A 112,212-nucleotide genomic window follows, 5' to 3' on the forward strand; every position below is an offset into this window, starting at 1 on the left:
CGCGAGGAGCAGGACCAGGTCCTCGCGGGCCGGCCGTCCGTGCGGGGCGAAGCGTCCCGCCTGGCGCTCGACCATCGTCTCGAGCAGCGTCCGCGCGTCCCGCCCGTTGGCCGGGTCGCCGCGTCGGGCACGCCGGTCGAAGTGCTCCGTCAGCAGCCCGGTGACCTCGGGGGCGAGACGGAACTCCAGGGCTTCCGCCTGGAGTTCGACGATCCTCGTCAGTTCGTCGGGTTCGTAGGCCACGAACTCGACGGTCCGCGAGAAGCGGGAGCGCAGTCCCGGTGTGGCGTTCAGGAACGTCCGCATCTCCTCGGTGTAGCCGGCCGCGATCACCACGACCTCGTCGCGGTGGTCCTCCATCAGCTTGGTCAGGACGTCGATGGCTTCCTGGCCGAAGTCGCTTCCGGCGCCGAACCTGCGCGACAGGCTGTATGCCTCGTCGATGAACAGGACGCCGCCGCGGGCGCGTTCGAAGACGCGTTGCGTCTTCTGGGCGGTGTGGCCGAGGTACTCGCCGACGAGGTCGCCGCGGGCGGCTTCCACGAGGTGTCCCTGCCGCAGCGCGCCGAGGCCGGCCAGGATCTCGCCGTACAGGCGGGCGACGGTCGTCTTGCCGGTTCCCGGCGGGCCCGAGAAGACGAGGTGGTGGGCGACGGGCGGGGCGGGGAGGCCCGCGGCCTCGCGCCACCCGGCGAGCCGGATCAGGTCGACCTGTACGCCGACCTGCCGTTTCGCGGCGTCGAGGCCGATCATGCGGTGGAGCGCGGCGAGCGCGGCGGCCTCGGGCCTGTCCGAGGGCCCGCCGGCCGGGCCGGTGGTCCGGGTCGCTGCCGTGCGAAGGCCGTCGAAGCGCACGCGGGTGTTGCCGCCGGCGACGGCTTCCCCGCGGAAGCCGGTCACCTCGCAGTCCGTGAACCGGCCGTAGACCAGGGCGGCCAGTCGGATGCCGTCGGCTTCGCCGCCGCGCAGGACGGCGTGCTCCACGGTGGCGTGGCTGTTGTCGCTGAGGATGACGCCGCAGCCGGCGGAGTCCGTGACCGTGAGCCGGTCGATCGTGACGTCGGCCGTCGACACGGCGAGGACGCCCGCCTCCGCGGGTGCGGACACCGCGCAGTCCCGGGCGGAGAGGTGGGTGTCGTCACGGCAGTTGAGACCGAACAGTCCCGTCCGCTCCAGGGTGCAGCGGTCCGCCGTCAGCCGCGCCTTGCCTTCGAGGCAGATGCCCGAGTTGGTCATGTCCGTGATGGCGGCCCCGGTCACCGTGACGGTGACCGCGTCGCCCCGCGCGAGCAGGCCGGTGCCGCCGTTCGTCAGGTGTACGTCGGTGAGTTCGGCGGTGGACTCGTCGCGGATCAGGACGGCGCTGCCGGTGTGCTCGGCGATCCGCAGGCCGCTCGCCCGGCACCGCGCCTTGTGGACGAGGAGCCCTAGGCGCCCCTTCCGCATCCGGCAGTCCTCCATGACGAGCGAGCCGCCCTCGGCGAGGCTGACGCCGGTGTCGCCGGTGTTCTCCCAGGCGCAGTCCGTGAGCCGCCCGCGGCCTTGCCCGCCCACGCTGACGCCGGTGACGCGGCAGTGGTCGAAGCGGCTCCCCCGCACGACCGGGTCGGCTCCGCGGGCGATGTACATGCCGTGCTCCGCCGTCGTGACGGTGGTGTCCTCGACGGTGCCGCGCGCCTGGTCGACATAGGAGAGGGCCGTCGTCGGGATGTCGCGGACGTCGCAGCGGGCGACGTCGACCTCCGCCTGCTCGGTCGCGAGGACGGCGTGGCCCGCGGTGCGGTGCAGGCGGCAGTCCTCGAGGGTGGCGGTGGAGGCGGAGACGCTGACGCCGCAGCCCCGGGCGTCGGCGATCTCACAGTCGGTGAGGGTCGCGTGGGCGCCTTGGGTGAGGACGACGGCGTCGGCCTTGGCGGCGAGGAAGCGGGTGTGGCGCACGGTGGCGCGGGCCGCCGTCAGCGCGGTCCGGCCGGTCCGGATCACACCGTGCTCGATCGTGATCTCGCCACCGGGCAGGACCTGGACGGCGTACTCCCCGAGGCCCGCCACGCTGCACCCGCTCATCCGGAGCCGGCCGGTGACGCGGACGGCGGCGGAGGCCCTGTTGACGATCCGCAGGCCGGTGAGGGCGACGTGTCCGGTGCAGTCGACGGTCACCTCGTCCGGCGTCTCGATCTCCACGGTGCCGCCGCCCCTGGCCGCGCGCACTTCGACGGTTCCGCCGAGCGTCAGCGGCTGGGGGTACCGGCCGGGTTCGACGAGGACGAGGACCGGGCGGCTGCCGGCGTCGACGCGGAGGGCGGAGGCGATGGTGCGGTGGGCGCCGGGTTCGTCCGGCGCGACCCGCAGGGTCAGGGGCTCGCCGGTGGCGCGAGGGCCCGGCAGCACCGGGCCGGCGTCCGCGGGGCCGCCGGGGGCGCTCATGCCGCCGGCGGATCCGATCCGGCGCAGGGCGGCGGTCAACTGCTCCGGGAAGACGTCGAGTCCGTGCCAGTTGGCCGGACCGGGCGGGTGCAGCGGCACGATCTCCACGATCCGCTGGTCCGGCCGCAGGGGGAAGTTCCGGTGCGGCAGCGGGGCCGGCGACGGGACGCCGGGGGCGAGCCGTCCGAGGACGGCGGTCGCCCGGAGCGCGGTCCCGCCGCGCCGGGTCAGGGCGGCGCCGGTGGTCACCTCGATCAACTCGCCCCAGGTGAGGACGCGTTCGCCGGGGCCGACGGTCAGCCGTACCCCGTCCTGGGACACGCGCAGGCGCACGGGGGCGGCGAGGAGGCGCACCAGCCACCCCACGCCGGTCACGGCGGCGGCCAGGGCGGCCGTCGACACCGCGACCGTCTGCGGGAAGGCGACCCCCTGTCCGATGGCCACCGCGCCCGAGGCGCACAGGGCGGCGAGCGCGGTCAGCGGGCGGGTGCGCAGGAGCAAGGACGCGTACCAGGGCAGGAGTTGCCCGGGTACGGTGACGCAGGCGGCCCGGTCCGGGGGCAGGGTGGCGGTCCCGTGCCAGCGGTCTCCGGCAGGGGGCCGCAGGAGCCGGTCGAGGCGGTCCGGTGTCAGCGCCAGGGGCCGCAGGTCGAACTCGACGGCCTGCCAGGACGGCGACCATCCCAGCGACCGGCGTCCTCCGAGCCCGGTCGGGCTGCCGCCGCGCGGCCGGACCAGGAGACGGCCCCGGAACTCGGCCGCCGGGTCGACGGCGGCCGGTACGGTACGCGCTTCGGGGACGAGGAACATCGCCTCGATCGCGTCCCACGGGAGCCGTAAGCGGCGTAATCCCCGGCGCAGTTCGAGGCCGTCGGGGGCCACGACGAGCCGGGTCGAGGCCGTGGCCCTCGCCAGGAGCCGTGCGAGCACCACGGCCCACACCACGGCACCGAAACCGAGGAGGGCCGTCCGGGCCGGCGCGGCATGCGCCGCGACGACGGCGTAGGCGCACAGCCCGAACGCCACGGCAGCCGGTACGGCGAGCACGACGGCCTCCCCGCGCGCGTCCCCCGCCGTCCCGACCCGGACGGTCCCGCCCCCCGCGTCGCCACGGACCTCGGGATCGAGCGCCTGTGCCATCACACCCCCGTCGGCATCCCCCATGCGTGTGCGTTCAACGTAACGCAGCGGCATCACCGCCCGCGACCGGACCCCCGACTCCGCGTGACCACCGGCGCGCAGGTTCTCCCGACCGCACGCCGGGACCAACTGCCGTGTGTCGCATGGCAGTCACCGGGGTGGCCGGATGGCCTACGGCAGCGAGGCGGCGACCACGGCGGCCGCCTCCGCGATCAGACGATCGTCGTGGGGGGCGTCGGGGTCGGGGCGGTGGGAGAAGACGGCCAGGGCGAGGGGGGCAGCGTCCGGGCGCCAGACGATGGCGATGTCGTTGCGGGCCCCGTAGCCGCTGCCGGTTCCCGTCTTGTCGCCGACCACCCAGCCTCGGGGGACTCCGGCCCTGATCAGCTTGTCCCCGGTCGTGTTGGTCCGCAGCCAGGTGGTGAGCCGCTCGCGTTCGGGCGTCTTGAGCGCGTCCCCGAGGACGAAGGCGCGCAGATCGCGGGCGAACGCGCGCGGTGTGGTCGTGTCGCGGGTCTCCCCCGGGGCCCAGCGGCTCAGCTCGGGCTCTCGGCGCTCCATCCGGGTGACGTCGTCACCGAGTCGGGCGAGCGCGGTGTCCAGGCCGTGGGGGCCGCCGAGCGCGTCGAAGAGGAGGTTGGCCGCGGTGTTGTCGCTGTACCGGACGGCGGCGTCGCACAGTGCGCTCAGGGTCATTCCGGTGCCGACGTGCTTCTCGGTGACGGGAGAGTGCGCGACCAGATCGTCCCGGGTGTAGGTGATCACGCGGTCCATGCCCCGGGGGGTGTACTTCCGCAGGACGGCTCCGGCGGCGAGCGCCTTGAAGGTGGAGGCGTAGGCGAACCGCTGGTCGGCGTTGTGCGCGATCTCGCGGCCCGTGCCGGTGTCGACGGCGTAGACGCCGAGCCGTGCGCCGTACTTCCGTTCGAGCGCGCTCAGCCGGGCGGCGTACGGCGCCGGGTCCGCCGTCGGCGAGGCCGTCGGCGCCGTGGGCGGGGCGGGGGGCCGGGACGAGGAGGCGGGCGTGCCGTCCCGGCCGCAGGCGGTGAGCGGGACGAGGGTGAGGGTGACGAGAGCGCCGAGGAGGGCGCGGCGGACTCGACGGTGGCGCATGGTCCGTACCTTCATCCGTGCGGGGGGATCGGGGTCGTCCACACCCTCGCCTCGAACGGCCCCCTTGTCCAACACCCCGGGCCACGGATTCCGGCCGTTCCGCTCCCGCCGGAGGCCCGTCCCCGCCCTCCGACGACATGCGGCCCGCGGATAACCATCCGAAAATTGGGCGCATCGGTCACGTTCAGCTCGCGATCGACCGGGCAACCGCCCCTGCAGACACCGATCGACCCGCGTGGAGTGAGGACGGCCCCCCACTCCTTCCCTCCGGTGCGGCCCGCCGGCCGCGCCGCGAAGCACCGAAGACCGCCCAGGAGAGCGCATGACCGAGAACCCCGCACCCGAGAGCCGTTCGCACGCCGACGTGCCCGAGGGTGCCGCCCCCGGCCGCCCCGGGGTGCAGCCGCCCTCGCTCCAGGAGCCCACCGAGCCCCACGGGCCGCTTCCGCCCAAGCCGGACCAGCGCGGTCCGGAGACGGTGGGGCCCACCGGACAGGCCACGGGGGACGATCCCGCCCGTTCGGCGCAGAGCGGCGCCTATCTCACCACGGCCCAGGGAGCGCGGCTCTACGAGACGGACCACTCCCTCAAGGCGGGCCCGCGCGGTCCGGTGCTCCTCCAGGACCACCACCTGCGCGAGAAGATCACCCACTTCGACCATGAGCGCATCCCGGAGCGGGTGGTGCACGCGCGGGGCGCGGGCGCGCACGGCGTCTTCCAGAGCTACGGCACGGCGAGCCGGGTGTGCAAGGCAGCGTTCCTCGCCGCGGACGTCGAGACGCCGGTGTTCGTACGGTTCTCCACGGTGCTCGGCTCGCGCGGTTCGGCCGACACGGTGCGCGACACCCGGGGCTTCGCCACGAAGTTCTACACCGAGGAGGGGACGTTCGACCTCGTCGGCAACAACATCCCGGTGTTCTTCATCCAGGACGCGATCAAGTTCCCGGACGTCATCCACGCCGGCAAGCCGCATCCCGACCGGGAGATCCCGCAGGCGCAGAGCGCGCACGACACCTTCTGGGACTTCGTGACGCTGCACACCGAGGCGACCCACCACACGTTGTGGAACATGTCCGACCGGGGCATCCCCCGGTCCTACCGCATGATGGAGGGCTTCGGCGTCCACACATTCCGGCTGGTCGACGCCGAGGGCGGTACGACGCTGGTGAAGTTCCACTGGAAGCCTAAGCTCGGCGTCCACTCCCTGGTATGGGAGGAGGCGCAGCTGGTCAACGGGGTGGATCCCGACTTCCACCGGCGGGACCTGTTCGACGCGATCGAGGCCGGGGCGTATCCGCAGTGGGAGCTGGGGATCCAGGTCTTCCCCGACACGCCGGAGCAGACCTTCGAGGGGATCGATCTCCTCGACCCGACGAAGATCGTCCCGGAGGAGCTGGCGCCGGTGCAGCCGGTGGGCCTGCTGACCCTCAACGCCAACACCAAGAACTTCTTCGCGGAGACCGAGCAGGTCGCCTTCCACCCCGGCCACCTCGTGCCGGGCATCGACGTCACCGACGACCCGCTGCTCGCCGGGCGGCTCTTCTCGTACCTGGACACCCAGATCAGCCGGCTCGGCGGTCCCAACTTCGGGCAGATCCCCATCAACCGTCCGCACGCACCGGTCAACGACATGCTGCGCGACGGCATGCACCAGACGGCGGTGCACACGGGCACGGCGCCCTACCGGCCCAACTCCCTCGACGGGGGCTGCCCCTTCCTGGCCGGCGCCGACACCGGCGCGTACATCGAGGCGCCGGTCCCGGTGCCGTCCTCGGTCAAGGAGCGCGAGGCCCCGGAGTCGTTCTCGGACCACTTCAGCCAGCCCCGCCTGTTCTGGCTGAGCATGACCCCGACGGAGCGCGAGCACATCATCGCCGCGTACACCTTCGAGCTGAACAAGTGTTACGAACAGGCCATCAAGGAGCGGGCCCTGACGGTGCTCGCCAACATCGACCCAGTGCTGTGCGAAGGGGTGGCGGCCGGGCTCGGCCTGCCGGTGCCGCCCGCGACGGTGCCACCGGCCGCGGCCGAACCGAGCCCCGCCCTCTCCCAGCTGGGGCAGACCTGGCCCGCGGCCGGGCGCGTCGTCGGCATCGTCGCCGACGAGAACAGCAACGCGGCGGACGTACGGGCGCTGCGGGACGCGGCGCAGGAGGCCGGGATGGTCGCGATGGTCGTCGCCCCGAGCGGCGGCACGCTCGACGCGGGCGGTGGCGGCGATCCGATCGGCGTGCAGCGTACGTACGCCACGGCGCGCTCCACGGAGTTCGACACCGTGGTCGTGGTCGGCGCGCCCGCGCCGGGCCTCGACGCGACGGGTGCCAGGGACGCGAAGGCGGGGCTGCTCCCGACCGACACCGCGCCGGTCGATCCGCGGGTCCTGCTGCTGGTCACCGAGGCGTACCGCCACGGGAAGGCGATCGGCGGCGTCGCCGGGGCGGAAGCGGTCCTGGAGGCGGCCCGGCTGCCCTCCGACACGCCGGGTGTGGTCATCGGCGCCAGTGCGGCGGAGGTGTGGGAGCCGCTGACGGGCCTGCTGGCGGGTCACCGCGTCTGGGAGCGTTTCCCCGCGTCGATCTGAACCGGCCGGAGGCCGGAGGTCGCCGGCGGTCCGCGTCCCGGGCGCGCCCGGGACGCGGCCGTCCGGCGCGCGGCCTCACGCGGCAGGCCCCCGGAGCACTGCTCCGGGGGCCTGCGCGCGTTCCCGCCGGGTGTCAGGCGAGGGTGATGTTCTCGGCCTGGGGGCCCTTCTGGCCCTGGGTGACGTCGAAGGTCACGGCCTGGCCTTCCTGGAGCTCACGGAAGCCGGTGGAGTTGATGTTCGAGTAGTGCGCGAACACGTCCGGACCGCCGCCGTCCTGGGCGATGAAGCCGAAGCCCTTTTCCGAGTTGAACCACTTCACGGTTCCGCTGGCCATGTGTATGCCTTTCGCTTCGATGTCGGGACCGCACCGCGCGGACCCGGAGGTGATCGCCCTGGTCCTCAGGCACTGCACAGAGCAAAGCGCCCGCACCATGGCGCGGGCGCCGGGTTGCGAACCACGACATCTGAGGACGACGCTACACCGCGAGACGGTCTGTTGCCAGAGAGCAACGATCACCAAAACGCGGCGTCCCCCACAAGATTCACAGGATGAGGAGGACCGGCCCCGCGTCGTCCCCTCACAGCGGTGTCCGGAACGTCCGGCCTGGGCCGGGACGTTCCGCCTGGGCCGGGACGTTCCGGAGCTTTCTCAGTCGTCGAGGACTTTCCGCCAGGCGGTCGTGCCGAGGAGGCCCGTCTCGCCGATGTCGAGGCCGCCGTCCGGCTCCACCGTCTGGCGCGGCGCTCCGGGGGCCGGGGCGATCTCGACGTACACGCCGCTGCCCCGCTGCGTGGCGGTGTCGACGGCCGAATAGCGCCATACGAAGACGCTGCGCGCCGACTCCCCCGGCGCGAGGACCACGGGGTGGGGGCCCGGGTCGTCCAAGGATGTGATGGGCTCCGGCCCCTTCAGGACGGTCACGTCCATCGGCCGGCGTCCGACGTCCCGTACGCGCACGTCGGGATAGCCGTTCAGGCGCAGTTCGGCCGTACCGCAGCGGGTGAGGGTGACCGGCATGGCGCGCAGGCCCATGGCGGCGTTCACGGAGCCGGTGGTGACGCGCCATCCGGAGGCCGGGCAGGCGCCGGCGATGGTGGCGGGATCCGGTACGGCACCCGCGGCGGGACCGGGCGCGGGGGCGTCGGCGCCGCCGGTGGCGGACGGGCGTGGTGGCGCCTGGGCGCCGGTGCGGGCGGGGTCCACCTCGCGGTCGATCTCGGCCGCGAGCCCGCAGCCCGCGCAGAGGGCGGCGACGGCTGCGAGGAGGAGCGTCCGCCGCACGGTCATCCGGGTCATGCGGCGATCATCACACGGGGCCTCGCCGCCCGGGCGCGCCGGGGCTTCGCCCGCCGCTCCCACACGGGCCCCTGCGGACCTGTCGGCCTCCCCGGGTTTGGTACGCGATATGTCGGCAACGCTCACTGAGACACGAGCGCACGAAGGGAGGGCGGTTTCATGATCCAGATGTCCATCCCGCTGGTTCCCACCGCCGACGGTGGTCTGCTGATCCCCGCCGGGCACGTCACCGCCCTGCTGCGCGGCCTCGCGGTCGACTGGGTGGAGGCGGGCGGCTCGGGCGAGATGCGCGGCGACGAGCGGACCATCCGCGAACTCGCGGCCGTGCTGACCGAACTGGCCGACCAGGTCGATGTCGAGTGCATCGGGTTCGCGTCCGAGGCGAACGAGCCGGAGACGGACCGGCCCGATACGCCGGCCGGCGAAGGAAACGGCCCTGAGGGGAACGGACCCGAAACGGACCACCCCGGGACCGGCAAGCCCCGAGCCGACGATCCCGACACGGGCGACCAGCCCTGAGGATGCCGCGCCGGCACCGACCGACGACGGCCCTGACGGCCCGACCGTGACTCCACCGTCCATGACTTCGGTGGCTCTCCGTGACGCCGCGGCCGCCGGCCCGGGTGACCGAGCCTCGCGGACGAGGCCCCCACAGACCGGCCGTCCGACCGTCCCTGACGCGGTCGGGCGGCCGCCCCGTGCGCGCGCTCCCCCGGCCGAGTGCCTCTCGGCCGTGTCGGCGCCCGGGCGGCCCGCCGTGGGACGAGGATGTGCCCCACCCTCTCCGACTGGCAGGAGCCCATCCCATGCTCGAACGCAAGCGCCGCAAGGGCGGCAAGCAGCACACCGAGGTCACCTTCGTCCTGCCCGTCGACGCGCCCCCGGGACCGGTCAGTGTCGTCGGCGACTTCAACGACTGGCAGCCGGGCGCGCACCTGCTGCAACCCCGCGAGGACGGCACCCGGGCCGTGACCGTCGCCCTGCCCGGCGAGAGCACCCACGCCTTCCGGTACCTGGCCGCGGGTGATTACTGGTTCAACGACGAGGGCGCCGACGCCCTCGAAGGACACAACAGCCTCGTCCGCACCTGACGGCCGAGTCCTCCCGGGACGCCTCGCACGCCCCAGGCCTCTTCGAGGGGCCGCCGGGCCCCTGTCCACCGGCCCGGGAGAGCCCCCGGACCGGGCCCGCACTCGTCCGTTCGGCGGGCGAGCCGGGGGCGCGAGTACCGTGGGAGGGGTTCCCGGGTCGTGTGAGGCGGATGGGGTGACGGTCGTGTCGACTTCGAGTCACGAGACGTTCGGCGCACCCTGCTGGGTCAGCCTGATGGCCCCCGACCTGCGCGCCACCCAGGACTTCTACCGCGCCGTCCTCGGCTGGAGGTTCCGCCCCGCCCACGTCAGCGACGGCTTCTCCATCGCCATCAGCGACGGCGTCCCGGTCGCGGGCGTCGGAGCGCTGGCCCCCTCGTTGTCGGTACCGGTGGCCTGGACGCCGTACTTCGCGGTCGAGGACGCCGACGCGACCGCCGCCCGCATCCTCGAACGGAGCGGGACGGTCGCCGTCGGGCCCCTCTCCTTCGGTACGGGACGGGCCGCGCTCGCCGCCGACCTCGACGGGGCGACCTTCGGCATCTGGCAGGGGGCCGCGATCCCCGACTGGGGCGTCGGCGGCGAGGCGGCCCCGGCCTGGCTGGAACTGCGGACCAGGAACGCCTTCGACGCGGCCATCTTCTACGGCGAGGTCCTCCAGTGGGCCTGTGACCAGCCAGGCTGCTGCGAGGTCGCGTACGTGGAGAAGGACAACCACATCCTCCTGCGCCACGGCCGCCAGACGGTGGCCCGACTGCACAGCGGCGCTCTCGCCGAAGCCCCGGACCCGCGCGTCCGCCCCCGCTGGCAGGTCCACTTCCGGGTCCCGGACCTGGAGGCGGCCGTCAAGGCGGCCACCGCCCTCGGCGGCGAGACCGTCGCCGAGACGGCCCCGGATCCCGGTACGCACGGCGTCATCCTCCGGGACCCCGACGGCGCCCTCTTCGGCCTCGCCCCCACCGCCGTACCGGCTCCGGTCTGACCGGACCCGCGCGCCGCGCTGCCGACGTGCGCGGGGTGTACCGGAGGGGCAGACCTCCCCGGCGGCCGTGCCACGCATCCGGCGCGCGGGTCAGAGCACCGTCTCCCCCGGAGCCGGCTCGCGCCGCGGCTCCGGCTGCGCCTCGGCACCCGGCCCGGGACTCCGTACGACGCCGCTGATCGGGCCCCCCGCGACGACGTGCGCGGAGGCGTCCGCCGGGGCGTTCACGGGGCGGCGGTTGCCGATGCCGCGGTAGACGACCGGCGCCCGGTGCATCACCAGGGGCGGCAGGCAGTTCTTGGCGTCGATCACCACCCGCGGGCCGCTCATCCGGGTGGCGAGGTCCGCCCAGTCGGCCTCGACCACCTGGGGCCATTCGGTGAGGACGAGGACGGCCTGCGCTCCGGTGACGGCCGCCGGGAGGTCGGTGTGGGGGACGGCCCGGGGCGAGAGGTGCAGCAGTTCCTCGGGGGTGAGGCCGGGGTCCCACAACCGCACGGTGGCGCCGAGCCCCTGCAGGAGGGGCAGCAGCGTACGGCTCGGCGCGGCCCTCAGGTCGTCGTTCCAGGGTTCGTAGCGGACGCCGAGCACCGCGATCTCCCGGCCGTCCAGTTCGGCCCCGACGCTCTCCTTGAGCAGCCGGAGGATGGCCCCGGGCTGCTGTTCGTTGGTTCGCACGGTGGCGTCGAGGATCGGGGTCGCGATGCCCCGCTCGGCGGCCCAGCGGGCGAGCGCGGTGGTGTCCGTGGGAAGACAGGAGTCGCCGTAGCCGGTACCGGGCTGGAGCAGCGCGTGGCCGATGCGCGGGTCGAGGCCGACCCCCTGGATGACGTGGTCGATGTTCAGGTCGGGGCCGGTGCAGAGGCGTGCCAGCTCGTTGGCAAAGCTGATCTTGGTGGCGAGGAAGGCGTTGCTCGCGTACTTGATCATCTCGGCGCCGGCGGGGGTGGTGGTGACCCAGGGGCAGCTCACCGCTGCGTACAGGTCCCGCAGCCGGTCGAGGGCGGTGGGGTCCAGGCCGCCGGCCACGATCCGGGCCGGCGCGTGCCAGTCGTCGAGGGCGCTGCCCTGGTTCAGGAACTCGGGGTTGCAGACGAAGCGCTGCCGCAGTTCCGGGTACTCCGCGAGGAGCATGTCGCTGGTGCCGGGCGGGACCGACGACTTGAGGACCACCAGGGGGTCCCCCGCCAGTTCGGCGGCCTCGTCGATGGCGGCGAGGACCTGGGAGAGGTTCGCCGATCCGTCGGCGGCGGGCGGGGTCCCGACGCAGATCAGGACGGCGTCGAGGGGGTCGGCGACGATGGCGTCGGGCAGCTCCTCGACGAAGGCGAGCCGCCCGGTGCGCAGGACGGCCGTCATCTGCTCGACGAGTCCGGGTTCGAAGACGGGGGGTTCCCCGGCCCGCAGGGACGCGAGCCGTTCCCAGTCCTGCTCCACGCCGACGACCCGGTGCCCTTGCTGGGCGAGCGCCACGGCGCCGGTCACGCCGACGTACCCCTGTCCGACCACCGCTGTGCGCATCGCCGCTCCCTGGGGGCTCACCGCTTGTCCTCCTCCACAAGAGCACACCCGGTGAGGGGGCGGCCTGTTTTGGTCACCCCGCACGGCGGCACGCGGGACCGGCGGGCCACCCGATCGAAGGTCTCCGTTTCGGGCGGCCCGGAAACGGGCAGCCGCGCGGCGACAGACCCAGCCGAACCCGAGCGAGGGGGGCTCCCCCCATGTCAACCGGGATACTTTTGGCCATCATCATCCCCGCGGCGGTGGTGATCGTCCTGATCGCCGTTGCCGTGACGGCCGACCGGCGACGGCGTCGCCTGAGGGACCGCTTCGGTCCGGAGTACGACCGGACGGTCGAGGAGGCCGGTGGCCGCAGGGCGGCCGAGCAGGAGCTCGCCGAGCGGGAGAAGCGCCATGACGCGCTCGAACTGCGGCCTCTGGAGAGCAGCGAACGCGACCGCTACGCGCGGGAGTGGAACGGCGTGCAGGAGGAGTTCGTCGACCGGCCGAAGGAGGCCGTGCACGACGCCGACCGGCTCGTGACGGCGCTGATGAGGGCGCGCGGCTACCCCACCGACGACTTCGACCAGCAGCTACGCGACCTGTCGGTCGAGCACGGCCGCACCCTGGAGCACTACCGGGCCGCCCACGAGGTCGACACCCTGGGTGAAGGCCGCCAGGCCACCACGGAGGAGTTGCGTGGGGCGATGGTGCACTACCGGGCGCTGTTCGACGAACTGCTCGCCGACGGCCGGCGGCCCGGACCGCCGGGAACGGGCACCTGACCTCCCCCGCCGCGCGCACCGACGCGCGGCCGCGGACGGCGGACACACGAGGAGACGTCATGCACCACCACGACCACCTGCCGGACCGCGACAAAGGACGCGGCCTGACGACCGAGGACCTCGCCGGCCTGCGAGAGGACCGGGAGCCCGCCGCCGGCACGGAACCGGAGGCCGCGGCGCCGGTGTATCCGGGCGAGGCCGCCCGTACCGTCGACGGATCGGAGACCGGCGCGGACCGCCGGACGGAGCCGCCGGGAGACGCGGCGGCGGCCGACGGAGGGCCGGACGGCCCCGACGGCCCTGCGGAGGAGAGGCAGGGCGGGGCTCCCGTCGCGCCCGGTGATCGGGCTCCGGACGAGATCCCCGTCGACGCGAGCACCGCCGCGACGACCGGCACGGAAACCGGCGCGAGGGGCGAGGAACCCACGGGCGGCGGCGCGGACGAGGAGGCGCCCGAGCTGCTGTCCGCGCGGGACGTGGACGCCTACCGGACCCGCTGGCAGCAGATCCAGAACGACTTCGTGGACGACCCGAGGGAGGCGGTCCACGCGGCCGACGGCCTGGTCGCGGACGTCATGCGCACGCTGGCCGAGACCTTCGCCGAGCACAAGAGGGGCCTGGAGGGCCAGTGGAACCAGGGCGAGGCGGTCGACACCGAGAGCCTGCGGATGGCTCTGCGGCAGTACCGCTCGTTCTTCCACCGGCTGCTGACCAAATGAGCCGCCCGGGCCGGTGACCGCGTCGGAGGCAGGGCGCGCCCGGGACCCGGAACGCGGCAGGGATCTGGAACGCACCATGGACCGGCCCGAGGGCCGGTCCATGGCGACGCCGGTTCATGACGACGTCGTTCGTGCTCTCCGCGCAGCACCCCGAGGGCGATCACACGCCGGGACGGTCACGCGCGGCGCGAGCGGCCTCCGGTGAAGAGCCGGTACACCGCGAGGAGGATCATCGATCCGACGATGGCCGCGATCCAGGTGGACAGCTCGAAGAAGCCGTCGATGGAGTCGACCCCGAAGATCACCTTGCCGAGCCAGCCGCCGAGCAGACCGCCCGCGATACCGATCAGCATGGTGATGATGAGACCGCCCGGGTCGCGTCCCGGCATGAGCGCCTTGGCGATCAGGCCGGCCAGCAGTCCGATGACGATCCAGGCGATGATGCCCATGGTGGTCCTCCCTCTCGGCTGACGTGCTGTGTGGACTCTCCTCCATCGGATACGCGCCACGGCCGGATTCAAACGCTCCGGGCCGGTGCAGACCGGCGGACGTTCTCGCGAAGGCCCGGTCCGGCACCCGTCAGTCCGTCGAACGGCCGTCGTCGGAGGTGGTGATGCGCGCGCAGCGGGCCACCGTCGCGGCCAGGTCGCCCTCGGTGCGCAGCAGCTCGCGCTGCACGCGGGCGCCGTTGCCCCGCGCCAGCAGCTCCGCGATCCCGTGCCGGACCCGGTCGGCGTCGCCCAGGTCGTCCAGGGCCGGCTCCACGTACCGGTACAGCGCCTTGACCGCGCTCTCGGCCGGGACCTGCTCCATGGTCTCGGGGTGGACCAGCGGGCCGTCCAGGCCCGAGCGTCCGGCCCGCCAGGAGGCGAGCCGCAGCAGGCTGGTGTTGATCCGGGGCGGCGGCTCGCCCTCGCGCCAGGCCCGCGAGGCGGTCTCCACCAGGCCGCGCACGAGAGCGGCCAGCAGGACGGGCGTGGTCGACTCCAGGCAGACGTCGGCCACCCGGACCTCGACCGTGGGGTAGGAGGCGGAGAGCCGGGCGTCGAAGTAGATCATCCCCTGGTCGCGCAGCACGCCGGTGGCGACCATGTCCCGGACCAGTTCGTGGTAGCGCTCCGGGGAGCCGAAGGCGTCCACCGGGCCGGCCGAGGGCCAGCGGTTCCACACCTGGCTGCGGTAGCTCGCGTAGCCGCTGTCCTCGCCTTGCCAGAAGGGCGAGTTGGCGCTCATGGCCGTGAGGACGGGGAGCCAGGGGCGGATGCGGTCCAAGACCGCGACGCCCTCCTCGTCCGACTCGACCGAGACGTGGACGTGGCAGCCGCAGGTCAACTGTTCCAGCGCGGTCAGGCCGAACTCCCTGCCCATCCACTGGTACCGCTCCCCCACGCTGAGCGAGGGGCTCACCGGCAGCGGGGAGGTGCCTATGGCGGCGACGACCGCGCCGACGGTGGCGGCGTGGCGGGCCGACTCGCCGCGCCACCGGACGATCTCCTCCTGGAGGTCGTCCATCCTCTTCACCGGCCGGGTGGCGAACTCCAGCTGTTCCTTCTGCAGTTCCTTCTCGAACTCGTGGTCCTCGTCCCCGCCCTCGTGCTCCGCGGCCCGCTCCGCCGCGGCGAGCACGGCGCCCGCCAGGGCACGCGGCATGCCGGTCTCGGCATCCACGATCAGGAGTTCTTCTTCCACGCCCACGCTGCGCACGTCGCCGTTCATCGTTCGCTCTCCTCCGACGCTGTCCCCACCGTCGCACGGAGGGGGTGAGTTCACCTACCCGTACCGGCGCCTTCCCTCCCGTGACGAGTTGACGCCAGTCGGCGAGTGTCGCCGTATGGGCGTGGTGCGGCACGGGCAGAACCGAATCGGACAGTTCATCCCGGACGGGGAGGAGTCACCGATGCTGTCGCACATCATCGACCGGCTGAGACGGCGCCCGAAGGCGCCGGCGGCGGAGCCGGTCTTCACCGCCGACTTCGCCTCGACGGACCAGTGGGTCGCCGGGCGGTCCTGGGCCTATCCGAACGGCGGCCCGACCAACCCCGGGGACAACAAGCTCGATCACCTCGTCGAGGACCCCGCGTACAGCCGCACGGGGCGCTTCAAGGCGACCCGGCGCCCGGACGGGAACTGGGACGCGGGCCTGCTGACGACGGAGGGCAGCGCGGAGGGCTTCATGGTCCGCGCCGGGGACGTCCTTCAGGCGCGGGTCCGGCTGCCGGAGGAGATGGGGGCCTGGCCGGCGATCTGGACCTGGCTCGACGGGGGCCAGGAGATCGACGTCTTCGAGTACCACCCCGACAACCCGGATCTGCTGGAGCTGTCCAACCGCGTGAAGGGCGGGCACCTCTATTTCCGTGATGCCGCGATCCGGCCCGGAGAGTGGGTGGAGCTGCGGATCGAGCTGGGTGCCCGCTCCGTGGTGTGGCACGTCAACGGCGAGCGGGTGTTCAGCGACGGGCGCGGAGTGGGCCGCCGCTGGAAGGCGTACCTCATCGTCAATCTCTCGGTCTGCGCCGGCCGTTACCACCCGCCGCCCGACCCGGGCGCCTCGGAGATGTCCTACGAGGTGGCGGACCTGCGCGTGTACCGGAGCTCCTGAGGCCGGGCCGCTCTCCTCGACGCGGGACCGCTCCGCCGCGGCCGTGGCGGGCGGCGCCGCGGCATGAACCGGCGGCCGGCGGGCATCCGGTGAGGATGAGAGATGGTGCTGCGACTCCCCCGGGTGAGCGGCCGGCCCGCGGGCGGATCACCCGCCGCTGGCCGGTTCTGGTCGCCGTCGTCCTGGCGGTCCCCGTCGTGCTGCTCCTCCTCGGGCGGTTCAGCCTGACGCCCGGCCTCGACGACCTCTTCGGCGAGGAGACGCGGGACCGTTCCGGCCCGGCGCTGCTGAAGTCCGTTCAGGACATGCACCGTTACGAAGGCGCCGCCGGGAACTTCCAGATCGTGGTCGACCTGGAGAAGGACGCCCGGCTCCTGCCGGACGCGATCCGCGGCACCCGCACCCTCTATGTCGCCAGCGGCTCGGTCGGCGCCTATGTCGACCTGGGCAAGATCGGCGAGGGCAGTGTCACGGTCGACGAGAAGCGCACCTCGGCCACGCTGCGCCTGCCGCACGCCCGGCTCGAAGCGCCGGCGCTCGACCCCGAGAAGTCGTACGCCGTCTCCAAGCAGCGCGGGCTCCTCGACCGGCTGGGCGACCTGTTCTCCGACAATCCCGCCGACGAGCGCGCGGTGCACGCGCTCGCCGCGAAGCGCATCGGCGAGGCCGCGCGGGAGAGCGATCTGACCCAGCGGGCGGAGAAGAACACCACCGCCATGCTGGAGGGGATGCTCCGCGCCCTCGGCTTCCAGCACGTGACCGTCCACTACGTCTGACGCGGGGCGCCCGGCAGGGGCGCGCCGAGGGGGTCGCTCCGCCGGACGGAGCGGCCCCCTTCGTCGTCGGCCACCGGAACCCCGCGCCGTCTCCCCGCCAACGCCCCGGCCGCGCGAATCCCCTCCCCCGGTGGCCTTTTCACGCCCGATTCACCGAGACCGTGCGTGAATTCCTCCTGCGCGGTTACGAGGGAGAAGCACGGCGCCGCGCAGGCAGCGCGATCTCCCCGAGGGAAGTGGTGACGATGTCCGAATCGAACCGACACGAGACCACGCAGCGGCCCCCGGCACCCCCGGTGCCGTCGTGGCACACGACGGCCCGTCAGGTCCAGGGAGGGATCGGTCTGTCCGTCGACGCCACGTTCCACTACGACCCCGACGACCCCTGGGCGGTCCGCGTCGGCTTCCGGCTCCCGCTGGGCCGGGTCGTCGACTGGACCTTCTCCCGGGAGCTGCTGCGCTCGGGGGCCCGCGTCCTCAGCGGCGAGGGCGATGTCCGCCTCTGGCCGCTGCGGCTGGGTGGCAGGGAGGGACGCGTCCGCATGCGGCTGGGCTCGGCCGGTGCGTTCGCGGTGGTGGACATAGACCGGGCCGGCCTGCGGAGCTGGCTGGGTGAGACGTACGACGCCGTGCCGCACGGTACCGAGAGCGCCCGGATCGACTGGGCGACCGAGACCGGCCATCTGTTCGCGCGACGGTAGAGCCGGGCTCCCACGCCGACGGACAGACGAACGACAACCCATCTACAGCAATCAGGAGGAACCGATGGAGAGCTGGCGTGCATCCGCCGCCTGCCGGAACGTCGACCCCGACCTCTTCTTCCCCGTGGGGACCGGAGCGCCGGCGCTGATCCAGGCCGAGGAGGCCAAGGAGATCTGCCGGGGCTGCCCGGTGCGTCAGGAGTGCCTGGAGTGGGCCATGGACGACTCCCGCCAGGTGATCGGCGTCTGGGGAGGCCTGCGCGAGGACGAACGGAAGGCGCTGAAGCGACGCTCGCGCCGACAGGCGAACAGGACCAACTGATCCGCGGGCCGGATCGCGACACGGACCGCACCCGCCGGACGACCGAGAGACCGCCGCACGAACACACTCCCCGGACGGCCGAAAGACCGCCGCACACATCGACCGACGCCGTGGGACCGGCGCGCTTCGGCGCGCCGCCGCGGTGCGGGGGGCGGCATCGGGCCGACGGAATTCTCCGAGACGGTCAGCCCAGCGGAAGACGCGCCCTGACCCACTTGCCGTGGGGGGCCGCGGCCTCGGTCTCGACCGTGTCGCAGAGCGCGAGGACGATCTCCAGGCCGTGCTGTCCGAGCCGGTCGGGATTGCGGGGGCGGGCGACGGGGGCTACGGGATGGGTGTCGTGGACCGATATCTCCAGCACCCCGTCGTCGAGGGCGAGCTCGAGTCGGCAGGGGCCGGGGGCGTACTTCACGACGTTGGTGACGAGTTCGCTGACGACCAGGCGGGCGGCGTCGACGCCCCGCTCCGGCCAGGGGCCCGAGGAGGGCGCGGAGCGGTCGAGGAACGACGTGGTGAAGTCCCGGGCCTCCGCGATGGCGCCCAGCGCCCCGCCCAGCTCCACGCCGGCCCGCGGCACCTCACCCACGCGACGGCCGGTCACGATCGTCTCCGTCACGCCGATCCCCGTTCGCCTTCCTCACTGTGCGGGCTCTCCCCTGCTGTGCGTTGCTGTCGCAGCACGGAACGGCCTCACCAGAAGGGGGTTGGTGAGGCCGTTCCGCTGGGACATCTCCTCGACGGTCCGTGTCTACGACTGGTCGAGCATGCCCTTGCGCAGGCGTTCCAGGTTGCGGGAGAGCAGGCGCGAGACGTGCATCTGGGAGATGCCGAGCTCCTTGCCGATCTCCGACTGCGTCAGCTCCTCGACGAAGCGCAGGTGCAGGATCCGGCGGCTGCGGTCGTCGAGCTCGACGAGCAGCGGTGCCAGGGTGTGGAAGTTCTCGAACAGTTCGAGCGCCGGGTCCTCCACGCCGATGAAGTCGGCGAGCGCCGCGTCACCGTCCTCGCCGTCCGGGCCGACGGCCGCGTCCAGCGAGGTGGAGTTGTAGCCGTTGGAGGCGATGCGGGCCTCGATGACCTCTTCCTCCGAGAGGTTCATCAGCGTCGCCAGCTCGGCCACGCTCGGCGCCCGCCCGAGGCGGGAGCTCAGTTCCTCGGTCGCCTTGGCCAGCTCGACCCGGGCTTCCTGAAGCCTGCGCGGCACGTGGACCGCCCAGGAGGTGTCCCGGAAGAAACGCTTGATCTCACCGACGATGTAGGGGACGGCGAAGCTGGTGAACTCCACCTCGCGGGAGAGGTCGAACCGGTCGATGGCCTTGATCAGACCGATGGTGCCGACCTGGACGATGTCCTCCATCTCGTCGCCACGGGCCCGGAAACGTCCGGCCGCGTAGCGCACGAGCGACATGTTCATCTCGATCAGCGTGTTACGCGCGTACTGGTACTCGTGTGTCCCCTCCTCCAGTACCGCCAGCTTGTCGAAGAAGACCTTCGACAGCTCACGTGCGTCCTTCGGAGCGACCTTGCGGGGAGACTCGATTACGGGAAGGTCCTCCATACCCGTATCGACACCGGCCCTCGTCTCCGTCGTCACCGCAGTCGGCACTCTGATGACCTCCCTCGTCCATCGTCAGCTCTTTGTCCCCCGTGAGAGCCCCGCCTACCCCCACATTCACGAGGCATGCCAGAAAATTCTCGTCGGGCGGAAAATTTTTTCGACCGGCCCCAGTCCACCATGTCGGCGGGTGTCACGCGAGGGACAGACGGGCCCGGACGCGCTTCCCCGTCGGCTGCGGCTCCACGCTCACGCTCTCGCAGACCGCCACGACGATCTCGACGCCGTGCTGGCCGATGCGGCGGGGGTCGGGGGCGCGCGGCACGGGTGAGACGTCCGCCTGGTCGAAGACCGAGATCTCCAGCGCGTCCTCGAACAGTTCGAGGAGCACCCGGCAGGGTCCCGGTGCGTGCCGGACGGCGTTGGTCACCAGTTCGCTGACCACCAGGCGCGCCAGGTCGACGCGCTCCCGGGTGACCGTCCCGCCCCCTCCGGCGGGTGCGGCGGTGAGGAAGTCGGCGGTGAAGTCGCGGGCCGACGCGATCATGCCGTCCCCCGCGTCGGCGCTCTCATACTCCACGCTCGCGGACAGCGATGGCCGGCACACCCTGCTTCTTCTGGCGATCACCTCACCCATCGCCCTTCCTCTCTGGCGTGACAGCCGCACTCCTCGTCCCGTCCGGCGCATTTTCCCATGCGCGCCCGTTCCATACCGTGCACACCCCAGAAATATGGACGCGGACCTCCGTGAGGCGGTTGCGGAGGGGCTCGCGTCACCCTTCTTCAGGCGTTGAGGAAAGCCCCTCGGCCGCGGGGCGGCCGCGCCAGTCCAGGCAGAGGACGAGCAGGTCGTCGGGGGTCGGGCCATCGCAGGCCCGCAGGGCCCGGACCACCTCGCGGGGTGTGTTCGCGCAGGTCAGGTGGCGAGTGGCCGCGATCGCCCGGCTCACCGCCCGGTCGAGCGCACCATCGTCGGCCTCGGCGGGCTCGGCGCGGTCGCAGGCGACGAAGACCAGCCGGTCGCCCGGGAGGACGCACAGCCGCTGGGTGACATAGACGCTGTCCTCGAACATGCCCAGCGGAAGCTGGCGCTCCAGGTCGAGCCGCTCGGGCGTGGCACCACGGGCCCGCCACACGGTGGGCGAACCCGCGTCGACGACCCGCACCTCCCCGGTCGCGCGGGCGAAGCTCATCAGGAGGGCGGAGAGGGTCCGCTCGCCCCGGTGCTGGCCGTAGAGCGCCTGGTCCGTCAGGCTCGCCTGGCCGATGACGTCGAGTCCGGCCCGGCGCGCGTTGCGGACGGCGTTGAGGGCGAGGTTGCTGAGGAGGACGGCCTGGGTGTCGGGGCCGGCGCCGTTGGCGACGACCAGCGTCAGCTCGTCCGCGGTCAGGGACCAGTCCAGGACGTGCCCACCGGAGGTGTAGGCCGGCTCCCAGTAGGCGTGGAGGTCGAACTCCTCGCCGACGCAGGCCCGGCCTGGGAGCAGGTCCCACTGCATCTCGCCGGTGATGCTGAGAGCGCGCGCCCGGCGCGTGCGCCGGTAGAGGTCGGTGTGCCGGTCGGCCACGCGCAGGGCGTGTCCGAGCATCTCGGCGACGGCCGCCAGCTCGGCGGTGGACTCGGGTGTCAGACGGTCCGAGGGTAGGACGACCACAAGAACGCCACAGCGATCGCCGCGAACCGTCACAGGAAGGAACGCAGTCGCCGTGGGTCCGTGTCCCCCGAAAAGATATGGTTGCTGTGTGGAGTAGGCGTGACCCGCGGGCCCGGATTCCACGCTCAGGGGCTGCGCCCCGTCCGCGGCCTGTACGGGCTCGACGGGACGGAGCTCCGTGAGCCCGTAGTCGACGAGCAGGAGGTCGGCGGAGAACGCGGCGAACTGCTGTGCCAGATCGATACGGAGGGAGTCCAGGAGGCGGTGCGCCGGCGCTTCGCGCAGAGCGCGTTCCACTGTCGAGCGTCGATCCACCGAATCCGTACCGCCTTCTGGAGAGATGTTGATGACCGGCGCGTCGCGAGACCGACGCCCTCGGCCCTGGACGCCTGAGGAGTGTCAGTAATGGACACGAACCCCGCCCCGTCGCATCGGGAGCCGCAGGAGACGACGGAGGCAGCGCGGGAGCTCATCGAGCTCCTGGAGGTGATGTGGGAGCGCGGCAGGGACATGGTGTCGTCGACTCCGGTGTCCGCCTCGCAGCTCCGCGTGCTCTACAGCCTGGACCGCGAGGAGGGCATCAACCTCCGCGCCCTGGGCGAGGTGCTCGGTTCCGCGCCGCCTTCGGTGAGCCGCATGTGCGACCGGCTGGAGGCTCTGGGATTCGTGCAGCGACTGCCCAGTCCGGTCAGCCGCCGCCAGCTCGAACTGCACCTGACCGTCCGGGGCAAGGCGTACCTGCGGGACCTGCGCGTCCAGCGCGAGGAGGCCCTGCTCGCCGTCATCACGGCCATGACGCCGACGACCCGGAAGGCGCTCCTGCGCGGACTCACCGGCTTCCAGGACGCGTTGGACAAGGAGAACTCCCCACCACGGCGGAGCACCACGCTCCGCAACGCCCACTCCGCCTGACCCGGTCTGATCGACCGGACACCCCCTCGCCCCACTTGTCACCCTCTGGTCGCCTCTGACGTGTGCACTCCGGGCACAAGCCAGGCGTGTTGCCCCAAGGATACAGTTGCCCTACGGCAACTGTTGACACCCGGTCGGGCAGGCGAGGACGAGGGGCGGACCGGTGAGTCAGGCGTCCTCGCGGACACCGTCCACGGCCTCGGCCCTGCCCCGCCAGTCGAGGCAGACCACCAGCGCGTCGTCCTCCAGCGGCGTGTCCCCGTGGTACTGGGACAGCTGCCGCAGGACGGCGTGTGGGACCTGGGCGGGGGGCAGCAGCCGCGACGAGGTGAGCGCCCGGGCGAGTGCCCGGTCGCCGTAGCTCTCGCCCTCGGGCGAGGACGCGTCGTACACGCCGTCGCTGCCGAACAGCAGCCGGTCGCCGGGGCGGACCGAGAAGCCCTCGGGGGTGTAGGCGGTGTCCTCGAACATGCCCAGGGGAAGCTGGGCCTCGAAGGAGACCGGCTCGACCGTGCGCTCGCGCAGCCGCCACAGCCGGGGCGACCCCGCGTCGACCGCTTCGACGTCACCGGTGGTGAGGTCGAAGCGCAGTAGCAGCGCGGAGACGTAGGCACTGCCGCGGTACTGCGCGTACACGGCCTGATCGGCCAGGATCGCCTGGTCGACGAGGCTGAGGCCGGCGCGGCGGGCGTTGCGCAGCGCGTTGATGGCGAGGTTGGTCAGCAGGGCGGCCTCGATGCCCTCCCCCATGCCGTTGGTGACCGTCAGGGTGAGGTGGTCGGCCGACGCGGACCAGTCGTAGTTGTCCCCGAAGATCGCGTAGGCCGGCTCCAGGTGCGCGCCGAGCGAGAACTCGGGACGGGTGCAGGAACGCCCGGGAAGAAGCTGCCACTGCATCTCGGCGGCCAGCGTCAGCCGGGCGGCCCGCCGCGCGAGGACGTACAGGTCGGTGTCGCGCTCGGCGACCAGGATCTCGTGGCCCAGGGCCTCGCAGATGTGCTGCAGCTCGGGCAGTTGCGGGACGAGGTCGTGGTCCTTGGCGGCCGTGACCGTCAGGACGCCCATCCGGTCCCCCCTGATGGTGACCGGCAGGTGCGCCGCGACCGAGTCGGCCGACTCCGTGACGTACGCCTCCTGGGAGCCGAAGGCCCGGCCCTGCGGGCTGCTGTGGATCGGCAGCGGCTGGACGGCGTGCGGAGGGCTTCCCACCAGCTGGAGGGAGCGCAGGCCGTAGTCGGCCAGACGGAGTTCCACCTCCTGAACGCCGTAGTACGTCCGCAGCGCCTCCTCCACGACGCTCATCAGCATGTGCGGCGCTGCCCGGCGCAGCGCCTGCTCGACAACGGCGATCTCGTCCACGTGCTCCTGCTTCTCGCTCGGTCCGCCCGGCCCGGTGCTACCCGGCCCGGCGGGCGGCCGTCAGCGCCTCCGCCACATCGGTGTGCAGGGGCGTCGTCATCGTCAGGCCCGTGATTTCCAGGATGCGCCGTACGGCCGGGGTCGGCGCTACGAGATGCAGGTCGCCGCCCGCCTCACGGGCGTCGCGCGCCGCCCTGATCAGGACGTTCAGGCCGGAGGAGTCCATGAAGGCCAGCCGCGACAGGTCCATGACCAGGTGGCGGCGGCCGTGCAGGAACTGGTTGGCGAGGTGGTGGTGGAGCAAGGTGGCGGTCTCGATGTCGAGCTCACCGCCCACGGACAGGACGGCCGTGGTGTCGTCGAGGATCTCGACCTCGACGTCCAGGTTGGGTTCCGGCTGGGGCATGGTCCTCTTTTCGGTGCAGGGAGTGAGGGGGACGGACCCGCGTGTCCGGCGGGCCGCGGGGGGTGACGAACCGGGGTCAGACGACCCGTACGCCGATCAGACAGGTGTCGTCGTCGGTGTCGGACTTGCTCTGCGTCAGCAGGGAGTCGAGCCGGCGTTCCAGCGAGTCGGCCGGGGCCTGGGCGGTGGCGAGGAGCTGGGCGAGGGACTCGTGCACGGCGGTGTCCCGCCGCTCGACGAGACCGTCGGTGTACATCAGGACGGTGTCCTGCGCCTCCAGCTGGACCTCCGCCTCCTCGTACTCGGCCTCCGCCAGGGCGCCGAGCAGGACTCCCTTGAGCAGGGGCAGCGTGGTGGCGCCCGAGCCGCGCACCAGGACGGGGGGCAGGTGCCCGGCCCTGGCCCAGCGCAGGGTGCGGGTCTCGGGGTCGAAGACGCCGCACACGGCGGTCGCCGTGACCTGTTCGGTGAGGTGGTGCGCCACGATGTTGAGCCAGGAGAGCAGCTGGGCGGGGCCCGCGCCGGTGACGGCCAGGCCGCGCATCGCGTTGCGCAGGACCACCATGCCGGTGGCGGCCTCGATCCCGTGGCCCGCGATGTCCCCTACGCACAGCAGTATCTTCTTGGACGGCAGCACGACGGCGTCGTACCAGTCGCCGCCGACCAGCGACTCCGTCTCGGCGGGGCGGTAGCGCACCGCGATCTGCAGGCCGGGGGCGTCGAGCGGGCCCCGCGTGGGGGGCATGATCGCGTGCTGCAGCTGGAGGGTCAGACGGTTGCGCTCCGCGGCCTCCTGCTCGGTGAAGGCGAGCTGGTCGCGGGTCGCCGCCAGGGCGACCTCGGTCCAGTGCTGCGAGGAGATGTCCTGGTAGGCGCCGCGCACGGCCAGCAGACGGCCGTCCGGGCCGAGGACGGGCTCGGCGATCACCCGCATGTGGCGGGTCACCCCGTCCGGGCGCATCAGACGGAAGGCGGTCGAGGTCGCGCGCCGGTGCCGCAGCACGGCCTGGAGGAAGCGGCCGATGGCGACGGCATCGTCCGGGTGGGCGTGCGAGGTCAGCTCGCGCAGGGATACCGGCGACTCGACGGGATCGCGCCCGTACAGGTCGAAGAGCTGCCCGTTCCAGGTGATCTCGCCGGTCAGGACGTTCTCCTCGAAGCCGCCGAGGCGGCCGAGGCGCTGGGCGTGCTGGAGCAGGCTGGCGAGGCGTGCGGCCTCGTCCTCGATGCGCCAGATCAGCAGCACGCCGCCGCCGTGCCGGCTGATGCTGAGGTCGGCGGTGGAGGCGAGGGCGACCTGGTCGACGAGCGAGGTCAGCGGCGCGCGGCGGGCGCGGAAGGGCTCGCCGGTGGCGTAGACGCGCTCGATCCGGTCGAAGAGTTCGCCCTCGCCGGCGGCGGTGGGGTACGCCTCCAAGAGCAGGGCGCCGTCGACGGCGCCCCGGGGCCGGCCCGAAGGGTCCTGGAAGTGGTCGTTGGCGTGCCGGATGCGGAAGTCGCTGAGCCGGCCCTCGCCGTCGAGGTGCGGGGTGAGGACGAGCGCCGGGTCGTAGAGGCCGTCCGAGAGGTCCACGAGCTCGGAGATGCCCGAGGGGTTCGGCGGCGTCGCCGGGGGGTCGGCGGGGAGGCTGTCGATGGTGTGGGCGCACAGCTCGGCCAGGGCTTCGAGCTGCCGCTCCACGGCCTGGGGCTGCGGGCCGAGCGGGTGGGGCCAGCAGATCTCCAGGACGCCGAGGATCCGTCCGCCGGTGCCGGCGGGCACCGCGACCCTGCCGCCCTCGGGGTTGCGGGCGTGCCCGATGGAGGGGGTCCCGGCGGCCGCGAGCGAGGGGAACCAGACGGTGCGGCGCTCGGTGAGGGCCTGGCGCGCGACGGTGCCGACGCCGGGCGGTACGTAGCGCCAGCGGGCGGATTCGTCGGTGCCGAAGCCGGCGTGGCCGGAGAGGGTGAACGAGGCGTCGGCGCCGGCGGTCCAGACGGCGACGGCCGTGGCCCCCAGGGGGGCGAGGGCGTGCGCCAGCAGGGACTCGGCCACCGTCTGCGTGTCGCCCGCGTTCAGCGCGGCGCTCTCGGCCGTGCGCAGCCGTACGGCGACGGACGGCTCGGGGCCGCTGTCGGTGTCCTCTTCGCTCACCACTCGCCGGACGAAGTCCTCGGCGACCTCGGCGACCTGGTCGTGGGCGGCTTGGTTGATGATGTCGGCGGCCAGTTCCAGCGGGGAGAGCCCGGCCTGGGCGGCGAGTTCGGCGAGCTGGCGGGCGGCCTGCGCCGGACCGCAGCGCAGCCGCTCGACGATGATGCCCTTGGCGAGCTCGACCAGGGCGCGCCCGTCCGCGGCGGCGTGCGCGGCCCGTACCTCGCCGCGGAGCCGTTCCACCGTCGCGGCCAGCCGGCCGACGGTGGAGTGGTGCGCCGCCACGGCGTCCTCGTCGGTGGGTACGGCGAAGGGCGCCGGGGCGCCGTACGGCTCGGTCCCGGCCGTGTTCCGGGGCACCGGCACCGTGCCCGCTCCTGCCTCGGGGCGGTGCATCGCGGGGACGGAGCCGGTCGTGACCGGCGCCGTACCGTCCCCGTGGAGACCTCCGGCGGGGTCTCCACCGTGGTCGGGGGGAGCACTCATGCGGGGACTCCTCGGGTGTGACGGCCTGGGGCCGTGGACGGATGCGGGGCTACGGGACGGGCGGCACGGAGCGTACGGGACTGGCCCGTCGCGCCGTCGGGGCGGGCTAGTCGTCGCGGAGCCAGCGGCGGATGCAGGCGATGAGGTCGTCGGCGTCCACGGGCTTGGTGACGTAGTCGCTCGCGCCGGAGGCCAGGCTCTTCTCCCGGTCCCCGGGCATGGCCTTGGCGGTGACGGCGACGATCGGCAGTCCGGCGTAGGCGGGCATCTGCCGGATGCTGGCCGTGGCGGCGTAACCGTCCATCTCGGGCATCATCACGTCCATCAGGATCAGGTCGATGTCGGGGTGCGCGGCGAGTGCCTCGATCCCCTTGCGGCCGTTCTCGGCGTGCAGGACCTCGATGCCGTGCAGCTCCAGGATGCCGCTCAGGGCGTAGAGGTTGCGGGCGTCGTCGTCGACGACGAGGACCGTGCGGCCGTGCAGGGCGCCGTCGACCGTGTGCGGGGCGTGCTGCCGCTGCTCGCCGCGGAGCAGGGGGACGACGTCGCCGGGCTGGTCGGCGAGCAGGTGCAGGGCGATCCGTTCGCGGAGTTCGTCCAGGCTGGACAGCAGCTCCAGGGGCCGCTTCCGGGCGCGCGCCTGGAGGGTCCGCTCGTGTTCGGCGGCGAGCCTGCGGTTGTTGTGGGCGAGCACGGGGACGGTCCGCAGGGCGGCGTCGCCGTCCATGGCGTCGAGGAAGTGCAGGGCTTCGTTGTCCGCCATGTCGAGTTCGAGGACGACGCAGTGGAACGGCTGGGTGGCAAGGGCGGTGGCCGCCTCCTGGGGGCCCACGGCGGCGATCACCTCGATGTCCGCCTGGTCGGTGAGGTCCCGGCTGTCGGTCAGTTCGGCGACGGAGTTCTCGGCGACCAGCGACAGCAGACCGCGGGAGCGCTCCTCGATGACGAGCAGGCGGCGCGGCTGGCGCGGCTGCGGGATGGGGGGCAGCGCCGCGCGGGCAGGGCGGCCGGAGCTGTCCTCGATCGCGCCGGGTTCGCCGTCGTTGTCCGGCGCCCCGGTCTCGTGGGCGGTCTGTGCCTGGAAGTCGGCCCGGGCGACGGGCAGGTAGAGGGTGAAGGTGCTGCCCTCGCCCGGTTCGCTGTCGGCGGTCAGGGCGCCGCCGAGGAGATAGGCGATCTCCCGGCTGATGGACAGGCCGAGGCCCGTGCCGCCGTACTTGCGGTTGGTCGTCCCGTCGGCCTGCTGGAAGGCGCCGAAGATGGCCTCCAGGTGCTGGTGGGCGATGCCGATGCCGGTGTCCTTGACCCGGAAGGCGACCACGGCGCCGCCGCGGTGCACCGTGCCGGGCAGTTCGTGGTCCGCGGCCGGTTCGATGCTGAGGTGCACGCTGCCGCGTTCGGTGAACTTGACGGCGTTGGAGAGGAGGTTGCGCAGCACCTGGCGCAGCCGGGTGTCGTCGGTGACGAGGTCGACCGGGACGCCGGGCGCGGTGGAGATGCCGAAGGCAAGGTTCTTCTGGGTGGTGAGCGGCCGGAACGTCGCCTCGACGTAGTCGAGGAGCTGGCGCAGCTGGACCCGCTCCGGGTTGAGGTCCATCTTGCCGGCCTCGACCTTGGACAGGTCGAGGATGTCGTTGATCAGCTGGAGCAGATCGGAGCCGGCGGAGTGGATGATGCCCGCGTACTCGACCTGCTTGGCGGTGAGGTTGCGGGTGGGGTTCTGGGCGAGCAGCTGGGCCAGGATGAGCAGGCTGTTGAGCGGGGTGCGCAGCTCGTGGCTCATGTTGGCGAGGAACTCGGACTTGTACTTGGAGGCGAGGGAGAGCTGCTGGGCGCGGTCCTCCAGCTCCTGGCGCGCCTGCTCGATCTCCAGGTTCTTGGCCTCGATGTCGCGGTTCTGGGAGGCCAGCAGGGCCGCCTTGTCCTCCAGCTCGGCGTTGGAGCGCTGCAGCTCCTCCTGCTGCACCTGGAGCTCCTCGGACCGGGCGCGCAGTTCGTCGGCGAGCCGCTGCGACTCGCCGAGGAGTTCGTCGGTGCGGGCGTTGGCCACGATGGTGCTGACGTTGACGCCGACGGTCTCCATGAGCTGTTCCAGGAAGTCCCGGTGCACGGAGGTGAACGGCGTGAACGAGAGCAGCTCGATCGCGCCGAGGACCTGGTCCTCGACCACGATGGGGAGCACGATCAGGCTGCCGCGGGCGGTCTGGCCGAGGCCGGAGGAGATGGAGACGTAGTCGCCGGGGACCTCGTCGGCGGCGATGACCCGGCGGCTGCGGGCGGCCTGGCCGACGAGGGACTCGCCCAGCCGGAAGCGGCGCTCCTCGGAGCTGCCGGCGGGGCGGCCGTAGGAGCCGACGAGCCCGAGCTCGACACCTCCGGGGCCTTCCTCGGCGAGGTAGAAGGCGCCGAACTGGGCGCGGACGAGGGGGGTCAGCTCGTCCATGACGAGTTCGGCGACGACCGACAGGTCGCGGTGGCCCTGCATCAGTGCGGAGATCCGGGCGAGGCTGGACTTGAGCCAGTCCTGTTCCTGGTTGGCCCGGGTGGTCTCGCGCAGCGAGCCGACCATGGAGTTGATGTTGTCCTTGAGCTCGGCGACCTCGCCGGAGGCGTCGACGGTGATCGAACGGGTGAGGTCGCCCTCGGCGACCGCGCTGGCGACCTCGGCGATGGCGCGGACCTGCCGGGTGAGGTTCCCGGCGAGTTCGTTGACGTTCTCGGTGAGCCGCTTCCAGGTGCCGGAGACGCCCTCGACCTCGGCCTGGCCGCCGAGCCGGCCCTCGCTGCCGACCTCGCGGGCGACGCGGGTGACCTCGGCGGCGAACGAGGACAGCTGGTCGACCATCGTGTTGATGGTCGTCTTCAGCTCCAGGATCTCGCCCCGGGCGTCGACGTCGATCTTCTTCGACAGGTCGCCGTTGGCGACGGCGGTGGTGACCTGGGCGATGTTGCGGACCTGGCCGGTGAGGTTGTTCGCCATCGAGTTGACGTTGTCGGTGAGGTCCTTCCACGTGCCGGCGACGTTCGGCACCCGCGCCTGGCCGCCGAGTCTGCCTTCCGTGCCGACCTCCCGGGCGACGCGGGTCACCTCGTCGGCGAACGCCGACAGCGTGTCGACCATGGTGTTGATGGTGTCGGCGAGCGCGGCGACCTCGCCCTTGGCCTCCACCGTGATCCGGCGGGACAGGTCGCCGCGGGCGACGGCGGTGGCGACCTGCGCGATCGAACGCACCTGCCCGGTGAGGTTGGACGCCATGACGTTGACGTTGTCGGTGAGGTCCTTCCAGGTGCCGGAGGCGCCGCGGACGGTGGCCTGGCCGCCGAGGTTGCCCTCGGTGCCGACCTCCCGGGCGACGCGGGTCACCTCGTCGGCGAACGCCGACAGCTGGTCGACCATCGTGTTGATGGTCTCCTTCAGCTCCCGGATCTCGCCCCGGGCGTCGACGCTCACCTTCTGCGAGAGGTCGCCCTTGGCCACGGCGGTGGCGACCTGGGCGATGGAGCGGACCTGGGCGGTGAGGTTCCCGGCCATGGAGTTGACGGAGTCGGTCAGGTCGCGCCAGGTACCGGAGACGCCCTTGACGTCGGCCTGACCCCCGAGGATGCCCTCGGTGCCGACGTCGCGGGCCATCCTGGTGACCTCGTCGGCGAAGGAGGAGAGCTGGTCGACCATCGTGTTGATGGTGTTCTTCAGCTCCAGGATCTCGCCCCGGGCGTCAACGTCGATCTTCTGTGATAGATCTCCCTTGGCCACGGCGGTGGCGACCTGGGCAATGTCGCGGACCTGCCGGGTGAGGTTGCCGGCCATGGCGTTCACGGAGTCGGTGAGATCGGCCCACGTGCCCGAGACGCCGGGGACCACGGCCTGGCCGCCGAGGGTGCCCTCCGTGCCGACCTCGCGGGAGACGCGGGTGACCTCGGAGGTGAAGAGGGAAAGCTGGTCGACCATGCCGTTGAAAACGGCGGAGATCTCGCCCATGAGGCCGTTGGCGTCGTCCGGCAGCCGGGTGCCGAAGTCACCGTCACGCACGGCGGTCAGGCCGGCCAGCAGCTGGCGCAGTTCCGGCTCCCCCACCGCGGCCGGTCCTGGCCGCCGGGCCGCCGAGGAACCGTCGATCGTCGTCTTGGACATGATCCATCCTCGTTGGCTTCACCGACACTTCCGAGGGTCCGGGCCGGCACGGTCCTCCGCGCCGGGCCTGGGCCCCTCCCGTACGGCTCCGGATCGGACCGTTGTCGTACGGCAATAAACAGGAGACTACTCCCCCCGTGATCGTCCAGAGGGAGACGGTAGTGAATCACGGAAGCGGACCGACGCTATCCGGACCCCTCCCTTCGGCGCGCATGGATGCCGGAAGCGGGGGTACGCGGCGGATCGAACCGGGCGGTCGGCGCCCTGACGGCGAGGGGAGACCCACAGTGTTGATGGCCCATCCCGCAGTGCTGAGCAACCTCATCGAGCAGTACACGACGCTGAGGATGCTCCATGCCGAGGACGGGAGCGAGGAGGTACGGCAGCGGATGGACGACATCGCGTACACGCTGTGCGTCTCCACCGGCACGCGAGATGTGGACGCGGCGCTGATCGCCGCCCGGCACCGCCTGCCGGGCGCGCGCACGAAGGACGACTCGGTGCTGATGGCCTGAATCGGGCGGACCGAAGCCGGCACACCCTGAGCGGGGGGTGTGCCGGCTTCGTGGTGCACGGGGTCTCTCGGGGACGGGGGGGTGCCTCTCGGCCTCCGGCCGGGGGGCTGACAGTCGGATTCATCACATGAACGATCGCTCGCGTCGCGACACGGGCGGTCGGCTTCGTTGAACGATCGCTCGGCCGCGTCCCGTCACGGGCGGTCGGCTTCGTCCCCGCGTGCGGGCGGTGACACCGGAGGCCGGTGATTCTGCCGATGTCTTCGTCTCTCGTGGCCCGGACAGTGACCGGGCCAGTCACTCCACGGCCGCTCCCGTCTCCCCGGCGGCGGCCGTACACGACACGAGAGGACGACTCCGTCGTGAAACGACACCTCGCCGCCGCCGCGGCCGTCTGCTGCCTGACCGTGCTCACCGCCCCCGGCGCCCGGGCCGCGGACAACCCCTACGAGCGCGGCCCCGCCCCGAGCGTCGCCAGCATCGAGGCGCTGCGCGGGCCCTACTCCGTCTCCGAGACGAGCGTCTCCTCCCTGGCCGTCACCGGCTTCGGCGGCGGCACCGTCTACTACCCCACCTCGACCGCCGACGGGACCTTCGGGGCCGTGGTGATCTCGCCCGGGTTCACCGCGTACCAGTCGTCCATCGCCTGGCTCGGGCCCCGGCTCGCCTCGCAGGGCTTCGTCGTCTTCACCATCGACACCAACACGACCCTCGACCAGCCGGACAGCCGCGGCCGGCAGCTCCTCGCCGCGCTCGACTACCTCACCCAACGCAGCTCCGTGCGGGGCCGGATCGACAGCACCCGGCTCGGGGTGATGGGGCACTCGATGGGTGGCGGAGGCACGCTCGAGGCGGCCAAGAGCAGGCCTTCGCTGCAGGCCGCGATCCCGCTCACCGGCTGGAACACGGACAAGACCTGGCCCGAGATCTCGACGCCGACGCTCGTCATCGGCGCGGACGGCGACACGGTGGCGTCCGTCGGCTCGCACTCCGAGCCGTTCTACGAGAGCCTGCCGAGCTCGCTCGACAAGGCGTACCTGGAGCTCAACGGCGCCACGCACTTCACCCCGAACACGGCGAACACGACGATCGCTAAGTACAGCGTCTCCTGGCTCAAGCGGTTCATCGACAACGACACCCGCTACGAGCAGTTCCTTTGCCCGGCGCCCCGGCCCAGTCTGACGATCGAGGAGTACCGGGGCACCTGCCCGCATTCCTGACGTCCCGTCCGCCCGCTGTGCGGGCTCACAGAGCCGCGCCCCCGGGTGTGGGCCGGGAACCACCGGTCCGCGCCCGGGGGCTGTGCCCGTAGGCTACGGCGCAGTAACGTGACGGCTGTGAGCGGAGGGACGAGCCCGGCGGCCACCGGTCTGCACGGCCGCACGCACGAACTCGCCGCCGTGGAGGCCCTTTCGGCCCGTATCGGCGCCGGGGCGAACGGTGTTCTGCTCGTCACCGGCGGCCCGGGCACGGGTCGCACGGCCCTGCTGCGCCACGCGGCGCGGTGTTTCGCCGGTACGGCCCTGCTGGTCCTGTCGCCGCCCGGCAAGCGGGTGCCGTGGAGCGGTGTGCGCTCGCTGCTGGCGGCGTTCGGCCCGGGCCCGTCGGCGGCCCGGCGGGCCCTGCGCGTCGCCCGGGGGGAAGAGGGGGTCGGCGCGGCGGTGGCGGAGCTGGCGCCCGGGCGGCCCCTGCTGCTGTGCGTGGACGACCACCATCTGTGGGACGCCCACTCGCGCGCCGCGCTGGCCTCGGCGTTGCGGGGCGGCGGGGAGCCGGCGGGGGTGGGCTGGCTGGTGTCCTACGCCCGTCATCACCGGCCCCCGGACGTGCCGGGCGCGCCGGTGGTACGGCTGGGGCCGCTGGGCCCGGAGGGCGCGGGCCGCCTCCTCGACGACCTCGGCCGCCGCGCGGTGGCTCCGCCCGTGCGGGCCCGGCTGCTCCGGGAGGCCGCGGGCCATCCCGGTGTCCTGGCCGCCACGGCCCGGCGGCTCTCGGCCGCGCAGCTCGCGGGGGAGGCTCCCCTCCCCCGCCCCCTGATCGACGGCTCGGTGCTGATCGAGGTCTACGGCGGGCTCCTCGATTCGTTGCCGGTCGAGAGCAGACGGCTGCTGTCGCTCGTGGCCGTCGCGGGCGAGACGGCCGGCCCGGATGCCTCGGCGCGGCCGACGGTGGAGGCGGACGCCGTCCTGGCCTCCGCCCGGGCCACGCGCACGTCGCCTGAGGCGCTGGACGGGCTCCTCGCGGACGGGCTCCTCGGCGGTGCGCGATCCGCGCTGCGCTTCGAGGACCCCTTCCTGCGGTCCGCGGTGCTCGCGGTGGCACCGGCGGCCTGGCGCCGCTCCGCCGGAGCGCTGTTCGCCCCTCCGTCGGACGCGGCGGAGGCGCGCGGGGCCGGAGGCGGCGCGCGCCGGGCGGCGGGGCCTGAGGCCTTCCCCCTCCTCCGGGCGCTGAGTCACCGCCAGGACCGCCTGCACGCCGCCGAGGAAGTGCGCGCGCTGCCGGACGTCGTACGCGGCCGGGCCGAACTGCTGCGGGGCCTGGCCGACCTCGCCGACGGCCCGGTGGGCAACGCTCACCAGGCCCTGCTCCTGGCCTCCGACCTGCTGCGCTCCGCCGCACCCCTGGAGGCCGCCGACGCCCGCTTCCTCGCGATGGAGGCCGCCTGGGCGGCGGGCGATCCGGCCGCCTGCCTGACCGCCTTGGCCGCCGGGAGCGTCGGGGAGACCACGGGCCCGCACGACACCGGCGACGACTGCGACGACTGCGACGACTGCGACGACAACAGCGACAGCAGCGACGACGGCGGGGCGTGGGCCGCCGCCCCCGCCCCGGACGGTGGCGGTGCGCTCGGGCGGCACGGCGACGGCGACGGCGACGGCGACGGCGACGGCGACAACGGCCACGCTCGCCGGCCCGGCACGGAAGCCGGATACGCTCGCGGGCCCCGCGCGGAAGACGGCCACCGGGACGACGCCCTGGCCGGCGGCCTCGGCCGGGTCTCGGCCGTCAACCGGGACGTCGACGACCGGCGGGCCTTCGGCCGGGGCGGCCACCACCCCGCCGTCGACCCGGACACAGGCCGCGACCCGGCCGCCGACGACCCGTACGACCGCGGCGGGCACGGTGGCACCGTGGCCGCCGGCACCCCGTACGGAGGTGATGCCCCGGTCGCCGTCCGCCCCCCGATGGCAGCCTCCGGCAACGCCTCGGTGAGCGGCCCGGAGTGGTCCGACGACGGGGAACGGGATTTCGCGGAGGGGATGCGGGCGGCTCTTTCCGCCCGGTTGGGTGTGGCCCGAGGGCCGCTCGCCCGGGTCGTGGCGCGGGACGGCGCCGCGGACGAGCCGCGGTCGCTGCTGCGGGCGGGGTCGGCCGCTCTGGTGATCGGGGACATGGCGGCGGCGGCCCGGGTCTATGGCCGGGCCCTCGCCCGGGTTCGTGCCGAGGGGCGCGACGCCATGATCCCCCGCGTGCTGGAGCACCTCGCCTATGCGGAGTTGCGGGCCGGGCGCCACGGCCGGGCCGGTACGCACGCGCGGGAGGGGCTGCGGGCGGCGGAACTGACCGGTCAGCACAATGTCGCCGCCCACCAGCACGCCGTCCTGGCCCTGGTGGCATCGGTCGCCGGCGATGTCGAGTCCGTCGAGGACCACGCCGGGCGGGCGCTGGCCGTGGCGCGCGGCCACGGTCTGGCGCAGGCGGCCACGCTCGCCGAATGGGCCCTGGCCCGCGCGGAACTGGGCCGGGGTCTCGCCGCCCAGGCCGCCGCCCGCCTGGCGCACCTGGTGCTGCCTGGCCCCCGCTCCGGTCACTTCGCCCTCCGTATGCTCGCCGTTCCGTGCTTCGTGGAGGCGGCCGACTCGACGGGCCGGTCCGCCGAAGCCCGCCTCGCGGCCGAGGAGTTCGCGGTGTGGGCGGCCCAGGGGGTCGACCCGCAGGCGCCGGCGCAACTGGCCCGCTGCCGTGCGCTGCTGACCGCGCCGGAGGACTCGGCGTACTGGTACGGCGAGGCGATGCGCCGGCACGACGCGTCCGGCAACGACTTCGAGCGGGCCAGGACCCTCCTCGCGTACGGCAAATGGCTTCGTCGGCGCAGGCGTTCGCTGGAGGCGCGTGGGCCGCTGAGCGACGCGCTCGTCACCTTCGAGCGGGCGGCCGCCGGGATCTGGGCCGACCAGGCACGGGCGGAACTGCGGGCCACGGGCGGGGCGGCGGCGGGTGCGAGCGGGGCGGCGGCGCCGGAGGAGCTGACGCCCCAGCAGCAGCGCATCGCCGCGCTGGCCTCGGAGGGGGCGACCAACCGGGAGATCGCCGACCGGCTGTCCATCAGCCCCAGGACCGTCGACCACCACCTGCGGAACGTCTTCGCCCGTCTGGGCGTCCGCTCGCGCGTCGAGCTGTCGGGGGTGCTGAGCCGGGCGGCGAGGGGGGTGGAGGGGCGGTGATCCGGGGGCCCGATGCGGCGGGGAGCGGGGCGTCCCGGCACCCCCTGCCGCGGCCCGTCCTCGCATACGGCCGTACGCTCGTGTGTCACCTCGGCCTCGGCGGGAAGGCGATCGGGGAGCGAATGCCTGGAAAACGGGAGGAAGGGGAACCATGATGCAGCCTCATGACGAGGCCTGGTCCCATACGACGACCCGCACGCGTACCCAGGGAACCTTCGCCGGTGACTCCGGTGGGGGCGGCGGGGTACGGACCTCCGCCGACGCCCGGGAGGCGACCCGCCGAAGGCTCGCGCGGATCCGGCCGGTGGACCGGTCACAGGTGGACGATCTGCTGCTCGTGGTCTCCGAGCTGGTGGCCAACGCCGAGCGGCACGCCGGCGGGGCCACGGAGTTCCGGCTGGACCTCGGGCGCGACAGCGTCACGGTGTCCGTCACCGACACCAGCGACGAGCCGCCGGAGAACCGGCGTGGCGAGGCGCTGACGCCGGGTGGTTACGGCTGGCCCATCGTTCTGCGGCTGTGCCGCGAGGTGACCGTCTCGGTCCACGAGGGCGGGAAGACGATCCGCGCGGTCGTCCCCTTGGAGCAGTAGATGGGGCGCGTGTGTTCCCCCGGGGCCGTGGCCCCGGGGGAACAAAGGCGTTGCGTCGAAAGGCCCGGTGTAGACAACGCCCGGGCGAGGGGTGGCAGGCCTGTGGGCGCCACCCCCGAGGGGGTGGCGCCCACAGGCCCCGCGTTCCGCGCGTTCTTCTGACGCCGCTACCAGCGGTACCAGCGTCCTGAGCCGCCCTTCGGCCGGGCCACGAAGCCCAGCAGCCAGAGCGCGAGCACGATGACGGCGATCCACCAGAGCGCCTCCACCGCGAAACCCGCGCCGAAGAGGATCAGAATCAGCAGAAGTACCAGCAGAAGAGGAACCATTCCTATCAACCTCCCGGCAGCCGCTTACCCCCCGCCCTGGGGAACATCCCTTCGAATGCGTGCGTTTTTCCCTGTCGATCCGGGGAATTGAAGGGGGTTTTACCGGGGCGTTCTCCTTTCTCTGGAAGCAGCGCCTTTCTCGCTGGTTTAGCGCCGCGAATCCCGGTCAGGCGCCTTGTTGTCAGACATGCCTAGCGCACAGGGAGTGATCGGTTGTGTCCGGTGAGCAGAAGATGAAGGCCAAGGGCGAGCAGGCCAAGGGCAAGCTCAAGGAAACGGCCGGGCGGATGACCGGCGACGAGCGTCTCGAGGCGGAGGGCCAGGCCGAGCAGGCCAAGGGCGACGCGCGTACGGCCAAGGAGAAGACGAAGGACGCCTTCAAGCACTGACCTCGTCCGCGCAGAGAGGGGCGGCTCCGCTGACCGGAGCCGCCCCCTCGGCCGTGTCGGCCCGCGCCGGGTCGGCCGCTTCAGGAGCCTTCGATGAACCACGGGACCACGCGCCACGACCAGCCCGGCCTCCGTTCGCCCGCCGTCGCCCTCGAGTCCTACATGGCCGTCCTGGAGGACAGCGCCGAGGAGCTGTACGACACCGCGCCGTGCGGGTACGTCTCGATCCTGCTGGACGGCACCGTCGCCCGGGTCAACACCACTCTGCTCCAGTGGCTGGGGATCGACCGGGGCTCAGTGGTGGGCCGCGTGGAGTTCGGCGAGCTCCTGACCCCCGCCGGGCGGCTCTCCTACGAAGCCCAACTCGCCCCCGCCCTGCGGCTGAACGGCGAGGTGGGCGGCGTCCCCCTGGAGCTGGCCTGCGCCGGCGAACCGCTTCCGGTCCTGGCCAGCGCCATAGTGCGGTCGAGCCCCGACGGACGGCCGCTGCTCGCCCGGATCACACTGACCGACGCGCGGGACCGGCGCGCCTACGAGGCGGAGCTGCTGCACAACCGCAAGGAGGCCGAGGCGGCCCGCCGCACCGCGGAGGCCGACAGGGCCCGGCTCCAGGACGCCCTCGCGGTGCTCCAGCGCAGCCTGTTGCCGGCCCGGCTGCCGTCCGTACCCGGCCTGGACGCCGCTTCGTACTACCACACGGCCTCCCCCGACCGTCTCGGCGGCGACTTCTACGACCTGTTCCCGCTCGACGGGAAACGGTGGGCGTTCTTCCTCGGCGACGTCTGCGGCAAGGGCCCCGAGGCCGCCGCGCTGACCTCGCTCACGCGGTACACGCTGCGGGCGGCCGCGCTCCACGACCCCGATCCCGTCGCCGCGCTCCGTACGCTCAACACCGCGCTCACGGAGCACTATCCGGCGGGTGAGACCTGCTACTGCACCGCCGTGTTCGGGGTGCTGGAGCCGGCCGGGGACGACGGGTCCTACGCGCTCGAACTCGCCTCGGGCGGCCATCCGCCGTCCCTCGTCCTCCGCGGCGACGGCCGGACGGAGTTCCTGTCCACGCCGGGCGGACTGCTGGTCGGCATCCTGCCGGACGCCCGGTTCGTCGCCGCCCGTACGACCCTCCACCCCGGGGACAGCGTGCTCCTCTACACCGACGGTCTCACCGAGGCCCGTACGGGAGCCGCCCGTGACCTGTTCGGCGACGAGGCCCTGCGGGACTTCGTCGCCGCCCGCGCCCCCGCCACGCCGGCGGGTATCGTCACCGCCCTGACCGGACTCCTCGAAGGCTTCGGCGACGGCCTGGGCGACGACACCGCGCTGCTCGCCCTCGGGGTGCCCGCCGACGCCTCCTCCGGCGACCGTTACGCCCGGGACCCCACCCCGGACAGGCCGGCGCCCCCCGCCCTGCCGTCGACCCACCGAGACTGATCATGACCATGCTGGACATCACCACACGCACCACGCCCGCGGCCACGGTCCTCGCGCTGGCGGGCGCACTCGACTACGAGACCGCCCCGCACCTGCGCGAACAGGTGCGGGCCGTCGATCTCTCCCCCGGCCACCTGCTCGTCCTCGACCTCGCCGGTCTGGACTTCTGCGACTCCAGCGGGATCAACACCTTCCTCACCGCCCGCAACGCCGTCACCGCGGCGAACGCCTCGATCGCCCTCGCCTCCGTGCCCTCACCGGTGGCCCGGGTCCTCGGCATCGTCGGCCTCGACCTGATCTTCGCGATCCACCCCGACAGCGACGCCGCCCTGGACGCCCACCCGGCCGCGTCCTGACCGAGACCCGACGGGACGGCGCACGGAGGCACCACGGGTGATCCCCGGCGCGACGCGCGTGTCATTCCGGCTCGGGCGGGTACGTTGGCGCTGGCCGGGCGCGTGTTCGACCCGGACCGACGACGAGGAGATGTGATGAGCCAGGTCGCCAGAGGACGCATGACCGGCGCGTTCGGACGACTGGACCGCAAGGTCTTCGCGCACGTGGCGAAGCGTTCCTGGCCCGGCGCCGAGCCCGTCCTCCCCCGGCTGAGCCGGAGCGCGAACCACGGTCTGCTGTGGTTCGGCGTCGCCGCCGGGATGTGGGCCCTCGGCGGGCCGCGCGGCCGGCGGGCCGCCGTCCGCGGGATGACGTCCCTGGCTCTCGCGTCGGCCACCGTCAACACCCTGGCCAAGGGGGCCGTGCGCCGCGAGCGTCCGCTGATCGACACGGTGCCGCTGGTCCGCAGGCTGCCCCACCAGCCGTTCACCAGCTCCTTCCCCTCCGGACACACGGCCTCCGCCGCCGCCTTCACCGCGGGCGTGGCCCTGGAATCGCGCGGTCTTGCGGCGGCCGTGCTGCCGGTGGCCGCCTCGGTCGCCTTCTCCCGCGTCTACACCGGCGTCCACTACCCCAGCGACGTCCTCGTGGGCGCCGGTCTGGGCGTGGGCGCCGCGTTCGCCGTCCGGGGCCTCGCCCCCACCCGCGATCTGGTCCCGACCCCCGCCCGCCCCCGGGTGGAGGCCCGAGCCCTCCCCGAAGGCGACGGGCTCGTCGTCTTCGTCAACGCGGCTTCCGGCGCCCAGCCGCAGCTCCTCGATCCCGTACGCCAGATCAGGACGCTCCTCCCCCGGGCCGAGATCGTCCTGTACGACGACGAGGCGGGGCCGCTGCCCGAGGTGCTGGACGCGACGGCCGCCGAGGTGGCCGAGCGTGGGGGCGTGCTCGGTGTCTGCGGCGGTGACGGCACGGTCAACGCGGCGGTGGAACCGGCCCTCCGGCACGACGTGCCCCTGCTCGTCGTACCCGGCGGCACCTTCAACCACTTCGCGGTGGACCTCGGCGTGGACACGGTCGCCGACGCCTGCGCGGCGCTGGCCGAGGGACACGCGGTCCGCGCCGACGTCGGCCGGATCACCAGCGAGGAGGACGACTCCCGCGCCTACTTCCTCAACACCTTCAGCCTGGGCGTCTACCCGGAGCTCGTACGGCTCCGGGAGCGGTGGTCGCCCCGCCTCGGCGGGCCGCTGGCGTCGGTACTCGGCGTGGTCCACGTCCTGCGGACGTCCCGGCCCCTGCGCGCCGAGGTCAACGGCCGGCCCGAGTCGCTGTGGATGCTCTTCGCCGGCAACGGCGCGTACCGCAGCGCGGGGCTCGCCCCGCTGCGACGCCACGACATGGCGGACGGCGTCCTGGACGTCCGCATCGCCCACGGCGGCCGGTTCGCCCGGACCCGCCTCCTCGCCACGGCGGTGGCCGGCGGGCTGGCACGGACCCGGCTCTACGCGGCGGCCCGGCTCACCACCCTGCGCGTCTCCGGCCTGCCCGAGGACACGCACATGGCCTACGACGGCGAAGTGGTCCCGGCCCCGGCGGCGTTCCGTCTGGACAAGCTGCCCGACGCGCTGACCGTCTACCGCCCGCTCACCGACTGATCGTCCGGGCCGGACGGGACTTTTCGAGCATGCTCTAAGGCAAGGCGGCGCCGCGCGCCGAGACCCAGAGGGTGTACCACTCGTCGTGGGTCAGGTCGGGTTCGTGCAGGGCCGCGTCGCGGCAGGCGCGGATGCGGGGCGGGCGGGAGGAGCCGATGACGGGGGTGATGCGGGCCGGGTGGCGCTGCAGCCACCAGAGCACGATCGTCTCCGGTGTCGTGCCCTTGGCCTCGGCGAGTGAGGAGACGAGCGCGGCCGTGGCGGTCTCCGCGGGGTTCTGCTGGGCCCCGGTGTAGCGCCCTTGGGCGAGCGCGCCCCAGGCCTGGAGTCCGATGCCGTGGGTCAGGCAGTGCTCGACGGTGCCCGCGGGGAAGCCGTTGGCGGCGGACTCGGGGGTGTTGACGAGGACGCCGTCCTCCAGCCAAGCCCGCCGGTGGAGGCTCATCTCCAGCTGGTCGGCGACGATCGGCAGGTCCAGGTGGGCCTGGAGCCGGGCGATCTGGGCGGAGTTCATGTTGGAGACGCCGAACCGGCGGACGAGCCCCTGGCGGTGGAGCGAGGTGAGGGCCCCGGCGATGTCGGCGGGGTCGGCGAGCGGGTCGGGGCGGTGCAGGAGCAGGACGTCGAGGACGTCGGTGCGCAGCCGCAGCAGGCTCTCCTCGACCCGGCGGACGAGGGTCGGGCCGCGCAGGTCGTACAGGCCTGGGCGGTCGCCCTCGGCGAGGCGGATCCCGCACTTGGTCTGCAGGGTGATCCGCTCGCGCAGTCCGGCCGAGCGGGCCAGTACCTCTCCGAAGACCGCTTCGGACTTGCCGTGCCGGTAGATGTCGGCGTGGTCGAAGGCGGTGATGCCGCTGTCGAGGGCCGCCTCGACGGCGGTGTCCGCCGCGTCGATGTCGGCGGCGGTGTGGGGGCTGGTGTCCCAGGCGCCTCCCAGGCCCATGCAGCCGAAGAGGAGGCGGTGGTCGGTCTTCGCGGGCGTGGTCACCGGTTCACCTTCGCATGCGTACGGCCGAGCGGACCGGCGGCGCGTCCCCCTCAGGACGGGCGCCGTCGGTCCGCTCGGCCGGGCCGGGCGACGAGTTCACTCGCCGGTCGAGGACTCCTGCTCGACGTCGACGGTCTCGCTGATGTGGATGGATCCGACATGGACCTCGAAGGTATGGCTGTACTCCGTCTCCCGTTCCTCGGCGGCGGCGGGGACGGCCGACGCGAGGGAGAGCGCGGCGAGGGCGAGAACGGCGGTGACGGCAAGGCGACGCATGGGTTCCTCCTCGGTGGTGCGGACTGGTGGGGGACGCATTCCACGCCCCGCGCCGGTCACACGGCGCTTCACCCGAACCGGTACCGTCCTCGGCCTGTCGGCGGGGACCGCATGCGATCCGGGCGCCCGCCGGTGTAAGGCGGGCGCCCGGAGGGCAGGACGGCGGCCGGCCGGTCAGTCGCCGCTGGTGTAGCGGATGCGGACCCACACGGGCAGCACGAACCAGCAGAGCAGGTACCAGAGGAGGACGCCGGAGACGAGCCACGGCACGTAGGGGTCGTGGGTGGCCACCCGCAGGATGAGGAAGAGCGCCGACGTCAGGGTGGCGAGGAGCAGCAGGAGGCCGGTGAAGGTGAGCCGCGAGGCCCAGGCGACGGCCTGGTGCTTGATCCGTCGGCCGGAGACGAGCCGGTGGAAGGGGACCGGGCCTATCAGGGCGCCGGTGGCGAGGGAGCCGAGGACGACGGTGACGATGTAGATCGTCTTGTCCGTCTGCTCCAGCCCCTGGAAGAGCGGGGTGAAGGCCACCGTGAGGAGGAAGCCGAGGAGGATCTGGACGCCGGTCTGGGCGACGCGGATCTCCTGGATGAGTTCCTGCCAGCGGCGGTCGGCGCGCTCCACCTCGGTCTCGGCCCGCCCGTCCGACCCTGCGTCGGGCCGGTCGTCGGAGCGTGTCGCGGGGCGGCCGTCGTCGGCCCGGGCGTCGGACCGCCCTGCCGGGGAGTGCTCGGCGGACCGCGTTCCGGGCCGGCTCTCCGGCCGCTCGTCGGTCCGTTCGGTGGACCCGCCGGTCCGCTGTCGCAGCGGCCCGCCGGATCTCTCGACGGCAGGATCGCCATGCCGCTCGGGCGTCGGCGTCGCGACGTTCTTTCCTTCGTCCATGGGAAGCCTCCTCGGGGAGATGCGGTCGGTCAGGGGCACGTGCGCCGGGGGGGCGGGTGCATGGGGGATGACGAGTGTCAGGTGCGGCGCGGTGTCCACCAGTGGCGCTTGCGCCGTGGGTGGACGGCCCTGCCCAGGCGGCGGCCCACCAGGGCGTAACCGAGGAGGGCGCCCGCCGTGTTGAGCAGCACGTCGTCGATGTCGAAGGCGCGGCCGGTGATGAGGGCGCCCTGGACCAGCTCGACCAGGAGCATCGTCGCCACCGTCAGCAGCGCGATCCGTACGAACCCGCGGGTGCGGGGGGACACGACCGGCAGCAGCAGGCCGAACGGCACGCCCAGCAGGATGTTTCCGCCGAGCTGCTTGAGGGTGTCCCGGAAGGCGGGCTGTGAGAGGTAGGCGCGGATCGAGTCGCCCGGCCTGAGATTCGAGTGGGTGAGCGCCTCGGAGGCCGGTGACGGCTGGAGGGTCAACCGGGCGAGGACGACGGCGAAGGCCACCATCGCCGCGAGGGCCAGCACGGTGAGGACGAAGCGGAAGAAGGGGCCGGGCCCGGTTTTCGGGGTCGGGGCCGGGGAATTCTCCTCCGCCGGCTTCGTGGTCGGCTTCAGGGCCGCCTGCCGCGGTGCCTCGGCCGTGGCGCGGCGCCATCCGATGCGTGTCCTCATGGAACCCCCCAAGTGCGTCGTGCTTCAGGAAGGTTGCGCGTACCCCGGATGCGCGTTCGGACACGCGTCGGCGCTCGGTCCCCGGCGGGGTTCCGTGCGCCGACGGCGGGGCGGTGCGCCGAGGGCTACGAGCCGTCCCGCACCGTTCCGGTGAACTCGGGTCCGGGGCGCGGCTCCCCGGCCTCGTCGTACGCGATCAGCCGTCCCCGCATCGACTCCTTCGGCTCACGGAGCCGGTCGGTGACGGTGGGGACGGTGACCTCGATGCCGGTCCTCCCGGCCGGTACCGTGACCGGCAGCGACGGCTGTTCCGTGATCCGGGACAGGGGCCGTGCGGGGTTCGGTACCTCTCCGAACCGCTCTTCCAGCCAGCCGCGGTCGACATCGGCCGTGGACAGTTCCGCGCCGGAGGCGACGGGCAGCAGGGAGAGTTCGGCGTAGATCTCCGCGTCGGCGACGGCGGAGAGGCTCACCTTCCAGGTCAGCGGCTTCCCTTCGGTGACGTCGGCGGCGACCGGGGTCAGCGTGACCGCGGGCATGGGGTCGTCGTCGCGGGCGGTCACGCCGCCGTGGTGGGCGCCGACCGCCGCGCCCCGTACCGCCTTCACGAACACCTCCTGGGAGCGGCCGTGGCCGTAGCGGTCGTTGCCGCGGACGGTGAAGGGGACGTCGATGGTGCGGCTGCCCGGGCGGACGGTCACGGTCCGGTGGGTGACTTCCTCCGTGCCCGGCCGGGGGACGAAGACGCGGACCTGACCGCTGCCGCTCCCGGTGACGTGCACGGGGACGCGGTACGTCCGGACGCCCGCGTCGCCTTCGGCGACCGTGAGACGGCCGATGTCGACGCGCGGCATCGCGGCCGGGCGGACGGCCGGTGTGCCGGGGCGCCATCCCCAGGCGTCCATGAGCCAGGCGCTGCCGGTGCGGGTGCGCGGGGTCAGTTCCAGGGCCTTGACCCGCTTGAGGTCGAATCCGGCGCGGGCGGCTGCGGCCAGCGGGACGCGGATCTCGCGCGCCCAGTGGGAGGCGGTCCGTTCGCTGCCCGGGAGGCCGTCGGCCTTGGCTTGGCCGAGGTGGGCGCGGCGGCCCGAGGTGTCGACGAGCACGATGTCGAGCAGCGTGCCGGAGGAGCCCGGCGGCACGATCAGCCGGAGGGCGAGGTCCTGGCTGCCGGCGAGGGAGACGGGGTGGACGTTGCGGACGACGGTCGGGGAGCCCGCGCTCGACCACCGCATCGCGATCGCGTCCCGGCCCGGCTCGGGGGACGCCTCCCAGGAGGCGAAGTGCGGTGACGTGCCGCCCGCGTCGAGCGGCAGGCAGGCGCGTGCCGGGTCGGGGTCGACGTGGGCGCAGGTCCGGCCGCCGGAGACGGTGACCGACGGGCCGGGCAGGAAGGCCGGGACGCGGTGCGCGCCGACGGCGTGGGTGAGCACCTGGGCGGGGCCGGCGGAAGGGGCCCGGCGACCGGTGCCGTCGAGCAGCGGGCGGACGCGGTCGTCGCCGGCGACGAACAGGCGGGCGGACGCGGCGATGTAGGTGGCGCCCGCGGCCTGCTGCTGGGTGGCGGTGAGCCGGGTCTTCGTCCCGGGCGTGCAGACCGGGTCCGGGGTCTCGTCGGACCAGAAGTCGTCGTCCGCCGGTGCCTCGGCCTGGCCCGGGGTCCACTCGCTGTTGAAGAAGTTGTGATTGGCGCCGATCATGTACACGGCGCTGTGCAGGGCGGTGCCGTGGCTGACACCGCGAGTGCCGTCGACGTAGATCTCGCCCTGGAGGTCGGACACGTCGCCGTCGCAGCCGGGCAGGAGCGTGGTCGAGGGCACGTCGGGGACCGGGTTCTGTCCGAAGACGGTGGGGCCGATGAGGACGTTGCCGCGGATGGTCCAGCGCACGGGTCCGCGGTGGCCGTCCTGGTCCGCGGGCGGCCGGGAGAGGCTGTCGAGCGCGGCCCGGTTGACGCCTTCCCCGCCGCGCGAGTGGCCGACGAGCAGGACCCGGGAGAGGTCGGCGGGCGCAGCCGCGCGGACGGCGGCCGGGGCACCGGAGCGGTGGGCGGCCCAGTCCGCCCAGCGGGCCAGGTGGAGCCGGACCAGCGACGAACGGGCCTGCGCGCCGCCGTCCTCGGTGAGGTGGTCCTGGCCGTTGATGCCGTTGGCGGCGATGGACACGGTCACGTATCCCTGCGAGGCGAGGAGGCGTTGGGCCCGCAGATAGCCCTGGTGACTCGGGATCGGTCGGGCTCCGGCGGCGCAGGGCCAGTCGCCGGTGACCTCTCCCGCGGTGTCGTAGCAGGTGGCGTGACGGCCGTGGAGGAAGAGTGCCAGCGGGCGCCGCCCGGGCGCGTCGGCCGGTCCGACCACGGTGGCGCGCATCTCGACGGGGGCGGGCAGGCCGGGAAGGCGTACGGCGTCGAGCGCGTATTCGCCGGTGACCGGGCGGAAGCGGCCCGGGACTCCGGGGTCGACGGGGTTGGCGGGCGGCTCCTCCCGGCGCGCCGATCCCGGGCCGGTGGCCTCCGAGCGGACGGACCCAGGACCGGTCGCCTCCGGACGCACGGACCCAGGACCGGTCGCCTCCGGACGGGCCGACTCGGGGCGGGCGGACGGCGGCGGTGCGGGTGTGGGCGGGCTGTGCGGGGCGCGGTCGGCGCCGGCGGCGTCCAGGCGGCGGCCGCCGGCCGTCACGCGCAGCTCCGTGGCCGCGCCCAGCGGGGTGTCGCCGAGAGCGAGCCGGTACGTCCGCCGGTCCCGCGAGGCATCCGGCCGGCCGAGCAGGCGCTCGCCGGCGTGGAACTCGATCCGCGCGTCGCCCATGGGCACGGGCTCGGGCGCGGTCCAGACGAGCTGCCGGGTGGCGCCGGTGCCGCTGAACCGCCAGCCCGCCGGCAGGGTTTCGCCGTCGGGGAGGGCCTGGAGGCTCCGGGGCGCCGTCGGCCGGGGGCCCGGGGAGGGCTGGGCATGCGCCGGCCCCGGCGCCGCGGCGGTCAACGCCAGTAACGCCAGGGCCGTGGTCACCACGCGTGTGACACGTACACGTATCAAAGCGGTCGTCCTCATCGTCGGTCACGTCGAGGCACCGCGGTCCCCCCGGGGCGCCTCCCTCGCCCCCGGAGGACGGCAACCTACGGGCGGGGGTTGCCTGGTGTGACGCACGTCGGCGCATGTTGGCGCATGTTGGCGCGTGGTGCGGCGCGTTGACGCGTGTGGGCGCGGAAACGACGGAACGCGGGCGGGCGGCGGGGGGCTCCCCCTGCCGCCCGCCGCGGAAGTCGTCAGGCGTACGGGTCGAAGGGGATACCGGACGGTTTCGCCTCGGCCAGGTGGGAGGCGAAGCTGCCGTCCTTCAGGCCGAAGTGCGCGCTGCCGAAGTCGGCCTGGACGAGCTTGTCGCGGAGGCCGGGGGGATAGCCGTTCCAGCCGATGAGGGTGGGGAACTGCCAGGCGCGGTCGTGGTTCTCGGGCGGCTCGTCGTTGGTGTTGGCGGCGCGGAAGCAGTGGGTGCCGATGCCGTCCTTGTGGTAGACGATCTTGGGGTGGGTGCCGTCCCAGCGGATCCGGTCGCGCCCGTGGATCACGAAGGAGCCGTGGGCGGAGGTGGCGACGTAGCGGGCATCGTTGTCCTGCACCCACACCACGACGTGTTCCCAGTCGTGGCGGTGGCCGCCGAGCCCGATGCCGGGGACCGCCTGGTCCTTCTCGAAGTAGAGGCCGTAGAGGATCGCGCACCAGCCGTTGTTGCACAAGGAACGGGCGTAACCGTTGGTGTTGCGCAGGTCTCCCGCGTCACGGCACTGGCCGTTGAGGGCCCCGGACGGCTTGAGGCCGCCGTTGAGGGTTCCGTCGGGCCCGATGGCGGGAGTGGGGTAACAGCCGTCGGTGTCGTAGTCGTAGGCGGGTTGGAAGGTCCGCTCCAAGCCGTCCGCGTTGCCGGGCAGGCCCGGCGGGGGCGCGGCGAACGCGGTGCCCGGCACGGCCACGACCAGGGCGACGGCCGCGCCCAGGGTGAACGACACCTTGCGGAGCCGCGAACGGGTTCTCGGGCGGGGCGATTTCGGGCGGAGCGCTGCCAGGCGGCTCTTCGAGCGGGGCGACTTCTGCCCGGGCGATATCGGTCGGGGCGGCTGCAACGGGGCCTCCGGTGGGGAGCGGCGTGATGCGTCGCGGCTGACATGCCCAGATCAGCCTTGTCGAACCGCGTCGCCCCGTGCCGTTCCGGGGGCCTCCGCACAACGGCCGGCCGGTGGCCGCCCCCTCGGGGCTGCCACCGGCCGGTTCGGGCACGAGACGTCACATGGGGTCCGTCATGCCCATCTCCGACTCGCGCCTGCTCTGCTCCTCGAGCCGGCGGGCCCGGTCCTTGAGTCGCTGACGCTCGTCCGGGTCCGAGGCACGTTCGGCGGCCTGCTCCATCTCCTGCGCCTTCTGGCGCAGCTGCTGCACACGACCGCCGGACTCTCCTGCAACGCTCATGATCACTCCTTGATCTGGGGGTGAGCGGACGCCCTCAGAGAAGCAGCGGCGCGGCACGCCCGCATCCCAGAGCGTCACCCACCGTCATCGCGGCAGTACAGCGCGGCGGACTCGGGTGAGCCGGCAGGGAGTCGGGCGCGGCGGCGCGGGCGGTGAGCGCCAGGATCTCCCGTACGGGCGACAAGGCGATGCCGGCGAAGCGGGACGCCTTCGGGGGGGCAGAGGCGCGGGCGCGGAGGCAGGGGCGGAAGGAGGATGCGTCTTGCGGGGAGGGGAAGGCGTGTGCCTGACCAGGGGTCCATCGAGCCCTACTCCCCTGCCCGGCAGGCGACTTGTCCGGTGGCCCGGTGCGCCCGACTGCCCGGCCGACGGAGGCGGGGCGACGATCCGCGCGGCGGGAGGCGGTGGCCCGCCGGATCGCGCCGGCGCCGTTACGACACGTACCACCGCCTCCGCCGAACGGAGCAGCGGGCGGCGTCGCGGCGGGAGCCCCGGGTGGGCGGTCGGGCTGCGCGGACGGCGGACGCGTGGTCCGATCTGCTCATGGAGCGAGCAGAAGGCAACGAGCGGACCCCGTCGACCACGGCCGCCCAACGACATGCCGCCCGGCTGGCCGTCGCCCAACGGGCCACCGGGCCCGACGATCTGGCGCGGCTCCTCGACATGCTCGACCTGCGCCAGGAGGGCGACCCTCGCTACTTCGGCACCGACGCCGACCGACCGCTCTCGGCGACCGATCCGGCGTCGACCGACGGCCGCCCACTCTGAGGCACGTGCGCCGGAGAGGAAGCCGCGGCGCCGGACCGGAGCGATGGCCGGGAGCGTCGGCGGGTACGCGGCGGGTCCGCGGGCGCGCGGCGGCTCGGCGGGTATGCGGCGGCTCGGCGGGCGCGCGGCGGCTCGGCGGGCGCCGACGAGTACGCGGCTCGCCTGCCGGCGCCGGCCGGCACGTCACGTGTCAGCGCCCTGCCGGTGCGTCACGCGTCGGCGCCCGCCGGCCGGGGCGCAGTGCGTCGGGCGCCCGCCTGCCGGTGCGTGGCCGTGTCGGAGCCCATCTGCCGTCGGCGTACCGGCCGCACCCACCGCCGGTACGTGGCGTGTCGGCGCCATCTGCCGGTACGCGGCCGGCCACATCCACCGCCGATACGCCGCCCGCCGGGCGATCGCGCTCAGAGGGCGTAGCGCAGCACCGCTCCCAGCCCTCCGGCCGGTCCCGGCATGTCCTCCGGGACGAGCAGGACCTCGCCGCCCGCCGCCGCGGCGGACCGGAGCAGGGCGTCGTCCGCCCGCGCCCGTTCGGGCTTGGCGACTCCCATCGCCAACGCCTCGCCGCGCTGCACGGCGACGTCGTCCACGCCCGGCCCGATCCACACTTCGCGCCGGGCGTCGGAGGCGTCCGGCGCGAGGAGCAGGGTCGCGACCTGGTGGTTGCGTACCGCGTCCACGACGGCGGGCATGCCTTCGGCGGCTTCGCCCGGCCCGGTGTCGAGGGTGGAGGCGCGGTGCTCCCCCGGCCTGCCCCGGCCCTGACGGAACCGTTCGAGGGCGCCTTCCAGCCGCTCGCGCGCGAACTGCCGCCGTACGCGCGCGATCTCCTCGTCCACCGGGCCGCGCGCGGCGCCCTGTGCCCTGCTGCCCGCGACCTCGACGGCGACGGCCCGCAGAGGTTCGGGCAGCCGCTGGTGAACGGCCCTGCGTTCGCGGGGATCGCCGGTCAGCACGACGAGATCCGCCTCGCCCCCTGTCCACCGGCGGGCGAGTTCGGCCGCGATGACGTCGGCGGTCTCGTCCCAGGCGTTCTCCACTTTGTTGCGGTAGTGCCACTCGTGCCGGTCGGCGGGGACTCCGCGATGGCCGCGGCCCTGGTCCTCCTTGCCGTGGGCCTCGCCCAGGGCCTCCCGGTGCAGGGCGTCATACCGTTCCAGATCGGCGCCGGTACGGTCGATGTACGCCACCAGGCAGCTCGGCTCGTCGCCGCGCAGCCGGGCCAGCGGAGAGACGTGCGGGAGGAGCGACCAGGTGGCCTCGACGGTGGGCGGGCTGATCGCGAGCGGGAGGTCGAGCACCACCTCGGCGCCCGCGGCGAAGAGCGCCCGGCCGGGCGGCGCCCCGGAGGCCGGTTCCCGGGACAGTCGCTCCATGACCGCCCGGGTGGTGTAGCCGTCGGCGCCCGCGTCGATGAGCTGGGAGGCGACCGAGCGCTCGCGCAGTTCCTGGATCTTCAGCGCGTCCTCGGTCGCGCGGGAGGTGTCGATGTAGACCGAGGCCCAGGGGCCCAGCCGGGTGAAGAGTGGGCGGAGGAAGCCGAGTTCCATGATGTTCCCCATGCCTTCCGTGACGGATGCGCAGGGCGTGAGCAGGTCGGGACCGCTTGCGTCCGTACCCGTGCGGTGCCCGTGCGCCCTTCACGCAAACCGGCGGCTCCGCTTCCACAAGCCGTGGCCGGGTGGGTACGCGCCGTAAGCCGGGCGGGTACGCGCCATAATGGGCTCCAGGAGTCCGGCGGTCCTTCGGGACGGCGGGAGGGGGAGGAAACCGGCCGCGACGCTGGAGGTGCCTCCGTGACGCATACGAGCGATCCGGCGGATGCCGCCGATCCTCATGGCGGGGCCGCTCCGGACGGCGGCGCCCCCCGCCCCGGCAGGGGTACGGAGCCCGGACCGGCCGCCCGACCCAGCGCGGCGCCCGACGCCCTCCCAGCCGCCGGCGCGGGGCCCGGATCCGACGCCCTCCCGCCCACCGCCACCGGGCCCGGGCCCACCCCCCTGCAACCCCCCTGCACCGTACCCTCCGCCGACACCGATCCGTCCGTCGGCGCCCCTCCGCCGGTGGCACCGGCCGCCGCCGCCAACCCGGCGGCCGCCGCCCTGGACGAGGCACTCGCGGAGACGACCCGCAGGACCGGGGCGTCCATCGGCGCCGTCTACCTCCTCGCCCCGGACGAGCAGGTGCTGTGCCTGGAGACGCTGTGCGGTGCCCCGGTGGACTTCGCCGCTCCCTGGGCGCGGGTCCCCATGACCGCCCCCGCCCCGGTGGCCGAAGCGGTCCGGGACGGTCACATGGTGTGGGTCGGCAGCCAGCAGGAGATGGCCCGCTCCTACCCCCGTACCGCCATGGCGCTGCCGTACCCGCTCTCGCTCGCCGCCGCTCCGATCACGGGCAACAGGTCCTGGGGGTCCCTGCTGCTGATGTGGCCGCCGACCCGGCCCGCGCGGATGAGCGACCGGGAGCGCGGGCACATCGCCTCCCACTGCCGGCGCCTGGCCCGGCTCCTCGACGAGGCGGTCGAGTCGGGCAGGCCGCTCGACGGGAGCGCCGGGCCCCGAGCCATCCCCGTGGAGGCCGGGGGCAGGCCGGCGAGCCCGGTGCGGGCGGCCGCCGACTTCGCCGAGCGGCTGCCGGGCGGCTCCTGCGCCCTGGACCTGGAAGGGCGCATCACCTACGTCACCTCCGGCGGCTGCGAGCTGCTGGGGCGCGATGCCGCGCACCTGCTGGGCACGCTGCCGTGGCAGTCCCTGCCCTGGCTGGACGACCCGACCTACGAGGACCGCTACCGCGCGGCGGTCATCAGCCGCGAGCCCGTCTCCTTCACCGCCTGCCGCCCGCCCGACCGCTGGCTGGACTTCCATCTGTACCCGGACTCCAGCGGCATCAGCGTCCGCATCGTCCCCACCGGGGCCCAGCCCCCGCCGTCACCGGCCCCCCCGCTCTCCGAGCACACCGCCACCCCGGCCCGCGCGGGGCAGCTCTACCAGCTGATGCACCTGGCCGCCGCCCTCACCGAAGTCGTCGGCGTCCAGGACGTCGTGGACGTGATCGCCGACCAGATCATGCCCGCGTTCGGCGCGAGCGGTCTGGTCCTGTCCGCCGAGGACGCCGGGCGGCTGCGGATCACCGGACACCGCGGCTATCCGGCGGAGGTCATCGAACGTCTGGACGGCCTGCCGCTGGACACCGCCTTCACCCCGGTGGGGCGGACGCTCGCCACCGGGATCCCTTCGTTCTTCGCCGACCCGGAGGAGATGCGGCGGATCTATCCCGAGGCACCCCAGGTGAGCGGGAAGCAGGCCTGGGCGTTCCTGCCGCTGATCATCTCCGGCCGGCCGGTCGGCTGCTGCGTCCTCACGTACGACCGGCCCCACACGTTCTCCGCCGAGGAGCGCTCCGTGATGTCCTCGCTCGCGGGGCTCGTCGGCCAGGCCCTGGACCGCGCCCGGCTGTACGACGTCAAGCACCATCTCGCCCACGGCCTCCAGGAGGCGCTGCTGCCGCACACCCTTCCCCTGGTGCCGGGCCTGGACGTCGCCGCGCGTTACCTGCCGGCCACCCGGGGCATGGAGATCGGTGGCGACTTCTACGACCTGATCCGGCTGGGCGGCAGCGCCGCCGCGGCCGTCATCGGCGACGTACAGGGGCACAACGTCGCCGCCGCGGCGCTGATGGGGCAGGTCCGGGCCGGGGTCCACGCCCACGCCACCCTGGGCACGCCGCCGGACATCGTCCTGTCCGCGACGAACCGGCTGCTGACCGACCTCGATCCCGGGCTCTTCACCAGCTGCCTCTACGCCCACCTGGACTTCGCGCAGGGCCGGCTCTGCGTCGCCAGCGCGGGACACCCCCCGCCGCTGCTGCGCCGCGCGGACGGGCGTACGACCCCGATGGCGATCACCCCCGGGCCGCTCCTGGGCATCGACCCCGACGCGGTCTATCCCGTCTCCGACACCCCTCTCACGCCGGGGCTGACCCTGGCGTTCTACACCGACGGTCTCGTCGAGACGCCGGGGACCGACATCGACGTCTCCCTCGCGCGGCTCGCCGACAGCCTCTCCCGGGCCTCCGGCACGGATCCGGACGTCGTCATCGACGCGCTGCTCCGGGAGGTCCGCCCCACCCGGGACCGTACGGACGACATCGCCCTGATGCTGTTGCGGATCCGCGGCGACGCCTGACGGACCGCCCGCCCGCGTAACGCGGACCGCCCGCCGCCGCCCGGTGCGCCCTCACGCCGTACCGCAGCACGCCGGAGTGCGCGCCACCCCGCTGCTCACGCGTCGGGCGACTCGTCGAGGGTGAACAGGGCGCCCTCCGGGTCCCGCAGGGTGACCTTCCGCCCGCCGCCCCACTCGGCCTCGGCGCCCGTCACGATGCTCCCGCCGTACTCGACGGCCACGGCCGTCGCCTCGTCGAGGTCCCGGACCTTGAAGTGGACCAGCCAGCGGGGCCGTCGTTGCGGCGTGGGCGCGCCCTCTTCGACGGGTCCGCTGTTCAGACGCGCGACGGGTTCTCCTGCGCGTCGCAGGACGACCTGGTCCTCCTCGTAGAAGACGTCGCAGCCGGGCCCGTCCGAGTCGCCCCACTCCAGGACCTCGCCGTAGAAGACGGCGGCGTCGAACGCGTTCCGGGTGTGCAGCTCCAGCCAGGACGGTGCCGCCCCCTCGCCGATCTTCCAGTCGGAGTGGACGCCTCCTTCCCCGATGCCGAAGACCGCGCCCTCCCGGTCGGCCACCAGGGCGGCGCGGCCGCGGGGCGGATAGGAGACCGGGCCCACCCCGATCGTTCCGCCGCGTTCCCGGACCCTGGCGACCGCCGTGTCGGCGTCCTCGACGGCGAAGTACGCCGTCCATGCCACCGGGACGGCGAGCTGTCCGGCCACCGCTCCCATGCCGGCGACGGGTACGCCGTCGCGCTCGGCGACGGAGAACGCCCGCCCGAAGCTGCCCTCACGGAAGGTCCAGCCGAGGACGGCGCCGTAGAAGCGCTCCGCCGCGTCCAGATCCCGCGCCACCAGGCTCAGCCAGCACGGCGCGCCCAGCACGTCCGCGGCCATCAGCACCATGGCCTGTCTCCTTCCGTCGCCCCGTGCGTACGGGCACACCCAGGGCGCCCCACAGGTCTCGCGTGCTTCGCCCGTTCCCCCACGGCGGGCTTCTCATGCCCCGCCGCAGGGCCGGAAATGGCGTTCGACCAGCGAGGACACGGGCCGGGCCCCTGCCCCGGCCGCGGCGACCGCGGCCGGGGCGCCGCGCGGGCTCGTCGGCTTCCGCCGTGAAGAGTTCCGGCGAATTTCCTACCGGGGGGTAGGCCCGCCCCCGCGCCTTGTTATACGTTCCGTCTAACAGCTTGCTAGATGCGACATCTAACAAGCGAGGTGGCATGCGTGCGCCCGATCGTCCGCGCCATCCGAGCCACGAGCCACGCGTCATGAGCCCACGAGGCACGAGCCACGTGTCATTCGAGTCAAAGGAGCCGCAGCATGGCAAGCAGCACCGTCCGGCCGGAGGACCAGGACCTGCTCCGCGAGCAGGACGTCGCCCGCCGGCTGCTCGATTCGGCCGCGAAGCTGTCGTACGACCCGGCCGTGGAGGTGGACTGGGACACCCCGCTGGACAAGGACTTCCACGGCGCAAGCCCCGAGTGGAGCACCCTCTACGGCACGGCGTACTGGAACGAGCTGACCGACGCCCAGCGCAAGGAGCTGACGCGGCAGGAGGCCGCCTCGGTGGCCAGCACCGGCATCTGGTTCGAGATGATCCTGCAGCACATGGTGCTGCGCGACATGTACACCAAGGACCCGACCGACCCGCGGTTCCAGTGGGCCCTCACCGAGATCGCCGACGAGTGCCGGCACTCCATCATGTTCGCCCGCGGCGCCGCGAAGCTCGGCGCCCCCGCCTACCGCCCGCCCCGGATGGTCGTCGAACTCGGCCGGGCCTTCAAGACGCTCGCCTTCGGCGAAGCCGCGTACGCCGCGATCCTGGTCGCCGAGGAGGTCCTCGACGTCATGCAGCGCGACTGGATGCGCGACGAGCGCGTGGTGCCGTTCGTCCGCACCATCAACAACATCCACGTGGTGGAGGAGTCCCGGCACATGAAGTTCGCGCGCGACGAGACGCGCAAGCGCCTGCGGCGCGCCGGCCCGGTGCGCCGTCACATCCACGCCTTCGTCATCGCGGTCGCCTCCTACTTCATCGTCACCAGCATGGTGAACCGGGGCGTCTACGCGAACGCCGGCCTCGACGGCCGGCGCGCCCTCGCCGAGGCCAAGGCGAACGAGCACCACAAGTCCCTGATGCGGTCCAGCTGTTCGGGGCTCATGGAGTTCCTGGCCTCCGCCGGCCTGCTGACCAGGCCCGCCCTGGCGTTCTACAAGCGCGCCCACCTGATCTGACCCCCGGCCCCGACCGGCCCGCACCGTCCTCCTCCACGGTGCGCCCCCTCGACGACGACCCGAGCCGACGGATGACGAGATGACCTACGCCATCACCCAGACCTGCTGCAGCGACGCGACCTGTGTCGCGGTGTGCCCCGTCAACTGCATCCATCCGACCCCGCAGGAGCGGGAGTTCGGCAGTACGGAGATGCTCCACGTCGACCCGAGGGCGTGCATCGACTGCGGAGCCTGCGCCGACGCCTGCCCGGTCGACGCGATCTTCCCGGTGGACAGCCTGTCGGGACCGCAGAAGGAGTACGCGGCCATCAATGCCGCGTACTTCGCGGACAAGGAGCCGGAGCCCGTCGAGGAGGGGCCCGTCTTCCACTCCTGGGGCAGCCCGTCGTTCGAGCGCAGTCTGCCCTCCGACTTCGCGCCGATCCGGGTCGCGGTCGTCGGCACGGGGCCGGCCGGCATGTACGCCGCCGAGGACCTCCTCCTGCACACCAACGCCGAGGTCACGCTCGTCGACCGGCTGCCGGTGGCCGGCGGGCTCGTCCGGTACGGCGTGGCGCCCGACCACCCCGGCACCAAGCAGGTGGGGAACACCTTCGCGCGCTTCCACGCCCATCCCCGGGTACGGATGCACCTCGGCGTGGAGGTCGGCAAGGACGTCACCGCGCAGGAGCTGGCCGCTCACCACGACGCGGTGATCTACGCCGTCGGCGCGGCCGCCGACCGCAGGCTCGGCATTCCGGGCGAGGAGCTGCCGGGCAGCGTCTCGGCGACCACGTTCGTCTCCTGGTACAACGCCCACCCGGAGGTGGCGCCGGACGCGATCGGCCTCACCGGCGAGCGGGTCGTCGTGGTCGGCAACGGCAACGTCGCCCTCGACGTCGCCCGGCTCCTCGTCATGGATCCGGCGGAGCTGGCCGGCACCGACATCGCCGACCACGCGCTCGCGGCCCTGCGCACCTCCCGGGTGCGCGAGGTGGTGCTGCTGGGGCGGCGCGGGCCGGAGCACGCGGCGTACACCGCCTCCGAGGTGCTCGCGCTCGGGCATCTGCCGGGGGTGGACCTCGTCGTGGACGACCACGATCCCCGCACCGGCGCGGCGATCGACGGCGCGCGGGACGGCGACAAGGCGGCCCTGCTGCGCGGTGCGGCCCGCGAGGCGGTGGACTGGTCCCGGGCACCCGCTCCGGGGCGGCGCATCATCCTCCGCTTCCACTCCGCGCCCCTGGAAGCGGTCGGCGAAAGCGCCGTCGAAAGCGTGCGGGTGACGAACGGCCAGGAGGAGCGGACACTTCCGGCAGGCATGCTGCTGCGGGCGGTCGGCTATCGCGGGGTTCCGGTGGCGGGTCTGCCCTTCGACGAGACGACCGGAACCGTGCCGCACGAGCGCGGCAGGGTGGCCGGGCTTCCCGGGACGTACGTCGTCGGCTGGATCAAGCGCGGCCCCTCGGGCGGCATCGGGGCCAACCGCGGCTGCGCCGCGGAGACGGTCGGCACGCTCCTGGCCGACGCGGTGGCCGGCGCCCTCCCCTCGGCCACGCGCACCGCGAGATCGTTCCAGCGCCTCGCCCGGAGCCGTACCCGCCAGGTGGTCGACGCGCGGGGCCTGGCGGCGATCGACCGCGCCGAACGCGCCCGCGGCCGCGCGGACGGCCGGCCTCGGGTCAAGCTCGGCACCCTGCCCGAACTGGTCGCGGCGGCCAAGGGCGGCCTCCGCCGGCTGCCGGGCTGATCCCCCGGCGACGGGGCCCGGTGCCTTAGCCGGGTCCACGTCCGGGGTCCGGGGTTCGGGTCTACGGTCCGGCTCCGGCTCCGGCTCCGGCTCCGGCTCCGGCGCCCGCTCCAGGGGTCCGTGCCCGGGTCCGGCTCTACGATCCGGGCTTGCGGGCCTCGATGAGGAAGCGAGCCGTATGGGCCACGAAGGGGCCCTCGGATTCGATCCGGTCGTGCAGCTCGCGGAGCCGGTCGCGGTACGCCTCGACGGTGAAGCCGGGGACCATCCAGATCACCTTGCGCAGGAAGTAGACGACGGCGCCGATGTCGTGGAACTCGGTGCGCAGCCGTTCCGAACGCACCTCGACGACCTCCAGGCCCGCGGCCTCCGCCTCGGCGACGGCGTCGTCGGGGTGCCGCGCGCGCCGACCCTCCTCCGGCTGCGGGCCCAGGAAGTACTCGACGAGCTCGAAGACGCTCGCCGGGCCGACGTGCTGGGAGAAGTAGACGCCGCCGGGGGCGAGGACGCGGGCGGTCTCCCCCCACCACGCCCTGACGGGGTGGCGGGAGACCACCAGGTCGAAGGCGCCGTCGGCGAAGGGCAGCGGCGGCTCGTCGGGATCGGCCACGACCACGGCGCCGAGGGGATGCAGCAGTGCGGTGGCCTTGGCGACGTTGGGAGGCCAGGACTCCGTCGCCAGCATCGTCCTCGGCAGGACGGGAACGCCGGCGAGGACCTCCCCGCCGCCGGTCTGGATGTCGAGCGCGGCCGCGGCGCGGGCCAGGCGCTCCCCCATCAGCCGCTGATAGCCCCAGGACGGCCGCTGCTCGGTGGCCCTCCCGTCGAGCCAGGAGAAGTCCCATCCGTCCACGGAGACCGCGTCGGCCTCCGCCACCAGTTCCTCGAACGTCCTGCGCTTCATTCGGGCCATTGTGCCCGCTACGGACGGCCACGGGCTCGGGACCGGGCCGCCACGGCCCACCGTCCGGGCCGGCGTCCGGGCCCGTCCGGGCCGGCGTCCGGCCATCACGAGCCGCCGTGCGGGCGGGCGTGATCCTCCGCACACACCGGCGGAGCCCGCGGCGGGCTCGTGTTAGCGTCCGGCCGTGATCTTCCAGGCCGTGACCGCACCCGCCCCGCAGACGGGAGCGAGCGGCGGCTGCCCGTACGACCCCGCCGCCGCGGCGCCGGCCCTCGACGGACACGGCCTTCTCGACCTCTTCGGGGACGGCTTCGTGCGCGACCCCGATCCGTGGATGGACCAGCTCCGCAGCGAGTCGCCGGTGCACTTCGACCCCCTGACGGGGCTGTGGCTGGTCAGCCGCCACGCCGACATCCGTACGGTGCTGCTCGACCAGGAGGCCTTCCTCCCCGACAACGCGCAGCACGCCGTCACGCCGCTCGGGGTTCCGGCGCTGCGGGTCCTCGCCCGGGCCGGGTTCCGGGTACGGCCGGCCCTCGCCAACAACAGCACCGAGAGCCACTCCGGGCTGCGCCGGGTGGTCACCCGGTTCTTCAACGCCCATCGGGTCGCGGCCGCGGTGCCGGTGATCGAGCGGATCGCCGACGATCTCCTCGCCGGGGCACGGGAGCGCCTCGACGCCACGGGCCGCTGTGATCTCTTCACCTCCTTCGCCCAGGTGCTTCCCTGCCGGGTGATGATGGAGCTGCTGGGCGTCGACACGCTCGACGCGGCGACCCTCACCCGCTGGAGCGATGCCTCCCTCGAGCTGTTCTGGGGACGTCCGACCCCCGAGCGGCAGCTCGAACTGGCCGAGCTGGTGGGCGAGTTCCACCAGTGGCTCACCGCGACGGTGAGCGGCGGCGCGGTCGCGGAGGACAGTCTGATGGGGGCCCTGACGCGGCACCGGCTGCCGGACGGACGGTTGCTGGACGTCCAGACCGCCGTGGGCGCGTGCTTCTTCGTCTTCGTGGCCGGGCAGTCGACCACCGGGCAGCTGATCTCCACGGTGCTGCGGCGCGCGCTGGCCGAACCGGGGCTCTGGCCCCGGCCGGCCCACGAGGAGCCACTGGCCCGGGCCTGGGTGGAGGAGGTGCTGCGCCACGAACCGCCGGTGACCTCCTGGCGCCGGGTGACGTCGGGCCCGGTGGAGCTGGGTGGGGTACGTCTGCCCGCCGGCGCGCCCCTGCTGCTGATGCTCATGGGGAGCGGGTCCGACCCCGAGGTCTTCGACGAGCCGGCGCTGATGCGCACGGACCGGCCGGAGGTCCGCCATCATCTGGCGTTCGGCGCGGGCCGGCACCGCTGTCCCGGCGCCTCCCTGGCGCGTACGGAAGCGGCCGTGGCCCTGCGCGCCGCCTGTCGCCTTCTGCCGGACGTCCGGCTCGCCCCGACCCCGGCGGATCCGCCGATGCTCGGGCTGCTGTCCTTCCGGGCCCCGCTGCGCATCGACGTGGTGGCCGGACCGGCCCACGCCGGGCGGGGCGTCGGCACCTGCGCCTGAGCGCGGGGCAGGGGGCGCACGAGCCACTCGCCGCCGCGCATCGGTCGCCGTTCCCGGAGTACGTGCTCGCCCCTAGGCCAGGGCGGGCCGACGGGAGACGGCGCACGGGCCCGCCCCGAGGTGGGACAAGCCCGTGCGCCGCGTGACCAGGCGACCGGGCGACCGGCGGTCCCTGCCACCCGGTCTTCGGCCGAGGCGGCCGTCGGGCCCGGCTAGCGGTCGGTCGTCAGGCCGGCCGGGACCGGTGCGTAACCGGCGGGGCGGGTGGTGAAGGTGCCCCTGCCCTGGGTGCGGCCGCGCAGCCGGGAGGCGTAGCCGAAGAGTTCGGCGAGCGGCACCAGGGCGGTGACCACCGCGGTCCCGGCCCGGGCGGTGGAGCCCAAGACGCGGCCGCGGCGGGCCGCGAGGTCGCCGAGGACTGCGCCGACCGCGCTGTCGGGCACGGTGACGGTGACCTCGACCACCGGTTCGAGGAGCGTCATCGCGCTGGCCCGCAGGGCCTCGCGCAGCGCGAACCGGGCCGCCGTGCGGAACGCCATCTCCGAGGAGTCCTTGGGATGGGTGACCCCGTCGGTCAGCGTGACCCGCACCCCGGTCACCGGATGACCGCCGAGCGGCCCCTCCTCCAGAGCGTCCCGGCAGCCGGCCTCGACCGCGCGGACGTACTCCTGCGGCACCCGGCCGCCGGTGACGGTCGAGCGGAACGCGAACTCCTCAACACCGCACGTACGACCACCACCACCGGCACCGGAGGCACCACCGGCACCGGAGGCACCACTCGCGCCACCCGCGCCACCGGCACGCACAGCGTCCGGAGCGCCTTCGTCCGCCGTCTCCAGCGTCCCCACGTCGAGGACGACATGGGCGAACTGTCCGGCGCCTCCCTCCTGCTTGACGTGCCGGTACACGTGGCCCGACACCCCGCGGACCACTGTTTCCCGGTAGGCCACCCGCGGTCGCCCGACGGTGACGTCGACGCCCTGGTCACGGCGGATCTTCTCCACCGCGACCTCCAGGTGCAGCTCGCCCATCCCCGACAGCACGGTCTGCCCGGTCTCCGGGTCGGTCCGGACGGTCAGGGAGGGGTCCTCCTCGGCCAGCCGGGCCAGCGCGGACGCCAGCCGCTCGGTGTCCAGGCTGCTGCGGGCCTCGACCGCGACGGAGACCACCGGCGTCGCCGGCACGGGCGGTTCGAGGAGCAGCGGGGCACCGGGCGCGCACAGGGTCGCGCCCGGGCGGGCCGCCTTGAGCCCGATGACCGCGACGATGTCGCCGGCCCCGGCCCGGTCCACGTCCGTGTTCCGGTCCGCCTGGACGCGCAGGATCCGTCCCACGCGTTCGGTGCGGCGTGCGGCCACGTCGAGCACGACGTCCCCCTTCCGGATGGTTCCCGCGTAGACGCGCAGGTAGGTGAGGCGCCCGGTGGCGGCGGAGTGCACCTTGAACACCAGGGCGGCGAAGGGCGCCGCCGGGTCGGCGGGCCGCTCGGCCTCCGCGCCGTCGGCCGTCCCGCGGACCGGCGGGACGTCCAGCGGCGACGGCAGATAGGCGACGACGGCGTCGAGAAGCGGCTCCATCCCGCGGTTGCGGTAGGCCGAACCGCACAGGACGACGACGGCCTCGCCACCGCGGGTCAGGTCGCGCAGCGCCGTGGCCAGCGTCCGCGCGTCCAGGGCGGACTCCGCGCAGAACTCCTCCAGCGCGGCCGGATGGAGTTCGGCGACCGCCTCCTCCAGGGCGCGGCGACGGTCGTGGGCCTCCTCCCTCAGCTCTTCGGGCACGGGACCCTCGGTGTACGTGTCGTCGCCCGCGGCCCAGACGAGGGCGCGCATCCGCAGGAGGTCCACGACGCCGGTGAAACCGTCCTCCGCGCCGATCGGGAGCTGGACGACCAGCGGTACGGTGCCCAGCCGGTCCCGGATGGAGGCGACCGCCGTGTCCAGGTCGGCGCCCGCGCGGTCCATCTTGTTGACGAAGGCGATGCGCGGGACGCGGTGGCGGTCGGCCTGCCGCCAGACCGACTCGCTCTGCGGCTCCACGCCCGCGACGGCGTCGAAGACGGCGACGGCCCCGTCGAGCACGCGCAGCGAGCGTTCCACCTCGTCGGCGAAGTCGACGTGCCCGGGGGTGTCGATGAGGTTGATCCGGTGGTGGTCCCAGTCGCAGCTGACCGCCGCGGCGAAGATGGTGATGCCGCGGTCGCGCTCCTGCGGGTCGAAGTCGGTGACGGTCGTGCCGTCGTGGACCTCGCCCCGCTTGTGGGTGGCGCCGGTGAGGTAGAGCATCCGCTCGGTGACGGTGGTCTTGCCGGCGTCGACATGGGCGAGGATGCCCAGGTTCCGGACGTGGTGCAGAGCGGTGGTGGGGGTGACGGTGGTCGTTTCGCGTCGATCGTCGGTACGCACGGCCCAAGGCCTTTCGCTGTCATGCGGAACAGGGCGGCGCGATTCCCGGACGAAGGGGGCCTGAAGCGGGCCGACGGCGCCCCGGCAGGGGGCGGGTGTGCATCGGGCCGCTCTTCCGCGTGACGCCGCGTCGGGTCGATGCCGACGGGGCCGCTGACGAGGTCAGGAGTTCGTCACGGGCTTCCGGTGGCGGCCGCGCGGCCGGCACCGGGTGGACGAGGACACAAGGATCACGTCGTACCGTGACCGGGGGACGACGACATCGGTGCGGCAGCGCACGGTCGGTCTCCCCTCACTGGTCTCGGGCGCGGGCCGGGACGTCGGCGGCGCGTGCTGCGAGTGTAGGGAGCGTGCGGGAGCCGGCGACACCGGTTTTCTCCGGTGCCGGGGGCGGGGTGAGCGGCGGTCAGGCGCTGCGGGCGGTCGGCAGGGTAAGGGCCGCCCAGACCGTCTTCCCGCGCGGCGCGGCGGGCTCCCAGGACCAGCTGTCGCTCAGCGCCTCGATGAGGTGCATGCCCCGGCCGCCGGTCCCCAGGTCCTCCACGGGACGCGGTCGGGGCGGCACCGGGCTGGGGTCGGTGACGGCGGCGACCAGGTGGCGGGAGTGCAGCGAAAGCCCCAGCCACACGGGGTACTCGCTCTCCTGCGGCGCGGTCCCGGGACAGCCGAGCGCGTGCCGTACCGCGTTGGTGACGAGCTCGGTGACGACGAGCTCCAGGTCCCCCGCCAGCGAGGGCAGGACCCAGCCCTCCAGCGTGAGCAGGACGAACCGTCTGGCGCGTGACACGTTCTGTGGGCGCCCGTCGAGCCCGCACGCGGCGAATCCCAGCGGAAGATCCGCTTCACCTCGTGCGGGGGCGGACACGGGATCGAGCGCTAAGGCCGACCTGTGAGTGATCACCTGTCATGTCTCCCTGCGAGCCCCGAAGTTCGATGCTGCGGCGGTCTATGAGGAACGAGTATTGTCGAGGGCACACCGAAAGTGCAATTGCATCTGGGATTGCAGTCGTGCGATCTCGTGGACGGATGTACGGATGCCGTACGGAACAGGAGGGCCCGTGGCCATGGAGTCGTTCAACGGGATGAGGGCGAGCGCGCTGGCTCCGGTCAGCTGGGTCAAGAGCCGCCACAGCAACGCCACGGGCAACTGTGTGGAGGTGGCCGCCCTCCCCGACGGCGGGGTCGCGCTGCGCAACTCACGGGACCCCGAGGGCCCCGCGCTGGTCTATACGCGCGACGAGATCGCGGCGTTCATCGCCGGTGCGCGCGACGGGGACTTCGACTTCGCAATCGGCTGAAAACCGTCGCTGCGATCCGTCTCCCTGGCCGCGAATCGCCCCTCCCCGCTAATCTCGTCCCCTCATGAAGATGCGGGAGCGCGTGATGGCCGGAGCCGAACCGAGTTCGCCCCTGTTCGTCCCTTCCATCGGGACGGTCGAGAACAACCCCACCGCACTCAAGCTGATCCTCGGCGGCAAGCTGCGCGAACTGCGTGCCGCGGCGGGGCTCGAACCGGCCGACGTGGACGCGCGGCTGGGCTTCTCCCGCTCCAAGACGAGCCGTATCGAGCTGGGGCGGCACGGGTGCAAACCGGCCGACGCGACGGCCCTGCTCACGCTGTACGGCGTGACGGACGGCGCGCGCACGGAGGAGTTCCTCCGGCTGGTGCGGCAGTCCCGGCAGGCCGAGTGGTGGCGGTCCTTCAGCGATGTGCTGTCGGACTTCTTCGCCCCACTGGTCGCCCTCGAAGGGGCGGCGGCGCTCATCAGGTCGTACGAACCGTTCTACGTCCCGGGCCTGCTCCAGACCTCGGCCTACACCCGCGCCGTGGTGCGGTCGGGGCCCGGCCGGCTTCTGCCCCACGAGGTCCAGCGCCGGATCGAGCTGCGCCAGGAGCGGCAGCGGCAGCTCGACCGACCCGGCGGCCCCCGGCTCTGGGCGGTGATCGACGAATCGGTGCTGCTGCGGACCGTCGGCGGCCCCGAGGTCATGCGCGGGCAGCTGGAACACCTGGTCGACCTGATGGGCCGGTCCCGGGTGACGCTGCAGATCGCGCCGCTCGACGTGACGGCGGCGATCGGTGTCGGCACCGGCGTGACGTATCTGCGGTTCGCGCTGCGGGACCTGAAGGACGCCGTCTACATCGAGCACCTGACGGACAGTACGTTCAGCCAGAAGCCGGCCGACGTGGAGCAGTACCGCGACATGCTCGACCGGCTGGGCGCGTGCGCGCTGACGCCCACGGAGTCGCTGGAGAAGGTCCAGGAGCGCCTCAAGCTCCTGTGAGGGGCGAGGCCCGCCCCTCGGGGCGGGAGGGCAGGGGCGGGCGGCCGGGGCCGCCCGCCGACGCGTCTCACAGCCGGGCGACGCCGCCCCATTCGAGCCATTCGTCGGTGCTCTGCACCGGTGCCAGATCGCTGTCCGGCCGCCAGGTCGACACCTCGACCAGTCCCGGCGGGAGGATGTCGAGCCCGTCGAGGAACCCGGCGACCTCGCTCTCCTCACGGACCCGGCCCCAGTGCCCGCCGGTGGCCTCCGCCATGAAGTCCGTGACGAACTTCCGGATGTCCGGCCGGTCGCTGACCAGCTGGCACACCACCAGGAAGCTGCCCGGCGCGAGCCGGTCCGCGACCCGGCGGATCAGACCGGCCGGGTCGTCCTCGTCCGGGATGCAGTGGAGCACCGAGACGAAGAGAGCCGCGACGGGCTGGTCGAAGTCGATCAGACGCCGCGTCTCCTCGTGACCGAAGATCCCGTCGGTGTCCCGCATATCGGCCTGGATGACGGCCGTCCGGTCGTTCTCCTCCAGCAGGGCGCGCCCGTGGGCGAGGACGATCGGGTCGTTGTCGACGTACACCACCCGTGCGGACGGGTCGACGGCCTGGGCGACCTGGTGGACGTTGTCCTGGGTCGGCAGCCCGGACCCGTGGTCGACGAACTGCCGGATCCCGTACTCGGTCGACAGCAGCCGCACGACCCGGCGGAGGAAGCGCCGGTTGTTCACGGCGAGGACCTTGGTGCTGGGGACCTGCTCCAGCAACTGCTCGCAGGCGTCGCGGTCCGACTGGTAGTTGTCGTCGCCTCCCAGGAAATAGTCGTACATACGCGCCACACTCGGCACGTTGGTGTCGATGGCGTCCGGGCGCCACGACTTGCCTCGCATCCAGTCCTCACCCGTGTCTTCACTCGCAGGGAAACCGAGGTCGACCATGCTAGGGACCGGCCGTACGACCGGTACAGAAGTCCGTCAGGACTGGCATCCCGAAGCGCGGGTTCCGGCCAGGGTCGAAACCGAGCCGTACCGGCGCAAACGCGTGCGCCCGGCCGTCACTCCATCGGCGGGCAGCACGGGTTTCCGTTTCCCCGATGCGGTTACTGGAGATCCAAGGACTCCCCATCCCGAAGGACGGACACCGTGACCCGACCGAGGATCCTCGTCGTGGGCGCCGGCTTCGCCGGAGTCGCCTGTGTACGGCGGCTTGAACGGCGACTGGCCGGCCGGGAGGCCGAGATCTCGCTGCTGACCCCCTTCTCGTACCAGCTCTACCTCCCCCTGCTGCCGCAGGTGGCGGCGGGCGTCCTGACGCCGCAGTCCGTCGCCGTGTCGCTGCGCCGCAGCGAGCGGCACCGGACCCGGATCATCCCCGGTGGCGCGATCGGTATCGACACCAAGGCCAAGGTCTGCGTGGTCCGCACGATCACCGGTGAGACCGTGAACGAGCCGTACGACCATCTCGTCCTGGCGCCCGGCAGCATCACCCGGACCTTCGACATCCCCGGTCTCGGCGAGCACGCCCGGGGGATGAAGACCCTCGCCGAGGCGGTCTTCATCCGTGACCACGTGATCGCCCAGCTCGACCTGGCCGACGCGGGCCAGGACGAGGCGGAGCGGGCGGCTCGGCTGCAGTTCGTGGTGGTCGGCGGCGGGTACGCCGGGACGGAGACGGTCGCCTGCCTCCAGCGCCTCACCCACACGGCCGTCAAGCGCTATCCGCGGCTCGACCCGAAGCTGATCAAGTGGCATCTGGTCGACATCGCGCCGAAGCTGATGCCCGAGCTGGGCGACAAGCTCGGCAACGCCGCCCTGGACATCCTGCGGCGGCGCGGGATCGAGGTCTCCCTCGGGGTGTCGGTCGCCTCCGTCGACGAGAACGACGTCACGCTCACCGACGGCCGCGTGCTGCCCTGCCGCACGCTGATCTGGACGGCCGGCGTCGCCGCGAGCCCGCTCATCGGCACGCTGGACGCGGAGACCCACAAGGGCCGCCTCGTGGTCGGCGCGGACATGACGGTGCCCGGGTTCGACGGGATCCACGCCCTCGGCGACGCCGCCGCCGTGCCGGACCTGGCCAAGGGCGACGACGCCGTCTGCCCGCCCACCGCGCAGCACGCGCTGCGGCAGGGCCGGAAGGTCGCCGACAACCTCGTCGCCGCCCTGCGCGGCCAACAGACCTACCCGTACGTCCACAAGGATCTGGGGCTGGTGGTGGACCTGGGCGGCCGGGACGGGGTCTCCAAGCCGCTCGGCATCGAACTGCACGGCATGCCGGCCCAGGCGGTGGCCCGGGCGTACCACTGGTCGGCGCTGCGCACCAACGTCGCCAAGACCCGGGTCATGACGAACTGGCTGCTCAACGCCATCGCCGGTGACGACTTCGTGCGGACCGGTTTCCTGGCGTCCAAGGCCGGGACGCTGCGGGACTTCGAGTACACCGACGCCTATCTCACCCCGGACCAGGTCCGGGCCCACACCGCCTCCCTGCGCGCGGGCGGCTGATCCGCCGCCCACGCCCGGCCGGAGCCTGACCTCCCGGGCCCGGAAGGTCAGGCGGGCCGGAGGGTCCGCCAGAGGAAGATGTGCTCCAGGGCGTCGTTGAAGGCCGTCTGCTCGTGGTCGGTCGCGCCCGCGTGGCCCCCTGACAGCGTCTCGTGGAGGAGCACGCGGTACCCGAGCGCGCGCAGCCGGGCCGCGGTCTTGCGGGCGTGGGCCGGATGGACGCGGTCGTCCCGGGTCGAGGTGGTGAGCAGGACGGGCGGATAGGGGCGGTCGGCGCGCAGCCGGTGGTACGGCGAGATCCCGGCCAGGTGCGGGCGGTCGGCGGGATCGTCGGGGTCGCCGTACTCGGCGGTCCAGCTGGCCCCGGCGAGCAGCCGGTGGAAGCGGAGCATGTCGAGCAGCGGTACATGGGCGACGATCGCGCCGAACAGCTCGGGGTACCCGACGAGCATGGCGCCCATCAGCAGACCGCCGTTGCTGCCGCCGGTGATGCCCAGCCGCTCCGGGGTGGTGATGCCCCGGGCGTGGAGGTCGCGGGCGACGGCGGCGAAGTCCTCGAAGGCGCGGTGCCGGTCGGCCTTGAGCGCGGCCCGGTGCCAGTCGGGGCCGTACTCCCCTCCCCCGCGGATGCCCGCCACCACGTAGCTGCCGCCGCGCGCCAGCCAGGCCCGGCCGCGGACGGCGTCGTAGTGCGGCGTCAGGGCGACCTGGAAGCCGCCGTAGCCGGTGAGGAGGACGGGCCCGGGGCCCGTCCGTTCCGGGCCGACGACGGTGTACGGCACGCGGGTGCCGTCGGCGGAGGTCGCGAAGTGGCGGCGGACGGACAGCCCGGAGGCGTCGAACCGCTCGGGCGACCGCTTGATCGTCTCGCTCGCTCCGCCGATCTCGCCGCGGTGCAGGGTGGTGGGCCGGAGGTAGCCGGTGATCGCGAGGAAGTACTCGTCACCGGTGTCGGGGTCCGTGTCGGTGAGGGTGGCGGACGCCATCGGCGGCACGTCGGCCATCGGCCGGCGCGCCCAGCCGTCGGCGCCTGGCGTGAGGACGTGGACGCGGCCCTCGACGTGGTGCAGGGTCTCGAGGACCAGGTGGTGACGCGTCCAGGCGTGGCCGATCAGGGCGGTGTCCGCGTCGGGGGCGTACAGCACGGTCGGTTCGCGTGCGCCCGCCATGAAGGCGTCGACGTCGAAGGCGAGGAGCGTGCCCGCCGGGTGCCCGAGCCACGGCGTTGTGGGGGTGACCAGCAGCCAGCGGCGGTGGACGGACCGCTCGGCGTCGTCGGGCACCTCGATCTTCCGGAGGGTGTCCCCTTCGCCCAGCAGATAGGTCTCCTGGTGCCAGAAGTCGATGTGGCGGGCCACGAAGTCGCGCTCGAAGCCCGGTGTCGGGTCGTGCCAGGCGGAGACGGACAGGTCCGTTCCGGCCGCTTCGTAGAGGAGTTCGGCCTCGGCGGGCGGGGTGCCGCGCCGCCAGCGGCGTACCGTGCGCGGGTAGCCGGATGCGGTCATCGTGCCGGGCCCGAGGTCGGTGCCGAGGAAGACGTGGTCGTGGTCGATCCAGGCGATGTCGGTCTTGGCCTCGGGGAGCCGGAAGCCGTCGTCCACGAAGCGGCGGGTGAGCAGGTCGAACTCCCGGACGACGACGGCGTCGCCGCCGCCGCGCGAGAGGCTCAGCAGCGCGTGGCGGTGCTCGGGCGCGAGGGTCCGGGCGCCGCCCCAGGTCCAGTCCTCGCCCTCGGCGGCGGCCAGCGCGTCGAGGTCGAGGAGGGTGTCCCACTCCGGTTCGTCCTTGCGGTACTGCTCCAGGGTGGTGCGGCGCCATACGCCGCGGACGTGGTCGGCGCTCTGCCGGAAGTCGTAGAGGTACGGGCCGCGGCGGGTGGTGTACGGGATCCGGTCGGGGGCGTCGAGGATCTCGCGCAGCTCGGTCGCCATGGCGGCGAAGCCGGGGTCCTCGGTCAGCTCCGCGACCGTCTCGGCGTTGCGTTCCCGGACCCAGGCGAGCGCCGCAGCCCCCTCGGTCTCTTCGAGCCACCGGTGGGGGTCGGCGTCGGTGCCCACGTCGGTGGCCGTGTCAGTGGCCGTCTCCGGAGCCGGGTCCGTCTGCGGGTCCGTCTGCGGGGACGGGTCCGCGGGGGTGTCGGGTCGGATGTCGGTCACGCGTCGGTGCCGACGCCGGCGGCGGAGGTGTCCAGATCCCAGGAGTGCCGCTTGAACTCCCGGAGGAAGTCGGGGTGGTCCTCCCAGTGGCGGGCGACGCCGCGCAGCACGTCCCAGTTGTGCTCCAGGGCCTGGTCGATGATGTCGCGGGTGGCGCGGTCGGCGGTGGCGCGCTGTGCGGCGAGGCCCTTGACCGCCGCCGCGGCCTTCACGGTGTTGAGGAGTGCGCGCAGGGCGCGGGAGGTGTCGTCCATGCCGAAGCCGTGCTCGCTGCCGGTCTCGGCGTCGAAGAGCGGGCGCAGCCGCGCCTCGATGAACGCGGTGACGCGCTCGAAGTGCTGGGCGTCCATCAGGTCTTCCTCTCCTGGGGCGGGCGGGGTCGGCCCGTCCTCCCGGGTGGTGCGCGGCTGGGTCACGGCGCGCGGGGCCGACGCCGGTTCCCCGTCGTCGGTACGCGCGTCGCGATTATCGCGCGTCCCGGCCCCGGCCCGGTGAAGGGGGCCGAACGCGCGGCGGGCCATGGGCGCTCCTCCGGTCCGCCCTCGGCGGGAGGCGCCGTGAAGGGCGGCGGGCGTGGCCGGGCGCCGGGTCAGAGGCGCAGGACCGCGCGTACGTCGTGCCAGAGGGCGTGCGCGGGTGCCGGGCCCTCCTGCCGGTCGGCGGGGACGGCCCAGACGTGGACCGGGGCCCCGGTCGCGCCGTCGAGCGGCTCCCAGCCCGGGTCTCCGCCGGTGGCGAAGGCGGCCCAGGCGCGGATCATGCGCCGGGAGAGGGCGTGGTCGTCCGCGTCGGCGGGGCCGCCGGTGAGGAAGTCGACGCCGGCTGCGTCCAGCGTGCCGAGGGCGAAGGGGGTGTCGGCGGCGTGCCAGGCGCGGACCGGCGTGCCGTCCGGGCGGGTGCGGCGGCGGTCGAAGCGGGAGAGGCGGGTGCGGCCGCCGGCCCGGGCGTGCGCCCCGGCGAGTCGGGCGGTGTGGGCGGCGAAGAACCCGTCCCCGGCGAGCGCGAGGTACACGTCGAGCACGGGCGCTCCCGGCATCAGGGTGCGGTAGCGGTCGACGAGGTCGGCGGGGAGTTCCCAGTGGGCGGCGAAGCGCGCGAGGTCCTCCTCGGTCGTGGCGGGGGGCATGGTGCCGACCTGGTGCATCAGCCGGTACTCCTCGGTGGTGTGGCAGGCCAGGAGGTCGACGCCGCGGCCGGCGCCGGCGGCGAGGGCGTCGAGCGGGTCGGCGGTGAGGAGTGCGCCGTCGAGGACGGGGCCGTAGATGACCGTGTCGTAATGGAGCGGGCCGGAGTCGGGGTCGGCGGCGTACCGTGCGACGACGCGGTCCGACGCCTCGACGAGCGCCTGCGGGGACGCGGAGAGCAGGCCCTCGGCGGTGGGCGCGACGCCGGCGGCCTCGGCGACCAGGCGGGCGAGTCCGGCGGCGAGGTCGGGGGAGAACGTGGCGTCGGGGACGCTGTGGACGATGGCGCGGCGGAAGAGGCCGGCGGCGCGTCGGCTGCTCATCAGGCAGACGACCGCTCCGGCACCGGCGGACTGCCCGGCGAGGGTGACCTGGGCCGGGTCGCCGCCGAAGGCGGTGATGTGCTCGCGCACCCACTCCAGTGCGGCGATCTGGTCGAGCAGGCCGCGGTTGTCCGGGAAGCCGGGGACGTGGCCGAACCCCTCGAAGCCGACGCGGTAGTTGCAGCTCACCACGACCAGGCCGGCGCGGGCGAGTGCGGCCCCGTCGTGGTCGGGCTGGGCGGAGGAGCCGAAGGTGTAGGCGCCGCCGTGGAGGAAGAACAGGACGGGGAGCGGTCCGGGGGCGTCGGCCGGTGCCCAGACGTTGAGGGTGAGGACGTCCTCGTCACCGGGGCGCCAGGCGGGGGCGCCGGGCAGCTCCGCGGACTGCGGGGCAACCGGCCCGAAGCGGGTGCCGTCCCGTACCCCGTCCCAGGGTGCGGCGGGCTGCGGCTCCCGGAAGCGGGCGGCCCCGAACGGCGGGGCGGCGTAAGGGATTCCGAGCGTGACGCGCAGCCCGTTGGTGAGCGTTCCGCCGACCTCGCCGGTCTTCGTCGCGACGGTCGTACGGGCCACTGAGACACCCACAGGCGGTCCCCTCCGGTTCGCCGCCGGACGGTCCGACGGGCAGCACAGGCTCCCATGGGCGCCGGGGCCAGGCAATCCGATATCCCGCACGTCGGCGACACCCCCGCCTCGCCCGGCCCGCACGCAGGCACAAGGGCATTGGTCGTCCGGCAGACCAATCCGGGCGGCGGGGTGAGCCGCACCGCAGCGGCCGACTCGTATGTTCACCAAAGACTTACCGCACGGTCGTATACCTTTGGGCGGCCCTCCCCCATTCTTTCCCCGGTGTGCCGCTGGGGCACCCGGGGACCGAGAGGCGGGGCATGACTCCCATCAGCCGCAGGGGATTCGTCGGGATCGGAGCGGGGCTCGGCGCGGGCCTGGTGGCCGGCGCGGGGGCGCCGGGGGCCTCGGCGTCGACGGCCCTGGCCGCGGGCGCCACCGGCACCATCACGGACGTGAAGCACGTCGTCGTTCTCATGCAGGAGAACCGCAGCTTCGACCACTACTTCGGCCGATTGCGCGGTGTCCGCGGCTTCGCCGACCGGGCCGCGGGCAATCTGCCCGGCGGCTGGGGCACGTTCAACCAGCCCAACTGGGGTGCCCGGCAGTATCCGTGGAAGCTCAGCGCCACGCCGCCCGCCGGGGGCGTCGACGGCGAGACGCTGGCCCAGTGCAACGGCGACCTGCCCCACAGCTGGACCTCGCAGCACGCGGCCTGGAACAAGGGCCGGATGGACAACTGGGTGCTGGGGGTCGGCAACACCCGCACGCTGGGGTACCTCGACCGGAGCGACATCCCCTTCCACTACGCCCTCGCCGACCACTACACCGTCTGCGACGCGTACTTCTGCTCGGCGCTGAGCGCCACCGGCCCCAACCGCACCTTCCTGTGGAGCGGGCGGATCGACGCCTCCAGCAAGGACGGCGGGGAGGAGTCGGGGCTCACCTGGGAGACGTACGCCGAGGCCCTGCAGCGCGCCGGGGTGACGTGGAAGGTCTACCAGAACGCGCAGGACAACTACGGCGACAACGGCCTGGCCTACTTCAAGAGGTTCACCGACGCCCGGCCCGGCGACCCGCTGTACGACCGGGGCATGGGGTCCGTGCCCAAGGTCACCGGTTCGACGCCGGACGACATCGCCGCCGCCATCCGTGCCGATGTCGTCGCCGGCACGCTCCCCCAGGTGTCCTGGGTCGTCGCGAGCGAGGCGTTCTCGGAGCACCCGTACGCCCCGCCCGGCGACGGCGCGCACTTCGTTGACCTGGTGTACCGCGCCCTGGCCGCCGACCCCGAGGTCTTCGACGGGACGGTCCTCTTCCTCAACTACGACGAGAACGACGGCTTCTTCGACCACGTGCCGCCGCCGGTCGCCCCGCCGGGGACGCCGGGCGAGTACCTCGACGGCGTGCCGATCGGCCTCGGCTTCCGGGTCCCGATGGTCGTCATGTCCCCGTGGACCCGGGGCGGCTGGGTCAGCTCGGAGGTCTTCGACCACACCTCCGTCCTGCGCTTCATGGAGACGTGGACGGCGGCCATCGGCAAGCCGGCCGCCTGTCCGCACATCAGCGCCTGGCGCCGCAAGGTGACAGGTGACCTCACGGGGGTCTTCGACTTCGCCCGGCCGGTGTACGGGGTGCCGTCGGGGCTGCCCTCGACCGCCAAGGTGATCGGGCAGTCCACGTGCGGTCCGCTGCCGAACCCGGTTCCGCAGGACAACGCGCTGCCCGCGCAGGAGCCGGGCACGCGTCCGGCGCGCGCCCTGCCGTACCAGGTGAACGGCAATCTGGACCGGTTCGAGTTCGGGACGGGGGGCAAGATCCTGGCCTGGTTCTCGATGACGAACCAGGGCGAACAGGCCCGGCGGGCCGCGCACTTCACGATCCACCCGCACCAGCACCGGGACACGGCGGCCTGGCAGTACACCGTGGATCCGGGCTCGACGTCGTCGGACTACTTCAACATCGGGACGGGCTCGGGGTCGGGGAAGTACGACATCTCGATGATGGGCCCGAACCGCTTCCTGCGCCGCTTCATCGGCGACGCGTCCAAGGCGGGCCGGGCGGTCGAGGTGGCGTCCCGCTTCGCGACGGAGCCCGGCACCGGGAAGACCGCCGTCTACTTCAGGCTGACCAACGGTTCGGCGGGCCCGGTGACGTTCACGATCCGGTCGAACGCCTACCGCTCGGACGGCCCGTGGACGTACACGGTCGCGGCGAACTCCTCGCGCGAGGACCACTTCAACGCGGTGGCCTATCACGGGGGTTGGTACGACTTCACCATCCTGGCGGACATCGACGGCACCTGGTCCCGCCGCTACACCGGCCACATCGAGACCGGCGCGCCGAGCGTGACGGGCTAGCTTGGGCTCGGCGCGGGGCTCGGGCATCCGGGTACGGCGCCGGGCTCGGGCGGGTCAGGTGTGGGCCGGGGCGAGCGGCGCGCGCTTCTTGTTCCGGGCCTCCGCGACGGCGTACGCGCATCCCGGCAGGACCAGCAGCCCGCTCGCCCACAGGGGCATCCGGAACAGCGGGTCGACGCCGGCGAGGCTGTCGGTGATCACCAGCGCCGGCAGGCCGACGACGAGCGCGACGAGCCAGCCCTTGCCCAGCCCCAGGGAGCCTCGGCGCAGCTCCAGCGCGACGGTCGTCACGGCGATGGCGCCCCAGAAGGCCGTCCGGCCCGGGGTGACGTCCACGCCCGGCGTCCAGTGGCGCAGGTGGGCGAGCAGCAGCAGGAGGCCCGCCATGAAGGTGATCATGGCGGCGAGGCGCGCCGCGCGGCGGTGGAGCGGCCTGCGCGCCCGGGCCCAGGAGGCGGCGAACGCCGTGACGTCCTCGCCGACGACGTCACGCGGCGTGCGCCCGGCGGCCTCGGCGTCCTGGAGGTGCGCGGCCAGCTCGGCGAGCATGTCGCGGAGGGTCGCGTCGTCGATGCCCCGGTACTCCCAGTTGCTGCGGCATATCGCGAGTATGCGTTCGGTTGTCATGTGGTCTTCTCCCCCGTGGGTGCGTCGGTGTCGGGCGGCTCGCCGGTCCCGGCCGCCGCTTCGGCCCGGGCCTCGGTCGGGGCCCGGTCGGTGGTCGCGGTCAGGATGCGGCCGGCCTGCGCGGAGAACTCCCGCCAGACGGTCCGCCCGCTGTCCAGTTCGGCCCGGCCGGGGCCGGTGAGCCGGTAGTACTTGCGGGGCGCGCCGCCGCTGGAGGACGGCGCGCGATAGGACTCGACGAGCCCGGCCCGCTCCATCCGGGCGAGCAGCGGATAGATGCTGCCCTCGCTCACCAGCTCCAGGCCGCTCTCCGTGAGCGCTTCGACGAACTCGTAGCCGTAGCGCGGCCGTTCGCCGATCAGGGAGAGCAGGCACAGGTCGAGCACCCCGCGCAGAAGCTGACTGCGCCGCTGGTCACCGGCGCCCGGCAGCTCCTTTGTCATGCGGTGCATGGTAGTGGTGACTACCTTGCGCCGCAAGACAGCCCTTTCCAGGCCCACCACCCCCCGGAGCTATCGCCCCAAAAGGGATATTCAGGTTTATTGGCCGCATAACCTTATTGTTCTGCACACTCCGGAGAACAAGCGATAAAGAACGACATTACTTACTCAGTGACGTGAATCACGGCGATGCGTGGAACCGTGCCCACCCACCCGTCGATTCCGTACCGCGCAAGGAAGTTCGGCACCGCCCGGCGCTCGATCGAGGGCCACGTCACACAAGGCGCGCGCATTCCGCAATTAACCGCGTCATCGGAGACTTGTTTTCGCCGACATTTCTCGCCTACGGTCACCTGCATTCGGACGGATCGCCGAATCCTGCCACCGCCCGAAAGACCACCTATTCACCCGTCGGCAGGAGCGGGGGACCCACTTTTCTCTCCGGTTCGGGATTCCGGATCGGATCGGGGTGAAGTCGCACGCGTGCGGCCGGGCATCTCCAGCTCGAACCCGACAGCTCACCCCGCAGGCGCCGGAGAGGAACCCATCATGCCTGCACACGGTAAGCACCGGCGCCCCAAGCACCGAACCCTCACCCGCGGTCTCACCCTGGCCGGCACCGGCGGCGCGGCCCTGGCCCTGCCTCTGGTCGCGACGGCCGCCGCCCACGCCGCGCCCGCCCCGGCTTCCGGGACCCCCACCGCCATTGCCGCGGAGAAGACCGTTTCCAGCGCCGCGGAAAAGATCAAAGAATCGATTCCCGCCGCTGCCGCTTCGACCGCCCGCACCTATACGGTCGCGTCCGGTGATTCCCTTTCCTTGATCGCACAGGAACAGGGCGTCCGGGGCGGCTGGAAGGTGCTCTACAACATCAACCGAAGCGTTGTCGGTGACAATCCGTCACTTATCCACCCGGGTCTCGAACTGACGATCCGCAAGCAGGCGGCCGCCGCACCCAAGGCCCCCGCGAAGGCCAAGGCGACGCAGCCCAAGGCGAAGGCCAAGGCCAAGCCGAAGAGCGCGACGAGCACGAGCACCGAGCGCGCCAGCCGCTCGCAGGAGCGCGGCGCCGCCCCCGTGAAGGCCGCCCAGCCGGCCGCTCCCGCCGCCGCGCCCACCGCCCCGCGCTACAGCAACGACCTCGACGGCTGGATCCGCGAGTCGCTCGACATCATGGCCTCGTACGGAATCCCCGGCAGCTACGAGGGCATCCAGCGCAACATCATGCGGGAGTCCTCGGGCAACCCCCAGGCCATCAACCTCTGGGACTCCAACGCCGTGAAGGGCACCCCCTCGAAGGGCCTGCTCCAGGTGATCGAGCCGACCTTCCTGGCCTACCACGTCCCCGGTACGTCGATGGACCTCTTCGACCCGGTCGCGAACATCACCGCCGCCTGCAACTACGCGGCCGACCGCTACGGCTCAATCGACAACGTCAACGGCCCCTACTGATCCTCCCTTCGGAGACGGACACGGCGGGGCTCCCGGCCGCTCGGGGGCCGGGAGCCCCGCCGTCCGCTCAGCGCGCGATGTCCGCCGCCGGGCCCATCACGATGACCGGCTCCTTCATCGGGTCCAGGGCGCGCAGGAGCTCGGGCATCACCTCGCGGGCGAGCGAGACGCACGCCTGGGTGGGCCCGCCGTGGTCGACGTGGATCCACACCCCGCCGCCCTTCGCCGCCCCGAGGGGCCGCTTCTTGTTCAGCGGACTCGTCCCGGGGATCCGGTTGTAGTCGATGGCGATCACATAGTCGAAGGAGCCTTCCAGCGGCTCTCCGGCGAAGCCCGCGCCCTGGAGGGCGAACTCCTCGTCCTGGTCGTACGGCAGCAGTGAACCGGGGTCCGGGAGCCGACCGCCGGCGTCCCCGATACGGAACACCCCGATGGGTGACCGCAGATCGCCGGCCACATGCTCGTCGGTCCAGCCGCGCAGCGCGTTGTGGGCGGGCCACGGGCCGGCGACACGGTTCCAGCGCCTGCTCGGGTCGCGTTCGTAGAGGACGGCCTCGGCCTCGTTGGTGGTCGTCGTCGCGCCGAGCACGACCAGGGCCTGGGTGGTGCCGGCGGGGAAGGCCGCACGCGTGGACGGACCGACTCCGGGAAGGCGGTCGACCCAGGCGGGTTCCGGCCTCGGGGCCGGAGGGCGATGGGGTACGGAGTCGTGGTCGCCCGGTGGTCCAGCCGCTCCCCCGGCGGGCGGCGGGGGCGGGGCTCCGGTACAGGCGGCGAGGAGCAGCGCCGCGCACAGGGTGGTCGTCAACGCTCGTACGGCGGCCTTGCGGACAGGCATGGGACAGCATCCTCCGAGGCGGGGGGAGCAACGCAGCGATCCGTACCCGATCCGCGTCCGACTCTGTCCCCGGTCCCGCACACTCACCCGTCCAGGGCACGCGGCCGGCCGACGCGCCTGGTGAGGCCGCGGATCTCTGGCCTCGGGGCTGGGACCATCGGCTGCTTCCGGCCCGGGACGGCGGGCCGGGGCGGGTGTCCGCCGGTTCCTCGGAGGGTCAGGCGGCCAGGCCCAGTTCCTGGCGTACCACGATCGCGTTGAGGCGGATCGCGAACGGGACGATGTCCTCGATCCCCAGCGCACCGACCCCTGCCTTGTCCAGCCCGAGCGTCACGTCGATGCAGAAGGCGATCGCGTACAGGTACGCACCGGTCTCCTCGTCCTGCAGGGCGAAGAACAGGTCGCGGTAGTACGACGTGCGGTCCTCGGTCTCCTCGTAGTACGACAGCCCCGGCTCGCCCTCCTGCGCGGCGAGGCCGGTGAAGGCGTGGACCAGCTCCTTCTCGATGGTGTCCCAGAAGGAGGCGTCCGCGAACTCCTCCGGGAGCGCCTGCCGGACGGCCTCCTTGAGGGAGAGCACCATGACGAGGACGGGGGCGTTCTCCTGGAGCCCCCAGCCCCGGACCATCTTGACGATGGCGCTGTCCGGTATCGCGGCGGCGGCCTCCCTGATGTTGTCGAAGTCGAAGTTGACGGTCGCCGGGGCGATCGCCTCCTGGAACAGCCGGTCGACGGCCCGGGCCTGGGCGAGATGGTCCGGGCCCACCTCGATGACGGTCTTGAAAGCGGCGGCCATGACTCCTCCTGTGGTGTGGCGGTGATCAAGAGGCGTCAGTATGCCGAGGGTAGGTGCGCCGGGTCGAAGGCGTCCCGCCGTGCGGACGCACCGGGTCGACGGCGCCGCCGCCCGGGGACCGCAGGGCGGTCGGTCCGCTCACGCGCCGGGTGCGGCCGGGGGCCGGCGGGTGACGTGGGCGGCGAACCAGCGGGCGGCGAGGTCGCCGACCCGTTCCAGCGCGCCCGGCTCCTCGAAGAGGTGGCCGGCGCCGGGCACGACCTCGAGCCGGTTCTCGCAGCGGAGTCCCGCTCGGGCCTCTTCGTTCAGGTCGAGGACCAGCGGGTCGGCTCCGCCCACGATGAGGAGGGTGGGGGCGCGGACCGAGGCCAGGTGCGGGCCCGCCAGGTCCGGGCGGCCGCCTCGGGAGACCACGGCGGCGACGGAGGAGGAGGGGTCGGCCGCGGCGCGGAGGGCGGCGGCCGCGCCGGTGCTGGCGCCGAAGTAGCCGAGCGGCAGCCCGTCCGTCGCCTGTCGTTCCGCGAGCCAGGTCGTGGCGCGGGCGAGCCGGTCGGCGAGCAGGGCGGTGTCGAAGACGAGGGCGCGGTCGTCCGCCTCCTCCTCGGTGAGCAGGTCGAAGAGGAGCGTGCCGAGACCGGCGTGGTTCAGGATGTCGGCCACGGCCCGGTTGCGGGGGCTGTGCCGGCTGCTGCCGCTGCCGTGGGCGAAGAGGACGATCCCCGCGGCCCCGCCGGGGACCACGAGGCGGCCCGTGAGCGCCGCCCCGCCCAGGGGGACGCGTACGTCGGTGTCCTCCCGTGGGGCCGCGGCGGGCGGGTCCTCGCCGACCGCCTCGGTGGGGCGGCGGCGGTCCAGGCAGGCGAGGACCTCCTCGTCGGGGGTCTGGGAGAAGTCGCCGTAGAACTGGCCGATCGCGTAGAAGGACTCGGGGTCGTGCACGCATACCGTCTCCTCCGCCTCTCCGTGGACCCGGCCGGACCAGCCGCGCGGAGCCACGGGGACGGCGAGCACGATCCGTGCGGCGCCCCGGGCCCGTACCACCCGGCAGGCGGCCAGGGCGGTGGCTCCGGTCGCCATGCCGTCGTCCACGACGAGCACCGTCCGCCCGTCCACGGGGAGCGGCCGACGGCCGCGGCGGTAGCGGCGGCCGCGTTCCTCCAGGACCGCCCGCTCGCGTTCCTCCACCACGGCGAGGTCGCGCTCGGACGCGCCGGTCTCGCGCAGCACCCGCTCGTTGACCACGCGGACGCCGCCCTCGCCGATGGCCCCCATGGCAAGTTCGGGCTGGTAGGGCGCCCCCAGTTTGCGTACGAGACAGATGTCCAGGGGGGCGCCGAGGGCGTCGGCCACCTGCGCGGCCACCGGCACACCACCGCGCGGAAGCCCGAGCACCACGGCGTCCCGGCCCTTGAGGTGGTCCAGTCGGGCGGCGAGCTGCCGGCCCGCGTCAGTGCGGTCGGTGAAGTACACGGTGGTCGCCTCCCGGGTCTGGAGGAGCGGACGCGCGGGCGGCCTGGAGCCACGAGCGGCCCCCGCCCCCGGCCCGACGTCGATACCCGCCGAGGGGCGGGGCGGCCGGGCCGGCGCCCATACGTCCAGGGTAGACGCGCCGGGAACCGGGCCCGTGGTCCCGCAGGTACTTCCTAGAAGTTGCCGTAGTTGACCTGCCAGGTCGGCAGACCCATGCGCCGCCAGACGGCCACCACCCGGTCCCGGTCGTCCAGGGAGACCCGTACGGCGTACCGGTGGCGTACGTGCCGGTCGAAGAGCTCCGACTTGACCAGGTCGTCGGGGCGGCCGTCGCCGGACGGCCGCATCCACAGCTCGTCGTAGGGCACGCCGTGGTGGCGCAGCCAGGCCTCCGTCATCGGCCGGTGGTCCTCGCTGCGCCCCGACAGGAGCACGATCGTGTCCCGGTGCGCACCCTGGAAGGCGTGCAGGGCGTCCCGTACGGATCCGTTCAGCAGGTCGAGGTCGCAGCGGGTGAAGTCGTACGGGCCCCGGTCGCCGCGCAGGGCGAGCGTGCCGTCGATGTCGCACAGCACCGCCGACGGGAGCGCGAGGTCGGGAACGTACGGCTCGACGGGCGGCTGGTCGTTCAGCCAGGCGTCGGTGAGGCGCCAGCCGCCGCGGGTCGCCTTCGCGTGCTTGTCGGCCAGGATCCGGATGATCTCCTCGCCGACCGGCCTGGCCCGCTCGCCGTCCCGGCGGACGCACTCCTCGAGAGGCACGTCGGTGTGGTCGTGCACGACGAAGGTCGCCCGGCCCGCGACCGCCGCCTTCAGCCGCTTGGGGATGTGGGGAGTGAGGTGCGTGTTGTCGACGACGACGTCGAAACCGCCGTCGACGGCGGCACGCACGGCGGCGTCCTGGATGCCGAGGACGGTCTGCTCGTGCGCGTGCGAGCGGCCCCGGTCGACGGAGGGGAGGTCGAGCATGGTGCGCAGGTCGTCGAGGTTGACGCGGCGCATCCGGCCGTCGGCCCGGGCCTGCAGCTCCCTCGCGGCCGTCGTCTTCCCCGAGGCGGGCAGCCCCGTCATGACGTGTACGACAGGCATGTCTCAGTTCTCCTCGTCGGTCGCGAAGGGGTCGGATGCCTCGGGGCGCACGGCGCGCCAGACGAGGATGTCGGTCGGGCGGCCGTCGAGGCGGAGGAACATCGCCGCCCGGAGGTCATGGGGCAGATCCCGCACGGCTCGGGCGAACGCGCCACGGTCGTCGGCCAGGTGCGCGACGGTGCGGTACGCCTCGTCGATGGCGTGTTCGCGCGCCGCGGCCTCGTCCTCCAGGCGCGAGATCACCCGGCGCACCCACGTGTCGAACTCGTCCGGCACCTGCTCCAGCAAGGCGTCCAGCGGCCGGCCGCCGTCCGCGCGCACGCCGCCGAGTTCGGCGACGGAGAGGCCAAGACCCTGGGCGAGCCGCTTCGCCGACACCCCGGCGAAGCGCTGCACGCCGTGGCTGCGCCAGATGTCGCGCTCGGTGACGCCGGTCAGGACCTTGTGGAGGCGTACGTACTCGGAGAGCTTCGCCTTCGCCCGGACGCCCGACGCGAAGCGCAGCACGAACCCCTCGGCGTCGGTGCCGGTGGCGGCGCGGCCGCCCGGCAGGGTGTTGGACTCGGTCAGCTTGACCAGTTCGTCGATGTCCATGGGCGGCCAGACCGTGACGACCGATCCGACGCCCTGCCACCGGGGGGCGGCGTCGGCGAGCGGTATCTCGGTGCCGTCGGCGGCGAAGGCGGCGAGCAGGACCAGGTCCCGGCGGTCGCCGTAGTCGACGACGATACGATTCTGCGGGTACAGGATCTCCGCGAGGTAGGTCACCCCGGGGATCAGCGCCGACGTGTCGGCGGTGTCGATCCGGCGCTGCGCCCAGGTCGCCTGCGCGCTGATGAAGGACCCTTTGGAGGCGACGCGCCAGCGGCCCGCGTAGTGGAAGACCACCGCGAGGCTGCCGTCGACCTTGTCGTAGACCTCGAACGGCTCGTCGGGCAGCGCGGACGCGTAGGGCTGACCGGTCGCGTGCTCACCGATGTTGAAGAACTTCGGCAGCGGCAGGGCGACGATCTCGCCGGTGACGTCGTCGGCGACGAGGCCGCGGCAGCGAGTGGTGACCCGGTTCCAGATCCGCTCGTACTGGCAGACCCGGGTGTACGTGTAGATCGAGAGCGGCAGCTCGGGGTGCGCCTTGCGCGTGACATGGCCGGCGTCGAGCGCGGCGGCCAGTTCGGCGGCGGGCAGCAGTGCGTGAAGAGTCAGGGTCCCCTGGCTCATGGATTCCTCCTGGCGTGTGGTGACTCATTGTCACGTACGGGAGGCCGTCTCCGACACCGAATTTGCCCTGGCCGGAGCCGTCGTCGGCACGGGGCGGTCGTCGGCACGGGGCGGTCGTCGGCACGGGGCGGTCGTCGGCACGGGGCCGTGCCGGTGCCCCGGAGGGCTCGGGGTCAGCCGATCGGTGGACCCGGGGGTCAGCCGTCCGGTCCTCCGTCCCCAGCCGCCGGGCCGACCCCGGCGGCCGTGGGGCGCCCCGAGGATGGAGACCGCGAGGCCCTACGGCGCCACGGCTCCACCGCCCCCACGCCCAGGACCCCGCACCGCGCGGGGACCGCCACCGCCACCGCCCGTTCCGGCGGGCCTCACCCGCCCCAGGAACTCGGCCCGAGGAACGCAGGAGGACGCCCATGCATCCGAACGACCGGCCGCTCCTGGCGGCCGCGCACCAGGGGGACACCTCCGCGGTGCGCGGCGCGCTCGCCGCGTGCGCGCACGTCGAGAGCCGTGACGACGAGGGCCGTACGCCGCTGCTGCCGGCCGCCCGTGCCGACCGGGTGGACGTCGCGGAGCTGCTGATCGCGGCGGGAGCCGACCCGAACGCCAGGGACACCGCGGGCGATACACCGTGGCTGGCCCCCGGCCTCACGGGCAGCATGCCGATGCTGCGCGCCCTGCTGCCCGCCGGTCCGGACCTGAGCCTGACGAACCGCTTCGGCGGCACCTCGCTCATCCCCGCCGCCGAGCGCGGTCATGTCGCCTACGTCCGGGCCGTGCTGCGCGAGACGGGCACCGGCGTCGACCACGTCAACAGGCTGGGATGGACCGCGCTGCTGGAGGCGGTGATCCTCGGCGACGGCGGCCGCGCCCACCAGGACACGGTCGAGCTGCTGATCACCGCCGGTGCGGATCCGCTGTTCGCGGACCACGACGGCACCACGCCGCTCCAGCACGCGAGTCGGCGCGGCCGCGACGCGATCGCCGGTCTGCCGGCGGCCACCACCCGGCGGGTGAGCGCCCGATGAGGACACGTGCGCCGGCCCTCGCCCTCGCCGCCGCGGCCCTGCTCGTCGGGTGCGCGCCGGGCGGATCCGCCGAGAGCGGCGGCGCATCCCCCGGAAGCGGGGGCCGCGCCTCCGCCCCGCCGTCCTCCGGTGCGGCGCCTTCCCCGGGCGTCGCGTCGACGGCCAGGACGCCCGAAGGAACCCTGCTCGTGGCCGACTTCGGCTCGGACACCGTCACCTTCGTCGACCCGGCGCGGGGCGCGATCGGCTCCGTCGAGGTGGGCACCGCGCCGTACGGCCTGGCCGTCGGCGAGGACGGGCTCGCCTGGGTCGCCACGGCCGAGGGCGTCGCCGTCGTCGACACCCGCCTGCGCAGACGCCTGGGCCTCGTGCCGTACGAGACGGAGACCGGGCCCGTCACCACCGGCGAGTACCGGGGCGGCGGCATGGGCGTCGCACTCTCCCCCGACGGCACGCGGGTGTACGTCGGCGTCAACGTCCCCGGCGGGAACGGGACACTGGAGGTCGTCGACACCGCGAGCCGCGCGGTGACGGAGACCGTGCCCGTAGGGCGTCGCCCCTTCGACGTCGACGTCTCGCGCGACGGCTCCGAGGTGTACGTGACGAACCACGACTCCTTCGACGTGACCGTCGTCCCCGCGGACTCGCTCACACCGCGACGCGTCGAGGTCGCCCCGTACGGCACCGAGGGCGGGCTCGGCTCCTGGCTGAAGCCGCACTACGCCGTCGTCCGGCCCTCGGACGGCAGGCTGCTGCTCCCCTTCGAGGGCGAGCGCCTGGTGGTCGTCGACCCCGGCACCGGACGCTCCGAGATCGAGCCGATGACGGCGAACACCCACCAGCACGGCGTGACGACCGCGCCGGACGGCACGCTCCTCGTCGTCGGGACCGGCCCGATCGACCCGTCCTCGGACCGGGGTCCGTCGCTCACCGTCCGCGCTCCCGACGGCGAGGAGCGCGTGTATCCGCTGGACGGCGCCCACGAGGACGTCGCGGTCTCCGACGACGGCCGGACGGCGTACGTCACCGGCGGCTTCACCCGGGACGGCTATTGGAACGGCATCACCGTCGTGGACCTCGCCACCGGGGACAGCCGCCGTCTCGCCGCGGGCGAACGACCTCTCGGCATCGCGGTCCTGTAGCCACGGGCGAACGGCCGCTGGGCATCGCGGTCCTGTAGCCGCGGGCGAACGGCCACTGGGCATCGCGGTCCTGTAGCCGCGGGCGAACGGCCACTGGGCATCGCGGTCCTGTAGCCGCGGCCGGGCGCCCGTCCACCGCTGGGGTAGACCGGGACGTCCGCCGTGGTGCCCCGGGCTGCGCCCTCCGGCCGACCGGAACGCCCGCCCCAGGAGTCGGGACGCGAACCGTGCGCGGCCGCCCGCCTCACCTCCCGCAACCGGGTCCCCCTCCCCCGCGTCCCCCTTCTCGGCGCATCCGCCCCGCGCCGGGGCCTTGAGGGCGCCGGGAGAGAAGGAACGATCTTGCGAGAGCGCACGACCGCCCCCAGGGGGCTACGGCGGCCCGGCCTGGTGACCGTCGCGCTGATGGCCGCGACCGCCTGCGCGCTGCTGTTCCACGCGGCCCTGCCGGGCCTGCCCGGCCATCCCGTCAGCCTGCTGCAGACCTTCCTGCCGTGGCTGGGACTCGCCGTACCGGCCGGGCTCGTCGTGGCGGCGGTCCGCCGGTCGCGTACCGCCGCGGTGGCCTGCGCGGTGGTCGCGGCCGTCTGGGCGGGCGTGTTCCGGCAGACGCTGCTGCCCGCGGCCCCCGACACGTACGACATGACGGTCGTGCAGCACAACGTCAGCGACGAGAACCCCGATCCGGGCCGCGTCGCGCGGGTCGTGCTCGGCGCCGACCCCGATCTCGTCGCCCTGGAGGAGGTCACCCCGGCCCGGCTGCCCGCCTTCCGCTCCGCGTTCGCCCGCACCCATCCCCATCACGCGCACGTCGGCACGGTGGCCCTGTGGTCGACGTACCCGCTGAAGGACGTCTCCCGGGTCGACATCAAGCCCCGGGCGGTGGGCCCCGGGTGGGACCGCGGGCTGCGCGCCGTCGTGCGCGGCCCGCGCGGGGACATCGCCGCCTATGTGGCGCACCTGCCGTCCGTACGGATCCGCCCCACCGAGGGGTACGCCACGGGATGGCGCGACGAGAGCGCCGCTCGGCTCGGCCGCTCCCTCGCCGCCGAGCGGGAGGCCACCGCGCTGGTCCTCGGCGACCTCAACGGCACGGCCGCCGACCGGGGTCTGCGCCCGGTGACCGACCTGGCGCGGGGCAGCCGGGCCGAGTGGGCGTTCAGCTGGCCGGCGAGCCTGCCCCTGGCACGCATCGACCACGTCCTGGCGCGGGGTGCGACGGTGGTCGAGACGTGGACGCTGCCTGCCACCGGGAGCGACCATCTGCCCGTCGCCGCGCGCGTCCGGTGGTGAGGCGGCCCACCCGTTCAGCGCTCCCGGGTGGCCCCGGCGCCCGGGGCTGAGGAGGCTTGCGTCCGGTGCCCCCATCCCGCGAGGAGACGGCCGATGCCGGCGACTGCGTACCGCTACGACGATCTGCGCGCCCTGTACCTCAATTGCACGCTCAAGCGGTCCCCCGAGACGAGCAACACCGAGGGGCTGATCGAGCGCAGCCGGGCCGTGATGGAGGCGCAGGGGGTGGCGACGTCGCTGGTGCGACCGGTCGACCTCGACCTCGCGACGGGTGTGTGGCCGGACATGACCGAGCACGGCTGGGAGACGGACGCCTGGCCGGAGCTGTACGAGCGGGTGATGGACGCGGACATCCTGGTGCTGTGCGGTCCCATCTGGCTCGGCGACAACAGTTCCGTGATGAAGCGGGTCGTGGAGCGGCTGTACGCGTGTTCCAGCCTGCTCAACGGCGAGGGACAGTACGCCTACTACGGGCGGGTCGGCGGCTGTCTGATCACCGGGAACGAGGACGGGGTCAAGCACTGTGCGATGAACGTCCTGTACAGCCTCCAGCACCTGGGCTATGTCATCCCGCCGCAGGCGGACGCGGGGTGGATCGGCGAGGCCGGCCCCGGGCCGTCCTACCTGGACGCCGGGTCGGGCGGCCCCGAGAACGACTTCACCAACCGCAACACGTCGTTCATGGCGTGGAACCTGATGCACCTCGCCGCGATGATCAAGGCGGCCGGCGGCATCCCCGCGCACGGCAACCAGCGCACCGCCTGGGACGCGGGCTGCCGGGCCGACTTCCCCAACCCCGAGCACCGCTGAACCCTCGCGTTTGGATTGTCGGACGATCATCCCTACGATCCGGCAGATGATCACGAGAAAACGGCTGGCGACCGGGGCTTGCGCGCTGCTCGCCGCCCTGGCCGTCGGGCTCGTCCCCTCCGGCGCGGCCGCCGACGAACCGGCGGCCGAGGCGTCCCCCAAGGTCGAGCTGGTCCTCGACGTCAGCGGCTCGATGCGGGCCCGCGACATCGACGGCCAGTCCCGGATGGCGGCCGCCAAGCAGGCGTTCAACGAGGTGCTCGACGCGGTACCGGAGGAGGTGCTGCTCGGCATACGCACGCTCGGCGCCGACTATCCCGGGCAGGACCGCAAGAAGGGCTGCGAGGACACCCGGCAGCTCTACCCCGTCGGCCCGCTCGACCGGACCGAGGCGAAGACGGCCGTGGCCACCCTGGCTCCCACCGGCTGGACGCCGATCGGGCCCGCCCTGCTGGGCGCGGCCGAGGACCTCAAGGGCGGTGACGCCACCCGCCGGATCGTGCTCATCACGGACGGGGAGGACACCTGCGCCCCGCTCGACCCCTGCGAGGTGGCGCGGGGCATCGCCGCGCAGGGGATCCATCTGACCATCGACACCCTCGGCCTGGTGCCGAACGCCAAGATCCGCCAACAGCTCACCTGCATCGCGGAGGCGACCGGCGGCACCTACACCTCGGTCCGCCACACGGAGGAACTCTCCAAGCGCGTCCGGCAGTTGGTCGACCGCGCGGCCGACCCGGTGGTCACCCCTGTCGCCACCGAGGGCGCCGACAGGTGCGCGGCCGCACCGCTGCTCAAGCCCGGCCTCTACACCGACCGCGAGACCTTCGGCCAGCACCGCTGGTACCGCGTGGACGTGCTGCCCGGTCAGGAACTGCGCGCCTCGGTCAGCATCTCGGCCGACCGCGCGGTGAACGACGACTACGGCGTGCTGACGCGCGCGGTGACCGTGCACGGACGGGAGATCGTCCGCGGGTCGGAGGCGGGCGACGGACGCACGGACGTGATCTCGACCGGTCTGCGCTATCCCAAGCCCCCGCGCGACGACGCCGACGGGGACGACGGCAAGCCGGCCGCCGAGACCGTCTGTCTCCAGATCGGCAACTCCTTCTCCGCGCCCCCTTCGGTGAAGACGACGCCCGGCATGCCGATCGAGCTGGCCGTCGACGTGGTCGACGCGCCCGACGAGGCGTCCGACGTGGCCGCCTTCGGTCTCGGGCGCGGCTGGTGGCTGCTCGGCGTGCTCGTACTGGCCGGTTTCGTGGGTGGCCTGCTGTGGGGCTGGCTGTCCCGCTGGCGCGTCGCCGTCTGGAGGACCAACTGATGCGTAGCGTACGCACGCTGACCGCCGCACTGCTGGCGGGCACCGCCCTGCTCGGTACGGCCGGACCCGCCCTCGCCGACTCGCCGACCCCGGCGGCCACCTCCACGGAGGCAGCCGGCGGGAACGAGGCGGACGGGAGCGCCCCGGCCCCGACGGAGGCGGGCACCACCTTCCGTACCGCCGCCGCGTTCCGGCAGGGGCAGCAGGCGACTGCCGAGGCCTCCACCGGCGACTACCTCTACTGGGTCTTCCCGGCCGACAGCGGGCAGCGCCCGACCGTGACCGCCTCGGTCACCCTGCCCGAGCCGGCCGCCCGGCACGGCGCGTCGACCTGGCGGATCGACGTCTACGACGGTCTGCGGCGCCGCCAGCCGTGCGTGTACGGCATGCAGTCCAGGGTCGCGGCGAAGGAGGCCGCGACGGTCGAGCTCGCCTGCACCCTGCGCACCGTCCGCCCCTGGGCGGAGACCTGGGACGAGGATCCGCTGCCGGGCAGCTACTACGTACGGCTGACGGTGACCGGTCTCCCTGAGGAGGACCTCGGCCTGCCGTTCACCACGAAGGTCGGCGCGGTCTCCACCGAGCGGGGCGGCGCGTACGCCGGCGGCGGATCGCTCGCCGCCCCGCTCGTGCCCGGCGCCACCACAGCGGACGTCGCGGAGGCCGACGCCGACGCGGGCAAGCCGTCCGTGGTCGAGGCCCGCGCGCCCGAGGACGGCTGGTCCTCCGGCTGGTGGTCCGACCGCTGGGTGTGGACGGCGGTGGGCGGAGTGCTCGGCGCGCTCGCCGGGATCGGCGGCTACACCCTGACCCGCGGCGCGGGCCGCCCCTCACGGATCCCGCCGGCCGCCTGAGACGGACGAGCGGCCACGGCGCCCCCGTGGCCGCTCCCGCCCCGACGGGCCGACGGCTCGGGGCCGGCCCGTACGCTGCTCACCATGCCCACACCGTCCCCCCTGCCCGACGACGCCTCCCTCCGGGTCCACGCCGTCACCGACCCCGAGCGCCTCTACACCCTGGCCACCGACCCCGCCAGGACGGCCCGTTCGTGGTACGACCACGAGATCGTGCGCCTGGTCGTCGTCCTGACGGGCCATCACGGGCAGGCCGCCACGGACTGGGCGGTACGCCTCGGGGAGCACGCGGCCCGGCAGGGCGACGCCCCGGGGGCACGCCGGTTGACGCGACGGATCGCCTGGGAGCTGGTGCGGCGCCCCGGATCGGCCGCGCTCCGGCCGCACTTCGAGGCGCCGCCCGAGCGGCCGGACGCACCCGAGACGGAGTTCCACGCCTGCCTGCTCCAGGAGATGGCCCTGCGCTGGGGTCTGCGCGAGGAGCCGTACCTCGGCTACGGGACACGGCTGCGGACCCTGGGCCATCCGCTCGCCTGGCTGCCGCTCACCTCCCTGTACGCCGAGCACGCGATGCGCGAACGGGCCCCTCTCCAGGGCTCCATGCTCGGCTCCCTCACCCCCGAGGAGCTGTACGACCGCTATCCGGGCATACCGCCGACCGAGGCGGGCGCGGCCGCGGGCCGGGACGCCGTACCGACGCCGGACGAGGGGCGTGCCGCGACGGTCGAGGCCCCGTTCGCCGGATTCGGTGCGGCCGAGGCGCTGTTCTTCGCCCTGCCCCGCCCGCTCGATCCCGCCGACTTCAACGCCTCGTTCCTCACCTCACTGCGGGCGCCCTGCCTCGGGGGCCTCGTCCCGGACACGCTCGCGGCCGCGCACACCACCGTCGACGACGCGGCCGGAGACCTGTTCGTCGGAGCCTTCTCGGGCGGCGTCTGGGGGGACGGCGGGGAGCAGGGCGCCTACGCCAGGCTGCTGACCTGGCGCGCGCTGTACGCGCTGATGGATCTGGACCCCGCCGTCCCGCAATCCGAGGCGGTGCGCCGCGCGGCCGAGCACCGCTGGCTGCGGCTGGCCGCCCGGCGCGGGGCGGGCGACCGCTGGTTCCACGGGGACCTGTCGGACACCGCGTTCGCCGTGCTCGACCCGTCCCGCACCCGGGTCGCGGTGGTGGCGGCCACCGACACCGACTGACTGACCCTTGGGCGACCGCCTTTCGCGTCGGCGTCGTGGTGTCGTCGTGGCGTTGACCGTCGACGGTCGTCGGTGTGCGGCGCCGGTCGTGGCGGGGCGCGCTCGGAGGCCGTCGTCAGCGTGGCGCCGAGCGGGTGCGGCGGGGCCAGCCGTAGCCGTCGATGAACTGGTCGAGGACGGGTGAGCTTCCGGTGGCGAGCAGGACGCAGGCGTCGATGCCGTCCGCGAAGGAGGCTTCGGGCCCGCCGACGGCCCGTGCCATCCGCTCCTGTGAGCTGACGCCGATCAAGCCGCCGTCGACCACGTGCTGCCACACCGTGGCGTAGCGCCGGCCGGGCATGACCAGTTCGGCCGTACCGGCCGCGGGGCGCGGGCCGGGGAACCGCAGGTGCAGTTTGAGCAGGGGGTCGTGGCCGCCCATGCCGGACCAGCCCGTGGCGATCTCCATCCGGCCGTACGTGTCGGCGGCGCCGGCCTCGTCGAGGAGCGCGAACGCCTCCCGCAGCTGCGGGGCGGCGCCGAAGGTCCGCTCGTCCTCGTGGACGTAGACGACGAAGAGGGGGTCGAGGGGTTCGAGGCCGGATCCGTCGCCGGCCGCCATGGTGCCGGCGGCGGCGACGAACACCGTTCCCGCCAGGAAGTCCTGACGGTGTCTCGCCTCGTCCTCCGGTGTGAACGACGTCTTGCGCAGCAGGGGCTCATGAGTGGGCCGTGTCGGCTCGTCCTGGTTCACGGCCGGGACACTTCCCCTCGCCCACCGCCGTACACCTCCGGTACGCCCGGGCGCGCCCCTGTGCCTCCGCACGCCGGGCGCATCGGGGTTGGACCCGTGACGCCGGCGGGACGACGTCCGCCACGGCCCGGGGTTCCTCAGCGTGCGGGCGCGGCCGGGGCTTCTCGGCGTGATGGCGCGGCCCGGGGTTTGTCAGCGTGCGGGCGTGGCCCGGGTTTGCCAGCGTGCGGGCGCGGCCCCGGGGTTTGTCAGCGTGCGGAGGGGCCGCTCCAGTCGGCGGGGACGCGGGCGAGCCTGACCCGCTGCGGGTGGTCGCCGACGGCGACTTCGGCGACCTTGCGGCCGGTGGCGAAGTCGATGGCCGTGACCCGGTCCGCGCCGCTCTCGGAGATCACGCAGGCGCGGCCGTCGCCGCTGACGGTCGCCCAGTAGGGCTTGGACGCCGGGACCAGCGGACCCTCCCGCAGGGTGGTGCGGTCGACGACGGTGGCGTAGTCGTCCATGGTGCCGGCGACACAGAGACGGCTGCCGTCCGGGCTCATCGACATGCCGTGGTGGCGGGAGTCGTTGACCCAGGTCGTACGGTTCGGGTCGGTCTCGGGGTTCTTGGGAAGCTCCTTGACGCGGGTGATCCGGTCGGTGGCGACGTCGTACTCGACGAAGCCGTTGAAGAAGGAGACCTGGAAGTACATTTTCGACTCGTCGGGGCTGAAGGCCACCGGACGTACCGCGTCGGACAGGTCCTTGCGGCCGAAGGCGTCGAGCCGGGCGCGCATGTCGACGACCCGTACGGTCTCGAAGGTGCGGGCGTCGACGACGGTGATGCGGCGGTCGCCCTTGGTCCAGTCGAGCCAGGGTTCGTCCAGGGCGGTGGTCACCTCGCCGATGGCCATGTTCCAGAGGTGGCGGCCGTCGGCGCTGAAGATGTTCTCGTGCGGTTTGTCGCCGGTGGCGAACGAGCCGAGTTGCCTGCCCGTGACGATGTCGAGGACGTGCACGGTGTTGGAGGTGGAGGCGGAGACGGCGACGCGGGTGCCGTCGGGAGAGACAGCCATGTGGTCGGAGCGGAAGCCCGAGACGGGGAAGCGCCAGTTGATCGCTCCGGTACGGAGGTCGAGGGAGACGACGTCGGCGAAACTGGGCCGGGAGACGACCATCGCCGAGCCGTCGGGCGTGGCGTACATGTCGTCGACGAACTGGTCGTGCCCCTCGCCGGGGCCCTGCCGGATGCCGAGGAAGAACGCCAGCTTGATCGGGTTGAGGCCGATCTCCCACATCCGGCGCTCACGGTCGGGTATGACGTTGATCCGTCCGATCCGCCGGAAGTCGCCGGTCGACTCGATGACGTCGGCCGTGCCGTCCCAGTTGTTGCCGACGAACATCACCTCCCGCAGGCCCTGGGAGGCCGGGACGCCCGTGGTCCCCGTGCCGCCGGGGGCCGCGGCCACGGTCGAGCCGCTGCCGACGGCGAGCGCGAGGGTGGCGGCGAGGGAGCCGAGCAGGAGGCGGCGCGTGCCACGACCTGTGCGGGGAGCGGACATGCGTGGTCCTTCCGGGAGTACGTCAACGGCCCCGACTCCCGCGCGGCGACAGCGAGTTACCCCGAGTAAGTCGAGTTACTCGAAAGTAGGCATTCGTCGCTCCCGCCACAAGAGTGCGTACGAAACTCCCCGTCCGCCTGCCGCCCGGAGCGCGCCCTAGCGGACGCGTTCGTAGTGCATGAGGACCACGCCGTTCCCGAAGGTCCGGGTCTCCGCGAGGCGGAGGGTGGTCGTCGCGTCGGTCGGGGGAAAGAGCGGCTTGCCCCGCCCGATGAGGACGGGATGCACGTAGAGGCGGTAGGCGTCGATCAGGTCGTGTTCCCTGAACGCGGCCGCCAGGTCCGCCCCGCCGAGGGCCAGGTCACCGCCCGGCGCCTCCTTGAGCGCCCGGATCTCGTCCGCGTCGACGCTCCGCACGATGGTGGTGTTCCAGTCGGCGCGTTCGAGGGTCGTGGAGTAGACGGTCTTCGGCTTCGTGCGCCAGATCTCGGCGAACTCCACCATCTCCGGGGAGCTCGCGGGGTCGCTGTCGGCCGTGGGCCAGAAATCGGCCATCAGCTCGTACGTCACCCGGCCGTCGATGAAGCCGGCCACGGCGGCCATCTCCTCGTTGAAGTGCCGGTGCAGCTCCGCGTCGACCATGTGCCAGTCGAGCGATCGGTCCGGCCCCTCCATGTAACCGTCGAGCGAGACCGACATGTACAGGATGATCTTTCGCGCCACGGCTCGGTCTCCCTCTCCTCGATCGCGCCCCGGCCGACAGTAGCCGCAGGGGACGGCGCCGGGGGCGAGCCACGCCTCCCGCACCGGGTGATCCTCCCGCCGGCCCTACAGCGTGCGGACGGAGCGGGGGAATAGGTGCACAGGGTCGGCAGTTCTGGCCTGGCGTGGCACTCGGCCGCACCCGGTTCGGAAGGAAGCTCCATGAAGATCGGCATCATCGGCGCGGGCAACATCGGCGGCAACCTCACCCGGCGGCTCACCGCACTCGGTCACGACGTCTCCGTCGCCAACTCCCGTGGCCCGCACACCCTGACCGCTCTCGCCGAGGAGACCGGGGCGACGCCCGTACCCGTCTCGGAGGCCGCCCGCGGCGCCGAGATCGTCGTGGTCACCGTCCCGCTCAAGGCGGTCCCGGACCTCCCCTCCGACCTCTTCGACGGCGCGGCGGAGGGCTTCGCCGTCATCGACACCGGCAACTACTACCCCCGTGAGCGTGACGGCCGCATCGCCGCCATCGAGGACGAGGGCCTGACCGAGAGCCGCTGGACCGAACGCCACGTGGGCCACGCCGTGATCAAGGCCTTCAACGGCACCTACGCCCAGGACATCCTCGACAAGCCGCGCCCGGCCGGCGACCCCGAGCGGATCGCGCTGCCGGTGGCGGGCGACGACGAGACCGCGAAGCGGACCGTACGCGAGCTCATCGACGCCCTCGGCTTCGACACGGTCGACGCGGGCGGCATCGACGACTCCTGGCGCCAGCAGCCCGACACGCCGGTCTACGGCCTGCGCGACGGCGTCGAGGCGGTGACGAAGGCCCTCGCGGAGGCTGCGCCGGAGCGCCCGGAGGCGTTCCGCGGCTGACCGCGGTGCGAGGCCGGGCCGCTCCCCCCTCCGTGTCATCCGGCGGGATGTCCGGCCGTCCCGCCGGACGTCGCTCCCGGTCGCCGGGCTACGCGCGGCGGGCGCGGGCGGGCCCTCCGGCCCGGTCGGCGGGCGCGGCAGCACGCGCGGAACGCGCCGCCCGGACGGAGCGGACGCCCGCGCCCGCCCGGTGCAGCGCCCGGCCCGCGGAGCAGGTGCGCAGCTGGGAGCGGGAGAGACGGGCCCGCTGCCCACCGCTGGTGATCAGGGCGTTCACCGGCGTCATCGGGTCGGCGCCGACCGTCTTGGCCAGCAGGACGCCGACGACCAGGGGAACGAGCGCCACGGCCAGCGCCGAGCCGGTGGTGGTGACGTGCTGCATGCGGCGGTCGCGCCGGTTCTCCGAGGTCATGCACCGATTCCACCAGCGCGGCCACGTCCGGGGATGGGGCGCCGTACTCAGTCCGTACGTACGCGGCTACTCACCCGGGGATCCGCGCGCCCCCTTGGCGGCCCGGAGCGGGTGGGGTTGCGTGGACGGACGACCACCACGCACCCGAGCCGAGGAGCACCGCCGAACATGGCCGACTACCGCATCGAGACCGTCCGCAACGGCTACCGCGACTGGACCGCCCGGAACGACCGGGGCGCCGAGGTACGGATCGGGGCGGCGGACGACACCTCGACCCAGCCGTCGTTCACCCCGGTCGAGCTGCTGCTCGCGGCGATGGGCGGCTGCGGCGGCCTGGTGATCGACCGCACGGCGCGCGCGGTGGACCACGACGAGCTGCGGATCGTGGTGGAGTCGGTCTCGGGCCCCGAGGACGAGGGGCGGGTGGGCCGGATCAGGGTCAGCTACGAGTTCGAGCTCCCGGAGAGCAACCCGAAGGCCGCCGAGGTCTTCGCCCGTGGCGTGCGGCTCACGCACGAGAAGCACTGCACGGTGAGCAGGACCGTGGAGCACGGCGCGGCGGTGGAGGCGGTCCTGCCGGACGGCACGGTCGGATTCCGGGCCGGCTGACGGCGTCGCCACCCGGATTTTCCGACGCCTGGGGCCCGGGTGCCCACACGCTTCCGAAGTGTCCCGGTTTGGGATCGCGTCTGGTGGTGACACGAAAGGGGTGACAGCGACGCCTGCGATCAAGGAGGACACGGCCGTGACCCTGGACGGAAAGCACGTACTCGTCATGACGACGAACTACGGCACGGAGCAGGACGAACTGAAGAAGCCGGTGGAGGCGCTCCGCGAGGCCGGCGCGCAGGTCACCGTGGCGGCCCAGCAGGCCGAGCCCGTGGAGACGCTGGTCTCCGACCGGAAGCCGGGCGAGAAGATCCTTCCGGACACGACGTACGGCGAGGTGACGGCCGAACGGTTCGACGCGGTGGTGATCCCCGGCGGCACGGTCAACGCCGACAACCTGCGGCTGGACGAGACGGCGTGCCGCCTGGTCGAGTCCTTCGCCGGGGCCGGCAAGCCGGTGGCCGCGATCTGCCACGGTCCCTGGCTGCTCGTCGAGACCGGCCTGGTCAAGGACCGGGAACTCACCTCGTACGCCTCACTGCGCACCGACGTGACGAACGGGGGCGGAAAGTGGGTGGACCGCGAGGTCGTCGTCGACTCGTCGAACGGCTTCCACCTGATCACCTCACGCAACCCGGGCGACCTGGAAGCCTTCTCGGGAGCGATCATCAAGGCGCTCGGCGGGACGCCGTCCTGAGCGACGTACCCGGCGTGCGGGAGGCCGGCTTCCCGCACGCCGCCGTAACGGGCCACGATTCATGATCACAGGGATGTGTCGGGCCTGAACGCGTACGTCCGAAGCGGATCCAGATGGAGTTCGTGCGGCCCCATGCAGTCCGCGGCAAGCGTGGCCACGCCCGCCCCGCACACGCACGTCATGTTGAGGCCTCCCGTTCCGAGAGGTCCACAGCAACCGTGGTGCATACCCAGAGAGCCGGCCAGCCGCAGGCTCGGCGCGTCCTCCGGGTGCACGATGGCAGAGTCCCGGGGGCCGGCGGGCACCATGTCGGTCATGGCGGGCGGCATCAGAAGAGCCCGGTTCGCAGGTGCGGACACCGCCCGGGGGACTGGGGCCACGAAGGGGGCGCCCCAGGGTTCGGGGTCGATGGCGTAGCTGCCTCGCGGGACTGTCGAAGGCGCGAGCCGCGTATCGCCGTGCCAGTCCGTGTCGCGTAGCGAGACGTCCGGGACGCCGTGCAGCTTCTGCAGGTCCGGGGTGAGTTCGGCACCGCACTTCGCGCAGGAGAAGACCGTCATGCAACCGTTGTATCTCACTGAACCTGACGGGTTCGACGAGGTGTACGGACGCGTGCGCGGGCTCCCGCTGGGACTACCGGGCGTTGCGCCGCCGACGCGCGCGCTCGAAATCGGCGACGTCCGACATCCAGGGGCCGTGCTGGTCGAGTGCGGCGCAGCCGCCGCGGACGAAGGCGCTCACCAGGTTCCGGTATCCGCCGATCCCGTCGACCAGGCTGTACTCGACCTGGTACTCCGGTTCGGACCCGTCTCTCCCCTCGCGCAGGGTCGTGATCCGGGCGATGGAGTCGGCGTAGAAGTGGAGCTGGATCCCTTCGCCCCTCTCCTCGTCCTCGATGGTGAACACTTCGTTGTCCGCGGCAGAGCGGTCGCCGACGAACTCCCAGAACTCGGCGGCGGCCGTGCGGGGGCCGTCCCGTAGCCACCTCTTCTCGACGCCCTTGTCGTCGGTGAAGGACAGGGCGGTCTTCCGCGCACTTCCGCCGGATTCGGCGCGGTGGTCGGCAGCCTCTTCGTCATCCTCCATGGGTGTGTTCCTGGAGCGCTCCGCGGCCTCCGAGCACATCAAGAAGCTGACGGTACGCACCGCGTCATCGACGAGCTCAGGGTGTGCACGGCGCACGGCCGCTTCGACCGTCGTCTTCATCCGATCCCAGTCGCGCTTGTCCGTGGCGCGTTTTCCCCGTCGCGGGTCGCGGCCGATCCGCATCCCGGCGCAGGCCTGCTCCGCGGTGGCGATCACCCGCGTGACCTCGGGCAGCAGCGCGGGGGCGACGGCATCGGGTATCCGCCGCGGGATCGTCGCGCCGTGCAAATACTGGCCCGTGTATCTCAGGATCGCGGCGTCGAGCGGACCGAGCACTGCTCCGCGCTCGGCGCGACGGCGGTTCGCCTGGTACTCCTGCGCTCGTTTCCCATCTGACGTCTCCGTGGCCGTGCGCATCGCCGCGCAGACCTGGCCGCGCTCCAGCAGCGCGATGTCGGCCCCGTGGGCGACGAGCCGGCTCCTGTCCCACCCGATGCGCTGGAAGAGCGCGTCGACGTCCGCGGGCGCGGCGAGGAGAATCGGGTCCAGGAGCGCGACGGCAGCGTTCTCGTCGAGCCGGCCCCGGGTTCCGGCGGCGTCGCACAGCGGAAGGACCGCGCTCCACAGCAGCAGGTGTCGAGCCAAGTCCTCCCGGATCACCCCAAGATGCGCTTCGCTGATCGGGAACGTGAACGTGCGAGGCTCGTGGTTGGCGTCGGCCCCCGCACCGAGCATCAGCTTCAGCTCGCCGTCCTCGCGGATCACGTTCGGGATCCAGCCGCTCCGGCGCGTGAAAACGACGTCTCTCATGAACTCAGGCTTCCCCGTCCTGGCACCGACCGGCATCACGGCGATGTCCATCGACACCACGCGGTCGACGAAGGCTACCTGGTCACCGACAGAGGCCCCCGAGTGCTTTTGCTCGGGCATGCGCGCAGTCCTCGACCCGCCGTTCTCCGGGCAGGGTCAGTCCCACCAGAAGTCCCAGCGGTGGGCGCCGATGATCCAATCGGCGTACGCAGTCAGTGTGTACGGTCTGCTGCCCTGCCAGATGTTGTCCGGGCAGAACCCGAAGTGCTCGGCCGCAACCAACAGAGCCTCACGTTCGCTCACCGGTGGCGCAGCGACACTGAGGTGCAACGTGGAGAACCCGACCGCGACGACACGGGCGCCGAACCGGTGCTCCCAATCCCGGATGACCGCGGAGAACTTCGCCGTGTCGTTGTCGTAGTTGCAAGGCCCGGCCCAACCCACGGCCGTCAACGCTTCCGCACCGGACTCTGCGGCGACCAGCCCCAGTCGTACCTGTGCGCGGTCGGCGAGGAATGCCTGTGCAAACTCGGAGGCCGATCGCTCCGGACTCGTTGCAGTCCTCCTGCTGGGCGCGGGGCCGGGCCAGACCTGCCCGAAGGGCGCCGTGACGGCGAGGCGCCCGTCGGCGCCAAGGATGTCGCCCTCTTCGTCGACGGCCGTGTAGGTCGCCCACCACCCTGCGAGGAGGCCGGCAGGGTCGTGGCCGGCCGGGGAGGACATCTGGTCGGGGAAGAGCTCCCCGGATCCCCACGGGCGACATGCGCCGTCGTTCGGATCCAGTGCGTCGAGCAGCAGCGGCCACAGGCCGGAGCGTGGGTGTTCGGCGTGCATCCGCGTCCACAGCTCAGCCGTGGCCGGCCCGTCACTGAGCCACAGGGGCTGTACGTCTCCGCCCCCTTCGTCCGACGTGACCATCCGACCCGGGGGCAGCAGGCCCCGAGGGCTCAGCGGAGATCCAGGATGCATGCGGCAGATGCTACTGCTGCGACCGGTAGCCATCACCGAGAGCCCCGATCACTCGATGCAGGTCCGCTGAACGTCTGCCGGATGCCTCCCTGGTCGGGCCTCGGTCCGGCAGCGGCCGGCCAGCCGAGAGCGCCGGCCACGGCCGGTACGGACTGCGTGCCGCCCCGCCCTGCCCCGCACGCAGGACAGGGCGATGGCAGAACGAGCCTCCAGAGGTCAGAGCGTGAGCACCGGTCGGGTGGAGAAGTCCTCGTAGAGGTCGTCACCGTCCGGGCCGTACACGAACTCGGCCATGGAGGGGTTGCGGTGGGCGGTCGCCAGGGGCAGCCACGCCAGCACATGGCCGTACCCCCCGCACACCGACTCGCCACCGTCACCGCCATGGGCGGCAGTGACGTCGCTCGACAGTTCCGTGCGGTAGGTGTCGTAGGCGATGCGCAGGCCGAAGGCGCTCAGCTGCTCGTGCGGGCCGGTGCGGTCGCCGTAGGGAATGCGGTCGAGGGGGCAGTCGTCACCCCAGCGGAACAGAGTGTCCGCGCCGGCTCCGCAGGCGTGCTCCCATTCGTCGGAACTTGGCATCCGTAGGCCACGGGCCGCAAGGACGGTCGGCATGTCGGCAGGCAGGCCGGTCAGATTCTTGTCCTCCACGGCCATCAGCACCGTAGGCAAGACGACGCTCCGGCGGGGGCTGAGTACCCGCGCGAGGTGGGTCCGCAGATCGGGGCCGTAGCCGAACCCCTGTTCCAGGCTCTCGGCATAGTCGGCGGCCTGCTCAGGCGTCGGCTGCCAGACGTCGAGGTCGAGTCCGAGCGTGACCGCGCCGCCGGGTATCAGGGCGAACTCCTGCCCATCGCGCTCGATGCGAACCCGGTGCAGCGGAGCACCGAGATGCTCGACGGTTTCCACGACGGTCACGCGGCCACCCACCTGGTGCGCGGCCTCCTGGGCGACGCGACGTGCGGCAGGCAGCTCGAAGGACCGCCACTGGTCGAGACCGAGATCAGCGAGAGACATGGATCGCAGTGTCACACTCAGGTCTGACACGACGCGCGACCGACGAACCTCGAAGCCCCGCGGCCGCCCTCGGTGCTGCTTCGGCATCGTGGGCGCGGCCGCCGGGTTTCCCGGAACCGTTCGACCGTCAGGCCAGCCAGATCTCGCGGACCCGGCCCAAAGGGTCGGTCTCGATGCGCGGCTGCGCGTCCCACAGCATCGTGGCCCGGGCGTCCGCCGTGTAGCGCGGCCACTCCTCGCCCGGGTCCTGGTCCCGTACGAAGGCGACCCAGGCACGGTGCATCGCGTCGGCCAGCGCCTGAGGGGGCGCCTCTCCGGCCGCCGCCGTGACGCCCTCGGCGGCGAGCAGGTCGAACGCGAACGGCAGGTCGAGGCAGTGGAAGGCCGAACCGTTCACCGGCGACTCCCATCGGAACTCGTAGAGCCATGTCGGGTGTTCGCGCTCCGCGCGGGCGTCGGCGACTGCCAGGGACGGGGCGCGGAAGGTGGCGTCGGTCAGGGCCTGGCCGAAGAGCCGGTCCGGGGCTTCCGTGGCGTAGGCGGCGGTGAAGCGGTCCACCCGGGTCGCGTCCAGACCCAGTGAGCCCAGGAGGACGGGTACGGGCGGTCCGTCCGGGCCGGGCGCGGGGAAGGCGTTGAACTCGTGCGCGGTGAAGCCCAGCATCAGCGGGACGTCGGCGCCCGCTTCGCCGGTGGCCAGCGCGTCGGCGACCGGAACGGGGATCAGCTCCCCGTCCGCGAAGGGGGCCAGCGACAGCAGCGGCGGCAGTCCGGCGCGGTCGGGGCCCAGCTCCCCCAGCCGGTCCTGGAGGGCCAGGAGTTCGTCGTCGCCGAGGTCCCGCAGCGCCGCGGCGGTGGCGGGGACGCCGGTCCGGTCGGTGAAGAGCCGGGAGGCGGCCCGGGCGACCTCGGGCCCGTCCGGCCGCAGCACCGCGCCGGAGACGGAGATCGCCGACCGGAACAGTCCGCGGGCCGCCGGGACGGCCAGCAGCGTCTGCACCGCGCCGCCGCCCGCCGACTGTCCGGCGATGGTCACCTTGGCCGGATCGCCCCCGAAGCGGGCGATGTTGTCCCTGACCCATGCGAGGGCGGCGATCCAGTCGCGCACGCCTCGGTTGTCCGGTGCGCCGTCGAGGTGGAGGAACCCTTCGATGCCGAGACGGTAGCCGAGGGAGACCAGGACGACGCCGTCGCGGTTGAAGGAGGCGCCGTCGTACCAGGGGCTGGCCGCCGAACCGGCGACGTAACCCCCGCCGTGGATCCACACGAGGACCGGCAGGGCGGCCGCCGGGTCGGTGGCGGGGGTGAAAACGTTCAGATTGAGCACGCCGGCACCGGGGACGGACGGCTCGGGGATGGTGGTGACCTCGGCGAAGGGGCGGCGCTGGGCCGTCGGACCGTAGGCGGTGGCGTCGAGGGGCTCGGTCCAGGGCTCAGGCGGCACGGGCGCCGCGAACCGCAGCTCCCCCACAGGGGGTTGCGCGTACGGGATGCCCAGGAAGCGGAGGCAGTCGTCGGCGCGGCGCTCGCCGCGTACGGGGCCGCGGGTGGTGGCGACGACGACGGCTTCGGCGTCCGCCCTCCGCGAGGAGGGGGCTGGCGGGGAAGTCGGGGCGGACATGGTGAGCCTTCCTGGCCGGGGCGGCGGGTACGGGGGTCGCACGTCAAAGTGACACGTGTAACTTGGGCGTGTCAAGGCGCTCCGTCGTGTGCCGCGCGCCCCTCTCGGGTAGACCGGGTGCGAGCGATACGACGAGAGCGGGGGCGGGTCGTGGCCATGAGCGCTGACACGGCGATCGGTGTTCTGATCCTGGCCGGCGGTGCGGCCCTGATCGCGGCGGGCGTCCTCAGGAAGGGCCGCGCCGTGCAGCCGCTGTCGCCCCGGCGGGCACGTGCGGTGGACGAGCGCAGATCCGCCCGCGCCCTGCTCCGCGCGGCCGACCTGGCCCTCGCCACCGCCCGCGAAGCGGCCGGCCCCGGCGAACCGGCCATCGTGACGGTGGAGGACGTGATCCGGGTGGCCGAGGACCACTTCGGCCAGGTGGACGTCCCCCGCTCCCGGGCCGCGGCGGCCCTGCGCTGCGAGTACGAGCGGGGCGACTACGCCACGGACTGCATGACCGACGCCTACGCCTGACGAGGCCTGGGGCGGTTTTCGAAAGTCCCATCCGGCCGCGGGGCCGGTCGGCGCGGTGCCCTTGGCGGAGGCCCGCCCACCCAGGCGGTCCCGGTAGGACCCGGCGTGCGGTTCCGGCTACGCCTCCTCGGGCGGGTCCGGGACGGGTGTCGCCTGGTGGTAGTACATCCGCCATCCGTGACCGGCGCGGGCGTCGCCACGGCGCCACAGGGAACTTCGGCGCGCCCGACGTCCGTCGATCACCGTCTCGTAGGTCAGGTGGACCAGGCCGGGTGCGAGGGCGACGCCGGTCATGGCGGAGGGTTCGTAGCGCGGGGTGTCCGCCGACGCGCCGGGCAGGGCGGGGAGGGCGGCGAGCATGGTCTCGTAGGTCCAGCGGCGGCCGGAGGAGCCGATCTCGACGAAGTCGGGGTCGAGGAGTTCCGCGGCGAGCCGACGGGAGGCGCGGACGGCCGGGTCCATGAGGCGCAGCTCGGCGGCGACCGCCTCCGAGACCTCCCCCGCCTGCTCCGCCTCTGCACCGCTCACAGGGTGATCCAGTAGCGCCGCTTGAGGCCGATCTCCGTCTGCCGTACGTCCTCCAGCACACCGCCGTTGCGCTCGATCGTGCGCGCGGACGCGATGTTGTCGTCGTCGCAGGTCACAAGGAGCCGCTCGATGCCCAGGGCGCGCGCCTCGGGGAGGACCGCGCCCAGCGCCCAGGTCGCCAGGCCCCGGCGCCGTGCGGAGGGGCGGATGCTGTAGCCGACGTGGCCGCCGGCCCGCAGCAGGAAGTCGTTGAGCGCGTGGCGGAGGTCGATGGCGCCGAGATAGGCGTCGTCCTCCACGATCCACCAGTGCGTCGCACGGACCCATCCCTCGGCGAGGGGTCGCGCCGGGTCGGACTGTTCGCGCAGCCGTCGCACCCAGCCGGCAAACACGTCGGGGTTCGCGAGGACGTCCTTCCCCGCCAGGCGCATGCCTCCGCCGTCCTGCCGCGCACCCGGGGTCCACTCCTCGTGGGCTTCGAGCCAGGAGGTGTGCAGGCGTGCCGTGGGAGCGATCAGTTCGGGCATGCGGGCGACGATAACAGGGCAACGACCCCGTGATCAGCGGATATACGACACGTCGGCAGAGGTCCTTACTCGCCGGTCGTGCCGTCGATGCGCTCGCGCAGCAGGTCGGCGTGGCCGTTGTGCCGGGCGTACTCCTCGATCATGTGAGCGATCACATACCGCAGGGAGTACGTGTCGTCGCCGATGCTGCCGCAGAGGTCCAGCGACTCGGCCGCGTCCACGACGGCCCGGGCGCGGGCGCACTCCTCCTTCCACACGGCGAAGGCCTCGTCGACATCCGCGTCGTCGACGTCGAAGTCCGCCCAGTCGGTCGACCCGGCCGCCGTCCACCGGCTGGTGCTCCGCTCGCCGTTGATCACGTTCCGGAACCAGCCCCGCTCGACCTCGGCCGCGTGCCGCACCAGGCCGAGGAGCGACAGACCGGAGGGTGCTATCGCCCGGTCCTTGAGCTGTTCCGGCGTCAGTCCCGCGCACTTGAGCGCCAGGGTGTCGCGCTGGAACTGGAGCATCGCGGTGAGCGTGGCCCGCTCGTCGGCATGGCGGGGCGGCTCGGTGCGGGCGGGCGGTGTGCGGAGATCACTCATGGCGGCATCCTGTCAGGGGCCACTGACAACGCATGCCGGAGCCCGCTCCCCTTCCTCACTCCCCGCTCCTCGTGGGCGAGGGCCCCGCGTGCCCGAAGGGGCTCTTGAAGAGGGTGCTCAGCAGGACGGTGCCCGCCGCGACCGGCAGCACGGCCGGTCCCGCGTGGGGGCTGACGATGCGTTCGGGGTCGTCGCACCCGTGCGAGAACGCGAGGGCCGCGCCCCTGATCTCGTCCAGGTAGGCCGGTTCGAGGCCGCTGGCGTACTCGGTCACGACGAGCAGGTCCGGGTTGAGGACGTCGAGCAGCAGGGCCGCGGCCCGCCCCACGGCGCGGGCTCGCTCGCGCAGGAGTAGATCCGCCCGCCGGTCGCCCGCCGCGGCGGCGTCCACGACGAGGAAGACGTCGGGCTCGGGCACGATCCCGCGGCGCCGTGCCTCCTGTCCCAGCGCCGTGTCCGATGCGGTCGCCTCCAGGCATCCCGAACGGCCGCACCGGCAGGGTGCCGTGGACTCCGGTACGGGGAGGTGGGAGACGTCTCCGGCGGCCGATCCGGGGCCCTGGTGGACGACCCCGGCGATGCCGACGGCCGCGTCCACGACCGTGCCGACGAAGAGATGGACGAGGCTGCGCCGGGCGGCGGGCCTGCCGAAGAGGATCTCGGACTGGGCGATGGCCCGCGCGTGGTTGTCGATCCGCACGGCCGGACCACAGGGCCCTGCGGTGAACCCGTCCAGTCGCGCGCCGCCCCCGCTCGTCCCTGCCGTGAACCCGCCCAGTCGCGCGCCGCCCCCGCTCGTCCCTGCCGTGAACCCGTCCAGCCCAACGGCGCTCCCGCTCCTCCCGGTAAACCCTCCCAGTCCGGCGGCACTCCCGCTCGCCCTCGTCGTGAACCCGGCGATGCCCGCGCCGAGTTCAGCCGCGAGCGACCGCCCCTGCCAGCCCAGTGCGTCGTGACGTACGACCACACCGCTGGAAGGGTCGACCCAGCCGCCGAGGGCCGCGCCGATCCCGAGGAGGGGCCGGCCCTCGGTGTGGTCCGCGAGGAAGGCGCCCAGTGCGCGGGCGATCCGGGCAGGCAGCTCGCGGGGGTCGGTGCCGTCGTGCGGAAGGGCGCGGCGGGCGAGGACCCGGCCGCGCAGGTCGACCAGGCCGAAGGTCGATCCGGGGACCCCGACGTGGACGCCACCGGCGACCGGGCCGCCGTCCTCACCGAGGTGCAGGTCCACCGGGATCTGGGGGCGGCCGACGGTGCCGCCCTCCCACAGGTCGGGCCGTTCGCGCAGCAGCCCGAGGCGGGCGAGGTCGGTGGCCTGCCGGGAGACGGCGGCCGGGCTGAGCCCGGAGAGCCGCGCGATGGCTCCGCGGGAGACGGGGCCGTGGTCGAGGACGGCCCGGAGCACGGCGGCCGCGTTGGCCTCCCGGCGGCCATCGCCCGTCTTCGGCCGGCCCCCACCCGTACTCCTGGGACCTTCGCCCGCGCCGCGCACGCCACCGCCCGCTCTCTCCGGGGCGTGGCCCGCTCCCTGTGCGCCGTGCGGGGTCGTCGCCATCGGAGGCCTCTCTGCGCGGCGCGGTCGTCGACCGCCTCTGGCGGCGACATTACTTCCGCTGCGAGAATAATCCCCCGCCCGCCCTCCTACGCCGTCGTCCACCGATATGTCCGACCCGTCGAAGGGAATCCCCTGGTGCACCCGAGCGCCCCGCCCCATGTGATCGTCGTCCTCACCGACCAGCAGCGCTGGGACACCACCGGCGCGCACGGCAATCCGGCGGGGGTGACCCCGGAATTCGACCGGATGGCCCGCGAGGGCACGCTGGTCGAGCAGGCGATCACCCCCAACCCCGTCTGCGCGCCCGCTCGTTCCTCGCTCCAGACCGGTTGCTATCCGACGCGGACGGGGGTGTTCCGCAACGGTCTGCCGCTGCCCGCCGACGTCCCCACGCTCGCGGGGGTCTTCGCCGAGGCCGGGTACGTCACCGGCTACATCGGCAAGTGGCACCTCGCGGGCGAGGAGCACCCGGACGGGCCCGTGCCGGCCGAGCGGCGCGGCGGCTACCGGAGGTGGCTCTCCTCCGACCGGCTGGAGTTCACCTCGGACGCCTACCGCACGGTCGTGTACGACGAGGAGGGCGAGCCGGTCCGGCTGCCGGGCTACCGCTCGGACGCGCTGGTCGACGCGGCGATCCGGTTCGTCGCCGACCACCACGACCGCCCGTTCCTGCTGTTCCTCTCACTCCTCGAGCCGCACCACCAGAACCCGACCGACGACTATCCGGCGCCGGTCGGGTACCGGGAGCGGTACGAGGGGCGTTGGCTGCCGCCGGATCTGGCGGCGCTCAGCCCGGGCGCCCCGCAGGGAGGCGCCCACCGCCATCTCGGCGGCTATCTCGGGCAGATCAAGCGGGTGGACGAAGGCGTGGGCCGGCTGCGCGACACGCTGCGCAGCCTGGGGATCGAGAAGGACACGATCCTGGCCTGGACGGCCGATCACGGTTCGCACTTCCGTACCCGCAACGGCGAGTACAAGCGTTCCGCGCACGAGGCGTCGGTGCGGGTGCCGTTCGCGATGACGGGGCCCCGTTTCCGCGGCGGCGGGCTGATCCGGCAGCCGGTCGGCACGGTCGACCTGATGCCGACGCTCGTCGAGGCCGCGGGGCTCGCGGTGCCGGACAGTGTGCAGGGCCGGTCCCTGCTGCCCCTGATCGGGGGCGGGACCGATCCGGAGCGACCGTGGTCGGTCCTCGTCCAGATCAGTGAGGACCAGGTGGGCCGTGCGGTCCGCACCGACCGGTGGAAGTACGTGGTGACGGCGCCGCCCGGCGTCGACCCCTGGCGCCACGCGGAGGCCGACCGGTATCGGGAGACGGAGTTGTACGACCTGGCCGCCGACCCCTACGAACTCGAGAACCTCGTGGGCCTGACCTCGCACCGGGTGGTCGCGGACGGGCTGCGGGACACCCTGGCCGAGTGGCTGGCGCGGGTCGAGGGTGTGAGGCCGGTGATCGAGTCGGCGGCGCCGCGCACCCTCGACGGGCGCGGCCCGGACACGCTGCCCGCGGGACTGCCGTGGGAGGGAGTGCGGTTCGGGCACGCGTCCTGAGGCCGTCGCCGGCCGGACACCACGCGTTCGGAGACGAGAGGGGCGGAGAAGGCCGCACCGACGGACGCCACGGCGCCCGGGGCCCGGGGCCCGGGGGGAGACCCGCGGTACGGGCGGAGGGGAAGGGGGGCGGCGCCGTCGGGTGTCAGCCGTCCTTGCGCACGGCGTAGTCGCCGAAGCCCGCCCAGTCCAGGACCACGCACGCTTCGTCGCCGAGGACCCAGGCGTCATGCCCGGGGGTGACCGTGAAGTACTCTCCCGGGCCCACTTCCCCGGTCTCGCCGTCGTCCATGACGATCTTCATCCGGCCGCTCGCCACGTATCCGACGTGGGACGCCTGGCAGGTGTCGGTGCCGGCGATCGGCTTCACGTGCTTGGTCCACTGCCAGCCGGGCTCGAACACGGCACGGCCCACCGGTCCCTGATCGGTGGTGAGTAGGTCCAGCCTGCCCATGCCGCCCTCGAAGGGGCGGGTCTCGTCTGCGGAGTCGAAGCTCCTGGACATGATTCCGGTCATGGTCATCCGCCTCCCGGCGGTGGACGTGGAGCAACCCCGAGTCCACTTCCAGGCTACGCCCGAAGGCCGCCGCGGCGGACGTCGAAGCGGACGTCGAGGGGGACGCGTGGATACCGCGAAACCAGGGGCCGGTGATCAACGGACGTCCTCCACGGAGGGCGTCGAAGGGTGCTCGTGCGTTCGGCGTCGCCTCCGCAGGCCCCTCCCGCAATCGCCGACCCCGACGGGCACAATCCGGAGATCATGACGCGCCCTTACAGCCGGTAGACCGCCGACGCCGCTTATAGAGCTCTCCGGAGGTTTTCGCAACCTTTCGGCGGTCATTCACTGAGCGGTCACTTTCTTGGTGGATCCCCGCACATCCCCCGACTCATTTCTGTACAGATCCCTATCGGACAGACCTACACATAAAGCCCAGATAAGAGCACAATGAAAGCGCGGTACGTTGCCGCACAGCATGGTCGGACGTGCATGACGCCAGAAGGAGGCGAGTCGTATGTCTGACGTCTCTCACCGCCCCGGTGATATGCGGGGCCACCCCGACGCACCGGAAATGCGGGACCGCTACTCCCGGATGCTGCAGACCCGCGGCGTCACGGCGGTCGAGGAACTGGTGATCCTGGCCGGTGTATGGGCCGCGATCTCCCCGTACACGGTCCACTTCGCAGCCGCGACCCCGGATCTCGCCATCAGCAACCTGATCGTCGGAATCGCCCTGGCGGTCGTCGGCCTGTGCATGTCGATCGCCCCGGAGCGAACGGGAGACCTCAATCTCGCCGTTCTGTTGATGGGCGCCTGGCTGATCATCTCTCCGTGGGTGGTCGCAAGGGACGCAGGCACCGGCGCGATCCTCAGCAATGTCATCACCGGCGCGTGCGTGTGCCTCTTCGCGCTCACGGCGGGCGGTCTGCTCATGAGCAAGAGAAGGACGTGAGGAGTTCCTGACCTCCCCCGGACGGCGTCGCATCCCATGGATGCGACGCCGTTCTCCGTATGCCCGACCACAGGGCGCAAATCCAGACAGATCCCCGCCCAACACCCCTTCCCAGGTAACGAATTGACCCACGCCGTTTCAGCCACATAAGTTCTGCGTAAGCTTGCTCCACAGGGACAGGCTCCCGCTCACATCCCAGTCCTTGGGGGGACGAAGTGAACTGGTACCTCGACGTTCTCAAGAAGTACGCCGTATTCAGCGGCCGGGCGCGCCGTAAGGAATTCTGGATGTTCACGCTCTTCAGCGTGCTCATCAGCATCGTGCTCACCATCATCGACAGCATGCTGGGAATCCAGCTGCTCAGCCTGATCTACTCGCTGGCCGTGCTGATCCCGACGCTCGCCGTCTCGATCCGCCGCCTGCACGACACGGGCCGCTCCGGCTGGTGGATCCTCATCGGTCTGATCCCGCTCGTCGGCGCGATCATCCTCATCGTCTTCTACGCGAGTGAGGGCAACCAGACCGAGAACGCCCACGGCCCGAACCCGAAGCTCGCGCCCGCGTACTGAAGGTAGCGCCGACGGTCCGGTCGACGTCGCACCCAGAAGCCCCCGGAAGGTTCCTTCCGGGGGCTTCGTGCGTGCCCGTCCGGCTCCGCGTCCGGCTCCCCGGACGGTCCCCACCCCCCCCTCCGTGAGGCTCGCGCGTCCCGAGTGCAGGCCGAGACCGGCCCCCACAGACCAGTGACGGTTCGTAGCATTCGCCGCGGCCGCCTTGTGCACTCCGGCGCACGACCGGGGTCCCCGGCCGCCCCTAGCCTCGCCGCATCAGTACGAACGAGGGGCGGTACCGGTGAACTGGCTCATCCATGACTACCGCGAGAGCGATCTCGCCGCGGTCGTCCACCTGATCGACACCACGGCCGAGCTCGGGCAGGAGTCCGTCTTCTCCCTCGCCGAGTGCATCGGCGCCCTGACCTCCCGCCAGCCCGCCGTCGTCGCCGTCCACCAGGGCGTGCCCATCGGGGCGGCCCTGGCCTGCGTGGCGGGCGAGCGGGCCTGGGTGATGCGGATCGCCATCGCCTCCGCGTGGCGCGGCCGCGGACTCGCCAGCGCGCTGCTGGTCGAGCTGGAGCGGCGGCTCGTCGCCGCGCGGGTGGGACGCATCGCGTACGTCCTGCCCGAGGAGGACCTGCTCGGCGAGGGTCTCCTCAACGCCGGCTACACCCGCCAGCCCGCCGTGGCCTACTTCGAGAAGGTCGAGCCGCTGCACGGGCCCGCCGCCAATCTCCTGGACGACCTCGGCGGACGGCTCCTCCCCGGCGATCTGTGGGCCAAGGTGGCCGGCATGGAGCGCGAGAAGGACCTGATCGAACGGCGGGTCGTGCTGCCCCTCGCCGAGCCGGAGCGCGCGGCGCGGCACGGCGTGCGTCCACCGCGCGCCGTGGGCCTCTTCGGCCCCCCGGGGACCGGGAAGACGACGTTCGCACGCGGGATCGCCTCCCGGCTCGGCTGGCCCTTCGTGGAGATCCTGCCGTCGCGCCTCGCCGACGAGGGCAATCTCGCGGCGGCGCTGCGGGACGCCTTCGCCCGGATCGCGGAGCTGGAGCGGGTCCTGGTCTTCATCGACGAGGTGGAGGAGATCGCCCCGGTCCGCCAGGAACCCGCGCAGCCCGGCGGGATGCACGGAGTCACCAACGAACTGCTCAAGCTCATCCCCGGCTTCCGGGAACGGGACGAACGGCTCCTGGTGTGCGCCACCAACTCGATCCGCTCCCTCGACCCCGCCTTCCTCCGCCCGGGCCGGTTCGACTACCTCATCCCGATCGGTACGCCGGACAAGGCGGCCCGCGCCGCGATCTGGGGGCGCTACACCGACGGCAGGACCGATGTGGACGTCGACGAACTCGTGGTGGCGAGCGAGTTGTTCACGCCCGCCGACATCGAGCACGCGGCCCGGATAGCCGCCCAGAACTCCTTCGAGCGCGACCTGGTCGCCGTCGGAGCGCGCGGCGGTGCCGACGAACGGGTGCCGGGCGCGACGACCGCGGACTACCTGGCGGCCATCGCCGAGTGCCGGCCGACCGTGACGTCGGAGATGATCACGCAGTTCGAGTCGGACATCACCACGCACGCGCGGTTCTGACGTCGCGGCGGGGAGCGGCACCGGGGCCGCCGGATCGGTGATGGGTGGCGAGTGACTGGCGGTGGGTGGTGGCTCAGGCGGGGTCGGGGCGCTTCCGGTAGAGGACCTGGTGGGCGTCGAACTCCACGAAGGAGGCGGCGTGGGTCATGCCGATCCCCTCCAGGAGCCGCCGGGAGCGGTCGTTCGCCTCCTGGGTCACCGCGACGACGCTCGGCGCGCTCTCCAGGGCGCGGTCGACGGCGGCGCCGACGGCCTCGCGGGCGTAGCCGTGTCCCCAGTGCTCGGGCAGGAACTGGTAGGAGACCTCGGTCTCCCCGTCCCGGGCGTCCGGCTCCAGGGTCACGAGCCCGAGCAGCGCCCCGTCCGACGACCGGACCACGGCGTGGACGCCGGGTGCGCCGACGATCCGCCGCTGCCGGATGCGTACGACCTGGTCGGCGACCGGCCCTCCCAGGTGGTGGCGGACCAGCGGATCGGTCCACAGGCGCGTGACGGCCGGTACGTCGCCCGTCCGTACGGGCCGCAGCAGCAGGCGTTCCGTGGTGAACGCCGTCCGATCGGCTCGGTCGCCCGCGGCCGGGGCGGAAGAGGTGGCCATACTCCGATCATGGCACTGCCCTCCCCCCTGCCGCGCCCCACCCCGGGCGGCGGCTTCGGGGGTACGGCGGGTCAGCGCATCCGGCGCCGCAGGGCGGCCAGCGCCCCTGGCTGGCGGCCCGGCACCTGTCGGCGCAACGCGTAGAGGACAGGGCCCAGTTCACCCGCGCGGGCGGGGTCCTCGATCTGCTCCCACTGGTGGTGGGCGCGGTCGACGGCGCCTTCGACATCGGGGTCGCCGGGCCCCTGGCGCAGTCCGAGGCGGGCCTGCGCGGCGGAGATCCACAGTTCGCAGCTGCGGGCCGGGTCCCCTGCCAGCCGGGCGAGGTCGGCGCGCACCTCCATCCAGTGCACGGCCTCCTGCGAGCGGGCGCCGTGCCTCCGCAACGCCTCCCTCTCCCAAGCCGCGGCCACCGCGATGGCCTCCCCGTGCCGGCCCGCCTGCGCGGCGGCCAGGATCTCGCGATGGGGGTCGTGGGCCGGGGCGGGCGAAGCGGGCACGGTCCCGTTCCCTGCGGGCGCCCCGCCGTCGGCGCCCCGGCCCGGACCGGCCGGCGCACGGCCGGTTCCGCGGTGGTCCGCGGCCTCCTCGACGCCGGGGGCGTGCGCCTCCGCGGGCGCGGGTGCGCCATCGGCCGGGTGCGCCACCACCGCGCTCCCCCCGGCCGCCACCACGTCGGCGACGGCGTGCCCCGCACCGTCCGCCGCCGCGACGGCGGGCGCGGTCAGGGGCGCGGGGTTCGCCGTGGCGGGCCCGGTGGCCGGTGGCCGGCCGGCTGACGTCGCCTCCTTCACGCGGGCGGTGGTGAGCCGCATCGTCCGGCCGGCCGAGACGGGCGGCACACCGGCCGCCCCACCGGACACGGCGCTCTGCCCGCCCGGGAACGAGGGCGCATCGGGAAACGGCCCCGGGCCGGCCGCCGGGACCGGTCCCTGCGCCTGCCCCTGCGCCGGCCCCTGCGCCGAGCCCCGCGCGAAAGCCAAGGCCGGCGCCGGCGAAGCTGCCGGGGCGGGCGGCGCCACGGGAGCCGGCGCATGAACCACCACCGGCGAAGCTGCCGGGCCGGGCGACACGACCGGTCCCCGCGCGTGGGGCTCAGGGGTCAGCAGCAGGGCCCCGCCGCCGCCTTCGTCGGCGACGGCCTCCGCCGCGCGTCGGTGGAGGTCGGCGAGCGAGGGGCGGCCGCCCGAGCGCCAGACGGTGGCGAACGTACGGAGGTACTCCGGTGTCGCCGGTTCACCGCGCCGGGGTGCCGGGGCGACGCGGCCGTACAGCAGCGGGCCGGACCCCAGGAAGAGGAGGCCGGGGGCGGCGGTCAGGCGCTGCCAGAGCTCCGCCTCCGCGACCAGGTCGGCCACCACCGTCGTCGTTCCCGGCGCACGGACGGCGAGTTCGCCCGCCAGCCAGTGCCACGGCAGGCCGGTGTACCGCAGCGTGGTCGTGGTGGTGCGGGCGAGTGCCAGGTGGGGCAGGTGCTGGCGGCGGTCCAGATGGAGCTGGCCCGCGAGGTAGACCGCCAGCGGTCCCGGCGTCGCCGCCGCCGCGCGCAGCCGGGTCAGCACGGTCTGCGGGTCCAGCGGATCGGCCAGTTCGACGACCGTCGCCGCCGGCGTGCCGGTCAGCACGCTCGGCGGCACCGCCGCCAGCGCCGGCAGGACGGACGCCGCGTCCATCGCCCGTCCGCGCCCCGCCGGCGCCGCCGCCAGCAGCACCGCCGTTCCCACCGTGTCCACCGCGTCGCTCACCACAGCAGCACCGTAACCCGAGCACGGGTGGCCGATAATCGGCGGGCCGTAGGCATATGTCAGAAGCACCACCGGATCGAGTGTTGCCAAATCCCTTACGGCCTGTCTCGCCCTGTGCAACAGTCGTATCCGGGCCTTGTTTTCCACACTCGGCCGCGCCGCGCCTGTATCGGAGTACGACATGCCGTCCCATCTGTTCGCGGACCGTCCCGCCCAGCCGCCGGAGCCCGGCATGGTGGACGCGTTGATCTCGCAGACCCGCCGTCTGCGCGGTGACGTGGACGCCGTGCGCCGGGACGCGGTCCTGGACGAGGACGACGAGGACGATCCGAAGAACCGCTGGCAGCGCGCCCTGTGCGATCTCGCCGTCCATCAACTCGACGATTTGGGCGCGCACTTGAGTCAGCTCAAGGTGGGGATGCCGGGCGAGCCGTCCGCGCCGCCCGCCCTGGAGCCGGCGAGCGCGGAGAGCCCCGATCGGCTCCCGCGGGTCGATGCCGTCCCGGCGGTCGTCCCCGAGCCCGGCGCCGCGTACGGCGGCCCGGCCCCGGCGCGCACCGGCTCCCTGCTGAGCCGGGTCGGCAGCGCCGAGTGGAATCTGCTGACCGACGAGGTCAGCTGGTCCGAGGAGCTGTTCCAGATCTTCGGCCGCGCTCCGGAGAACGGGCCGATGTCCCTCGACGAGCTTCCGTCGATGGTGTTCGCCGAGGACCAGCCCGTCCTCCAGGCGATGGTGACGGACTGCCTGATCGACGGGAAGCCGATCGACGGCGAGTTCCGGATCGTCCGCACCGACGGGCGGGTCCGGACACTCCACATGACGGGCGAGCCGGTCCTCGACGCCGACGGGTGCACCGCCTCGATGTGGGCCGTCTTACGCGACGTCAGCGAGCTGCGCCGCAGCGAGCGCGCGGTGCGCGAGTCCCGCGACTCCCTGCAGCACCGCCGCCATGTCGAGCGCACCGAACGCCGGGTCGCCGTCGAACTGCAGGAGGCGGTCCTGCCGCCCTGGCGCGGTTCGCTCCGCTTCGCCCACGGCGGCCCGGGCGCTCCGCTCGACGTCGCCGGCCACTATCTGCCCGCCGCCTCGACCGGGCTGATCGGCGGCGACTGGTACGACGCGCTCGCCCTCCCCGACGGGGACGCCCTGCTGACGGTCGGCGACCTGACGGGGCACGGCGTCTCCGCCACCTCCTCGATGGCCATGCTCCTCGGCGCGCTGCGCGGCATGGCCGTGGCCGGCATCCGCCCCGGCGCCCTGATGGGCCATCTCAACCAGCTCCTCGAGACCGCCGCGCAGCCGGCGCTGGGCAGCGCGATGTGCTGCCGCTACGACCCGGCGACCCAGACGCTCTCCTGGGCGCAGGCGGGTCACCCCGCCCCGCTGCTCTTCCGCGACGGGACGGGACGCGCCCTGACCAGGCCGGACGGCGTGCTCCTCGGAGCTACGGCCGGGGCCGCGTACGAGGAGGCTGACGTCCGGCTCCTCCCGGGGGACTTGCTGGTGCTGCACACGGACGGGCTGACCCGTGGGACGGGCGGCGCCCAGGACGATTCGGGTACGCGGCGTCTCCTCTCCCTCGCGCCACGGCTGGCCGGGGCCCG

The 112,212-nt window shown here is 73.3% G+C and carries 101 protein-coding genes and 1 riboswitch (2 of these 102 cut by a window edge); of the genes, 46 read left to right on the forward strand and 55 right to left on the reverse strand.

Annotated elements, in window-relative coordinates; all coding sequences use genetic code 11:
* Positions 1–3,588, reverse strand: the 5' portion of a protein-coding gene (locus ACFZBD_RS07340; RefSeq protein ID WP_391136949.1) for a right-handed parallel beta-helix repeat-containing protein. 30 nt of this gene lie to the left of the window's left edge; the window shows 3,588 of its 3,618 coding nt (coding positions 1–3,588); it begins with the start codon at positions 3,586–3,588; its stop codon lies beyond the left edge, outside the window.
* A gap of 147 nt (positions 3,589–3,735) precedes the next feature.
* The gene (gene bla / locus ACFZBD_RS07345) at positions 3,736–4,677 is read right to left on the reverse strand and encodes a class A beta-lactamase (protein ID WP_391136952.1); all 942 of its coding nucleotides are present in this window, start codon (positions 4,675–4,677) and stop codon (positions 3,736–3,738) included.
* Positions 4,678–4,999: 322 nt separating this feature from the next.
* Here bla and ACFZBD_RS07350 point away from each other — a divergent pair, with 322 nt between their 5' ends.
* The gene (locus ACFZBD_RS07350; protein WP_391136955.1) at positions 5,000–7,258 is read left to right on the forward strand and encodes a catalase; all 2,259 of its coding nucleotides are present in this window, start codon (positions 5,000–5,002) and stop codon (positions 7,256–7,258) included.
* Positions 7,259–7,391: 133 nt separating this feature from the next.
* Here ACFZBD_RS07350 and ACFZBD_RS07355 read toward each other — a convergent pair whose 3' ends face one another.
* Both ACFZBD_RS07355 and ACFZBD_RS07360 read right to left on the reverse strand, forming a co-directional pair.
* Positions 7,392–7,595 carry a cold-shock protein gene (locus ACFZBD_RS07355; RefSeq protein WP_365720040.1) on the reverse strand — a complete coding sequence of 68 codons (204 nt, stop codon included), beginning with the start codon at positions 7,593–7,595 and terminating at the stop codon, positions 7,392–7,394.
* 315 nt (positions 7,596–7,910) lie between these two features.
* The gene (locus ACFZBD_RS07360; protein WP_391136958.1) at positions 7,911–8,558 is read right to left on the reverse strand and encodes a DUF4232 domain-containing protein; all 648 of its coding nucleotides are present in this window, start codon (positions 8,556–8,558) and stop codon (positions 7,911–7,913) included.
* A 159-nt stretch (positions 8,559–8,717) separates the two neighbouring features.
* Between ACFZBD_RS07360 and ACFZBD_RS07365 the strand changes: the two genes are divergently transcribed.
* The 3 genes from ACFZBD_RS07365 to ACFZBD_RS07375 all read left to right on the forward strand — a co-directional run bounded on the left by ACFZBD_RS07365 (position 8,718) and on the right by ACFZBD_RS07375 (position 10,631).
* Positions 8,718–9,077: a DUF6213 family protein gene (locus ACFZBD_RS07365; RefSeq protein ID WP_391136961.1), complete on the forward strand. Its 360-nt coding sequence runs from the start codon at positions 8,718–8,720 to the stop codon at positions 9,075–9,077.
* 287 nt (positions 9,078–9,364) lie between these two features.
* Positions 9,365–9,649 carry an isoamylase early set domain-containing protein gene (locus tag ACFZBD_RS07370; protein ID WP_391136964.1) on the forward strand — a complete coding sequence of 95 codons (285 nt, stop codon included), beginning with the start codon at positions 9,365–9,367 and terminating at the stop codon, positions 9,647–9,649.
* 235 nt (positions 9,650–9,884) lie between these two features.
* Positions 9,885–10,631, forward strand: coding sequence for a VOC family protein (locus ACFZBD_RS07375; protein WP_391138517.1), 747 nt, complete (start codon positions 9,885–9,887; stop codon positions 10,629–10,631).
* Positions 10,632–10,721: 90 nt separating this feature from the next.
* Here the strand turns inward: ACFZBD_RS07375 and ACFZBD_RS07380 are convergent, their stop codons facing one another.
* Complete coding sequence (locus tag ACFZBD_RS07380; RefSeq protein ID WP_391136967.1) at positions 10,722–12,152, reverse strand: nucleotide sugar dehydrogenase; 1,431 nt, start codon at positions 12,150–12,152, stop codon at positions 10,722–10,724.
* 200 nt (positions 12,153–12,352) lie between these two features.
* Between ACFZBD_RS07380 and ACFZBD_RS07385 the strand changes: the two genes are divergently transcribed.
* Both ACFZBD_RS07385 and ACFZBD_RS07390 read left to right on the forward strand, forming a co-directional pair.
* The gene (locus ACFZBD_RS07385; protein WP_391136969.1) at positions 12,353–12,916 is read left to right on the forward strand and encodes a hypothetical protein; all 564 of its coding nucleotides are present in this window, start codon (positions 12,353–12,355) and stop codon (positions 12,914–12,916) included.
* Positions 12,917–12,975: 59 nt separating this feature from the next.
* A complete protein-coding gene (locus ACFZBD_RS07390; RefSeq protein ID WP_391136972.1) occupies positions 12,976–13,635 on the forward strand; it encodes a hypothetical protein in 660 nt (219 codons plus the stop codon).
* Between the two features lie 176 nt (positions 13,636–13,811).
* Here the strand turns inward: ACFZBD_RS07390 and ACFZBD_RS07395 are convergent, their stop codons facing one another.
* Together ACFZBD_RS07395 and ACFZBD_RS07400 are read right to left on the reverse strand one after the other, a co-directional pair.
* The gene (locus tag ACFZBD_RS07395) at positions 13,812–14,084 is read right to left on the reverse strand and encodes a GlsB/YeaQ/YmgE family stress response membrane protein (RefSeq protein ID WP_391136975.1); all 273 of its coding nucleotides are present in this window, start codon (positions 14,082–14,084) and stop codon (positions 13,812–13,814) included.
* A 130-nt stretch (positions 14,085–14,214) separates the two neighbouring features.
* The gene (locus ACFZBD_RS07400) at positions 14,215–15,351 is read right to left on the reverse strand and encodes a glutamate--cysteine ligase (RefSeq protein WP_391136978.1); all 1,137 of its coding nucleotides are present in this window, start codon (positions 15,349–15,351) and stop codon (positions 14,215–14,217) included.
* Positions 15,352–15,532: 181 nt separating this feature from the next.
* Between ACFZBD_RS07400 and ACFZBD_RS07405 the strand changes: the two genes are divergently transcribed.
* The 4 genes from ACFZBD_RS07405 to ACFZBD_RS07420 all read left to right on the forward strand — a co-directional run bounded on the left by ACFZBD_RS07405 (position 15,533) and on the right by ACFZBD_RS07420 (position 18,033).
* Entirely contained in the window at positions 15,533–16,234 is a 702-nt protein-coding gene (locus tag ACFZBD_RS07405; RefSeq protein WP_391136981.1) for a beta-glucanase, read from the forward strand.
* 95 nt (positions 16,235–16,329) lie between these two features.
* Positions 16,330–17,010, forward strand: coding sequence for a DUF4230 domain-containing protein (locus ACFZBD_RS07410; RefSeq protein ID WP_391136984.1), 681 nt, complete (start codon positions 16,330–16,332; stop codon positions 17,008–17,010).
* A 245-nt stretch (positions 17,011–17,255) separates the two neighbouring features.
* Complete coding sequence (locus ACFZBD_RS07415) at positions 17,256–17,711, forward strand: SsgA family sporulation/cell division regulator (RefSeq protein WP_391136987.1); 456 nt, start codon at positions 17,256–17,258, stop codon at positions 17,709–17,711.
* A 64-nt stretch (positions 17,712–17,775) separates the two neighbouring features.
* A complete protein-coding gene (locus ACFZBD_RS07420) occupies positions 17,776–18,033 on the forward strand; it encodes a WhiB family transcriptional regulator (RefSeq protein WP_391136990.1) in 258 nt (85 codons plus the stop codon).
* 184 nt (positions 18,034–18,217) lie between these two features.
* Here the strand turns inward: ACFZBD_RS07420 and ACFZBD_RS07425 are convergent, their stop codons facing one another.
* From ACFZBD_RS07425 to ACFZBD_RS07440, 4 genes are all read right to left on the reverse strand, one after another.
* The gene (locus ACFZBD_RS07425) at positions 18,218–18,649 is read right to left on the reverse strand and encodes an ATP-binding protein (protein ID WP_391136993.1); all 432 of its coding nucleotides are present in this window, start codon (positions 18,647–18,649) and stop codon (positions 18,218–18,220) included.
* Between the two features lie 132 nt (positions 18,650–18,781).
* Positions 18,782–19,591, reverse strand: coding sequence for a SigB/SigF/SigG family RNA polymerase sigma factor (locus ACFZBD_RS07430; protein WP_391136996.1), 810 nt, complete (start codon positions 19,589–19,591; stop codon positions 18,782–18,784).
* 190 nt (positions 19,592–19,781) lie between these two features.
* Positions 19,782–20,168 (reverse strand): ATP-binding protein, encoded by a 387-nt coding sequence (locus ACFZBD_RS07435; RefSeq protein WP_391136999.1) that lies wholly within the window; start codon positions 20,166–20,168, stop codon positions 19,782–19,784.
* A 193-nt stretch (positions 20,169–20,361) separates the two neighbouring features.
* A complete protein-coding gene (locus tag ACFZBD_RS07440; RefSeq protein WP_391137002.1) occupies positions 20,362–21,243 on the reverse strand; it encodes a SpoIIE family protein phosphatase in 882 nt (293 codons plus the stop codon).
* Positions 21,244–21,342: 99 nt separating this feature from the next.
* Here ACFZBD_RS07440 and ACFZBD_RS07445 point away from each other — a divergent pair, with 99 nt between their 5' ends.
* Positions 21,343–21,636: a hypothetical protein gene (locus tag ACFZBD_RS07445; RefSeq protein ID WP_391137006.1), complete on the forward strand. Its 294-nt coding sequence runs from the start codon at positions 21,343–21,345 to the stop codon at positions 21,634–21,636.
* Between the two features lie 12 nt (positions 21,637–21,648).
* Positions 21,649–22,155: a MarR family transcriptional regulator gene (locus ACFZBD_RS07450; RefSeq protein ID WP_391137009.1), complete on the forward strand. Its 507-nt coding sequence runs from the start codon at positions 21,649–21,651 to the stop codon at positions 22,153–22,155.
* 168 nt (positions 22,156–22,323) lie between these two features.
* Here the strand turns inward: ACFZBD_RS07450 and ACFZBD_RS07455 are convergent, their stop codons facing one another.
* The 4 genes from ACFZBD_RS07455 to ACFZBD_RS07470 all read right to left on the reverse strand — a co-directional run bounded on the left by ACFZBD_RS07455 (position 22,324) and on the right by ACFZBD_RS07470 (position 30,672).
* A complete protein-coding gene (locus tag ACFZBD_RS07455; RefSeq protein WP_391137013.1) occupies positions 22,324–23,514 on the reverse strand; it encodes a SpoIIE family protein phosphatase in 1,191 nt (396 codons plus the stop codon).
* A 37-nt stretch (positions 23,515–23,551) separates the two neighbouring features.
* Complete coding sequence (locus ACFZBD_RS07460; protein ID WP_391137017.1) at positions 23,552–23,920, reverse strand: anti-sigma factor antagonist; 369 nt, start codon at positions 23,918–23,920, stop codon at positions 23,552–23,554.
* Positions 23,921–23,996: 76 nt separating this feature from the next.
* Positions 23,997–26,540: a SpoIIE family protein phosphatase gene (locus ACFZBD_RS07465; RefSeq protein ID WP_391137020.1), complete on the reverse strand. Its 2,544-nt coding sequence runs from the start codon at positions 26,538–26,540 to the stop codon at positions 23,997–23,999.
* 106 nt (positions 26,541–26,646) lie between these two features.
* Positions 26,647–30,672 (reverse strand): HAMP domain-containing protein, encoded by a 4,026-nt coding sequence (locus ACFZBD_RS07470; protein ID WP_391137023.1) that lies wholly within the window; start codon positions 30,670–30,672, stop codon positions 26,647–26,649.
* A 287-nt stretch (positions 30,673–30,959) separates the two neighbouring features.
* Here ACFZBD_RS07470 and ACFZBD_RS07475 point away from each other — a divergent pair, with 287 nt between their 5' ends.
* The 4 genes from ACFZBD_RS07475 to ACFZBD_RS07490 all read left to right on the forward strand — a co-directional run bounded on the left by ACFZBD_RS07475 (position 30,960) and on the right by ACFZBD_RS07490 (position 36,224).
* Positions 30,960–31,187 carry a DUF5133 domain-containing protein gene (locus ACFZBD_RS07475; protein WP_391137026.1) on the forward strand — a complete coding sequence of 76 codons (228 nt, stop codon included), beginning with the start codon at positions 30,960–30,962 and terminating at the stop codon, positions 31,185–31,187.
* A 257-nt stretch (positions 31,188–31,444) separates the two neighbouring features.
* A complete protein-coding gene (locus tag ACFZBD_RS07480) occupies positions 31,445–32,407 on the forward strand; it encodes an alpha/beta hydrolase family protein (protein ID WP_391137029.1) in 963 nt (320 codons plus the stop codon).
* Positions 32,408–32,524: 117 nt separating this feature from the next.
* Entirely contained in the window at positions 32,525–35,632 is a 3,108-nt protein-coding gene (locus tag ACFZBD_RS07485; RefSeq protein WP_391137032.1) for a LuxR C-terminal-related transcriptional regulator, read from the forward strand.
* A 151-nt stretch (positions 35,633–35,783) separates the two neighbouring features.
* Positions 35,784–36,224, forward strand: a complete 441-nt coding sequence (locus ACFZBD_RS07490; protein ID WP_391137036.1) for an ATP-binding protein — start codon at positions 35,784–35,786, stop codon at positions 36,222–36,224.
* A gap of 167 nt (positions 36,225–36,391) precedes the next feature.
* On the opposite strand, the gene ACFZBD_RS07495 is transcribed toward ACFZBD_RS07490, so the two are convergent.
* The gene (locus ACFZBD_RS07495) at positions 36,392–36,553 is read right to left on the reverse strand and encodes a DUF5670 family protein (RefSeq protein ID WP_391137039.1); all 162 of its coding nucleotides are present in this window, start codon (positions 36,551–36,553) and stop codon (positions 36,392–36,394) included.
* Between the two features lie 215 nt (positions 36,554–36,768).
* Between ACFZBD_RS07495 and ACFZBD_RS07500 the strand changes: the two genes are divergently transcribed.
* The 4 genes from ACFZBD_RS07500 (at position 36,769) to ACFZBD_RS07515 (ending at position 40,364) form a co-directional block, all read left to right on the forward strand.
* Positions 36,769–36,942, forward strand: a complete 174-nt coding sequence (locus ACFZBD_RS07500) for a CsbD family protein (protein ID WP_391137042.1) — start codon at positions 36,769–36,771, stop codon at positions 36,940–36,942.
* Between the two features lie 93 nt (positions 36,943–37,035).
* Positions 37,036–38,373 (forward strand): SpoIIE family protein phosphatase, encoded by a 1,338-nt coding sequence (locus tag ACFZBD_RS07505; protein WP_391137045.1) that lies wholly within the window; start codon positions 37,036–37,038, stop codon positions 38,371–38,373.
* A 2-nt stretch (positions 38,374–38,375) separates the two neighbouring features.
* Positions 38,376–38,729 carry an anti-sigma factor antagonist gene (locus ACFZBD_RS07510; RefSeq protein ID WP_391137048.1) on the forward strand — a complete coding sequence of 118 codons (354 nt, stop codon included), beginning with the start codon at positions 38,376–38,378 and terminating at the stop codon, positions 38,727–38,729.
* A gap of 135 nt (positions 38,730–38,864) precedes the next feature.
* On the forward strand, positions 38,865–40,364 hold the full coding sequence (locus tag ACFZBD_RS07515; RefSeq protein WP_391137050.1) for a phosphatase PAP2 family protein: 1,500 nt from the start codon (positions 38,865–38,867) through the stop codon (positions 40,362–40,364).
* A gap of 34 nt (positions 40,365–40,398) precedes the next feature.
* Here ACFZBD_RS07515 and ACFZBD_RS07520 read toward each other — a convergent pair whose 3' ends face one another.
* The 7 genes from ACFZBD_RS07520 to ACFZBD_RS07550 all read right to left on the reverse strand — a co-directional run bounded on the left by ACFZBD_RS07520 (position 40,399) and on the right by ACFZBD_RS07550 (position 47,644).
* Positions 40,399–41,352 (reverse strand): aldo/keto reductase, encoded by a 954-nt coding sequence (locus ACFZBD_RS07520; protein WP_391137053.1) that lies wholly within the window; start codon positions 41,350–41,352, stop codon positions 40,399–40,401.
* Between the two features lie 96 nt (positions 41,353–41,448).
* Positions 41,449–41,628 (reverse strand): hypothetical protein, encoded by a 180-nt coding sequence (locus tag ACFZBD_RS07525; RefSeq protein ID WP_391137056.1) that lies wholly within the window; start codon positions 41,626–41,628, stop codon positions 41,449–41,451.
* Between the two features lie 174 nt (positions 41,629–41,802).
* On the reverse strand, positions 41,803–42,249 hold the full coding sequence (locus tag ACFZBD_RS07530) for a DUF6328 family protein (RefSeq protein ID WP_391138519.1): 447 nt from the start codon (positions 42,247–42,249) through the stop codon (positions 41,803–41,805).
* Positions 42,250–42,587: 338 nt separating this feature from the next.
* A complete protein-coding gene (locus ACFZBD_RS07535; protein WP_391137058.1) occupies positions 42,588–43,178 on the reverse strand; it encodes a VanZ family protein in 591 nt (196 codons plus the stop codon).
* Positions 43,179–43,303: 125 nt separating this feature from the next.
* Positions 43,304–45,988, reverse strand: a complete 2,685-nt coding sequence (locus ACFZBD_RS07540; RefSeq protein ID WP_391138521.1) for a hypothetical protein — start codon at positions 45,986–45,988, stop codon at positions 43,304–43,306.
* Positions 45,989–46,446: 458 nt separating this feature from the next.
* Positions 46,447–47,187, reverse strand: coding sequence for an NPP1 family protein (locus ACFZBD_RS07545; RefSeq protein ID WP_391137061.1), 741 nt, complete (start codon positions 47,185–47,187; stop codon positions 46,447–46,449).
* 274 nt (positions 47,188–47,461) lie between these two features.
* The gene (locus tag ACFZBD_RS07550) at positions 47,462–47,644 is read right to left on the reverse strand and encodes a DUF6381 family protein (RefSeq protein ID WP_391137064.1); all 183 of its coding nucleotides are present in this window, start codon (positions 47,642–47,644) and stop codon (positions 47,462–47,464) included.
* 543 nt (positions 47,645–48,187) lie between these two features.
* On the opposite strand from ACFZBD_RS07550, the gene ACFZBD_RS07555 reads away from it, so the two are divergent.
* Positions 48,188–48,412 (forward strand): hypothetical protein, encoded by a 225-nt coding sequence (locus ACFZBD_RS07555; RefSeq protein WP_391137067.1) that lies wholly within the window; start codon positions 48,188–48,190, stop codon positions 48,410–48,412.
* A gap of 401 nt (positions 48,413–48,813) precedes the next feature.
* Here the strand turns inward: ACFZBD_RS07555 and ACFZBD_RS07560 are convergent, their stop codons facing one another.
* Positions 48,814–49,971 carry a hypothetical protein gene (locus ACFZBD_RS07560; protein WP_391137070.1) on the reverse strand — a complete coding sequence of 386 codons (1,158 nt, stop codon included), beginning with the start codon at positions 49,969–49,971 and terminating at the stop codon, positions 48,814–48,816.
* Between the two features lie 501 nt (positions 49,972–50,472).
* Between ACFZBD_RS07560 and ACFZBD_RS07565 the strand changes: the two genes are divergently transcribed.
* A complete protein-coding gene (locus ACFZBD_RS07565; RefSeq protein WP_391137073.1) occupies positions 50,473–52,593 on the forward strand; it encodes a SpoIIE family protein phosphatase in 2,121 nt (706 codons plus the stop codon).
* Positions 52,594–52,688: 95 nt separating this feature from the next.
* On the opposite strand, the gene ACFZBD_RS07570 is transcribed toward ACFZBD_RS07565, so the two are convergent.
* The gene (locus ACFZBD_RS07570) at positions 52,689–53,480 is read right to left on the reverse strand and encodes a VOC family protein (protein ID WP_391137076.1); all 792 of its coding nucleotides are present in this window, start codon (positions 53,478–53,480) and stop codon (positions 52,689–52,691) included.
* A 417-nt stretch (positions 53,481–53,897) separates the two neighbouring features.
* On the opposite strand from ACFZBD_RS07570, the gene ACFZBD_RS07575 reads away from it, so the two are divergent.
* Together ACFZBD_RS07575 and ACFZBD_RS07580 are read left to right on the forward strand one after the other, a co-directional pair.
* Positions 53,898–54,812, forward strand: coding sequence for a diiron oxygenase (locus ACFZBD_RS07575; protein ID WP_391137079.1), 915 nt, complete (start codon positions 53,898–53,900; stop codon positions 54,810–54,812).
* Positions 54,813–54,891: 79 nt separating this feature from the next.
* Positions 54,892–56,541 carry an FAD-dependent oxidoreductase gene (locus tag ACFZBD_RS07580; RefSeq protein ID WP_391137082.1) on the forward strand — a complete coding sequence of 550 codons (1,650 nt, stop codon included), beginning with the start codon at positions 54,892–54,894 and terminating at the stop codon, positions 56,539–56,541.
* A gap of 136 nt (positions 56,542–56,677) precedes the next feature.
* Here the strand turns inward: ACFZBD_RS07580 and ACFZBD_RS07585 are convergent, their stop codons facing one another.
* Positions 56,678–57,445, reverse strand: a complete 768-nt coding sequence (locus tag ACFZBD_RS07585; protein ID WP_391137085.1) for a methyltransferase domain-containing protein — start codon at positions 57,443–57,445, stop codon at positions 56,678–56,680.
* A 184-nt stretch (positions 57,446–57,629) separates the two neighbouring features.
* On the opposite strand from ACFZBD_RS07585, the gene ACFZBD_RS07590 reads away from it, so the two are divergent.
* The gene (locus tag ACFZBD_RS07590) at positions 57,630–58,988 is read left to right on the forward strand and encodes a cytochrome P450 (RefSeq protein WP_391137101.1); all 1,359 of its coding nucleotides are present in this window, start codon (positions 57,630–57,632) and stop codon (positions 58,986–58,988) included.
* Between the two features lie 212 nt (positions 58,989–59,200).
* On the opposite strand, the gene ACFZBD_RS07595 is transcribed toward ACFZBD_RS07590, so the two are convergent.
* Both ACFZBD_RS07595 and ACFZBD_RS07600 read right to left on the reverse strand, forming a co-directional pair.
* Positions 59,201–61,393 (reverse strand): elongation factor G, encoded by a 2,193-nt coding sequence (locus ACFZBD_RS07595; RefSeq protein WP_391137104.1) that lies wholly within the window; start codon positions 61,391–61,393, stop codon positions 59,201–59,203.
* A gap of 406 nt (positions 61,394–61,799) precedes the next feature.
* Positions 61,800–62,180, reverse strand: a complete 381-nt coding sequence (locus ACFZBD_RS07600; RefSeq protein ID WP_391137107.1) for an ATP-binding protein — start codon at positions 62,178–62,180, stop codon at positions 61,800–61,802.
* A 277-nt stretch (positions 62,181–62,457) separates the two neighbouring features.
* On the opposite strand from ACFZBD_RS07600, the gene ACFZBD_RS07605 reads away from it, so the two are divergent.
* The gene (locus ACFZBD_RS07605) at positions 62,458–62,691 is read left to right on the forward strand and encodes a DUF397 domain-containing protein (protein WP_391137110.1); all 234 of its coding nucleotides are present in this window, start codon (positions 62,458–62,460) and stop codon (positions 62,689–62,691) included.
* A gap of 85 nt (positions 62,692–62,776) precedes the next feature.
* A complete protein-coding gene (locus ACFZBD_RS07610; RefSeq protein WP_391138523.1) occupies positions 62,777–63,679 on the forward strand; it encodes a Scr1 family TA system antitoxin-like transcriptional regulator in 903 nt (300 codons plus the stop codon).
* A 67-nt stretch (positions 63,680–63,746) separates the two neighbouring features.
* Here the strand turns inward: ACFZBD_RS07610 and ACFZBD_RS07615 are convergent, their stop codons facing one another.
* Positions 63,747–64,556 (reverse strand): SAM-dependent methyltransferase, encoded by an 810-nt coding sequence (locus ACFZBD_RS07615; protein WP_391137113.1) that lies wholly within the window; start codon positions 64,554–64,556, stop codon positions 63,747–63,749.
* Positions 64,557–64,808: 252 nt separating this feature from the next.
* Between ACFZBD_RS07615 and ACFZBD_RS07620 the strand changes: the two genes are divergently transcribed.
* On the forward strand, positions 64,809–66,170 hold the full coding sequence (locus ACFZBD_RS07620; RefSeq protein ID WP_391137116.1) for an FAD-dependent oxidoreductase: 1,362 nt from the start codon (positions 64,809–64,811) through the stop codon (positions 66,168–66,170).
* Positions 66,171–66,217: 47 nt separating this feature from the next.
* On the opposite strand, the gene ACFZBD_RS07625 is transcribed toward ACFZBD_RS07620, so the two are convergent.
* The 3 genes from ACFZBD_RS07625 to ACFZBD_RS07635 form a co-directional block, all read right to left on the reverse strand.
* On the reverse strand, positions 66,218–68,227 hold the full coding sequence (locus tag ACFZBD_RS07625) for a prolyl oligopeptidase family serine peptidase (RefSeq protein WP_391138525.1): 2,010 nt from the start codon (positions 68,225–68,227) through the stop codon (positions 66,218–66,220).
* Between the two features lie 95 nt (positions 68,228–68,322).
* Positions 68,323–68,676, reverse strand: coding sequence for a hypothetical protein (locus tag ACFZBD_RS07630; protein ID WP_391137119.1), 354 nt, complete (start codon positions 68,674–68,676; stop codon positions 68,323–68,325).
* Positions 68,677–68,915: 239 nt separating this feature from the next.
* Positions 68,916–70,418, reverse strand: coding sequence for a carboxylesterase family protein (locus ACFZBD_RS07635; RefSeq protein WP_391137122.1), 1,503 nt, complete (start codon positions 70,416–70,418; stop codon positions 68,916–68,918).
* Positions 70,419–70,720: 302 nt separating this feature from the next.
* Between ACFZBD_RS07635 and ACFZBD_RS07640 the strand changes: the two genes are divergently transcribed.
* Complete coding sequence (locus ACFZBD_RS07640; protein WP_391137125.1) at positions 70,721–72,760, forward strand: phosphocholine-specific phospholipase C; 2,040 nt, start codon at positions 70,721–70,723, stop codon at positions 72,758–72,760.
* A gap of 54 nt (positions 72,761–72,814) precedes the next feature.
* On the opposite strand, the gene ACFZBD_RS07645 is transcribed toward ACFZBD_RS07640, so the two are convergent.
* Both ACFZBD_RS07645 and ACFZBD_RS07650 read right to left on the reverse strand, forming a co-directional pair.
* Positions 72,815–73,387, reverse strand: a complete 573-nt coding sequence (locus ACFZBD_RS07645) for a hypothetical protein (protein WP_391137128.1) — start codon at positions 73,385–73,387, stop codon at positions 72,815–72,817.
* A complete protein-coding gene (locus tag ACFZBD_RS07650) occupies positions 73,384–73,830 on the reverse strand; it encodes a helix-turn-helix transcriptional regulator (protein ID WP_391137131.1) in 447 nt (148 codons plus the stop codon). Before ACFZBD_RS07650 ends, ACFZBD_RS07645 begins: the two co-directional genes overlap by 4 nt.
* Before the next feature lie 356 nt (positions 73,831–74,186).
* Positions 74,187–74,372, forward strand: a riboswitch (cyclic di-AMP (ydaO/yuaA leader).
* A gap of 4 nt (positions 74,373–74,376) precedes the next feature.
* Between ACFZBD_RS07650 and ACFZBD_RS07655 the strand changes: the two genes are divergently transcribed.
* The gene (locus ACFZBD_RS07655) at positions 74,377–75,279 is read left to right on the forward strand and encodes a transglycosylase SLT domain-containing protein (RefSeq protein WP_391137134.1); all 903 of its coding nucleotides are present in this window, start codon (positions 74,377–74,379) and stop codon (positions 75,277–75,279) included.
* Positions 75,280–75,346: 67 nt separating this feature from the next.
* On the opposite strand, the gene ACFZBD_RS07660 is transcribed toward ACFZBD_RS07655, so the two are convergent.
* From ACFZBD_RS07660 to ACFZBD_RS07680, 5 genes are all read right to left on the reverse strand, one after another.
* The gene (locus tag ACFZBD_RS07660) at positions 75,347–76,117 is read right to left on the reverse strand and encodes a hypothetical protein (RefSeq protein WP_391137137.1); all 771 of its coding nucleotides are present in this window, start codon (positions 76,115–76,117) and stop codon (positions 75,347–75,349) included.
* A 217-nt stretch (positions 76,118–76,334) separates the two neighbouring features.
* On the reverse strand, positions 76,335–76,913 hold the full coding sequence (locus ACFZBD_RS07665) for a Type-2Aa cytolytic delta-endotoxin (protein WP_391137139.1): 579 nt from the start codon (positions 76,911–76,913) through the stop codon (positions 76,335–76,337).
* Positions 76,914–77,051: 138 nt separating this feature from the next.
* Positions 77,052–78,383 (reverse strand): phosphoribosyltransferase family protein, encoded by a 1,332-nt coding sequence (locus tag ACFZBD_RS07670; RefSeq protein WP_391137142.1) that lies wholly within the window; start codon positions 78,381–78,383, stop codon positions 77,052–77,054.
* 173 nt (positions 78,384–78,556) lie between these two features.
* A complete protein-coding gene (locus ACFZBD_RS07675; protein WP_391137145.1) occupies positions 78,557–79,471 on the reverse strand; it encodes an AAA family ATPase in 915 nt (304 codons plus the stop codon).
* Between the two features lie 3 nt (positions 79,472–79,474).
* A complete protein-coding gene (locus ACFZBD_RS07680) occupies positions 79,475–80,689 on the reverse strand; it encodes an RNA ligase (protein WP_391137148.1) in 1,215 nt (404 codons plus the stop codon).
* Between the two features lie 410 nt (positions 80,690–81,099).
* Between ACFZBD_RS07680 and ACFZBD_RS07685 the strand changes: the two genes are divergently transcribed.
* The 7 genes from ACFZBD_RS07685 to ACFZBD_RS07715 all read left to right on the forward strand — a co-directional run bounded on the left by ACFZBD_RS07685 (position 81,100) and on the right by ACFZBD_RS07715 (position 88,331).
* Entirely contained in the window at positions 81,100–81,714 is a 615-nt protein-coding gene (locus tag ACFZBD_RS07685; protein WP_391137152.1) for an ankyrin repeat domain-containing protein, read from the forward strand.
* Positions 81,711–82,856 carry a hypothetical protein gene (locus ACFZBD_RS07690; RefSeq protein ID WP_391137155.1) on the forward strand — a complete coding sequence of 382 codons (1,146 nt, stop codon included), beginning with the start codon at positions 81,711–81,713 and terminating at the stop codon, positions 82,854–82,856. The genes ACFZBD_RS07685 and ACFZBD_RS07690 overlap by 4 nt, the downstream gene beginning before the upstream one ends.
* Positions 82,857–83,198: 342 nt before the next feature.
* Positions 83,199–84,149 carry an endonuclease/exonuclease/phosphatase family protein gene (locus ACFZBD_RS07695; RefSeq protein WP_391137158.1) on the forward strand — a complete coding sequence of 317 codons (951 nt, stop codon included), beginning with the start codon at positions 83,199–83,201 and terminating at the stop codon, positions 84,147–84,149.
* A gap of 93 nt (positions 84,150–84,242) precedes the next feature.
* Positions 84,243–84,959 carry an NAD(P)H-dependent oxidoreductase gene (locus ACFZBD_RS07700; protein ID WP_391137161.1) on the forward strand — a complete coding sequence of 239 codons (717 nt, stop codon included), beginning with the start codon at positions 84,243–84,245 and terminating at the stop codon, positions 84,957–84,959.
* A 46-nt stretch (positions 84,960–85,005) separates the two neighbouring features.
* Positions 85,006–86,283, forward strand: a complete 1,278-nt coding sequence (locus tag ACFZBD_RS07705; protein ID WP_391137164.1) for a VWA domain-containing protein — start codon at positions 85,006–85,008, stop codon at positions 86,281–86,283.
* The gene (locus tag ACFZBD_RS07710) at positions 86,283–87,137 is read left to right on the forward strand and encodes a hypothetical protein (RefSeq protein ID WP_391137167.1); all 855 of its coding nucleotides are present in this window, start codon (positions 86,283–86,285) and stop codon (positions 87,135–87,137) included. The genes ACFZBD_RS07705 and ACFZBD_RS07710 overlap by 1 nt, the downstream gene beginning before the upstream one ends.
* Before the next feature lie 84 nt (positions 87,138–87,221).
* Positions 87,222–88,331 carry a DUF6183 family protein gene (locus tag ACFZBD_RS07715; RefSeq protein ID WP_391137170.1) on the forward strand — a complete coding sequence of 370 codons (1,110 nt, stop codon included), beginning with the start codon at positions 87,222–87,224 and terminating at the stop codon, positions 88,329–88,331.
* A gap of 115 nt (positions 88,332–88,446) precedes the next feature.
* Here ACFZBD_RS07715 and ACFZBD_RS07720 read toward each other — a convergent pair whose 3' ends face one another.
* The 3 genes from ACFZBD_RS07720 to ACFZBD_RS07730 all read right to left on the reverse strand — a co-directional run bounded on the left by ACFZBD_RS07720 (position 88,447) and on the right by ACFZBD_RS07730 (position 91,328).
* The gene (locus tag ACFZBD_RS07720) at positions 88,447–89,064 is read right to left on the reverse strand and encodes a hypothetical protein (RefSeq protein WP_391137173.1); all 618 of its coding nucleotides are present in this window, start codon (positions 89,062–89,064) and stop codon (positions 88,447–88,449) included.
* Positions 89,065–89,312: 248 nt separating this feature from the next.
* Positions 89,313–90,605 carry a YncE family protein gene (locus tag ACFZBD_RS07725; RefSeq protein ID WP_391137176.1) on the reverse strand — a complete coding sequence of 431 codons (1,293 nt, stop codon included), beginning with the start codon at positions 90,603–90,605 and terminating at the stop codon, positions 89,313–89,315.
* A 156-nt stretch (positions 90,606–90,761) separates the two neighbouring features.
* Positions 90,762–91,328 (reverse strand): dihydrofolate reductase family protein, encoded by a 567-nt coding sequence (locus ACFZBD_RS07730; RefSeq protein ID WP_391137178.1) that lies wholly within the window; start codon positions 91,326–91,328, stop codon positions 90,762–90,764.
* A 159-nt stretch (positions 91,329–91,487) separates the two neighbouring features.
* On the opposite strand from ACFZBD_RS07730, the gene ACFZBD_RS07735 reads away from it, so the two are divergent.
* A complete protein-coding gene (locus ACFZBD_RS07735; RefSeq protein WP_391138527.1) occupies positions 91,488–92,192 on the forward strand; it encodes an NAD(P)-binding domain-containing protein in 705 nt (234 codons plus the stop codon).
* A gap of 88 nt (positions 92,193–92,280) precedes the next feature.
* Here ACFZBD_RS07735 and ACFZBD_RS07740 read toward each other — a convergent pair whose 3' ends face one another.
* Positions 92,281–92,604: a hypothetical protein gene (locus tag ACFZBD_RS07740; protein WP_391137181.1), complete on the reverse strand. Its 324-nt coding sequence runs from the start codon at positions 92,602–92,604 to the stop codon at positions 92,281–92,283.
* A gap of 168 nt (positions 92,605–92,772) precedes the next feature.
* On the opposite strand from ACFZBD_RS07740, the gene ACFZBD_RS07745 reads away from it, so the two are divergent.
* Entirely contained in the window at positions 92,773–93,213 is a 441-nt protein-coding gene (locus tag ACFZBD_RS07745) for an OsmC family protein (RefSeq protein WP_391137184.1), read from the forward strand.
* 136 nt (positions 93,214–93,349) lie between these two features.
* Positions 93,350–93,910 carry a DJ-1/PfpI/YhbO family deglycase/protease gene (locus ACFZBD_RS07750; RefSeq protein ID WP_391137187.1) on the forward strand — a complete coding sequence of 187 codons (561 nt, stop codon included), beginning with the start codon at positions 93,350–93,352 and terminating at the stop codon, positions 93,908–93,910.
* A 65-nt stretch (positions 93,911–93,975) separates the two neighbouring features.
* Here ACFZBD_RS07750 and ACFZBD_RS07755 read toward each other — a convergent pair whose 3' ends face one another.
* The 5 genes from ACFZBD_RS07755 to ACFZBD_RS07775 form a co-directional block, all read right to left on the reverse strand.
* Positions 93,976–94,470 (reverse strand): hypothetical protein, encoded by a 495-nt coding sequence (locus ACFZBD_RS07755; protein ID WP_391137190.1) that lies wholly within the window; start codon positions 94,468–94,470, stop codon positions 93,976–93,978.
* 73 nt (positions 94,471–94,543) lie between these two features.
* The gene (locus tag ACFZBD_RS07760; RefSeq protein ID WP_391138529.1) at positions 94,544–95,806 is read right to left on the reverse strand and encodes a DUF6357 family protein; all 1,263 of its coding nucleotides are present in this window, start codon (positions 95,804–95,806) and stop codon (positions 94,544–94,546) included.
* Positions 95,807–95,962: 156 nt separating this feature from the next.
* Complete coding sequence (locus tag ACFZBD_RS07765; protein ID WP_391137193.1) at positions 95,963–96,640, reverse strand: DUF4253 domain-containing protein; 678 nt, start codon at positions 96,638–96,640, stop codon at positions 95,963–95,965.
* A gap of 351 nt (positions 96,641–96,991) precedes the next feature.
* Positions 96,992–97,789, reverse strand: coding sequence for a hypothetical protein (locus ACFZBD_RS07770; RefSeq protein ID WP_391137196.1), 798 nt, complete (start codon positions 97,787–97,789; stop codon positions 96,992–96,994).
* Positions 97,790–97,916: 127 nt separating this feature from the next.
* Complete coding sequence (locus ACFZBD_RS07775) at positions 97,917–99,410, reverse strand: carboxylesterase family protein (RefSeq protein ID WP_391137199.1); 1,494 nt, start codon at positions 99,408–99,410, stop codon at positions 97,917–97,919.
* Between the two features lie 156 nt (positions 99,411–99,566).
* Between ACFZBD_RS07775 and ACFZBD_RS07780 the strand changes: the two genes are divergently transcribed.
* Positions 99,567–99,926 carry a hypothetical protein gene (locus ACFZBD_RS07780; protein ID WP_391137202.1) on the forward strand — a complete coding sequence of 120 codons (360 nt, stop codon included), beginning with the start codon at positions 99,567–99,569 and terminating at the stop codon, positions 99,924–99,926.
* A 117-nt stretch (positions 99,927–100,043) separates the two neighbouring features.
* Here the strand turns inward: ACFZBD_RS07780 and ACFZBD_RS07785 are convergent, their stop codons facing one another.
* From ACFZBD_RS07785 to ACFZBD_RS07800, 4 genes are all read right to left on the reverse strand, one after another.
* The gene (locus ACFZBD_RS07785; RefSeq protein WP_391137205.1) at positions 100,044–100,454 is read right to left on the reverse strand and encodes a DUF4440 domain-containing protein; all 411 of its coding nucleotides are present in this window, start codon (positions 100,452–100,454) and stop codon (positions 100,044–100,046) included.
* On the reverse strand, positions 100,451–100,981 hold the full coding sequence (locus ACFZBD_RS07790; RefSeq protein WP_391137208.1) for a GNAT family N-acetyltransferase: 531 nt from the start codon (positions 100,979–100,981) through the stop codon (positions 100,451–100,453). The genes ACFZBD_RS07785 and ACFZBD_RS07790 overlap by 4 nt, the downstream gene beginning before the upstream one ends.
* Positions 100,982–101,046: 65 nt before the next feature.
* Positions 101,047–101,565, reverse strand: a complete 519-nt coding sequence (locus tag ACFZBD_RS07795; RefSeq protein WP_391137212.1) for a DUF664 domain-containing protein — start codon at positions 101,563–101,565, stop codon at positions 101,047–101,049.
* Positions 101,566–101,620: 55 nt separating this feature from the next.
* Complete coding sequence (locus ACFZBD_RS07800) at positions 101,621–103,117, reverse strand: ROK family protein (protein ID WP_391137215.1); 1,497 nt, start codon at positions 103,115–103,117, stop codon at positions 101,621–101,623.
* A 135-nt stretch (positions 103,118–103,252) separates the two neighbouring features.
* Here ACFZBD_RS07800 and ACFZBD_RS07805 point away from each other — a divergent pair, with 135 nt between their 5' ends.
* Positions 103,253–104,668 carry a sulfatase-like hydrolase/transferase gene (locus ACFZBD_RS07805; RefSeq protein ID WP_391137218.1) on the forward strand — a complete coding sequence of 472 codons (1,416 nt, stop codon included), beginning with the start codon at positions 103,253–103,255 and terminating at the stop codon, positions 104,666–104,668.
* A 145-nt stretch (positions 104,669–104,813) separates the two neighbouring features.
* Here the strand turns inward: ACFZBD_RS07805 and ACFZBD_RS07810 are convergent, their stop codons facing one another.
* A complete protein-coding gene (locus tag ACFZBD_RS07810; protein ID WP_391137221.1) occupies positions 104,814–105,185 on the reverse strand; it encodes a cupin domain-containing protein in 372 nt (123 codons plus the stop codon).
* Positions 105,186–105,681: 496 nt separating this feature from the next.
* On the opposite strand from ACFZBD_RS07810, the gene ACFZBD_RS07815 reads away from it, so the two are divergent.
* The 3 genes from ACFZBD_RS07815 (at position 105,682) to ACFZBD_RS07825 (ending at position 108,264) form a co-directional block, all read left to right on the forward strand.
* Positions 105,682–106,119, forward strand: a complete 438-nt coding sequence (locus ACFZBD_RS07815) for an SPW repeat protein (RefSeq protein ID WP_391137224.1) — start codon at positions 105,682–105,684, stop codon at positions 106,117–106,119.
* Between the two features lie 215 nt (positions 106,120–106,334).
* Positions 106,335–106,688, forward strand: coding sequence for a DUF805 domain-containing protein (locus ACFZBD_RS07820; RefSeq protein WP_391137226.1), 354 nt, complete (start codon positions 106,335–106,337; stop codon positions 106,686–106,688).
* Between the two features lie 283 nt (positions 106,689–106,971).
* Positions 106,972–108,264: a GNAT family N-acetyltransferase gene (locus ACFZBD_RS07825; protein WP_391137229.1), complete on the forward strand. Its 1,293-nt coding sequence runs from the start codon at positions 106,972–106,974 to the stop codon at positions 108,262–108,264.
* A gap of 73 nt (positions 108,265–108,337) precedes the next feature.
* Here ACFZBD_RS07825 and ACFZBD_RS07830 read toward each other — a convergent pair whose 3' ends face one another.
* Both ACFZBD_RS07830 and ACFZBD_RS07835 read right to left on the reverse strand, forming a co-directional pair.
* Positions 108,338–108,862, reverse strand: a complete 525-nt coding sequence (locus tag ACFZBD_RS07830; protein WP_391137232.1) for a GNAT family N-acetyltransferase — start codon at positions 108,860–108,862, stop codon at positions 108,338–108,340.
* A 71-nt stretch (positions 108,863–108,933) separates the two neighbouring features.
* Positions 108,934–110,607: a hypothetical protein gene (locus ACFZBD_RS07835; protein ID WP_391137235.1), complete on the reverse strand. Its 1,674-nt coding sequence runs from the start codon at positions 110,605–110,607 to the stop codon at positions 108,934–108,936.
* Between the two features lie 181 nt (positions 110,608–110,788).
* On the opposite strand from ACFZBD_RS07835, the gene ACFZBD_RS07840 reads away from it, so the two are divergent.
* A protein-coding gene (locus ACFZBD_RS07840) for a SpoIIE family protein phosphatase (protein ID WP_391137238.1) crosses the window boundary here: on the forward strand, positions 110,789–112,212 show its 5' portion. It continues 97 nt past the right edge of the window; the window shows 1,424 of its 1,521 coding nt (coding positions 1–1,424); its start codon is at positions 110,789–110,791; its stop codon lies off the right edge, out of view.

Source organism: Streptomyces sp. NPDC008121 (genome assembly GCF_042957155.1).
Lineage (GTDB): Bacteria > Actinomycetota > Actinomycetes > Streptomycetales > Streptomycetaceae > Streptomyces.

Coding starts and splice junctions, on each gene's coding strand:
- bla (WP_391136952.1), bottom strand. CDS start 4,677: ATGCGCCACCGTCGAGTCCGCCGCGCCCTCCTCGGCGCTCTCGTCACC.
- ACFZBD_RS07350 (WP_391136955.1), top strand. CDS start 5,000: ATGACCGAGAACCCCGCACCCGAGAGCCGTTCGCACGCCGACGTGCCC.
- ACFZBD_RS07355 (WP_365720040.1), bottom strand. CDS start 7,595: ATGGCCAGCGGAACCGTGAAGTGGTTCAACTCGGAAAAGGGCTTCGGC.
- ACFZBD_RS07360 (WP_391136958.1), bottom strand. CDS start 8,558: ATGACCCGGATGACCGTGCGGCGGACGCTCCTCCTCGCAGCCGTCGCC.
- ACFZBD_RS07365 (WP_391136961.1), top strand. CDS start 8,718: ATGATCCAGATGTCCATCCCGCTGGTTCCCACCGCCGACGGTGGTCTG.
- ACFZBD_RS07370 (WP_391136964.1), top strand. CDS start 9,365: ATGCTCGAACGCAAGCGCCGCAAGGGCGGCAAGCAGCACACCGAGGTC.
- ACFZBD_RS07375 (WP_391138517.1), top strand. CDS start 9,885: ATGGCCCCCGACCTGCGCGCCACCCAGGACTTCTACCGCGCCGTCCTC.
- ACFZBD_RS07380 (WP_391136967.1), bottom strand. CDS start 12,152: ATGCGCACAGCGGTGGTCGGACAGGGGTACGTCGGCGTGACCGGCGCC.
- ACFZBD_RS07385 (WP_391136969.1), top strand. CDS start 12,353: ATGTCAACCGGGATACTTTTGGCCATCATCATCCCCGCGGCGGTGGTG.
- ACFZBD_RS07390 (WP_391136972.1), top strand. CDS start 12,976: ATGCACCACCACGACCACCTGCCGGACCGCGACAAAGGACGCGGCCTG.
- ACFZBD_RS07395 (WP_391136975.1), bottom strand. CDS start 14,084: ATGGGCATCATCGCCTGGATCGTCATCGGACTGCTGGCCGGCCTGATC.
- ACFZBD_RS07400 (WP_391136978.1), bottom strand. CDS start 15,351: ATGAACGGCGACGTGCGCAGCGTGGGCGTGGAAGAAGAACTCCTGATC.
- ACFZBD_RS07405 (WP_391136981.1), top strand. CDS start 15,533: ATGCTGTCGCACATCATCGACCGGCTGAGACGGCGCCCGAAGGCGCCG.
- ACFZBD_RS07410 (WP_391136984.1), top strand. CDS start 16,330: ATGAGAGATGGTGCTGCGACTCCCCCGGGTGAGCGGCCGGCCCGCGGG.
- ACFZBD_RS07415 (WP_391136987.1), top strand. CDS start 17,256: ATGTCCGAATCGAACCGACACGAGACCACGCAGCGGCCCCCGGCACCC.
- ACFZBD_RS07420 (WP_391136990.1), top strand. CDS start 17,776: ATGGAGAGCTGGCGTGCATCCGCCGCCTGCCGGAACGTCGACCCCGAC.
- ACFZBD_RS07430 (WP_391136996.1), bottom strand. CDS start 19,591: ATGGAGGACCTTCCCGTAATCGAGTCTCCCCGCAAGGTCGCTCCGAAG.
- ACFZBD_RS07450 (WP_391137009.1), top strand. CDS start 21,649: ATGGACACGAACCCCGCCCCGTCGCATCGGGAGCCGCAGGAGACGACG.
- ACFZBD_RS07460 (WP_391137017.1), bottom strand. CDS start 23,920: ATGCCCCAGCCGGAACCCAACCTGGACGTCGAGGTCGAGATCCTCGAC.
- ACFZBD_RS07465 (WP_391137020.1), bottom strand. CDS start 26,540: ATGAGTGCTCCCCCCGACCACGGTGGAGACCCCGCCGGAGGTCTCCAC.
- ACFZBD_RS07470 (WP_391137023.1), bottom strand. CDS start 30,672: ATGTCCAAGACGACGATCGACGGTTCCTCGGCGGCCCGGCGGCCAGGA.
- ACFZBD_RS07480 (WP_391137029.1), top strand. CDS start 31,445: ATGTCTTCGTCTCTCGTGGCCCGGACAGTGACCGGGCCAGTCACTCCA.
- ACFZBD_RS07490 (WP_391137036.1), top strand. CDS start 35,784: ATGATGCAGCCTCATGACGAGGCCTGGTCCCATACGACGACCCGCACG.
- ACFZBD_RS07495 (WP_391137039.1), bottom strand. CDS start 36,553: ATGGTTCCTCTTCTGCTGGTACTTCTGCTGATTCTGATCCTCTTCGGC.
- ACFZBD_RS07505 (WP_391137045.1), top strand. CDS start 37,036: ATGAACCACGGGACCACGCGCCACGACCAGCCCGGCCTCCGTTCGCCC.
- ACFZBD_RS07510 (WP_391137048.1), top strand. CDS start 38,376: ATGACCATGCTGGACATCACCACACGCACCACGCCCGCGGCCACGGTC.
- ACFZBD_RS07515 (WP_391137050.1), top strand. CDS start 38,865: ATGAGCCAGGTCGCCAGAGGACGCATGACCGGCGCGTTCGGACGACTG.
- ACFZBD_RS07525 (WP_391137056.1), bottom strand. CDS start 41,628: ATGCGTCGCCTTGCCGTCACCGCCGTTCTCGCCCTCGCCGCGCTCTCC.
- ACFZBD_RS07535 (WP_391137058.1), bottom strand. CDS start 43,178: ATGAGGACACGCATCGGATGGCGCCGCGCCACGGCCGAGGCACCGCGG.
- ACFZBD_RS07540 (WP_391138521.1), bottom strand. CDS start 45,988: ATGGGCGACGCGCGGATCGAGTTCCACGCCGGCGAGCGCCTGCTCGGC.
- ACFZBD_RS07550 (WP_391137064.1), bottom strand. CDS start 47,644: ATGAGCGTTGCAGGAGAGTCCGGCGGTCGTGTGCAGCAGCTGCGCCAG.
- ACFZBD_RS07555 (WP_391137067.1), top strand. CDS start 48,188: ATGGAGCGAGCAGAAGGCAACGAGCGGACCCCGTCGACCACGGCCGCC.
- ACFZBD_RS07560 (WP_391137070.1), bottom strand. CDS start 49,971: ATGGGGAACATCATGGAACTCGGCTTCCTCCGCCCACTCTTCACCCGG.
- ACFZBD_RS07570 (WP_391137076.1), bottom strand. CDS start 53,480: ATGGTGCTGATGGCCGCGGACGTGCTGGGCGCGCCGTGCTGGCTGAGC.
- ACFZBD_RS07575 (WP_391137079.1), top strand. CDS start 53,898: ATGGCAAGCAGCACCGTCCGGCCGGAGGACCAGGACCTGCTCCGCGAG.
- ACFZBD_RS07580 (WP_391137082.1), top strand. CDS start 54,892: ATGACCTACGCCATCACCCAGACCTGCTGCAGCGACGCGACCTGTGTC.
- ACFZBD_RS07585 (WP_391137085.1), bottom strand. CDS start 57,445: ATGAAGCGCAGGACGTTCGAGGAACTGGTGGCGGAGGCCGACGCGGTC.
- ACFZBD_RS07605 (WP_391137110.1), top strand. CDS start 62,458: ATGGAGTCGTTCAACGGGATGAGGGCGAGCGCGCTGGCTCCGGTCAGC.
- ACFZBD_RS07610 (WP_391138523.1), top strand. CDS start 62,777: ATGGCCGGAGCCGAACCGAGTTCGCCCCTGTTCGTCCCTTCCATCGGG.
- ACFZBD_RS07615 (WP_391137113.1), bottom strand. CDS start 64,556: ATGCGAGGCAAGTCGTGGCGCCCGGACGCCATCGACACCAACGTGCCG.
- ACFZBD_RS07630 (WP_391137119.1), bottom strand. CDS start 68,676: ATGGACGCCCAGCACTTCGAGCGCGTCACCGCGTTCATCGAGGCGCGG.
- ACFZBD_RS07640 (WP_391137125.1), top strand. CDS start 70,721: ATGACTCCCATCAGCCGCAGGGGATTCGTCGGGATCGGAGCGGGGCTC.
- ACFZBD_RS07645 (WP_391137128.1), bottom strand. CDS start 73,387: ATGACAACCGAACGCATACTCGCGATATGCCGCAGCAACTGGGAGTAC.
- ACFZBD_RS07650 (WP_391137131.1), bottom strand. CDS start 73,830: ATGACAAAGGAGCTGCCGGGCGCCGGTGACCAGCGGCGCAGTCAGCTT.
- ACFZBD_RS07655 (WP_391137134.1), top strand. CDS start 74,377: ATGCCTGCACACGGTAAGCACCGGCGCCCCAAGCACCGAACCCTCACC.
- ACFZBD_RS07660 (WP_391137137.1), bottom strand. CDS start 76,117: ATGCCTGTCCGCAAGGCCGCCGTACGAGCGTTGACGACCACCCTGTGC.
- ACFZBD_RS07665 (WP_391137139.1), bottom strand. CDS start 76,913: ATGGCCGCCGCTTTCAAGACCGTCATCGAGGTGGGCCCGGACCATCTC.
- ACFZBD_RS07675 (WP_391137145.1), bottom strand. CDS start 79,471: ATGCCTGTCGTACACGTCATGACGGGGCTGCCCGCCTCGGGGAAGACG.
- ACFZBD_RS07680 (WP_391137148.1), bottom strand. CDS start 80,689: ATGAGCCAGGGGACCCTGACTCTTCACGCACTGCTGCCCGCCGCCGAA.
- ACFZBD_RS07685 (WP_391137152.1), top strand. CDS start 81,100: ATGCATCCGAACGACCGGCCGCTCCTGGCGGCCGCGCACCAGGGGGAC.
- ACFZBD_RS07690 (WP_391137155.1), top strand. CDS start 81,711: ATGAGGACACGTGCGCCGGCCCTCGCCCTCGCCGCCGCGGCCCTGCTC.
- ACFZBD_RS07700 (WP_391137161.1), top strand. CDS start 84,243: ATGCCGGCGACTGCGTACCGCTACGACGATCTGCGCGCCCTGTACCTC.
- ACFZBD_RS07705 (WP_391137164.1), top strand. CDS start 85,006: ATGATCACGAGAAAACGGCTGGCGACCGGGGCTTGCGCGCTGCTCGCC.
- ACFZBD_RS07710 (WP_391137167.1), top strand. CDS start 86,283: ATGCGTAGCGTACGCACGCTGACCGCCGCACTGCTGGCGGGCACCGCC.
- ACFZBD_RS07715 (WP_391137170.1), top strand. CDS start 87,222: ATGCCCACACCGTCCCCCCTGCCCGACGACGCCTCCCTCCGGGTCCAC.
- ACFZBD_RS07725 (WP_391137176.1), bottom strand. CDS start 90,605: ATGTCCGCTCCCCGCACAGGTCGTGGCACGCGCCGCCTCCTGCTCGGC.
- ACFZBD_RS07740 (WP_391137181.1), bottom strand. CDS start 92,604: ATGACCTCGGAGAACCGGCGCGACCGCCGCATGCAGCACGTCACCACC.
- ACFZBD_RS07745 (WP_391137184.1), top strand. CDS start 92,773: ATGGCCGACTACCGCATCGAGACCGTCCGCAACGGCTACCGCGACTGG.
- ACFZBD_RS07755 (WP_391137190.1), bottom strand. CDS start 94,470: ATGACGGTCTTCTCCTGCGCGAAGTGCGGTGCCGAACTCACCCCGGAC.
- ACFZBD_RS07760 (WP_391138529.1), bottom strand. CDS start 95,806: ATGAGAGACGTCGTTTTCACGCGCCGGAGCGGCTGGATCCCGAACGTG.
- ACFZBD_RS07765 (WP_391137193.1), bottom strand. CDS start 96,640: ATGCACGCCGAACACCCACGCTCCGGCCTGTGGCCGCTGCTGCTCGAC.
- ACFZBD_RS07770 (WP_391137196.1), bottom strand. CDS start 97,789: ATGTCTCTCGCTGATCTCGGTCTCGACCAGTGGCGGTCCTTCGAGCTG.
- ACFZBD_RS07775 (WP_391137199.1), bottom strand. CDS start 99,410: ATGTCCGCCCCGACTTCCCCGCCAGCCCCCTCCTCGCGGAGGGCGGAC.
- ACFZBD_RS07780 (WP_391137202.1), top strand. CDS start 99,567: ATGAGCGCTGACACGGCGATCGGTGTTCTGATCCTGGCCGGCGGTGCG.
- ACFZBD_RS07790 (WP_391137208.1), bottom strand. CDS start 100,981: ATGCCCGAACTGATCGCTCCCACGGCACGCCTGCACACCTCCTGGCTC.
- ACFZBD_RS07795 (WP_391137212.1), bottom strand. CDS start 101,565: ATGAGTGATCTCCGCACACCGCCCGCCCGCACCGAGCCGCCCCGCCAT.
- ACFZBD_RS07800 (WP_391137215.1), bottom strand. CDS start 103,117: ATGGCGACGACCCCGCACGGCGCACAGGGAGCGGGCCACGCCCCGGAG.
- ACFZBD_RS07810 (WP_391137221.1), bottom strand. CDS start 105,185: ATGACCGGAATCATGTCCAGGAGCTTCGACTCCGCAGACGAGACCCGC.
- ACFZBD_RS07815 (WP_391137224.1), top strand. CDS start 105,682: ATGTCTGACGTCTCTCACCGCCCCGGTGATATGCGGGGCCACCCCGAC.
- ACFZBD_RS07830 (WP_391137232.1), bottom strand. CDS start 108,862: ATGGCCACCTCTTCCGCCCCGGCCGCGGGCGACCGAGCCGATCGGACG.